The sequence below is a fragment of the Streptomyces mangrovi genome, assembly GCF_900114215.1.
GTDB lineage: Bacteria > Actinomycetota > Actinomycetes > Streptomycetales > Streptomycetaceae > Streptomyces > Streptomyces barkulensis.
This window is the reverse complement of sequence record NZ_FOSG01000001.1, coordinates 115,343-229,858: the sequence shown is the minus strand read 5'-3', so window position 1 is coordinate 229,858 and position 114,516 is coordinate 115,343. Positions and strand designations below refer to the sequence as shown.

Genomic DNA, 114,516 nt, shown 5'->3' with positions numbered 1-114,516 from the left:
GGACGGTACATGCTGGCTGACTGATACTCAGCTTGAGGCAGTGTGGGCAGCGGTGGGCGGTGCCGGACGGCCGGAACGGGTCGAGGTAGCCAACATCCGGCTGTCCCGGCTGCTTCGCACCGGAATACCCGCCCAGAACCTGCCCGACTGGCATGACGGACTACCAGGGCTTGTGCGCCTGGTCGACTGGGAGGACCCCACGCCGGGCAACAATGACTTCCGGCTGGCTGCCGAGCGCGGCATCGACGGTACGGCGGCACTGGACCTGGTCCTCCGGGTGAACGGGCTGCCCTGGGTCGTCATTGTCCATGAACCGGATATGCCGGGCGTCGTCGACTACCTCATCCACCGGATCTTGGACCTCGCCGGGGTCGGCCGCGGATCCGTACCGGCGCGGCCCGGACTGGCCCGGTGTGCTCAGCTGCTGGTGGTCATGGATGGGACGGACGCCCGACTGGGCACCATCACTTCTTCGGCACGGGAGTTCGCGGCCTGGCGTACCGTGGTCCCGGCGACCGAGGAGCAGGTACGCGCCGAACTTGGCTGTGTCGTCGAGCGTCCGCTGCAGTCCTGGGAAGCACTGACCGCCGGTGTGCTCCGCCCGTCCCATCTGCTCGGCCTAGTACGGAACTTCTTCCATGAAGAAGAGTGGGGGGCGTTCGCGGACGAGGACCGGACAGCGGTCAAGACCGTGGCGCGCTATCCGCAGTACCGCGCCGTGCACCGGGTGACCGACATCCTCACCGACCGGCTAGGTGCCCCGGCAGACGACGCCACCGCCTCACGGGCCGGTCTGGTCTGGAACTTCGAGGACTCTGGGACGGAACAGACCCTGGGGTTCCTCATCCGTCGGCTACGGACGCATGCGCAGCTCGCCGATCACATGATCGTTGTGGTCACGCACCGCCGGGAGCGGGAGTGGCAGCTCATCAATGCTCTGAAAATGGATGAGGTCAGGGTCATCCGGCCTCAGGCGTGGTCGACCACTCGCGCCCTTGCCCTCGGCACCCCGGACGTGATCACGCTGACCACACAGAAGCTCGCCGCCGTGCGAACTTTGACCGGCGATCCGTATCCGGGGCCCGAGGAGACGGCACCGCCCGTCACCGTGAACACCCAGAGCAACATCCTGGTGATCGTCGATGAAGCGAACCGTGTCACCGCTCAACATGCCCGGCTACGCGAGCTGCTGCCCAACGCGGCCTTCATCGGCTTTGCGGACACCCCGGCCGACAGGCGGTCGCAGGCCGTCGCCATGCACCTCTTTGGCGGGCTCGTCGACGTCTACACCGCCCGGGACGCCCTGACCGACGGTGTGCTGACGCCCGTGCTGTACGAGCCGGCCTCGGCCTTGGACTACGGCAAGGCGGAAGCCGGAGACCTTATGGCCAGTGCACCGGACCAAATGTCCGGCGCGGGTGGCGAAGATCTGTCGACCAGGGCCGCCCGAATGTTCCGGTACTGGGCTTTTACTGGGCTGCGACACGGCGTCGCCGCGCAGGTCGTTGCCTCCTCTCGGGCGGACGCAGACCGGTATTGCGCCGCGCTGCGCGACGCCCGCGACCAGCTGCTGGTGGAGATAGACGACCTGGACCCCGACCTGCTGAGCGACCCCGCCGCGGAGGACTACGCCACCGAAGAGCAACGAGCCATGCTCGGCCTGTGGGCCCATCGCCATGTGCTGGCCAGGATCGACCCGCGCGCGTCCATCACCGTAAATGCGATGGACCCACCGGAGTGGCAGCGCTGGGCCGAACGCCGCAGGTGGGGGTCCGACCCCATCGGTCTGGCCGAGGCGGTCGCCGAGCGTCAGCCGGACCCCTCCTGGGGAGCGGACCCGCATGATGCGGCGACGCCGCGTACCAGCTCCGCCGCCGGGTCGCACGAGCCAACGTCCGGCGCCCCGACCCGCAACGCCCGCGCCCTGACCGTTTTCACCGTGGTCCGGTCCAGGCTAGAAGAGGTGGACAACAGTTGGAACGGGCACCTGGTGTTCCTCGACCGTGGCATCTCGGCCGCCGCGCTGTGGCAGATCATGCGTGCCCGGCGCCCAGGAGACCCGATACACCGCGTCGTCGACCATGCGGACGCGATACCGGGCCTGGAGCGAGCGTTCGCCCGCTATGATGCCGACCACCTGCGTGATGTCCTGGGCTTCGAAGAGGCCCCGTACCGGGACCTGTGCAAGGACCGTGAGCAGGCGGTGGCCGAGACGCTGTGGCGCGTGCACCGCGAGATTCGGGAATTCCTCAACTCTCATGGCTCCGCGGAAGGAACCGTACGTGGCACCTCATACGGCATCGACGCCCTGCGCACTGAATCCCAGCGGGAAGACCTCCTGGCCGCCCTCGCGGATCCGCTGACGCATGCACGATTCATCGGCCTGGTCCGGCGGTTTCTCACCGCACTCAACTCGGCACCGCCCGCGAAGGCGGAACCAGTCTATGCCGAATTCGCCGGATGGCTGGGCGTTGTGCAGTACGTGGCATGGAAGCGCCACCGCCCCGACTCCCGGTACTTCGTGCCACGCGCCTCTGGGGCCCATGTGGACGACCTGGTCGAGCGCTGGCTTGAGGAGACGCGTACGCGTTATCTGGTCCCGCCGGAGCGAATGACGGCTCCGGACTTCCTGGAGCGGGTTAGCGCGAACGCCGACCCTCGAGCCCGGATCGCCTATCTTCTGGCCGCCTTGTGGGCCCAGCTGACGGACCGGCCACTGGCCAATCCGCTGCGACAGCGGCGGTTCGAGAACCGACTGGCGGCGATCCTGCGAGTGGCCAACGTCGGTGCCGACGCGTCCGGTACGAAACGGACGGCCGAAGCGCTGCTTGTTCTGGCCCGGGACATCCTGGCCGCGGAACGCGACCACACCCAAGCGACGTCCGTCTTGGCGCTCACACCCGTACAGCGGGTGCTCGTGCTACTGAAGCATGCTGTCTCCGGACAACGACAGCCGGACGGCACGGCTCGGGTGGCAGTGCGGGACGCTGCCATGGCTGTCACGTCCCAGATCGTGTCCGAAGCCCGGTCCCCGCACTTCGGCAGACAGCCGACGGCGCGGAACCGGTTGCGCAAGGAGCTGCGACAGGTGCTGGAGGAGCAGCTGGGGTTGGACTGGGACGCCACCGGGCCACTCGCCGTACGTCTGGTGGAATTGGCCGTCGAGCGCCGGGAGGAATTCATCCGCCACGCCTCGGACTCGGCTGGCGCTGGGAATGCTGATAAGGCTGGGAACACTGACGTGACCGGGAGCTCCGACGGGGCTGGGACAGCGGGGGCCGTGGTGCTCCCCTGGCCAGGGGTGGCGGGGCCCGCTGGCACGAATGCCTAGTACTGCCAATTGCGTTGAGACTCTCAGCGACGGGTGAAAACTGACCGCTGATCGGCGGATGAACGGTGACCTACCTCGCGATCTCCTGATGATCCTGACTTTCATCGAGGGTCAGGAGGAGAGGGTGACTCAGGTGGAGGACTGGACTGAGATCCGCCGGCTGCACCGGGCCGAGGAGATGCCGCTCGCTGTAGTGGACGGCCGCGGGGTTAGCAAGCGTCGATGTAGCGGCCGACCAGGTCGGCGAGACTTTCGGGGCACCCCGCGCCAGGAGGCTGCCGCGCCGCCGCTGTGATGGCGGCGCGGGAGACCACTCTTATGGTGTGGCCAAGGCCTCTGGGCGGCGGATCACCACCGAGATGCCGCGGATGCCCACTGCAGACCCGTTCTCGTGCCGACATGCGCCACCAATCCGCAGGGCGCTGTCTTCGGGGCCCTGCGGGACCTGAGCGTGCTCGTCGTCCACGATCAGCTCGGTGAGGACCTGATCCTTCAAACGGTCTCCCCGAGCCGCGGAGACGGCAGTGTCGTCCTGGCAGCGGTCCGCCACGCGCCGCCAGCGGTCGGCGGAATCCGGATCACCGCTCCACATCCACAGACCTGCGGCTGCCCGTGCCACCTGGGCCATGAACTCGGTTCCGCCCACGTGGACCGAGCGTGCCTGCTTTGAGCCCGGCGACCCGACCCACGCGTAGTCACCGATGACCGCTTCGAGGTAACCGTCCTTCCCATCGAAGATCAGGAGGCCAGCACCGCTACCCGTCGGCTCCTTGGCTGGTCTCACGAGATCCCGGCCCAGACGTTGCGCAGCGTGGTAGCCGATCCGGTTCAGTAGGTCGACGACGTCCTGCGGGGTGGTCCCCTCGTCCGTGTCGCCGTAAAGGACATCCACGCGCACTCCGCGCGACACGGCGGCTTGGATCACATCGCCGAGCTTCGACAGGCTCTCCACATTCACCGTGGGCGAGGCGATCAGGACGTGGTTCGCCGCTGTGGCCAGTGCCTCGGTGATCAGGAGTTGGTGGGACTCCTCGCCGGACAACTCCGAGAACAAGGCTGCTTTGACCGATCGTTCCGTGAAACCGTCACCGCCGTTCCCGAGAGGATCGGCTTCGTCCAGCCAGGGGAAAGAGGCGTCTGTCTGGGGGAGTGCTGGGACCCCGACCGCGGAGGTCGGGGACCTCCGCCCCGCGATGCTCAGCGGTGTCGGGCGGTGCGCCTGGCCGGTAGCGGGCGGCGCAGCCGGTACCAGGGGTGATTCCTTCCTGGCGGTCTGCGGCGCCGGTTGGAGGTTCGGGGCGGCCTTCAGCTCCTCCTGCCTGGTCTGTGCCACGGTCAGGATCTCGGCCGACAGCGCCTGGTGCCAGCTCCGGGGAAGTCCCGTAATGGCCCGGTCGGCGAGGTCGACGCGGACAGGGAGGTAGCGGCTGAATGTCACGAGCCTGGGCCGTCCGATGCTGCGCACCCATTCGCCGCTGGCGCGCGGCAGCAGCTTCTGGATCTGGGACTCATCCAGCGTGTTGCGCAGGATGCGCCGGGGAGTGGACGGGTTGAGGTCCGGTCGCGCCTCCTGCTTCGAGACGGTCAGTACTTCACCGCGCCTGGCCAGTTGGCCTGCAGTGCGGTCGAAGACAACTGTGCAGGGCGGGGCTGGAGCCACGACGACCGATGCAGGGTCCTTTCCCGACGAGCACGCCTGCTGCCCTTCGTCAGTAAGGACGAAAGTGGCTTCCCGGCCGCTGGTGACGGCGACCCAGCCAGCACCGACCAGAGTCACTAGGGCTTCGACCATTAGTCGTTCGTGGACCCGGAATGTGTCGCACAACGAGGTCAGGGTTGCGCCCTGGTGGGGGGCGACACCAGCCTGTGCGGCGATCTCCTCCAAGACCCGCCGCTCCAGACGGCTGTACGGGCGGCCCCGGGCCACGCTGAAGTTGACGCTGAACATGCTCACAGGTACGAGGACGATCACGAGTTCTCCCTGAGGTCAGCCGGGATACGCACAGCCCTGCCGTCCAGGAACCATTCGTCGAGCAAGGTGACGATCTTCTTGAAGGACCACAAGGGCTGGGACTCATCCGCGAGAGGTACTGCCTGCACCTGGTGGAGGAAGAAATCCCAGGACCCGACGAGGATCAGCAGGCGCTCCGCCCGCGAGAGGAGCACGTTCATCCGGCCCGGGTCGTCGAGGAACCCCAGGCCGCGGCCGATTTCCTCCTCGTTGTTGCGGACCAGGCTTATGGCGACGACGTCCGCCTGGTTGCCCTGGAAGGAGTCGACGGTGTGGGCGGGGAACCGGTTGCCGTCGATCGCTTCGGCTTTGAGACCGAGCTGAACCTGTAGTCCGGCAGGCAAGGGCGTGCCCCGCAACTGCTGGCTGAGCAGGCTCACCTGCCGGGAGTACGGGGCCAACACCGCGAGCTTGCCCTGGCACCCGCCATCTGGTCCCAGGGCTCGGAGGAAGTTGGCGAGCGCGCGCGCCTCCGCTGGATTGGTGTACGGCGACTGGCCGCTGCTCGGGCCAACCTCGCGGGTGGCGGCGCCGTTGCGGCACCACGGTACGTCGAGCCAGACCACGGCCCGGTCACGGATGCCGTGCGGGGTGTGAAAGCCGTGACGCACGCGCTCCACCGGTTCGTCTTTCTTGTCCAGGGTGCGGTTCACCAGTCGCCCCTGGTAGTACGCCTCGGAGATGAGCTGGCCGATGTCCGGGTGCATGCGGTGCTGGCCGATCAACTGCCCCGCAGACGCTCCCTTCGCTTCGGTGTCCGTGACGAGACGGTCGGTACCCGTGGCCACGGCGCAGTACTCGTACAGGCGGTGGAAGGTCCTCAACCACTCCTTGGCGTACTCGCGGAACTCATCCCGGTCTGTCTGGCTGCGCCGTTCCCACGAGTCGAGCCATTCCTGGTCAAGCAGGCCGGACGCCCTTACTTTGAGGCGGCTGAGGGTCTGCGCCACCGGGTCCAGCTTCTCGATTCCCTGCTGGTAGTCCTCGTATCGGTAGGGATCCAGTTGCTTGTGGTCGCCGATCAGCAACCAACGGTGGCCAGCCTGCAGCGGTAGTGCGAGGTCGAACGCGTGCGCCTTGCCCGCCTCCTCGACGATCGACCAGTCGAACGCCTGACCTGCGGCGAGGGCGACCAAGTCGTGGGCACTAGTGGTGCAGTACGTGAGGTTCGCGCCGCGTTTGACCAGTTCGACGAAGTCCGACGAGCGGCGGCCGAGCTCCCCCTGCTCCTGCATCATGTTGATCTCACTGACCATGGCCTTCGCGTCCTCCAGCCAGGCGAGCTGAACTTCGCTGGGGGAACTCATTGCACTGAGCTGAGAGATGCTGCGCTGGAGAACTTGCCTGGCCACGCCCTCGACGCCGTCCTCCGGCAGTGTGGTTCCGGCCTTGTGGGGACCCCGCAGCCGGATCTGCAGCGGCCTGTCGGCTTCGGGCACGTCCTGGAACGCCTCACCCACCTTCGACCTGAGCACGTCGACGGCTCCGTGGGCCTGGGCCGTGACCAGTACCTGGACGACGGGATCCTCCGTGAGGATCTCGCGCAGCAGCCAGGCGACGAGGGTGGTCTTGCCTGTACCGGGCGGCCCTTGGAGCGTATATATGGGCCGCACTCGGAGGATGTCCTCGATGCTGGCCCGTTTGGGCTCGTCGACCCGTTCGTGGGGGAGCACGACGGGAAGCTCGGAAGCGCCTGTGTCCATGCGGACGTGGCTCGGGGTGGCCAGCGATCGAAGGAGGTATCCGTGCTGGTCGAGGGCGTCGATGGCCTTCTTGCGACGCTGGAACAGGCTGATCTGGCCGGGCATGCCAGCGCTGCGGAGGAATCCCTCCTTCTCCAGCTTTACGCGACTTTTGCTCAGACTGGGGCGGCTGAGTGTGACGACCTCGGTCGCCTGGTCCATGGCATCTACCTGCCATACGTTGCCCTCGTCGTCGGAGTGGGGGTCTCGGGGCGGGAGTTTCAAACGGGCGCCGTCGCGGGCTCCCGACAGGATGACCTTGGACCGGTCGCTGCCCCTTACCTCCTTCTGCAGGAAATCGATCAAGTCCACGCGGAACGCCTCGAAGACTTCGTGTCCTTCCGGGCGCGCGCGCTCCTTGACCATGGCCCACTCCACGCCGTCCTCCAGCCACGGGCCGCGGACGACCTCGTACGGGAAGATCTGTGAGTCCAGGAGGAGCAGTTCGATCTGGTTGCTCACACGGACGAACTCGTGAAAGCGACTGAGTTCGCGTGAGACCTGCGCACTGCGGTCGATCTTCGGCAGCACGGGCTCCCATGACGTGGCGTTCTGCGCGATCGTACGGTCGCGGGCCACCTCGTCCCTGGCATAGGCGAACACGCGGCCGGGCGGGAGTTCGCGGAAGCTGTCGTCGCCCTCGCTGAAGAGCAGTGGCTGGGCGGACCGGCAGTCCGCGACCTGCCAGCTGGACGTGCCGTCTTTCCCTCGGTGCGCCGTGATCTTCAGGCTGAGCCTGCCGCCGACAAGGATGAAGTACGGCCTGCCCGGGATGGCGTACAGAAGAGGCTTCTGCAGGTCCTGGCGGACGAACTCGCACGCTTCCTTTCGGTGGACCGGATCCCCAGGAATAAATGTCCCCATGGGGTCGAGCCGCAAGTGGTCACGCAGTCCGCTCTCCATCAGGTGATCGATGAACTCCGGCCGCCGCAGATCGAGGGCCAGGACGTACTGCACGTCCTCCTGCTGGGTGCGCAGGGGGCTCGCTAGGGCCCGCGTGATGTCCTGGATCCGACTGATGATGTCGTACGGCGCGGTCAGGCGCTCAAGCGGGTCTGCGGCGACGAGGTCCAGCAGCAGCTTGCGTTCGGCCTCGGTCAGCTCATGCTTGGCAGTGTCGATGGTCTTGAGCACCCGTGCGTGACGCTCGCGCGGGGCATTGGTGGTGAAGCGTTCGAGGTCGAGCAGTAGCCGTGCGCAGAGGATGCCGAAGGCGAACCAGTCGTCGTCCTGACGCCAGGCAGTCACGCCTCCCGTGGTGCGCTCCGGTGGAACCGGCCAGCCGGCAGGGGGCTGAGTCCCCACCGGACGGCCCAGTTTGACGGACCATTCGAAGCCGCCGAGCCGAAGGGATTCGGCACCGAGGTCCTCGTCGAAGAAGAGGGAGTCGAGGTCCACGCCCCGGTGCAGGACCTGTCGCTCGTGCAGCAGGTTCAGCCCTGTGGCGACGCGCAATAAGCCGCTCCACAGCTGTTCGCGCGTGGCCGTCCCGCGGTTCGAGAGCCACGAGTAGCGGGCGCGGTGCTGCAGCGCGTCGGCGACGCGCTTGTAGCCCGGTGACTCCAGGACCATAACGAAGCACTGGTGGTCCCGGTCGAGGCCAGCGTCCTTGAGTACGACCAGTGCGTCGTCCGACCTCGGGCTGCTCGCGACCTTGTACAGGGTGCGCAGTTCCTGGTCCCACAGGGCGCGTTGCACCCGGTCCGGTTGCTCGCCCTCGTATGTCCATGTCTTGAGCAGGTACGTGTAGCCGTCGCTGAACGCCTCCCAGACCTGGGACTCGCCGTCACCTGCGTGTGGACCCCCGGTGATTTCGTACCTGTTCCGCAGAAGCAACGTCCCGACGGTGGGAGTTGTCATGCATCCACCTTCACGAGCTGGAGAGCGGGTAAGTAGACACCGTGGAGGCCTGACTCGGCCGCACGGGTAGGATGTGATCCTACTCACGGGAGCTGAGCCGCTGCGGTCGGTTCCGGATATGCGCTCTCGTCGGCGTTGGTGTCGGCCTGGCGTGCTTGCGCGGCTCCCGGTGCTGCCTGCCGCTTGATCGGCAGCTACGAGCCGCATCGGCCCAAGGCAGGTGGAGGCGCGGATCGCTTCCGATGGGAGGAAGTCTTGGACCTGTTGGAAGCCGAAATTGGGTAGGACGGACACGTCCTGGTGCGCAGGGCTGTGATCACCGCCCTTGTGCATGTGGTGGTTGCGGGGCCACAGCGGTTGCTGCCGAGTGGACGGGAGCAGCAGAGCGCTGTGCTGTGGCGCGAGCTTGTGCTGCACGGGCTCGTGCGCTGGGTGCTGGCCTTGTGCCGAGGCGTCGGATGCGCCAGGTGAGGGTCCTGGCGGGGGAGCGGGCGTTGTCCAGGGCGCGCTGGCGGGCGGCGTGCTGGAGGAGCTGCCGGGGGACGTGGCCGACGGTCTCGGCTTGGGTGAGAACAGCGGCCAGTGCTGGCCAGGCGGGGTCGTCGAGGACCCGCTCCGCGTAGTTCGGCAGGACGGCTCGTATGTGCTGAGCGTGGCGTTCCACAGTGCGGGCAGGTGGCTTGTGCTGGGCCAGGGCGGCCAGTGATTGAGCCACAGCCTGCTGGTAGGCCGCCTGGAGATGGACCAGGGCTTGGTGAGCGGCGGCAACCTGTTGGTCGTGCTGGCGAGCCTGGTGCCAGCGGGCTGCAGCGATGACAACGAGGACGGCGACGTCGAGGAACATCGCCAGTCCGTCACCGGTGATCGGGGCCGTTCGCAGCGCGCGTACGGCGCCGCGCAGGGCACGGGCCTGCCCTTGCTTGGCTCGGATACGGGAGCGGGAGGCGCGTTCGAACACGCTGGCAGCCTGCTGAAGCTGCGATCGAAGGTGTCTGGGGGCGAGAAGCGGAAGCATGTCAAGGGCCTCGCCAAAAGCCGCGATGTGTGCCTGGGCCGCCGTGTCGTGGCCCCGGTCGAGGTGGTGGGGGATGCGTTCGGCCGCCGCGGTGGCCTGGTGCCAGAGGTTCGGCCTGCGCAGGCTGCTCGACTCGATTGCCGGTGGGGTTTCGATGGCGGTGAGGCGTTCCGCGATTTTGGGGTAGGACAGGTCGGAGGCGAGGGCGGAACCGGAGAACCAGACCGGCTGGCCGGCGGCGTTGGTGTCGCCTTCGGCGGCGACCTTGTAGCCGCGGACGTCGCCGGAAGGGAAGTGCTGGACGTCGACGAGGACGCCCTCGACGCCGTCGAGGAGGTGGAGGAACTCCTCCGGGCTGGTGGCGATGGAGACCAGTTGGCGGACGGTGGTGCGCAGGCGTTCGCGGGAGGTCTTCTGCCGGCCGTGGCGGCGGGCCTTCTCCTGCTCAGCCCGGGTGGGCCGTTTGGCGGCGGTGCGGTCACCACGCACCACCTGGCGCAGGCCGTACTCGGCCTCGATCGCCGCCAGTTCGCGGTCGGCGGTGAGATAGTCGTTCCAGTGGCGGGCCTCTCGCAGGTCGCCGCGGACGGTGGTGGCGGCGATGTGGATGTGGTCGGGTGCGTGGCGCACGGCGACCCAGCGGCAGCCGTCCAGGTCGCCGTGTGGCGCGATGCCGGTGGCCGCCACAACGCGGCGGGCGATGGCAGCCCACTCCCGATCGGTGAGGTGGCGGTCTTCAGGTGCGGCGCGCAGAGAGCAGTGCCACACGTGCCGCTCAGGCGCCCGGCCCAGGCGGCGGGCTTGCTTGACGCGCAGGTCGAGGTCGGCCACCAGGAGCTTCCTGGTGGCGGCGGGGTCGGTGGTGCGGCCGGGGTCGGGGGCGAAGCCGTCCCAGGAGGCGACCAGATGCGGGTCGGTGTGCTCGTTGGCCCGGCCGGGGCCGAAGAGGTAGCGGATCAGGCCAGCGGTGTTCTTGCCGCTGCTGATCTTGGCGATCACCGGGACGCCTTCCCGGTGACGGCCTGGTTCGCGGCTGTCGCGATCTCGCCGACGGCGGCACGGACGCTGGTCAGGGTGCGTTCGGCCTGGGCCAGGGCGGCGGTGTCCCCAGGGTGGGGGTGGCCGCCGGAGTTGAGCTTGCGGGCGATCTGGTTGACGTTGGTGCCGACCTTGGCGACCTGCTCGCGCAGGGCGGTCAACTCGTCGATGTAGTCGTCCAGCGCGGTGCGTTGGCCGGGCAGTGTCAGGTCGCCGCCGAGATAGGCCATGACTGCGGCACCGACCAGGTGGGCACCGGCGATGTTCAACGACCTCGCCCTGGCCACGATCTTGTTCTTCTCCTCGGCGCTGTAGCGCACATCGACGCGCTCCTTGCGCTGGGTGTCCTGGCGTCGGCGGCGACGGGCGATGCGGTGCAGGGCAGCGGCTTCGGCCGCGCGCGGCAGCGACCCGGCGGACTCGGCGAGCGGCATGGCGGGCTGCTTTCCCTCGGGCGTCCCCTGGTGCCCGGCCTCCTCCGCCACCCCCGGGGCGGAAGAGGTCGCGTTGGACCGTCCCTTGGACGGTCCAACGCTATACCTTGCTGGCCGGGTGGCCGCAGTGGTCGCCTCCTGCTGGGAGAGGCTCTGATGGTGCTGGTCGGGCATGGTGGTGCTCCGGAAGTCGTGTGGGGTGGGGCTTCGTCACGTCCGTCGCATCCGTCGCAGGGCTGGTCAGGACAGGTACGGACCGGTGTGCAGGTACGGACAGATCCGTTGCGGCGAGGAGATCCGTCCCCGCGCTGACCTGCGCGGGGACGGATGCGACGGAGCGAGACGGACCCGGCGGGGAAGTGGGTCAGCGGGCGCGCGTAGGGCTGGCAGGGCCGCCCGGCGGGCCGATGGGCAGCGATCCGGACAGAGGAGCGGGCGGCGTGCCCCGGGCCGGACGTGCGGCCTCGTGCCCGGGCGCAGGGGCCGGTTGGGCAGGGTCGGGGCAGTAGCGGGCCCAGGCGTCCAGGAACTGGTTACGGGCGTATGCCTTGGCCTGGCGGCCCTGCTCGAAGCGGTGGTTGGCCGGGCTGATGCCGAAGTCCCGGAGCAGGTTGGCCAGGTGGTAGGCGTTCAGGCCCTTGGTGCCGTACTCGGCCCACGGCGCCTCGGCGTCTTGGGCGAGGGCGGCGAGCACGTCCTGACTGCGCAGCGCCTCGGGATCGCCTGCCTGGTCGAAGACACGGCGGATATCCCGCAGCAACCGCGTCTTCAGCGTGGTCTGCTCGTCCTGGACCACCTCGTTGCGGGTCATCGCCAGGCAAGCGGCCCGCGCGCTCGCGGGCCAGTGGCCACCGGCCAGGTCGGCGACGATCACCAGCGGCTCCCAGGTGTCCGCGGCCCGGTCCTCCACCGGCATCGCCGGCACCAGAGCGGCGGCCGTTCCGCGCAGCGGGGTCAGCCAAGCGGCCAGCTTCTCGCGCAGCGCGTTCAGCTCGGGAGCGGAGTACCGCGAGCGGAACGGGGCGATCCGCTCGCCGGGCTTGCGTTTTTGCATGCGGAGCACCACCGCCCGGTCCATGATCGTGTCCGGCAGGTCGCCGATCCCGGCCAGCGCGGCCATGGCGAAGGTGGGGAATGCGGTCGGCTTGTGCTCCGGCCCGGAGATCCGCCAGGCGGGCCGGTTGCGCTGGTGCCCGGCGTTCAGCAGACCGCGCAGGTCCTCCTTCTCGCCCGCCTTCGGGCCGAAGATGGTGTCGGCCTCGTCCACCAGCAGCGTGGGCGGGTTCTTGCCGATGACCCGGAAGACCACCGCCGGGGAGGTGTTCACCGTCATCATCGGCTGGTGCACGGTCTCGTAGAGCACGTCCAGGACCCGGGACTTGCCGCACCCCTTGGTCGGTCCCACCACCGCCAGCCGGGGCGCGTGCTGGAGGGCGGGCTGGATGTGGGAGGCCGCCACCCACAGCGTGACCGCGGTCAGCGCCTCCTCGCTCGGCAGTACCACGTACCGGCCGATCGCCGCCCGCAACTCATCCAGCACCACCGCCCCGTCCCCCGACACCCGGGGACCGGTCCCCTCTCGGTTCCCGGTCCCCGACCCGCCCTCCGGGACCGAGGTCCCCTGCTGCGCGGTCCCCTGCACGGGACCGTCGGTCCCCGGGGACCGACGGGGACCACGGTCCCCACGACGGCCCCCCAGCGCGGTCCCCGGTGAGGGCCGGGGACCGGAGACCGTCGCCTCAGCACTGTGAGTACCGGTCCCTGCGGCGGTCCTCTGGGGACCGCCGTCACGGTCCCCGGTCATCGGGCCTTCTACCAGCGAGTTTCCGCGGTCTGGTGCTCTCCGGTCCCCTTGTGGCAGGGACCAGGAGTGGGGACGGTTCCCGCCACCAGGGGACCGGGGACCGTGCTCCTTCTCCGAGCCCTCGGTGCGACGGTCCCCACGTTGATCTGCGGCAGAAGAAAGGCCGGCCCCCGCCTCCGGGGACGGTGCCTCAGTCTGGGGCGTACGGGCCGGGGACGCTCCCTGGCCCGGGACGGCGACCGCGGGCCAGGTGATCTGGGGACCGGCGTTTGTGGTGGGGGACGTAGAGTCCTCCATAGGCATTCCTCTCTCGGTGGGGCAGGACGGGCAAGGTCCTGCCCCACCGAGTCGTCGTTCAAGGACGGGCGATCACTCGAGGGGGCTGCGGCCCTCGGCGTTGACGTGGCGAGGGCTGTTCTGTCGCCGCGCGGTCATGCCGTCAGGCTGTACGGCGACTGCCGGTTGAGCCAGGCGTCTACATCACGCCAGCGGTAGCGCAGATGCCGGCCGACCTTCAGTGGCGCCGGGCCGGTGCCCCGGTACTTCCACTGGTACAGCGTCTTCACCGGCACCCCGAGATAGGCCGCCACATCGGCGGGAGACGCGAGCGTGCCGCGTTCACAGGCAGGGGATCGATCCAGGTGGTCGGGCAAAAAAGTCTCCTGTCCGAGCAGATTTCGCGGGGCGGCTACGGTGGAATTCGCCCAGACCTCCGATGTGGGTGTCAGGGCCAGATAACTGTAGAGGCGAATCGCCGGTGGACCAAAAAGACGTATCGTTTTCCGACCCCTTCGAAGGTGTCGCAGCAGCGGCCTGAGGAAACGGCGAACACGCAGATGGGAGAGGGGCCAGGTGCTACCGCCACTCGGCCTGTCCTGGAGCAGCGGGGAACATAGCACGGTAATCAGAGCGCGCAAAATAGCCGCCCACGCACTGAGGGGGACGTGAACCTGCGACTTCTGTAGATGTTAAGAAGCAACTCTTGCCAAGCTCGCTCAATCCAAGCTACAGCTATGCGTCGTGGCTGCTGACCGCATGGAATTGGAGCCGCCAGAAAGCCGTCATGTTATCGGCGTGGAGGAAGGAGCCTGATGGCGCGAGTCTGGATAGAGGATCGCAACGGGCACGCGGCGTACGCGCAAGCCGTGGCGGCGGCCAGGAAGGCGGGCCGTACGCCGCCCGGCCGCTACCGCGTGCGCTGGTACGGGCCCGATGGCAAGCCGAAGATGAAGACCGTGGCCCGCAAGGCCGACGCCGAAGCCGAGCGGACCAGGCTGGAGACCCGGCTCACCGACGGCTCCTATCGGGATCCGGCCGCCGGGCGCGTGAAGTTCGCCGAGGTCGCCGACTCCTGGCTGGCCGCCCAGATCCACCTCAAGCGCTCGACGCGCAATCGCTATCGGGGGGTTCTCGATGTCCATGTGATCCCGCGGTGGGGAACGACGTCCTTGGACCGCATCCACTTCGAGGACATCGCCGAGTGGCTCGGCGACATGCTGTCCGGCGAGGTGACGGGAGGCAGGAAGCTCAGCCCTCGCTCGGTACGGAAGGCATACGTCGTCCTCAGCCGGGTTCTTGGCTACGCGGTCCAGTCCCGTCGTCTGGCCGTCAGCCCGGCCGTCGGAGTGCCCCTCCCGAAGGCAGCCCCCACCGACCACGTCTATCTCGATGACCTACAGGTGGACGCACTCGCCGACGCGGCAGGCGCCTACCGGGTGTTCATCCTGCTGCTGGCCTACACGGGGCTGCGCTGGGGTGAGGCGTCCGCACTGAAGGTGGGACGCGTCGACCTCGACGCCTGCCGTGCCCATATCGTCGAGGCGTACGTCGAGGACAACGGCAAGCTCTACCTCGACACCCCCAAGAACCACGAGCGCCGGTCCGTCCCGATCCCCCGGTTCCTGGTTGAGGAGCTGAGGCCCCATGTCGACGGGCGGAGCGAGGCTGAGCTCCTGTTCACGGCTCCGCAAGGCGGGCCGCTGCGGGCCCGGAACTTCCGGCAGCGGTTCTTCGCGTCAGCCGTCACCAAGGCGGGGCTCGGTCACCTCGGACTCACGCCGCACAAGCTGCGCCACACGGCGGCCTCCCTCGCCATCGCCAGCGGCGCGGACGTCAACGTCGTTCAGAGCATGCTCGGTCACAAGTCCGCGACACTGACGCTGGATACGTACGGCCACCTCTTCCCGGACCGCCTCGACGAGGTCTCGAAGAAGATGCACAAGCGCCGTGCCAAGCAGCTGGCCAAGGCGAGAGGCAAGTTGGAGAAGGCAGAGAAGAAGGCCCGCAAGGCCGCCGAGGCGGTGGCGATCCTGGAGGACGCCACAGCCTGATATGTGCCTGATCCGTGCCGGGGCGAGAGTAGCCCGTGGAGCGGATCCACTGCCCCGTCCGATGGCGGCCACTTCGGTGGAGCTCGGCCTTGTTCCCAGGGAGGCAGGCGCTGAGTCTCAGGAGCGGGGCACTCGTCGGTCAGAAGGGGAGGCCATCCCGGTCCTCCGGCAACAGATCCCATCCGGACGTCGACAGGTCGGGCGGGGTGTCGCACCATCCGAACGGATCCCGCCGGACTTCCAGTCCAGTGGTGTCCTCGCCCCACGCGGCAAGGGCTTCGATCGCCCGGTCGCGGTACTGCCACCGTGCGCTTATGACCAGAGTTTCTCTCAACAGCGGGATCAGATCAGTCCGGCGGCTGAGCAGGTGTGGGTCGTCGAGGAGCGGAATGCAGGCGGCGATGGCCGCTTCGCGCACCTGCGGATCGGGGTCGCCGAGGCAGTCGGAGACCGCGGCGAAGAGCGCGGGGCGAATCTCGCGGATCCGGCCGAACGGCGGATAGTCCTCGGGTGGGAACCCGTGGTGTCTGCTGATCGATTCGGCCTCGTCGGTGACCTCGTTGGCGGCCGAGCCCAGCCAGTCCAGCAGTTCCGCTCGCAACGGGGCGGGGGAGGTGCGCGGCAACACGTTGACGGTTGCGGCAGTACGCGGGTCGGAGAGGACGCCGGCCACATAGAGAGCTGCCGGTGCCGTTGCGGAGTACAGGGTGGTCTGATGCAGCACCGCATGGTCGAGATGCTCCAGAGCCCTTGAGCGGACACCTTGGTCTGCGTCCAAGAGCGCGATCAGCTGCGCGTGAGTGTCCTCCGCCGACCCGTAGGCGTGCTCCAGGGCACACCAGTCTGTCTCGGCCAGCACTGCGGTGGGATCAGGCAGAGGAACCGGGTTCACCGATGCTCCCGCCGTGCTCGGTCTATCGCTTCGGCCGCTGCGTCCCCGGCGAGCTGCCGGATCTCTTCGGGTACCTCGCGCTCGTCGATCACGAAGAGCCTGCCCCTGACAAGCCTCGTGGCCGGCTTCCAACCGAGGCGGCGGCCGGCCTCGCGTGCTGCGCGCCGGACATCTTTGAGGTCGCCCATCTCCTCAAGCGTGTCGCGGCCCAGGACCAGATGGCCGTAGTAGCCCTCGTACTGCGGCTTGAGGGAAGTCCTCATCATCGACTCAAGGTGGTCGACCAGCTTCTCGTACCGGCGCCCGGCCAGCTCGTCCTTCGCGGGCATCTCGTGGCAGCTCCCCACCCTCTGCGCGCACGGCGTGTGTGCCATATGTGTGCTGCGAGCTCAGAGGCCCTCCCGCCCGCTGGGCGGAAGGGCCTCTGACCTGGTGTTGCTCTGTGCCCCCGGCAGGATTCGAACCTGCGACACCCGCTTTAGGAGAGCGGTGCTCTATCCCCTGAGCTACGAAGGCGTGACGCAGGACAGGTTAGCGGATGAGTGCGAGGCGTGCCGAACGTGCCCGGCGGGTCAGTACGTCAGGCCGTGTCCGAAGGGGTAGAGGGTGCCGGTGGAGTCGGCGTCCGGGACGGCGACCGGGAGCCGGCCGGCGGGGGAGAGGTCGCCGTAGGCGGTGCGGACGGCGGCTTGGAGGGAGGGGGCGCCGTAGGAGTAGGTGGCCAGGTAGGCGGGGACGCCGGGGAAGCGGCGGATGTCGTACGGGTTGCGGACGGCGACGGCGACGACGGGTGTGCCGGTGTCCATCAGGGCCTGGACCAGCCTCGCCTGGGCGGCGCCCTTCTCCGAGCCCGCCGCGGCCGCGTTGACGGAGACGATCACCAGGCCGTGGCCCGCCGCCGCGCCGGCCGCTTCGGTGATGCGGTCCGCGGAGGGGATCGCGCCCGTCTCCAGGACGGTGGCGCTCTGGCCGGGCCGCTCGGCGACGGCGTCGGCGAGGGCCCGGGTGGTGCCCACCCCCCAGCCGGTGACCAGGACGGAGCGGGCGCCGGAGGGCAGGGGGAGGAGGGAGCCCTCGTTCCTGACCAGGGTGACGGTGCGGTCGGTGATGGCCTGGGCATCGGCCCTGTGGCGCTCGGCGCCGACGGTGCGCACCGCGTGCTGCTCGTCCACGTACGGGTGCCGGAAGAGGTCCCGGCGGAGCTTGTGCGCCAGGATCCGCTCCACCGAGGCGTCCAGGCGGGAGACGGGGATCTCCCCGCCGCGTACGGCCTCCAGGACGGCGTCGTAGGCGGTGTCCAGCTTCGGCGCCAGGACGAGCTGGTCACAGCCGGCCATGAGGGCCCGGACCGGCGCCACGTCCGGCGGGAACTGGCCCGAGGCGCCCTGCATGTCCAGGGCGTCGGTGACGATCAGGCCCTCGAAGCCCATCTCCTCGCGCAGCAGCCCGGTGACGATCGGCTGCGACATGGTGGCCGGAACGCCCGACGGGTCCAGGGCCGGGACGACGATGTGGGCCGTCATGATCGTGTCGACGCCGCGCGCGATGGCGGCGCGGAAGGGGGGCAGGTCGATGCCCTCCAGTTCCTCGCGGGTGTGGTCGATCCGGGGGAGGCCGGTGTGGCTGTCGGTGTCGGTGTCGCCGTGCCCGGGGAAGTGCTTGGCGGCGGAGGCGATCCGGCCGCGGTGGTAGCCGCTCACCGATGCGTCGACCAGGGAGGCGCACAGGGCGGGATCGGAGCCGAAGGAGCGGACGCCGATGACCGGGTTCTCGGGGTTGACGTTGACGTCGGCGACCGGGGCGTAGTTCTGGTTGACGCCCACCGCCGCCAGCTCCAGACCGATGATCTCGGCCGAGCGCCGGGTGTCGGCGGTGGACCGGCCCGCCGCCAGTGCCATGTTCCCGGGCAGGAGGGTGGCGGGGTCGGTGAGGCGGTAGACGACGCTGCCGCCCTCCTGGTCGATGGAGACCAGCAGCGGCACGCGGGCGCCGGCGCGGCGCGCGGCGCGCTGGAGGCCGTTGGACAGACGGGCGGTCTGGAGCGGGTCGCGGACGTTGTCGGGACCGCGGCGGGCGTCGAAGTAGATGACCCCGCCCGGCCGGTACTTGGCGATCACCTCGGCGGGGGTGTCCACGCCGTACAGGGTGCGGTTGCCCGCGGACGCGGTGTCGGCGGCCTGTCCGTAGACCTCGACGACGAAGAGCTGCCCGACCTTGTCCTCCAGGGACATGCGGCGTACCAGGGCCCGGGCCCTGGCTCTGGTGCGCGCGCGGTCGCCGCCGCCGGAGGCGGCGGTCCGTCCGGCGGCCGGGCCGGTGCCGGCGTTCGCCGGGGAGGAGAGGGCGGCGGAGGCGGTCAGCGCCGCGGTGACACCGAACAGACCGGTGGCGAGGGCTTGTCTGCGGCTGGGAGTCGCGGGCTGCTGCATCGGGTCTCTCCTCACATGGGCGGACGGAGCGGGTGGGGCCGGTGGTGCGCGTGCGGAGGGGACGGCATGTGGGGGTGTGCGCCGGAGCCGTGGCGGCCACATCGTTCCAGCGGGTCGGGCCCACGGCCAGAGGGGTGCGGGACTGTCAGTGGTCGGGCCATTGGCGGGACGCGGACATGAGGCGCGGGGGAGGGGGCGGGGCCGGGCCGGGAGGGCGGCTTCGGGAGATGGGACGGGGAGGCGGTTCGGGAGGGTCCACCGGGATTGTGCGGTGGCGGCCGGCGCCGGGCGTGGCGACGCGCGGCGGTGGCGCGGCGCGGTGGTCCCGGAGGGTGACGGGAGGAGGCGTCCGGCGGGCGCCGTGGGCGGGTGGCGCCGTGCCCCCTGACACCGGGGGCCTCAGGAGTTCAGCGGCCTCTCGTACCAGGCCACGTCCCAGTACCGGCCGAACTTCCGGCCGACCTCGCCGTACGTGCCGATGTGGCGGAAGCCGAAGCGGGCGTGGAGACGTACGGAGGCCTCGTTGGGCTGGGCGATGCCCGCGTAGGCGCGGTGGACGTCCTCGCCGCCGAGGGCTTCGAAGAGGTGCTCGTACAGCAGGGTGCCGACGCCCCGCCCGCACGCGTCGGGAGCGAGGTAGACGCTGACCTCGACCGAGGTGGAGTAGGCGGACTTGGGGCGGAAAGGGCTGCTGGTGGCGTAGCCCTGGACGCGGCCGGATTCCGCGTCCAGGGCAACCAGAAGGCGGTGCGGGCCGTCCTTGGGGTGGGAGAGCAGCCAGGGACGTCTGGTCTCGGGGGTGAGGGGCTCGGTGTCGAATGTGACGGGGGTCTCGCGGACGTAGTGGTTGTAGATGTCCGTCAGCCCCGGAAGGTCGCCTTCCTCGCCTGCTCTGACCTGGACTTCCCCGCGTTCCGTCATGGAGGGCCCCCTCTGTGTGGCGGCGCAGAATACCGCAAGATCCGGAAAAACGATGCGCGCCGTGGGAATTCTGTCCGGATTGAAGTCGTTGATTCCATCGGAACGGGCACCCGAACCAGGAGACGCCGGGTGGCTGGACCGCCACCGACCAGTTGTAGACCACGACTCGCAAGGGAGTACGCATGGCAACCCGTGCCGTCGCCCGTCGTCAGGCCGACCCCAACGGCGCTGACGAGGCACGACCTGTACGTACCTCGTCTGCAGGGGATGTAGCGGACCGGGACCTGGTCGGCATGTACCTCGACGAGATCGCCCGCACCCCGCTGCTGGACGCGGCGAAGGAGGTCGAGCTCTCGCTCGCCATCGAGGCGGGCGTGTACGCCCGGCAGATCCTCGACGGCCAGGCCGAGCCCGTCTCGGGTGACTCGCCGGCCGCGACCGCGACCCGCGAGGAGCTGGAGGCCGTGGCCGCCGAGGGCGAGCGCGCCAAGGATGTCTTCATCCGCTCCAACCTGCGTCTGGTCGTCGCCGTCGCGCGGCGCTACCCCCGCAGCGGCCTGCCGCTGCTGGACCTGATCCAGGAGGGGAACGCGGGCCTGGTGCGGGCGGTGGAGAAGTTCGACTACCGCAAGGGCTTCAAGTTCTCCACGTACGCGACATGGTGGATCCGCCAGGCCATCACGCGGTCGATCGCCGACCAGTCGCGCACCATCCGCCTCCCCGTCCACCTGGTCGAGGAGCTGGGACGGATCCGGCGTGTGCAGCGGGAGTTCAACCGCGAGCACGGCCGCGACCCCGAGCCCGCCGAGATCGCCGAGGAGCTGGGCTCCAACTCCGAGCGCATCACGGACGTGCTGGACTGGGCGCGCGACCCGGTCAGCCTGAACATGTCCGTGGACGACGAGGGCGAGACGCAGTTCGGCGACCTGCTGGAGGACACCTCCGCGACCTCTCCCGAGGACTCCGTGCTCGTGATGCTGCGGCGCGAGGAACTGGAGGACATGATCGGCCGGCTCGACGACCGGACAGCCTCCATCATCCGGGCGCGCTACGGCATCGAGGACGGGCGCGAGCGCACGCTGACCGAGGTCGGCAAGCAGCACGGCCTGACGAGGGAACGCATCCGCCAGATCGAGAAGCACGCCCTGCTCGAACTGAAGAAGATGGCCCATGACACGGGCTTCGACGCGGCGGCGTGACGGCGTCCGGCGCGGTGTGGCACACCGCGCCGCGACGGGACACGATCGAAGACGACCGAACACGCCCACTGGACAGGGACCCCGGCGCACTCCCCCCCCCAGCGCCGGGGTCCCGCTGTGTCCGGAGCCCGTGACGCCCGGTGTTCCGGGCGTGCGGGGCGGCGGGCGGCGAGGCGGTGCCGGAGATCGGAGCAGGATGTCGGGTTCGCGACCGGGAGCCGGGGCCGGGAGCCGGGGCCATAGCGGCTCAGGGGCGGCCGTAGAGGTCGTGGTACGCCGGGAACACCCCGCCCGGGCCGTCCACGCCCTCCGCGGCCCGTACCGCTTTGACCACCGCACGCGTCAGGGTGTCGGCGCCGGCCGCCAGCACGTCGTTGATCTCCTCCGCCTCCGGGCGGCGCGCACCGGTGGACAGGGCGAAGACGGTGTCCCCGTCGGTGAGCAGATGCACCGGGCGGACCGCGCGGGCCAGCCCGTCGTGGGAGGTGCCCGCCAGCTTCTGCGCCTGGGCGGGAGTGAGCTCGGCGTCGGTGGCCACCACGGCCAGCGTGGTGTTGAGCGGCGGGCGCACCGAGGCGGCCGAACGGCGTTCCGACTCCTGCTGGGCGGCGGCCAGGGACCGCAGCGCCTCGGCGTGCTCGGCCTCCGAGGGGAAGGCCGGACGCCCGCCGTACAGCTCGCCGTAGAGCACGCCCGTGGCCGGGTCCAGGGTCGAGCCCACCGCGTTGACCACGGCCAGCGCACCCACCGTGGTGCCCGAGGGCAGAACCGTGCTCGCGGTGCCCACCCCGCCCTTGAGACCGCCCGCAACGGCCCCCGCGCCGGCTCCGACACTGCCCTGGGGGACCGGCTCGCCGACGCTCGTACGGGCGGCCGCCTCGGCCGCCTCCCGGCCGAGCGCGGCGTCGGGGCGGGCCCGCCAGGAGCCGCCGCGGCCCAGGTCGAAGAGGCAGGCGGCCGGGACCACGGGCACCACCTGATCCGGCTCCGGGCCGACGGGGAAGCCCCTGCCCCGCTCCTCCAGCCAGGCGGTCACCCCGCAGGCGGCGTCCAGTCCGAAGGCGCTGCCCCCGGTCAGGACCACGGCGTCGATGCGCTCCACCAGATTGCGCGGGTCCAGGGCGTCGGTCTCCCGGGTGCCGGGCCCGCCGCCCCGCACGTCCACGGCGGCGGTCGCCCCGCCCTCCGGGGCGAGGACCACGGTCGTGCCCGTCAGCCAGCCGTCGCCGATCCGCTGGGCGTGGCCGACCCGCAGGCCCTGGACATCCGTCAGTGCGTCGTTGACCCTCGAGGCGCTCATAAGGCCATGATCCTCCTCCCCGGAGCGGACCGGGGCCGCCGTACTCTGGAGGGATGAGCACCCCCGCCACTCCCGGTTCCGGCCATGGCTCCGCGCCCCGCGACCCGGCCTCCGCGCTGGACTTCTCCGATCCGCTGAGCCGGCCCTCGGCCGACGACACCGACCGCGGCTGGGGAGAGCGCCCGGAGGCGGGCGGCGACGGCGGTGCGGGCGATCTGGCCCGCTTCCTGGACGAGAAGCCCCCGCACCACCTCTGAGGCCACCGGCGGGACCTTCCGCGGGGCACTGCGGGGGACGCTCGCGTCAGGGCTTCTTCGAGATACCCCCAGATGTGCCGGACGCACCGGACGGCCCCTCGGAGCCCGGCCCGGCACTGCCCCCGGAGGCGTTGCGCTGCGCCGCCAGCAGGGCGGCGGCGTCCGTGGTGCCGTTGCCGTCGCGCTGGGCCAGCAGCGCGTCGCGGATCTCGGTGAGCAGCTCCACCTCGGTCTTCTGGACCGGAGTCGCGGCCGCTTCCGCGGCCTCCTTGGCGCTCAGGGCGTCCAGCCGCTTCTTGAACCTGTTCATCGGCACGATCATCAGGAAGTAGACGACCGCGGCGGTGATCAGGAAGGTCAGCGCGGCGCTCAGCACCGAGCCCCACTTGATGGCGATGCCGCTGAGGGCCGCGCCGGTCGCCTCGTCGAACTCGCACGGGCCCTGGAGACAGGACTGGTAGCGGTCGAGGTCCTTGGGCCCGATGGAGCCCACCACCGGGTTGATGACGCCCTCCACCACCGAGTTCACGATCTTGGTGAAGGCCGCCCCGATGACGACGGCAACGGCCAGATCGACCACGTTGCCCCGCATCAGGAATGACCTGAACCCGGCCAGGACGCCCTGCTTCTCGCTCAAGGGACTGCCTCTCCTCCGCACACGCGCTCCGGCCTCCGCCGGGTGAACGCAGCACACGCTGCACGAACACCGCGCGCACTGTCCAGCCCGGGTCGCAGTCCGGGCCACGGTCCGGGCCCTGGCGGCCGGCGGTCAGCACAGCGTCACCGCCAGAACGGAGTGCGCCGCCGCGCCGGCGAGCCGGGCGGCCGTCGGCCGGGGCACCGAGAGCACCACCAGCGCCCCCTCCCGGCCGCCGGGGCCGGCCTCCGGCCCGGAGGCCGCATCGGGTACGGCCGCCACCCGCACGTTCCGGGCGATGGTCCGTGCGCTGTCCGCCGGGCCGTCGGCGGGACCGCCTGCCGGGGCGTCGGCGGGTGTGGCCAGTACGTCCACCCTGTCCCCGGGACGCAGCAGCCGCACCGCCTCCGCGTCCGGGATCCGCACCGGGGCGTCCACCGTCGTGCCGCCCTCCTCCTCGTCGGGAGAAGCGGGCGGGGGCGGGGCTCCCGGCGCTTCTCCGGTCGCGGGCCGGGCCGCCGGGAGCGCACGCTCCCCGTCCCTGTCTCCGTCCCCGGGGTTCCCCCAGAGGACGGCCCCCGCGGAGGCGAGGGCCAGCAGCAGAGCCACCGCCCGGAACCACCGGCCCGCCGCCCGGAGAGGGCCGAGCGGGCCCCGCCCCGCGCGCACCGGTTCGAACTCCGGCACCGGGCCGGCGGCCGGAGGGCTTGAAGGAGGAGGCAGGGAGTGGGGTGTGGAGGGGGACGGGGGCGAGGACGAGGGAGGAGTGGAGTGGAAGGAAGAGGACATCACGGTCACCGCCTTGTGGTGGAAACACCCCAACGATGTCCGGTTCCGCGGCAGTCCGCCGGGCCCTGTGGGCTACTCACAGGTTGTGGACAACCCGCTCACTCGCACGAGGGACGTGAGCCGCATGAGCCGCCCCCGCCACCTGCCACGCCGCTCCCGCCGTCCCGGCCGACGGCCCCTGGCCCTCAGGGAAGCTCGATCCCCGGGTCCATCCCGTCCAGCGCCGTCGCGCAGGCGCAGTCCCGCTCCGCGGGCAGCCCGGCCACCGTGTCGAAGAGCACCTCGCGCAGCCGTCCGACGTTCTGCGCGAAGACCTGGAGCACCTCCTCGTGCGAGACGCCCTCACCCGTCTCCGCACCGGCGTCCAGGTCGGTGACCAGCGCCATCGAGGAGTAGCACAGGCCCAGTTCGCGGGCGAGGATCGCCTCCGGGTGTCCGGTCATCCCGACCACCGCCCAGCCCTGCGCCGCGTGCCAGCGCGATTCCGCGCGGGTGGAGAAGCGCGGTCCCTCGATCACGACCATGGTGCCGCCGTCCACCGGCTCCCAGCCGCGCCCGCGCGCCGCCGCGACGGCCGCCGCCCGGCCCGTCTCGCAGTAGGGGTCGGCGAAGGACAGGTGCAGCACGTTCGGCACCGAGCCGTCGGGCAGCGCCTCGCCGTCGTAGAAGGTCTGGACGCGCGACTTGGTGCGGTCCACGAGCTGGTCGGGCACCACCAGCGTGCCGGGGCCGTACTCGGGCCGCAGACCGCCCACCGCGCACGGCCCCAGCACCCGCCGCACACCGACCGAGCGCAGGGCCCACAGGTTGGCCCGGTAGTTGATCCGGTGCGGGGGCAGATGGTGTTTGCGGCCGTGCCGGGGCAGGAAGGCCACCCGGCGTCCGGCGATCTCGCCGATGAAGAGGGAGTCGCTGGGCTCGCCGTACGGCGTGTCCACCGCGACCTCTATCACGTCGTCCAGGAACGAGTAGAAACCGGACCCGCCGATGACACCTGTCTCCGCCTGTGCGCTCATGGCCGAACACACTAGCCCCCCATGCGGCGACCCCGCCCCGGTGCGCACCGCTGCGGGGGCGGGACAGGCCGGTTCCGGCTCCGGGCCGGAGGGCGGCAGGCGGTGGGGTCAGGCCGCCGAGGAGCCGGCCTTGGACGACGAGTCGCCGGACGAGCCCGAGCTCTTCTCGGAGGAAGAGGACGACGACGCCGCCGCCGACGACGCCGACGACGAAGACGCCGCCGACGAAGAAGACGAGGACGACGACGGCGAAGAGGACGACGACGTGCTGCCGGACGAGGAGCCGCGGCTGTCGTTCCGGTAGAAGCCGGAGCCCTTGAAGACGATGCCGACCGCGGAGAACACCTTCTTCAGGCGGCCCTTGCAGCTCGGGCATTCGGTGAGCGCGTCGTCGGTGAACTTCTGAACCGCTTCCAGGCCCTCGCCGCACTCGGTGCACTGGTACTGATAGGTCGGCACTTGCTCCTCCTGGCACTCTTCCTTGTGGAGTGCTAACGACGCACCATGGTGCAGTATTCCGGCGGCTTAGTCCACCGGGAGCGGCGGACGGTGACTCTCGCCACGCCCCTGCGTGCCCCTCCCGTCCTCCGTCCGGAGCCCTCCGTCACCCGGTTCGCGGTCCCTCCCCGTCGCCCGTCCGCCCGTCGTCCGGCCTCAGCCATCCGCGCAGCGCCGCCACCGTGACCAGCGCCAGAGCCGTGGCGGCCAGCGGCACCGTGAACCCGGCGCTCGCCCCGAAGCCGTCCGTCAACTGCCCGGCGGCCGACGCGGCGCCGGCCTGGCCCAGCGCCACCGCGCCGGCCATCCAGGTGAACGCCTCGGTGCGCACCCCCGCCGGAACCAGCCGCTCCACCAGGGTGAAGCCGGTGATCAGGCTCGGCGCGATGCCCATGCCCGCCAGCAGTCCGAGGACGGCCAGCAGCGGGACCGCGTCCACCGCCCACAGCGGCGCGGTGGTCAGCGTCAGCAGCGCGTACGCCGCCAGCAGCCGCCGCTGCGGGGCCGATCGCCAGGTCAGGGCGCCGAAGACGAGACCGGCGAGCATGTTGCCCGCGGCGAAGATCCCGTACAGCACGCCGTTGAGGCCCGGCTGCCCGATGGAGTCGGTGAAGGCGGCCAGCGACACCTGCATCCCGCCGAAGACCGAGCCGATCCCGAGGAAGGCGACGATCAGCACCCGCACGCCCGGCACCGACAGGGCCGAGGCGTGCGGCGCGCCGTCCGCTCCCCGAGCGCGGCGGTGGGCGGGGGGCGCGGTACGGCGCTGGGCCGCGAAGACCAGCCCGCCGACGACGGTCAGGGCCGCCTCGGCGGCCAGCCCGGCGGCCGGGTGCACCCCGGTGCACAGGGCGGTGGCCAGGACCGGGCCGATGACGAAGGTGAGCTCGTCGGTGACGGACTCGAACGCCGCCGCCGTCGACAGCAGCCGGGCGCCGTCCGGCCTGCCCGTGCCGCCCGGCGGACCCGAGCCGCCCGGCGAGTCCGGCCCGCCCCTGAGCAGATGAGCCCAGCGGGCCCGCACCATCGGGCCGACCTGTGGCACCGAGGCGCCGGCCGGCACGGCCGCCAGCAGCAGTGCCCACAGCGGCGCCCGGGACAGCGCCAGGGCAGCCAGCACGCCCACGGCGGCGGCGTGCAGCAGCACCCCGGGCACCAGGACCGCGCGCTGGCCGAAGCGGTCGGCGAGCCGGCCGCTGCGGGGTGCGAACAGGGCCATCGACACGCCGGTCACGGCCGAGACGGTGCCCGCCGTGCCGAACGATCCGGTGGTGTCCTCGACCAGCAGCACGATGCCGAGCGTCAGCATCGCGAAGGGCTGGCGGGCCAGGAAGCCGGGCAGCAGGAACGTCCACGCACCGGGAGTGCGCAGCAGGTCCCGGTAGCCGGGCTTCCGGTTCGTGACGGGAGTGACCGTGGTGGCCACGGCCGTACCTTTCTGCCGCCTGGTAGCGCGCCGCCGGCCGTACGGCGCACGGCGGCGCGGTACGGCGGGGGCACGCCGAAGGCCGTCCTCTCGCACGGACCGCGGCGTGTGGTCGGCCGGGCGGCCGTGCCGGCCCTGCATCAGGCGGGGTCGAAACTCCGGTAGCTCCGAAAGTCGGACAAACGTACGGCCTCAGGGTAGCCGATCACCCCGCGGGTCCGCCCCCGTCCCGTACCTGCCCCGTCCCGTACCTGCCCCGTCCCGTACCTGCCCCGTCCCGCAGATCCGCCCTCGTCCTGTCTCCCTCAGCCCCTCCGCAGCGCCGAGCTGCCCGCCGTCCCCAGCCAGCCCGCCAGCTTGCCGCCCCGGCCCACGGCCATCAGCCGCCGCTCGGTGGCGTCGCGCACCGCGTCGGTGGCGATCACCAGCAGCTCGTCGCCGTGCCGCAGGACGGTCGAGGGCGAGGGCACGAAACTGCTGCCCTCCCGTACCACCAGGGTGACCGCCGCGCCTTTCGGCAGCCGCAGCTCGGCCACCTCCACGCCCTGCATGCGCGAGCCGCCGGGGATGGAGACCGCGATCAGATGCCCGCGCAGCCGCTCCAGGGGAGCCGACTCGATCTCCAGATCCTGTGTGTCGCCGGCCTTGTCCAGCCCGAGCCTGCGGGCGACCCACGGCAGGGTCGGCCCCTGGAGCAGGGTGAAGACCGCGACCAGCACGAAGACGATGTTGAAGATCCGCCGGCTGCCCTGCACCTGGTCGACCATGGGGATCGTCGCCAGGATGATCGGCACCGCGCCGCGCAGCCCCGCCCACGACATCAGCGTCTGCTCCCGCCAGGGGAGCCGGAAGGGCAGGGAGCACAGCACCACGGACACCGGCCGTGCCACCAGCGTCAGCACCAGCCCGACCGCCAGCGCCGCCCAGAAGTCGCGCAGCAGCTCCGAGGGGGCCGCCAGCAGGCCGAGCAGCACGAACAGGCCGATCTGCGCGATCCACGCCATGCCGTCGGCGAACCCCCGGGTGGCCGGGCGGTGCGGCAGCCTGGAGTTGCCCAGGACGACCGCGCTGACGTAGACCGCCAGGAATCCGCTGCCCTGCGCCAGCGCGCCCCCGGCGTACGCCAGGACGCACAGCGCCATCACCGCGATCGGATACAGGCCGGAGGCGGGCAGCGCGACCTGCCGCAGCGCGTACTCGCCCAGCTTGCCGACGGCCAGGCCCACCGCGAGCCCGATGGCCAGCTGCAGCGCGATCTGCCCGAGCAGGACGTACCACGACTCCATCGGGCCGGCCGAGGCGAAGGCGACGACCAGGATCACCACCGGGGCGTCGTTGAACCCGGACTCCGCCTCCAGCATCCCCGTCAGGCGGGGCGGCAGCGGCACCTTGCGCAGCACGGAGAAGACGGCCGCGGCATCCGTCGAGGAGACGACCGCCCCCATGATCAGCGCCGGGCGCCAGTCCAGTCCCACCAGATAGTGGGCCCCCGCGGCGGTGACGCCCACGCTGATCGCGACGCCCGCCGTCGCCAGCACGGCCGCGGCGGGCACCGCCGGGCGGATCTGACGCCACTTGGTGCCCAGACCGCCCTCGGCGAGGATCACCACGAGCGCCGCGTAGCCCAGCACCTGCGTCAGTTCGGCGTTGTCGAACTCGACCCCGAGGCCGTCCTGTCCGATGACGAGCCCGATGCCGAGGTAGATCAGGAGGCTGGGGAGCCCCGTGCGGGAGGAGAGCCGGACGGCCGCGACGGCGACGAGCAGGACGAGCGCGGAGACCAGCATGAGTTCGTTGAGGCGGTCGACAGTCAGAAGCGGATCCTTCCGTGGGCGTGCGGAGGCAACGGCCGGGACCCGACCGCCGGGAAGTTATTTCTTTGCCTAACAATTTACCATTGCTTGAATCTCCGGCTCCTGATGCGCGGACTCCCTGCCGACCGGCGACCCGGCTCGTCCTATGGTTGCTCCAGCACCTCTGGTCCCACCCTGCCCTCGAAGGACAGCGATGCCCGCCAAGAAGACCCCGCGACGCGCCCGCCTCCTCGTGATCGCAGTCGTGCTGCTGCTCGTGGCGGGCGTCGGCTACGGCGCCTACTGGAGCGTCGGCACCGTCCGCGCGTCCTTCCCGCAGACCACCGGCTCGATGGAACTCGACGGCCTCTCCGCCCCGGTCACCGTCAAACGCGACGAGCACGGCATACCCCAGCTCTACGCCGACAGCGCCGAGGACCTCTTCCGGGCCCAGGGCTACGTCCACGCCCAGGACCGCTTCTGGGAGATGGACGTACGGCGGCACATGACGGCCGGCCGGCTGTCGGAGATGTTCGGCGAGAGCCAGGTCGAGACCGACGCCTTCCTGCGCACCCTGGGCTGGCGGAAGGTGGCGCAGGAGGAGTACGACACCAAGCTCTCGGGGACGACCAAGAAGTACCTGCTGGCCTACGCCGAGGGCGTCAACGCCTACCTGGGCGGCCGCAGCGGCGCGGAACTCTCCCTGGAGTACGCGGCCCTCGGCCTCGTCAGCGACTACAGGCCGCACAAGTGGTCGCCGGTGGACTCCGTGGCCTGGCTCAAGGCCATGGCCTGGGACCTGCGCGGCAACATGCAGGACGAGATAGACCGGGCCCTGCTCTCCAGCCGCCTGACGAACAAGCAGATCGAGGCGCTCTACCCGGACTACCCCTTCGACCGGAACAAGCCGATCGTCCAGGACGGCGCCGTCAGCGCCCTCGACGGCGCCTACGACCCGAAGGGCACCGCGGCGGAGGGCGGGAACGCCGCGCGGAACGGCACCACGGCCCCCGGCACCACGGCCCCCGGCGGGACGGTCTCCCCCGGCGGCGCCGGCCAGGGCACCGAGACCGGTCAGGGCGCCCCGGCAGGTCAGGCGGGCCAGGGGGACCAGGCGGACCAGGCCGGTCAGGGCGTGCGGACCCAGCTCGCCGCCCTGGCCGCCTCCCTCGACGCCGTCCCCGCCCTCCTGGGCCCCAACGGCGACGGCATCGGCTCCAACTCCTGGGTCGTCTCCGGCGAGTACACGACCACCGGCAAGCCGCTGCTCGCCAACGACCCGCACCTGGCACCGCAGCTCCCCTCCCTCTGGTACCAGATGGGCCTGCACTGCAATTCGGTCGGCGAGGAATGCCCCTTCGACGTCGCCGGCTTCACCTTCTCCGGCATGCCGGGCGTGATAATCGGCCACAACCAGGACATCTCCTGGGGCTTCACCAACCTCGGCGCCGACGTCACCGACCTGTACCTGGAGAAGATCGAGAACGGGACGTACCTCTACGACGGGGAGAAGGTCCCGTACGACACCCGCGAGGAGGTCATCAAGGTCGCCGGCGGCGAGGACCGGAAGATCACCGTCCGCTCCACCCGCCACGGCCCCCTCGTCTCCGACCGCAGCAACGAGCTGGCCGGCGTCGGCGACCACGCCCCGGTCGGCGACGTCGCCCCCGACCGCGGCAAGGGCTACGCCGTCGCGCTGCGCTGGACGGCGCTGGAGCCCTCCAGGACCATGGACGCGGTCTTCGAACTGAACACCGCCACCGACTTCAACGGGTTCCGCGAGGCCGCCCGGAAGTTCGCCGTCCCCTCCCAGAACCTGGTCTACGCCGACACCGAGGGCAACATCGGCTACCAGGCGCCCGGCCGCATCCCGGTCCGCGCCGAGGGCCACGACGGCCGCTACCCGGCACCCGGCTGGAACCCGGACTACGAGTGGGAGAGCCACATACCGCAGGAGGCCCTGCCCTGGGAGTACAACCCGGAGCGCGGCTACATCGTCACCGCCAACCAGGCCGTGATCGACGCGGAGAAGTACCCCTACCCGCTCACCGAGGACTGGGGCTACGGCGCGCGCAGCCAGCGGATCGACGACCTCATCCAGTCCAAGATCAAGGACGGCGGCAAGGTCTCCACGGACGACATGCGGACCATGCAGCTGGACAACAGCAGCGAGATAGCCAAGATCCTGGTGCCCTACCTGCTGAAGATCGACATCGAGGACCCCTACGTCCGCCAGGCGCAGGAACTGCTGGAGGGCTGGGACTACACCCAGGACGCCGACTCCGCTCCCGCCGCCTACTTCAACGGCGTGTGGCGCAACCTCCTCAAGCTCGGCTTCGGCAACAAGCTCCCCAAGGAGGTCCGCGTCGAGGGCGAGTGCCTGCGGGTCCGCCCGGCCGACGAGTCCGGCCCGATCGAGGACCTGAGCGGCAACCCGCGCACCGTCCGCGAGTGCGGCACGCGCGCCCCGTCCTCCGCGCAGCCCGACGGCGGCGACCGCTGGTACGAGGTCGTGCGCACGCTGCTGGACGAGCCCGACAGCGGCTGGTGGACCCCCGGCAGCCGCTTCGAGGAGGGCGAGGGCGACCGCGACGCGCTGCTGGCCCGCGCCATGAAGGACGCCCGCTGGGAGCTGACCACCAAGCTCGGCAAGGACATCGAGACCTGGAGCTGGGGCCGTCTGCACCGGCTGATGCTCCAGAACCAGACCCTGGGCACCTCCGGCCCCGGCTTCGTCCAGCACCTGCTCAACCGCGGCCCCTGGGACCTCGGCGGCGGCGAGGCGGCCGTCAACGCCACCGGCTGGAACGCGGCGGGCGGCTACGAGGTGATCTGGGTGCCGTCGATGCGGATGGTGGTCAACCTGGCCGACCTCGACGAGTCGAGCTGGATCAACCTCACCGGCGCCTCCGGCCACGCCTACCACTCCAACTACGTGGACCAGACGGACAAGTGGGCCGATGGCGAGCAGCTGGACTGGGCGTTCAGCCGCAAGGCCGTCGACGACGCGACCGAGGACACCATGGCCCTCACCCCGTCCTGACGCCGCGGGCGCCCGGTCTGCCGGACGCCCGCGCGGACACCGCCGCGAGCCCCGCGCCCGCCGGTCTCACGCCGTGAAGCGGTGCACCCCCTCGGGGGTCACCGCGGCGTGCACCGGACGGTCGTGGGGCTCCGCCGGTACCCGGCGCAGATACTCGCCGGAGTGCAGCAGCACCACCAGCGCCGGGGCGGCCCCGGACGCCTCGATCCGGGCCAGCACCCGGTCGTAGCTGCCCCCGCCGCGCCCCAGGCGCATCCCGCGCCGGTCCACCGCCAGCCCCGGCAGCAGTACGACGTCCGCCCCGGTCACGGCCTGCGGCCCCAGCCGCCGCCCGGTGGGCTCCAGCAGCCCCCGGCGGGCGGGGGAGAGGAACTCGGCGCCCTCGTACGCGGCCCAGTCCAGGTCGTTGTCCGGCAGCAGCACCGGCAGCAGCACGCGTACGCCGCGCCAGTGCAGTTCGTCCACCAGCGCGCGGGTGTCGGGCTCGCGCCCCACCGAGACGTACGCGGCGACGGTGCGCGCCCCGGCCAGCTCGGGCAGTTCCAGGGCGTGCCGGGCGAGCGCGCCGGCGAGCCGGTGGACACCGTCCTCCGGCAGGTGGGCCCGCGACGCCAGGAGGGAGCGCCGCAGGGCCCGCTTCTCACCGGCCACCGTCCGCGGCCCTCCCCCCGGTGCCGTATCCGGTGCCGCGTGCGTACCCCGGTGTGCTCCGGTGGTTCCGTCGTCCTTCACGCCGTGTTCATCTCCCCGGCTCGATTACGCCAGTCCCTCGCCATGGCAGGCGCATTATCATCCTGATGGCGCGCCAGCGCGGCCCCGAGCGCCGGGACATTTACCCGTAAACCGCAACGGACCAGTCAGACATGCGCGTTACGTGACAAACCAACGGCTATGGTGCAGACATGACTACCTCGCGTACACGGCGGATCACCAAGGCCGTCATCCCGGCCGCCGGGCTCGGCACCCGCTTCCTTCCGGCGACGAAGGCCACCCCGAAGGAGATGCTGCCGGTCGTCGACAAGCCCGCGATCCAGTACGTGGTGGAGGAGGCCGTCACCGCCGGCCTCCCCGACGTCCTGATGGTCACCGGCCGCAACAAGCGCCCGCTGGAGGACCACTTCGACCGCAACTACGAACTGGAGGAGGTGCTGCGCAGCAAGGGCGACGCGACCAAGCTCACCCGTGTCCAGGAGTCCACCGACCTGGCCACCATCCACTACGTGCGCCAGGGCGACCCCAGGGGCCTGGGCCACGCGGTGCTGTGCGCCGCCCCGCACGTCGGTGACCAGCCCTTCGCCGTCCTCCTCGGCGACGACCTCATCGACGCGCGCGACCCCCTGCTGTCGAGGATGATCGAGGTCCAGGAGACCTACGGCGGCAGCGTCGTGGCGCTGCTGGAGGTCGACCCGGAAAGCATCCACCTCTACGGCTGCGCCGTCGCCGAGCCCACCGGCGACGACGACGTCGTGCGCGTGTCGGACCTGGTGGAGAAGCCCTCCCGCGAGGACGCCCCCAGCAACCTGGCCGTCATCGGCCGCTACGTCCTGGACCCGGCCGTCTTCGAGGTGCTGCGCAAGACCGAGCCCGGCCGCGGCGGCGAGATCCAGCTCACCGACGCCCTCCAGACACTCGCCGCCGACCCGGGAATCGGCGGCCCGGTCCACGGTGTGGTATTCAAGGGCCGCCGCTACGACACCGGCGACCGCGGGGACTACCTCCGCGCCATCGTCAGGCTGGCGAGCGAGCGAGAGGACCTGGGCCCGGACTTCCGCGCCTGGCTGCGAGACTTCGTCAAAGAGGAGCTGTAGGCACTTGAGCGGTACCCGGTCCGTCGACGAGCACCTGGCCGACATCCTGCGGTCGGTCCGGCCGCTGGAACCCATCGAGCTGCATCTGCTCGACGCCCAGGGCTGCGTGCTCACCGAGGACGTCCTGGTGCCCGTCTCCCTGCCCCCCTTCGACAACAGCTCCATGGACGGCTACGCGGTGCGCGTCGCCGACGTGGAGAAGGCGGGCGAGGACGCCCCGGCGGTGCTGGAGGTCGTCGGCGACGTGGCGGCGGGCGCCGGCCGGCTGCCCGAGGTCGGCCCCGGCCGGGCCGCCCGTGTGATGACCGGCGCGCCGCTGCCGCCCGGCGCCGAGGCCGTCGTCCCCGTGGAGTGGACCGACGGCGGCGCCGGCGGCGGCCGGGCCGACGCCATGGCCGCCCACAGCGCCGACCCGTCCGGCGCGGCCGGCGAGGTCCGCGTCCACCGCCCGGTGACGGCACGGCAGTACGTGCGGAGCAAGGGGAGCGACGTACGCGCCGGCTCAGTCGCCCTGGAGGCCGGCGCCGTCCTGGGCCCGGCGCAGATCGGCCTGCTGGCCGCCGTCGGCTGCGGCACCGTCACGGTACGGCCGCGCCCGCGCGTGGTGGTGCTCTCCACCGGCAGCGAACTGGTCCGCCCCGGCGCGCCGTTGGGACCCGGCCAGATCCACGACTCCAACAGCTTCGCGCTGACCGCCGCCGCCCGCGACGCCGGCGCCATCGCCTACCGCGTCGGCGCGGTGGCCGACGACGCCGCCACCCTGCGCACCGTCATCGAGGACCAGCTCGTGCGCGCCGACGCCATCGTCACCAGCGGCGGCGTCAGCGTCGGCGCGTACGACGTGGTCAAGGAGGCGCTCACCGGCCTGGAGGGCACCGTCCTGGGCGGCGCCGAGCCGCCGGGCGGCGAGGACGGCGGCGACGGCGAGGACGCCGGGGGCGAGGGTGCCGGGAGCGCCGAAGGCGCCCGCGACACGCCGCGGCCCCCCGCGCGCGTGGAGTTCCGCCGCCTGGCCATGCAGCCCGGCAAACCGCAGGGCTTCGGCCTGGTCGGCCCCGACCGGATCCCGCTGTTCGCCCTCCCCGGCAACCCCGTCAGCTCCTACGTCTCCTTCGAGCTGTTCGTCCGTCCCGCCCTGCGCGCGCTGATGGGGCTGGAGCCCGTCACCCGGCGTACGGTCACCGCCCGCCTGGAGTGCGAGGAGCCGATCGCCTCCCCGGAGGGCAAGCGGCAGTTCCTGCGCGGCCGGTACGAGCCCCCGGCCGCCGGGGAGGAGTCGGGCACGGTCCGCCCGGTGGGCGGCCCCGGATCGCACCTGCTGGGCTCCCTGGCCCGCGCCGACGCGCTGGTCGTCGTACCCGAGCGGACCACCGAGGTCGCCCGGGGCGACGAACTGGAGGTCGTGCTCCTGGACTGACGCGCCGGTGCCCGCGCCGCGGCGGGTACCGTTGACGTCCGGAGCGGACCGACGCGGGAGAGCGATGAGCAGCGCGCGACAGGGGAGTCCAGCAGGCGGGGCCGCCGGCCTCACCCACATCGACGAGGCGGGCGCGGCCCGGATGGTCGACGTCTCGGCCAAGGACGTCACCGCCCGCACGGCGCGCGCCACCGGCCGCGTACGCGTCTCCCCCCGGGTGGTGGAGCTGCTGCGCGGCGAGGGCGTGCCCAAGGGCGACGCGCTCTCGGTCGCCCGTATCGCCGGGATCATGGGAGCCAAGCGCACCCCCGACCTCGTACCGCTGTGCCACCCGCTGGCCCTGTCCGGGGTGAAGGTCGACCTCGCCGTCGCCGACGACGCGGTGGAGATCGCGGCGACGGTGCGCACCACCGACCGCACGGGTGTGGAGATGGAGGCGCTGACGGCCGTGTCGGTCGCGGCGCTGACGGTCGTCGACATGGTCAAGGCCGTCGACAAGGGGGCCGTCATCACGGACGTGCGGGTGGAGGAGAAGACCGGGGGAGCCTCCGGGGACTGGAGCCGCGACCGATGACCGAGCCCGTGCCCGGGTCCGAGCCCGCGCCCATGGCCCGCCGCGCCCTGGCCGTCACCGTCTCCAACCGCGCCGCCGCGGGCGTCTACTCCGACACCACCGGCCCGCTGCTGGCCCAGGCCCTGGGCGCGCTGGGCTTCGCCACCGACGGCCCGCGCGTCGTCCCGGACGGCGAGCCCGTCCAGGACGTGCTGCGCGAGGCCGTCGCCGACGGCTACGCCGTGGTGCTCACCACCGGCGGCACCGGCATCTCGCCCACCGACCGCACCCCGGAGATGACCCGGGCCGTACTCGACCACGAGGTCCCCGGCATCCCCGAGGCCATCCGCGCCGCCGGCCTGGCCAAGGTGCCCACCGCCGCCCTCTCGCGCGGCGTCGCGGGCGTCGCCGGCCGCACCCTGATCGTCAACCTCCCCGGTTCCACCGGAGGCGTACGCGACGGCCTGGCGGTCCTGGAACCCCTGCTGCCGCACGCCGTGGACCAGATCCACGGCGGCGACCACCCCAGGAAGGACGCACCCCACTGAACGCACCCTGGCCGGTCGAGCTGGCGGACGGTGACATCACCCTCCGCCCCATAAGGCTGCGCGACCACCGCGTCTGGCGCGAGGTGAACCAGCGCAACCGCGACTGGCTGCGCCCCTGGGAGGCCACCGTCCCGCCCGCCCTGCCCGGCCGTCTGCCGCCGCGCCGCCCGACGTACCGGCAGATGGTCCGGCATCTGCGCACGGAGGCGCAGGCGGGCCGGATGCTGCCCTTCGTGATCGAGTACCGGGGACGGCTGGTCGGCCAGCTCACCGTCGCGGGCATCACCTGGGGTTCGATGTGCTCGGGCCACATCGGTTACTGGGTCGACCGGGAGGTGGCCGGACGCGGTGTGATGCCGACGGCCGTCGCGCTCGCCGTGGACCACTGCTTCCGCACCGTCGGACTGCACCGGATCGAGGTCTGCATCCGCCCGGAGAACGGGCCGAGCCGCCGGGTGGTGGAGAAACTCGGATTCCGCGAGGAAGGGCTGCGGCCGCGTTATCTGCATATCGACGGCGCCTGGCGCGACCATCTGGTCTACGCGCTGACCACGGAGGACGTCCCCGACGGCCTGCTGGAACGCTGGCACCGGCGCTCTCTTCCCGGCGCCTCGCAGAAATAAAATAAATGTTCGATATTGCCTGAGGGTAAGACACCTTACAGTCATCGACCGGACACATTCGCGGAGGCAGGCCGCCTTAATCGCAAAAAACGGTTGAGATATCAGCCGGATCGTGCGACACACCGCGCCAATTGGCGTATCACCTTCGCGAAACCCCTCTACCGTGTGGTGGGTGAGCAGCAGCGGCCTCATCTACGCAGTCATCGTCGGGGCCTGGGCCGCCTACCTGGTGCCGATGTGGCTCCGCCGGCAGGACGAACTCAACGAGGCTCGTCCGACGGAGCGCTTCGGCACCGCCATCCGGCTGCTGTCCGGCCGGGCTGGCATGGAGCGCCGGTACGCCAGGAACCTCAGGGGGGCGTCCGGGGACGGCGGCCCCGCCGACGGTGACGACCAGGGTGCCCCGGGCGTCGACGTCCGGGCGCTCGCCGACCCCGTGACCGAGCACATCACGGTCCCCGGTCCCGCGACGGTCGCGCGCGCCGAGGCCCCCACCGAGGTACGCCGCCCCCAGCGGGAGCAGAGGGAGCAGCAGGAGCAGCAGGACCGGCGCGGCGGGCAGCCCCGGCCCGGCCGGCCGGACCAGCCCAGCCGGCCCGGTCAGGGGCAGAAGGGCCGGGCCAAGCTCCTCGCCCGCCGCCGGCGCACCACGATGGTGCTCTTCCTCGCCTTCACGCTCGGCGCGATCGTCGCGGCGGTCGGAGGCATCGCGTTCCTGTGGGCCCCGGCCGTCCCGGCCGGGCTGCTGAGCGCCTACATCGCCCATATGCGCGCCCAGGAGAAGCGCCGCTTCGAGTTCGTGATGGACCGGCGCCACGCCGAGGACGCCGCCCGCCACCTGCGCGAGCGCCGCACCGACCGCATGGACCGCGCCGACCGCATGGAGCGGGCGGACCGCGCCACCGGCAGCCGTACCGTCACGGGACGCACCGCCACGGGCCGCAACGCCACCAGCCGCAACGCCTCCGCCCACACCCCCGAACCGGCCCCCGAGTCCGCCGCCTCCGACCCGGAGGCGGACGAACGGCGGGCCCTGGTGGAGCAGACCGACCACGCCGAGTGGGTGGACGCCCAGCGTCGCGAGCGCACCCCCGCCCCGGCGGAGAGCGGCTGGGAGCCCACCCCCGTACCGCTGCCCACCTATGTCAACGCCCCCGTCGCCCCGCGCACCGCCCGCGGCGTGGACCTGGAGGCCCCGGACGCCTGGAGTTCCGCCCGCTCCACCACGGCCTCCTCCGAGCCCGCCCGGCCCTCCGCCCCGTCCGCCCGACCCTCCGTCCCGGCCTCCTCTCCGCGCCACCGGACCCCGCTCTTCGACCAGTACGCGGACGAGGACCGCCCCCGCGCGGCCAACGAGTGACCCCGTCCGCCCCGGGCGCCTCCGTCGTCCCGCCCACCGTGACCAGCACGGGAACGGATTTCCGCGCACGGGCATGGGGATGCTAGGGTTTCACCCGTTGCAAGGGCCTGTAGCGCAGTCCGGTAGCGCACCTCGTTCGCATCGAGGGGGTCAGGGGTTCAAATCCCCTCAGGTCCACACAGCGGCAAGAAGCCCCTCCCGGCATCCGGGAGGGGCTTCTTCGTTTTCCGCATACACCGGCTCATAAGGCCGGGCGTTCGAGTCACCATGACGACTCTGATGTCCTCGGTATCCGCACATGGTGCCGGCGTGTGCAGGTGAGTGTGTTCGCAAACCCCTGGGCTGCGGAGTTTCCGGAAGGCCGGGCGGAACCTGGCGTACTCGGGATATGACGACTCGGAGGATCAACATCACCGTGCCGGAGGAACCGCTGGAACAGGGCAAGGGGTACGCCGAGGTGCGTGGGGTGGCCGGTTGCGTCGAGACTGCCGCCGCTCACCGGGACGCCGTGGGGCGGCTCCACGAGTTGGCCGAGCGTCTGGAGGAAGAGCACGGCGCTGTGACGGACGACGAGCAGCGGGCGGCGCTGGACCGCATCGCCGCCATCGACGGCCGGCATGACGAGCAGAGGCCACGCTCGGGCGAAGTCGTGTGAGCCGCACGGCCGCGACGGCGCGTCCCCGTGTTCGACTCCGTGGTGCTCCCGGAGCGGTCCGGAACGACCCGGTGAGGCGGGTTCGGCGGACGGTGCCGCTGGGGGGTGACGGCTCCTGGTCCGTTACTCGCCGTCCTTGTCGGCGGGCGGTTTTTGCGTCACGTACGTTCCCTTCGCGGGGAGCGTCACCACGAGTCCGCGCTCCCGGAGTTCGACGAGAGCACGTCGAATCGTGCCTGCGGCTACGCCGTACTGCTCAGCCAGATCGAGCTCACCGGGCAGGCGGGCCCCAGCCCGGAGCTGTCCGCTGCTGATCTTCTGCTCGATGGCGTTGGCCACCTGTACATACACGTATTCCGGACGTCCGGGGTCGATTTCCTCCATGCGATGAAGGTACGCAGTGGGGTGCGGCGGGGCGCTCTGGGGAAGTGAGTGCAACTGTATGCAGTTGTATGTACTGGACTAGAGTGGTTGTATAAGCAAACAGAAACCCCGGCGACGGTAGGCGCCGTCCCGGGGCATGGCCACCAACTTCTAGGGAGTTGATGACGTGCGGAACACTATCGCGCGTTTCCTGGGCTGGGCCCTGAGCCCTGCCCTTCTGTGGGCTCTGACGCTGCTGTTTCCGGCCACCGGGAGGCGCCGGAGGGGGCGGGCGCCAAAGCGCCGGGCGGCCTCGGTGCGCGCCCTCCGGACCGGCGGGAGCGCGGCCTGCCCGGCCGTGGAGGCGGAGCCCGCACGGCAGGCTCCGCAGACCTGCGGGGAGACGTCGGACGTGGCACACGTTCGGCCGTACTGGACGGCGCACGAGCGGTCGGTGCGCAGGCGGGGCCGGCGGGTGCTGTGGATGGCGACGGTGGGGCTGGACCTCGACACGCGGAACATCCACCTCCGGGCGCACGGCGTCCGCGCCCGGCCCGTCCTGGGACCCGGCTGGACCGTGACCGGAGGCGGCCTGTGAGCGTGGCGGGAAGGGCCGCGGAGGAGGCCGGATACATCTCCGTGCGCTGCGCGATCGGGGCGCACGGAGAGTGCGTCGAGGCCGAGCCGGGGGAGAGCGGCGTACCCGGAGTGCGCCACCTGGCGTGCGGCTGCCCCTGCCATCCGGGGCGGGAGGAGAGGGCGGCGCCCGCTCCCGTGCCGCCGCCCGGTGGTGAGGGCTGGTACCGGCTGTGCTGGGCCGGCCGCCCCGACAGGGAGTTGGACCGGCTGTTCCCGAGCGTGTCCTATGGGGTGCTGATCGGCCGGGACGTGCCGGTGATGCTGCGCGGGATGCGCGGCTGCCTGGCCCCGTCGGTCTTCCATGACCCCGCCCGCGTCCGTGAGCGGGCCGACACCGGACAGGGCTGGTCGTACGAGGACGGCAACCTCACCGTCCACGCCCACCGCATCGCCGAACCGGCAGGCCCGCAGCCGCTGTTCGGCGGCGCGGAGTGGAAGGGGGCGGGCCGGTGACGTCCCAACGCGGGCGCCGCGGGCGTCTGGAGTCGTGTACGTGGACCACTCTCCTGGTCACGGTCTCGGCCGTCGCCATGGTCCTGCTCCTCCAGGCCGCCCACCGTGGCTGAGGCAGGGCAGGCGGTCCGGCCGCAGGCCATGGGATCGGTGGCCTCCCAGGCATTCCGGGAGGCCACCGACACCACGGTGGCACCGGCCGGTTTCCTGCCGCGGTCCGTCGTTTTCCGCAGTCACCGGCCCGCGCGGTTTCAGCCGGTGGCGATACGCGCCCCGGGCACCTGTTTCCCGGGGGCACCTTCGGACAGGGTGGACGCCATGACTGTGGGATTCAGCGGTGATGTCGCCGAGTACTACGCGAAGTTCCGCCGTGGGTACCCGCCTCAGGTTCTCGACGCGCTGCAGGGAGCCTTCGAGCTGACCACGGACGACATCGTGCTGGATCTCGGGTGCGGGACAGGCCAGCTGGCCGTCCCGCTCGCCTCGCGGGTCGGCTCGGTCATCGGCATGGATCCCGAGCCGGACATGCTGCGGCTCGCCAGGGACGCGGCTGCGAGACATGGCGTGCGCAACGCGAACTGGGTCCTCGGTGCCGACACCGATGTCCCCGCGCTCGGTGAGCTGATGGGGCGGCGGTCGCTGGCGATGACGGTCATCGGGCAGGCACTCCACTGGATGCGACACGGAGAACTCTTCCGCGCGCTGTCGCCACTGATCCGCCCAGGAGGAGGCATCGCGGTGATCGCCAACGGGACGCCCCTGTGGCTACAGGACAATGACTGGTCCCGCTCACTGCGGTCCTGTCTGGAGGACTACTTCGGCACGAGGCTGGAGGCCTCCTGCGGCACCGGAGCGTCGGATCGGCTTCGCTATGCGCAGGCACTGGAGGCCGCCGGGTTCGAAGATGTGCGGGAAATCCTGATCGAGTACAGCGATGAGCTGACTTTCGACCAGCTCGTCGGCGGGGTCTGCTCCGCCATCCCCGCGGACGAACTGCCCGGACCGGAAGCCCGGCCGGCCTTCGCGGAGCGCATCCGCCGGTCACTTCCACCGGGCCGGTACTTCACGGAGGAGGTCGTGGTCTCGGTGCTCGTGGGCCGGAACAGGTGATCAGCCGCCAGCTGCCCCGGCTCGTGCCCGTGCCCGTGCCCGTGCGGTGGCGAAGGCAGGACGCGGTGCCGGTCTCGCCGCCGGACTCCTGAAGCGGGTGTCATGCACCGGCTCGGGGCGGGAGCGGGCCTGCCCCTCGGCGCGAGGTCGGCGGCGGTGTGTCAGGAGATCTCAGGTGTCCCAGCGGACCAGGGAGAGCTGCGGGCCGCCGGTGAGGTAGCTGCGGAGGGCGCCGGATGTGGAGGGGACGAAGTTCTCCGGGAGGGCGTCTGTGGGGACCCAGCGGACCTGGGAGTGCTTGCCCGGTTCGAGGTTCCCGGGCTCACCCGACCACTCGTGGGCGGCGAAGACGACGGTGAGGTAGCCGTTCGGGGACTCGACACCCCAGGCCCCGTGGACGACATGGGCCAGGCTCAGATGCTCGGCCTTCACCACCAGGCCGGTCTCCTCGCGGAGTTCGCGTACGGCGGTCCCGGTGACGGGCTCGCCGGGGTCGCTCTTGCCGGTGGGCAGGTCCCACATCCCCCGCGCGAACTTGGCCCGCGGGCCGCGCTGGAGGAGGAGGACGCGGTCGGCGGCCCGGTCGTGGACGATGACGGCCGCCACCAGCAGGGTCATCGATTCGAGCGCGGGCGGCAGAGCGGTGCGGGTCTCGTGCTCGGGCTGTGCCACGGTGATCCCTTCGGGAGTCGGGTCCCCGAGCATGTCAGGCCGGGCGGTCCGGCGGCCGGGGTTCCGGCGGGGCGGTCAGCATGTCGAGCGCGTCGCGCAGGCCGCGGGGGCGGGCGATGCCCGGCAGGCGCAGCCCCCGCCAGCCCGGCCCGGCGACCAGTACGGCGGGGCGCACGCGGGCGCCGCGCACGCCCCAGGCGGTGGCGCGCACCCGGCGGACCAGGACGGGATCGGCGGTACGGCGGGTCTGGGACCACAGGACGACGGCGGACGGCCCGGTGCGCCGCACCGCCTCCTCCATCGCCCCGGCCGGGACGGAGGCGCCGAACATCCGGATGCCGGCGCCGTGTTCGGCCAGTGCGGCGGCCAGGACCTCCAGCGGGAGGGTATGGGTCTCGTCGGGCGCGCAGGCCAGCAGCACCGGGGCGGAGGGCGCGGATGGTCCGGAGGGTGCGCGGGAGGCGGGGCGCGGCCGGACCGTCACACGGCGCAGGGCCGAGGAGACGTGCCAGGACAGCAGGTGCTCCACCTCCACGTAGCGCTCGCCGGAGGTGACCCACTTGCGGCCCGCCGCCCGCAGGGTGGGCATGATCACCTCCTCCCAGGCGCCGGCCACGCCGTGCGCGGCGATCGCCCGGTCCAGCAGGTCGTCGAGGGCGGGGGCGTCCAGGCGTACGGCCGCGCGGGCCAGCCCCCGGCACTCCCGGCTCACGCTGCCGCCCACGGGCAGGGTGTTGCCGCCGCCCGCGCGGGCCGGTACGGAGGGTGGTTCGGCGGGCTCCGCGGGTGATGCGGACTCCGTGGGGTGTGCGGGCCGCGCGGGCGCGGGGGCCGCCGGGCCGGGGGAGACGGCGGCGCGCGCCTGGCGGGCGGCCTCCGCCGGGGGCACGCCGGAGGCGGTCAGACGGCACATGGCCTCCAGCACCGCGATGTCCCCCGGCGACCACCGCCGGTGCCTGCCGCCCTCCCGGACGCTCGGCCCCAGCCCGTACCGCCGGTCCCACGAGCGCAGGGTGGTGGGCGCGACGCCCAGCCGCCGGGCGACGGCGCCGGTGCTGAGTCCCGCCTGCCCGGGCACTGCCTGCCCGGGCAGGCGGTCATCGGTTTCCGGAGCATCCGCCATGCGTCCAGGGTAGTCGACGCAGAAACGATGCAACTTGCCGTCAATCGTCATGCGCTCCACCGTGGAACCACCGAAGCGCACCCCGCGCCCGGTGGGAGGAGCGAAGCCATGACGCTCGCGACGGTCCAGGTGGCGGCCCCTCGTACGACCCTCCGCCCGGACACGCTCACGCGGCCGCGCCGGCCGGCCCCCCAAGGCGCGGCCGCCTCCGAGGAAGATCTGGCCAATGCCCTGGCGGGCGGCGAGGAATGGGCCCTGGCCGAACTCCTCGAACGCCGGGGCACGCTCGTCCACACCCTGTCCGCCCGCGTCCTGTCCGCCCGCGTCCTGGGCGACCGCCAGGACGCGGAGGACGTCATCCAGCAGGCCTTCCCGGCCGCCTGGCGCGGCCGGGACACCTACCGGCCCGAGCGCGGCACACTGCCCGGCCGGCTCGTCGGCATCACCCGCAAGGTGGCGGCCGACGCGCCGACCGCCCGCGCCCGGCGCCGCGAGCCGGCCGCGGCGGGCTCCACGTTCCCACCCGCCGTGGCCGGACCCCATCCGGACGAGGTCCCGGACCGCCTCCTGGTCGCCCACGCGCCGGCCGGGCCGCCCACGCGCCGTCCGGTACCCCCTGTGACCCTCCGTTGACTCCCGTGAGGAGACGGCAACCATGAACATCCGGGACGAACTGCCCATGGACCACCGGCTGGCCCGTGTCTACCGCTACGGAGCCGCCGTCAGCGGCGTCATCCTGCTGGTCTTCGGGATCCTCGGATTCGCCAACCGGCTCGACTTCTTCGACACCACCGGTTCCGAGATAGCCGGGCTGTCCAGCAACGGCCTGCTGAGCCTGATCTCGGTGACCGTCGGAACGCTCCTGATCGCCGGAGCGGTCATCGGCGGCAACTTCGCCTCCACGCTCAACATGACGGTCGGCGTGCTGTTCATCCTCAGCGGCTTCGTCAACCTGGCCCTGCTGGAGACGTCCGCCAACATCCTGGCGTTCCGCATGCCCAACGTCATCTTCAGCTTCCTGATGGGCCTGGTCATCGGCACATTCGGGATGTATGGGCGGATAAGTGGCGGACTGTCGCACGACAACCCATACTGGCTCAGGCGCCACCCTGAGCAGGCTGCCGCCGAGGAGGAGCGCAGGCGCCGCCTGGCGGCAGCGGGGATCGGCGCACCGGGCCGCACCCCCGAGGCCCTCGGAGCAGGGGGAATGCGGGGAACCGGCCCGGACCGGCCCGCTCTGAACCGTGACAATCACCGTGAAAGCGCCCGTGAAAGCGCCCGAGGAAGGGCGTAGTGGCACGCCGACCGACCAACCCCCACAACAGGCGACGGACCGTCAATCCGTGGAATCCGTCGCGAAGTGCATCCGAAAGGGCCGGCAGTCCGGAAGAGAGGGTGAAGTCCCGCGTCCGAGCGGGGCTCCCACGAAGGGAAATCCCGATGATGAACTCGCGCAGCAGGAAGATCGCCTCCGTCACCGCCGGTGCGTGCGCACTGTCCCTGGCCGTGGCCGTCCCCGCCTCCGCGGACAACCACACGCAGGGCGAGAAGGCATCGGTCTCGGTCTTCCACGGCGTCCCCGGCCTCACCGTCGACGTCTACGCCAACGGCAACGAGCTGCTCCCCGACTTCGAGCCCGGCACCCTGACCGAGCCGCAGTCCCTGGACCCGGGCACCTACGACATCGAGATCTTCGCGGACGGCGAGGGCCCCGACGGCGACCCCGCCATCCAGGAGAGCGTCGAGGTCCCGGCCGGCGCGAACGCCACGCTCGCCGCACACCTGAGCGCGGAGGGCGACCCCATGCTCACCACCTTCGTCAACGACACCTCCGACGTCCCCGCCGGGCAGTCCCGGCTGACCGTCCGCCATGTGGCCGCCGCTCCGGCCGTGGACGTCCGCGCCGGCGGGGAACCGGTCATCGAGGGCCTGACCAACCCCAACGAGGAGTCGCTGGAGGTGCCCGCCGGTACGGTGAGCGCCGACGTGGTCCTCGCCGGGACCGATACCGTGGCCATAGGCCCCGCCGACCTGGAACTCGGTGAGGGCGCCAACACCGTCGTCTACGCCTGGGGCAGCGCCGAGGACGAGAACCTCGCGCTGAAGACGCAGACGATCAGCGGCATGGCCTCCGCGCCGGGCGGCGTGGACGCCGGTGAGAGCGGTGCGATGGCCGCGGACAACGAGTCCGCCACCGCCTGGCTGACCTGGGGCACCGCGGGCGCCGTCGCGGTCGCCGGTCTGCTGGCCGCCCGCCGCCGCTACGCCAGGGACAACTGACGGCCATGCGTGCCCTCATCGGGGGTGGGCGGCCCTCCGCGGCGGCCGTGACGGCCGCCGCGGTGGTCGCCGTCGTCCTGGCGGCGCTGCTGGCCTGGTCGCTGCGGCCGTCCGGAGCCGTGGTGCCGCAGGACTTCGGCGACCGGCCGCGGGCCCAGGAGCCCGCGGCCGGGGCGCCGTTCGAGGTCCACGACAGCGAGGCGGACGACGGGGGCGGCGCGTCCGCCCCCGAGCCGGTGGCCCTGAGCATCCCCCGGCTCTCCCTGGACGCCCGCGTCCAGGACGTCGGGGTCGAGGACGACGGCACGGTGGAGATCCCCGAGGACGCCGGGCAGGCCGGCTGGTACCGCTACGGCCCCGCGCCGGGTGCGCCCGCCGGCTCCGCCGTCGTCGTCGGCCATGTCGACGACCGCACCGGCGACCTGGGCGCCTTCGCCAAGCTGTACGGCGTCCGCGAGGGCGACGACATCACCGTCGAGCGCCAGGGCGCCCCGCCGCTGCGGTACGAGGTGACGGCCCGTGAGGTGGTCGACCAGGACAGCCTCCCCGACGAGGTGTTCCGGCGCGACGGACGGCCGGTGCTGACCCTGGTCACCTGTGCGCCCCCGTACGACCGGGAGAGCGGCGGTTACCAGAAGAACCTGCTGGTGTACGCCGTCCCCGCCGGGGGGTGAGGCTCGGGGGCGACCGGGGCCGGGCCGCCGGCACGGTACGGTCCGGCGACAGGCCGCCACGGCGGCACGGCGGCACGGCGAGGAGGAGGACGGCGTGGACCGCTGTGACCCCACCCTGTCGGCCGCGCTCGCCTTCGAAGAGGCCTCCGAACAGGAGACCCGTGCCGCCGAGCGGCATCTGGAGCACTGCGCCGCCTGCCGCGAGGAGCTGGCGGCCCCGCGGGAACTGGCGGACACCGCCCGCCGCGCCGCCCCCGCCGACGGCACCGGTCCGCCGCGAACACCGGCGACGGGGTGTACCGCGGGTAACCGAAACGAGACCGGGACGTGACCTCGGCGTGGGCAACCCCGCCGGGGGCCCGGAGGTCGGGGAACCCGGGCGCGGAGAGCGAAGCGTGCGCATCGCGTACGCGCCGTGCGCGCCCGGACAGTTCCGACCACCGAGGAGATGCGAAGAGTGCGACGCCACTCGAGGCACAGACTGTGGCAGCGGGCCGTCGGCGGCCTGACCGTCGCCGGAATGCTGGCCGCCGGCACCGTCGGCACGGCCAACGCGGAGGAGCCCGGAGGCGCCGCGCCGATCCCGGTGGCCTTCACCGGGCCCGACTCGTTCGACCTGTCGCTCCAGGCGGGGAAGCCCGCCGAGGGCGAGGCACAGATCGAGGTGGGGCTCAAGGCACCCGGCGAGGTCGATCCCGACCACGAGGGCGTCATTCCCCCCATCCACCAGGGGGAGTACACCGTCACCATCGACGCGACCGGCCTGGAGGGCGTCGCGGACGTGAAGCTGCCCTGCGAAGCCGACGGACTGGTGGCCGTCTGCTCCCAGTACACGGTCTACGCGGGCGGGGACCACAACCCGAGCTGGTGGATCGGCCTCGCGCCCGGCGCGGAGAGCGAGGCCGGGGACACCGGCACCATCACCGTCACCGGCGAGGGCGAGGGACTGGAGTTCACCGAGCACAGCATCGACGTCCTCGTCGGCGGCCCCGAGTTCCGCATGCGCACGCTCACCGAGCCCGAGGGCTTCGCCGCCGGCGACACCTTCGAGGCCCCGCTGGGCTTCCGCAACACAGGCGGCATGGCCGCCGACGGGGCCGTCCTGCGGTTCACGGGCTCGCGCGGACTGTCCTTCCCCGAGGAGTACGGCAACTGCGCGTACGCCGTGGAGAACGAGGACAACCTGATCCGGATGCGGCACGTCGCCCTGTGCGCCTTCGAGGGCACCTTCGAGAAGGGCGCCTCCTACGAGGTCGGCGAGCCGGTGAAGGTGAGGACCGCCGACTTCGCGCTCCACGACATCTTCTCCTACAGCTTCACCGCCCTCTCCCCCGAGGAGGCGGACCGGCTGCGCGCGGACGGTGACTACCGCCAGGGCGAGGGCGCCGAGCTGACGATCAGGCAGGCGGAGGGCGGCGGCGACTACGCCCGGTACGCCGAGCTCGACTTCCCGAGGAAGAACACCTACGACCTGGACCTCACCGGCGACCGGGCGGACGGGAAGAAGGGCGAGACGGTGGCGGTGGACGTCGCCATGCACAACCGCGGCCCGGGCTGGATCGGGTCGCTGCGCGCGGGCGGCGAGCCCATCGGCTTCACCGTGGACATCCCCGAGGGCGCGACGGTGGCCAAGGCGCCCAGGGCCTGCGGCCCGCACAACATCGAGGGCGTGGAGCAGCCCGACAGCTACCTGTGCTGGGCCGACACCCCGATGCTGGAGGACAGCCGGGAGGACTTCGCCTTCGAGCTGCGGATCGACGAGGTCGTCGAGGGCGCCAGGGGCCGGATCCACATGCCCAAGTGGGACAACCCCTGGGAGGGGAACCCCGCCAACGACGACGGCTGGATCGTGCTCAACGGCACCGGCGACGAGGAGACCCCCGGCGACGGCGACTCCACCGGCGGCACGGGCGGCTCCGGCTCCGGCTCCGAAGGCAAGGGCGGCGGCGACGGTGACGGCAGGAACGGCGGTGAGGACGGCGGCAAGGGCGACGGCGACGGCGGCTCCACCGGCTCCGCCGGGACCTCCGACGGCACCTCCGGCGGCGAGAGCGCGGACGGCAGCCTGGCCTCCACCGGCACGACCGCGCTGACGGCGGGCGGACTCGCCCTGCTCCTGCTGGCCGCGGGCGGCGCGGCCGTGGTGATCGTGCGCCGCCGCCGCGCGGCGGGCGCCGGCGCGGACGGTACGGGCGGCGCGGCGGCCTGACCGACCGCGCTCCCGCAACACACGGGGGTGCGCCCGCCGGAACCGGCGGGCGCACCCCCGTGCGCATGCCCTCAGCCGGCCGGTACGCCGATCGGACCGCCGTCGGCGGGAAGGCGTTCCACGGCGCCGGCGAGCGCCTCGGCGTCGGCCGCGTCCAGCCCGATGCCGAAGACGTCCCGCAGGACCTCGGGCACCTCGCGCGGCCTCAGCTCCCGCACCCGGCGCGAGCCGTCCGCGCGGGCGGTGGTCACCCAGCTCGTGCCGTACAGCGCCTGGCGGACGTCCGGGCCGGTGCGCTGGACGATCGGGCGCCGGACGAACGGCGAGCGGGGATGGGTGGAGACGTAGTGGCTGCCCACCTCCCAGTCGATCGCGTACCGCGGGTCCAGGGTGAAGGTGTGCAGGTCGCACCAGTCATCCCCGGCCCCGCGCCGCTCGTGCAGCACCCACTCCCGGGCCTTTGCGGTCGCGCCCAGGGGGGTGACGGTGCGCTCCAGCCGGAACTCCCATCCGCTGCCGGAGGTCCGCGCGCCGTCGGCCAGCTCGACCGGCTCCAGCGGACTGCCTCCGAAGCCGACGTCGCAGATCCACACCCGTCCGGTGTCCGCCGTCCCGGCCGTCTCCACGCGCAGGAGGGCGTGCGTGGCGGGGCGTACGCGGCCCGAGCCCATGCCCACCCGGGAAGTGAGGCCGCCGACGCCGAAGCCCAGCCGCTCCAGGGCGGCGGCGAAGAGCCGGGCGTGCTCGAAGCAGTAGCCGCCGCGCGCCCGGCGCACGATCTTGTCCTGGAGGGCGGGCAGGCCGAGCGGGACCGGCCGGCCCAGGACGATCTCCAGGTTCTCGAAGGGGATGCCCAGCACGTGCGCGCGGTGCAGGGCGCGCAGGGTCGCCTCGGTGGGGGAGCGGTCCCCGGTGTGGCCGATCCGGGCCAGATAGGCGTCCAGATCCAGCTCCGCGCCGTTCCAGCGCCGGTCCGAGCCGTCCTCGCCGGTGTTCTCCGCGTCCGTGCTCTCGGCGTCCGTCATAGCCGTACGTCCTCCCCGTCGTGTACGTCCGCGCGGGTCGGCGGGCGCCGGCCTGCACGAACGAACGTATGACCTCAAGCGGGCTTGAGGTCAAGGAGCAGCCGGTCCCTCGCGGAGCCCTGGCGCCGAGCCTCGGCGCGGAGGCTCAGCGCAGGGGCTTGGCGTAGCAGCGGCTGTCGGGCTCGTGGCGGTAGACCCCGAACTTCTCGGTGAGCGTGTAGCCGCTCGACTCGTACAGCGCCATCGCCTCCGGCTGCTTGGTGCCGGTCTCCAGCACCATCCGCAGCCGCCCCGCCTCCCGCGCGTCCTCCTCCAGCAGGGCCAGGATGCGGCGGGACAGCCCCTGGCGCCGCGCCTCGCGGATCACGAACATCCGCTTGAGCTCGGCGTCGCCGTCGCGGTAGTTCTCCCCGTTCTCGTCCATCGCCCGCCAGCCGCCGGTGGCCACGGGCCGGTCCCGCTCGTCGTACGCGATCAGGAACAGGCCGCCGGGCGGCGAGAACATCCCGGGGTCCAGCGGTGTGACGTCGCCCTCGCCGCCGTAGCGCTCGGCGTACTCCAGCTGCACCAGATCGGTGAGCTTCGCGGCGTCGGGGTGGTCGTAGGCGACGGGCGTGATGCGCATGTCCGCATCGTAAGGTGCCGGGGTGCTGACGATTTCGACGGTCAATGTGAACGGGCTGCGCGCCGCCGCGAAGAAGGGCTACACCCAGTGGCTGGCCGCCACCGAGGCGGATGTGGTGTGCCTGCAGGAGGTGCGCGCCGAGCCGGACCAACTCCCCGGCGAGGTACGCGATCCGGAGGGCTGGCACGCGGTGTACGCCCCCGCCGCCGCCAAGGGGCGCGCGGGCGTGGCGGTGCTCACCCGGCGTGCGCCCGAGGAGGTGCGGGTGGGGTTCGGGGTGAGCGAGTTCACGGACTCCGGCCGCTATCTGGAGGTGGATCTGCCGGGCCTGACCGTGGCCAGCCTCTACCTGCCCTCGGGCGAGGCCGGTACCGAGCGGCAGGAGGAGAAGGAGCGCTTCATGGCGGCCTTCCTGCCCTATCTGGCCGGGCTGCGCGAGCGCGCCGCCGCGGCCGGCCGTGAGGTCCTGGTCTGCGGCGACTGGAACATCGCCCACCAGGAGGCCGACATCAGGAACTGGAAGGCCAACCGGAAGAACTCCGGCTTCCTGCCCGAGGAGCGCGCCTGGCTCGGCCGGGTCTTCGACGAGGCCGGCTACGCCGACGTCGTCCGCCGCCTCCACCCGGACCAGGACGGGCCGTACTCGTGGTGGTCCTACCGGGGCCGTGCCTTCGACAACGACGCAGGGTGGAGGATCGACCTTCACGTCGCCACCGAGCCGCTGGCGCGGCGGGCGGTGAAGGCGTACGTGGAGCGCGCGGCCGACCACGCGGGCCGGTGGAGCGACCACGCGCCGGTGACGGCCGTCTACGCGCCCTGACGGCCGGAGGCGCCGCCCCCGTCGCCGTCGTCCCCGTCCCCGTTGCCCGCGCCGCCCTCGCCGCGCCCGCCCGGCAGGAGGCTCGTGGCCAGCCGGCGGGACTCCGCCAGCAGGGGGCCCAGCACCGACAGCCCGTCGGGTACGGCGGTGGCGTGCCGGGGGAGCTCGGCGCGGAGCCGGTCCTGCTCGACGCGGATCTCCCCGACGGCCTCGCGCAGTTCGCGGCGGGCCGTCTCGGGGGCGTCGCCGGTGACCGTGCGCCCGTAGGCGTCCAGGGCGGCGGCCACCCGGTTGAGGAAGCCGGCGTACGGGCGGGTGACCTCGTGGCCGGGACGGGGTACGTCGTCGCCCTCGTCGGCGGCCTCCAGCAGGGTCCGGGTCAAGGCGGTGAGGCGTTCGGCGACGTCCTCCAGGGTGGCCAGGGTCTCCTCGTACACCGCCGTCAGCCGTGCCGCCTCGGCGCGGCGGCGGCTCTCGGGGTTGAGACGCATGCTCTCGCGGCTCCAGCCGACCGCGGACTCCACGCCGCGGATCAGCCGGGGCAGCCGGCAGGCCCGGTCGTACCAGGCGCGGACGCGGTCGTACTCCCAGGGCTCGTCCAGGCCGTCCGCGACCTCGGTGACGATCTCCCGCGCCTCGCGGACGGCGGAGTCCACCGCCTCGCGCGCGCTGCGCAGATGGATGGGCGGCAGGAGCAGCGCGTTGACGCCGACGCCGACGGCAGTGCCCAGCAGGGCGGCCAGGACGCGGGAGACGGCCGAGTCGAGCGTGGCCTCGCCGGGGACGAGGGTGAACAGTGCGGCGGTGGAGGCGTAGATGCCCTGGGCGCCGAAGCGCGGCCAGTTGCCCAGCAGGGTGGTGACGGGCAGGACGAGGATCATCACCAGTACCGGATGGCCCAACGGGATGACCAGAGCCGCGGCGAGCACCGTGCCGACGGTGATCGCCATCGTCTGCTGGAGCCCCTGCCACACCGAGCGGTAGACGGTGGCCTGCACCAGGACCACCGCCACCCAGGGCGCCATCAGGGCGAAGGCGTCGGGCAGCAGCCAGGCGGCGGCCAGCCAGGCCAGGACGGCGGCGAGCGCGGCCTTGAGGGACTGGACGACGGCGTCGCGCTCCCGGCCCGGTCCCTGCCAGGCGCGGTGCAGGGAGCGGCCGCCCCAGACGGCCTCGGCCCGCACCGCGCGTACGGCGCGGGTCGTGGGGGAGGGGTGGTCGGAACGCGACGTGGACCCGGACTGTGTGTGCACCATCGGGATACGGGTTGCCGCGCGGACGGCGGTCATACATGCACTTAACGAGCATGGCGCGACAAAAGGGGCGGGCACCGGTCGGCCAGCGGTCGGCCACCGGCCGGTCGCCGGTCAGTCGCCGGACGGGCTCCCCGGCTCCCCGCCCGCTCCCGGTCCTCCGGGTTCCCCGCCCGGCCCCGTTCCCGTCCCCCTGTCCGGCCCGTCCGGCCGCGACCAGCTCTCCAGCTCCGCGCGGACGCGGCGGTCCATGGCCAGTGCCAGTTCGACGTCGACCACCTGCTTGGCCAGCGGGCGCAGCCGGTCCATCACGTCCGACAGGCGGCGGAGGTCGTCGGGGGAGAGCTCGCGGACGCCGGTGAACAGATGGGCGCGGACGAGGTTGGTGAACAGGTCGGCGACGGCGTCGGCGTGCTCGCGCACCACGCGCCCGGCCTCCAGCACGGCCCCCAGCGGGATGCCCTCGCCCACCAGGGCGGTGGAGGCGTCGAGCAGGCGGCGGCTGACGTGGACGACCTCGTCGCCGTCGACGGCGACGTAGCCCAGGTTCAGGGCGGCGGCGAGGTTGTCGGAGGTGACCTCGTCGGGGAAGTGCGCGGCCAGGTCCTCGGGGGTGAGGCGGACGGGGGTCTCCTCGGACCAGGGGGAGACCAGCGCGCTCTCCAGGCCGAGCAGTTCGGCCGCGCCGCCCGCGTCCCGGCCCTTCTCGAAGGCGTCGATCAGGTCGGCGATCCCGCCGAGGGTGTGGCCGCGGGCCAGCAGTGCGGAGATCGTCCGCAGCCGGTTGAGGTGGTGCTCGTTGTACCAGGCGATGCGGCCCTCGCGGCGCGGCGGCGGGAGGAGTCTGCGCTCGCGGTAGAACCGCAGGGTGCGCATGGTGATGCCGGCCGCCCCGGCGAGTTCGGCCGTGCGGTACTCGGCGGGCGGGGCCGTGCCGTCTCCTTCCGGTCCGGTCCGCGTGTGCGCCGCGCCGTCCGTCCGTCCGCTGTCCGCCGATGTTCTGTCCGCCACACCGGAGAGCCTATGCGGCGCCGGCGGCCGGACGTCCGGGCCAGGGGTGCAACCAGCGGTAACTTTCCCCTGCCGCACCCCTACCCATGGGTACGTTCCTGTTCTACTCTCCAACCATGCCAGTGATTACTGGCATGTTTCGCGGGTGAGACCACGCAGGACAGCAACACGCAGGACAGCAAGCAGGACACACCGGAGTCGGGAGGCGGCATGGCCGGACACGAACACGTACGGGTGGCGGTGATCGGGTCGGGATTCGGCGGCCTGGGCGCCGCCGTACGACTGCGCCGCGCGGGCATCACGGACTTCGCCGTACTGGAGCGCCGCGACTCCGTGGGCGGCACCTGGCGCGACAACAGCTACCCCGGGTGCGCCTGCGACGTGCCCTCCCACCTCTACTCGTTCTCGTTCGCGCCCAACCCCGACTGGCCGCGGAACTTCTCCGGGCAGGAGCACATCCGCGCCTACCTGGAGAAGGTCACCGACACCTTCGGGCTGCGCCCCCACATCCGCTTCAACTCCGAGGTGCTGAGCGCCCGCTGGGACACCGGGGCGCTGCACTGGGAGATCGAGACCGCCCGCGGCACCCTGACCGCCGACATGCTCGTCTCGGCCACCGGCCCGCTCTCCGACCCCAAGATCCCCGACATCCCCGGCCTGGACGGCTTCACCGGCAAGGTCTTCCACTCCGCCCAGTGGGACCACGACTACGACCTGCGCGGCAAGCGCGTCGCCATGATCGGCACCGGCGCCTCCGCCATCCAGATCGTCCCCTCGATCCAGCCACTGGTGGACAGACTCACCCTCTTCCAGCGCACCCCGCCGTGGGTCATGCCGCGCATGGACCGGGAGATCACCGGAGCCGAGCGCTGGCTGCACGCCAAGGTGCCCCCCACGCGCGCGCTGCGCCGCCAGATGCTCTGGCTGATCAGGGAGTTCCAGGTCGGCGCCTTCACCAAGCACCCCGCACAGCTCGGCCTGGTGGAGAAACTCGCCAGGCACCACATGACCAAGGTCGTCAAGGACCCGGTGCTGCGCGCCAGGCTGACCCCCGACTACCGCATCGGCTGCAAGCGCATCCTGCTGTCCAACACCTACTATCCGGCCCTGGTCCAGCCCAACGTGGACGTGGTCGCCTCCGGTTTGAAGGAGGTGCGCGGCAACACCCTGGTGGCCGCCGACGGCACCGGGACCGAGGTGGACGCGGTGATCTTCGGCACCGGCTTCCACGTCACCGACATGCCGGTCGCCCGGCGGATCACCGGCGCGGGGGGCATCACGCTGGCCGAGGCCTGGAAGGACGGCATGGAGGCGCTGCGCGGCTCCACGGCCACGGGCTTCCCCAACTTCATGACCGTCATCGGGCCCAACACCGGCCTCGGCAACAGCTCGATGATCCTCATGATCGAGGCGCAGCTCAACTACATGATCGACTACCTCGGGCAACTGGGGACGCTCACCGCCGGACCGGGCGGCCGGGCCGCGCTCGACGCCCGCCCCGAGGCGGTGCGCTCGTGGACCGACCACGTCCAGCGGCGGATGACGCGCACCGTGTGGAACACCGGCGGCTGCGACAGCTGGTATCTGGACGCCAACGGCCGCAACACCACCGTGTGGCCGGGCACGACCGGCGAGTTCAGGAAGGTGACCAGGCGCGTGGACCTGGCCGAGTACGAGGTGCTGCGGGCCCCGGCCCGCTCCGGACAGCGGAAGGCGGAGGCGACCCGATGAGCCGTGGACCCCGAGCGACCGGCGGGCCGTACGCCCCGCCCACCCCCCGCCGAGAGCTGACCGTGACCTCCGCCGACGGCTCCCGGCTGCACGTCGAGGAGCACGGGCGCGAGGACGGGCCGACCGTCGTCCTGGTGCACGGCTGGACCTGCTCGACCGCCTTCTGGGGCCCCGTGGTCCGGCGGCTGGCCGACGACCACCGGGTGTTCGTCTACGACCAGCGCGGCCACGGCCGCTCCCCGGCCGTCGGCCCCGACGGCTACAGCACCGACGCCCTCGCCGACGACCTGTGCGCCGTCCTGGACACGGCCGGGTCCCGGGCGGTCGTCGCCGGGCACTCCATGGGCGGCATGACGGTCATGGCCGCCGCCGGGCGCCCGCAGCTGCGCGAGCGCGTCGCCGCCGCGCTGCTGTGCAACACCGGCAGCTCCCGGCTGCTGGACGAGTCCACCGTCGCTCCGCTGAGAGCGGGGAGGCTGCGCCACCGGATCCAGAAGGCCGTCCTCGGCTCCAGCCTGCCGCTGGGGCCGGTGACGCCACTGGGCATGCGCGTCCTGCGGTACGCCACCATGGGGCCCGGCGCGACGAAGGAGCAGGTTCAGGCGTGCGCCCGCATCGTCCACGCCTGCCCGCGCACCGTGCGTGCCTTCTGGGCCCGGAAGGTCCTGGCCGTGCTGGACCTGGACGCCAACCTCGCCTCCCTGGACCTGCCCGTCGGCGTCATCGCCGGCGAGAAGGACCGGCTCACCCCGCCGGTGCTCTCCCGCCGCCTCGCCGAGGCGCTGCCGAACTGCACCGGCCTGACCGAACTGCCCGGCCTGGGGCACATGACGCCCCTGGAGGACCCCGACGCCGTCACCGGCGCGGTGGCCGCGCTGGTGCGCGACCACCTGGCGGACGGCGTACGGCGGGAAGCCGAACAGCGGAACACACCGCCGGCCCAGGCGCCGGCCGGGAAGGAGAGCGCGTAATGGCACGCAGGGACCTCCAGGGTCAGGTCGCGGTGGTGACGGGCGCGGCCCGGGGCGTGGGCGAACTCCTCGCCCGCAAGCTGGCGGCGCGCGGGGCGCGGCTCGCGCTGGTCGGGCTGGAGCCGGACGAACTGAAGAAGGTCGGTGAGACGCTGCCGACGGACTCCGCGCACTGGCACGCCGACGTCACCGACCACGCGGCCATGTCCCGGGTGGCCCGCGAGGTGCGCGAGCGCTTCGGCGCGGTGGACATCGTCGTCGCCAACGCGGGCGTGGCCACCGGCGGCCCCTTCACCGACTCCGACGAGACCGCCTGGCGCCGGGTCATCGAGGTCAACCTGCTGGGCAGCGCCACCACCGCCCGCGCCTTCCTGCCCGCCCTGATCGAGTCGCGCGGCTACCTGCTCCAGATCGCCTCGCTCGCCGCGCTCACCCCGGCCCCGATGATGACGGCGTACTGCACCTCCAAGTCGGGCGTGGAGGCCTTCGCCCACAGCCTGCGCGCGGAGGTCGGCTACCAGGGGGTGCGGGTCGGCGTCGGCTACCTGAGCTGGACCGACACCGACATGGTGCGCGGCGCCGACCAGGACGAGGTGCTGCGCGACCTGCGCGGCCGGCTGCCCTGGCCGGCCGGCAGGACCTACCCGCTGGGCCCGGCGGTGGACCGGATCGTCACGGGCATCGAGCGGCGCTCGTTCCACGTCTACGGGCAGTGGTGGCTGCGCGGCATGCAGTCGATCCGCGGCTACCTGCCCGGGGTCATCGGCCGGGTCGGCCAGCGTGAGATGAAGCACTTCGCGCCCCGCCTGGCCGCCTCCGGCGGCGGTCCGCGCGGCCTGGTCGGCGCGGGCGGCGCGGCGGACGAGAAGGAGCGCACGGAGCGCACGGAGGGCTGAGGCACAGAAGGCCGCTCAGGCGCGGAAACGGGTGAACCCGCGCGGTGGGCGGACGGAGGCCGGTCATGTCCCGTCCGCCCCCGCCCGGTCGTCCTCCCCGGCGCCGAACACGTGCAGCACCAGGCCGGTCTCGCCGGGGGCGGCCGGTATGTGCAGGGTCTCGTAGTCCAGGGTGATCAGTCCGGCCGCCGGGTGCCGCAGCCGTTTGCGCCCCGCCGTGCACATCACGACCTCCCCGGTGGCCCAGATCCGCCGGAAATCGGAGCTGTGCGCGGACAGTTCGGCGAGGAGCGCGGCGAGTTCCCGGTCCTCGGGATAGCGCCCCGTGGCGACCCGCAACTGGCCCACCGCCTCCACCGCCCTGTCCTCCCAGTCGGGGAAGACGGCCCGGGAGGAGGCGGGATCCAGGAAGAGGTACCGGGCCTGGTTCCGCTCGCGGCGGCCGGGGCCGCCCAGGCCGCCGATCAGCTCGGCGCCCAGCTCGTTCCAGGCCACCACGTCGGTGCGGTGGTTGGTCACGAAGGCCGGCAGATGGGCCATGGAGTCCAGGATCCGCCGAAGCAGGGGACTGACCCGGGTGCGGGGCGCGGGCCCGTGCCGGCCCGCGGTCAGGGTGTCGAGGTGCCCGCGCTCCGCCGCGTCGAGGCCGAGTGCCCCGGCGAGCGCGTCGAGCACCTCGGGGGAGGGCTGGGTGGCCCGGCCCTGTTCGAGGCGTACGTAGTAGTCCACGCTGATCCCGGCGAGCTGGGCCAGCTCCTCGCGGCGCAGCCCGCGCACCCGCCGCCGGCGGCCGCCGGGGAGGCCGACCTGTTCAGGTGTGACGCGCCCCCGGCGGGCGCGCAGGAAGGCGCCGAGCGCCCGCCGGGTGTCACCGATCCCGTCGATGTCTCCGATCCGGTCGGTTCTGCCGGTCCCGGTGCCTTCGGACCCGTCGGCCCTGCCGGTCCCGTCGATGAGGTTCCCGCCGTCCATGCGCCCAGTATGGGTGGCCCTCGCGGTACCAGGACCACCGTTCCACCGGTCGAAGCGGGTACTGGCTGCCCGAACGCGCCCGGGGGAGTGTGGCGGCATGACCGAAGCCGTATCGCAGCAGCGCAAGAAGATCCTCGTCGTCGGCGCCCACCCCGAACCCCGCTCGCTCACCGCCTCCCTGACCGCCTTCGCGGCCGGGCACCTGCGCGGGGCCGGGCACGAGGTGCGGATCTCCGACCTCTACGCGATGAAGTGGAGGGCGGCGGTGGACGCCGACGACTTCCCCGGCCACCCCGCCGACCGGCGGCTGGACCTGCTGGCCGCCTCGGAGGAGGCCGTCCGGACGGGGCGGCTGTCACCGGACATCGCCGCCGAGCAGGAGAAGCTGCGCTGGTCGGACGCGGTGGTCCTGCAGTTCCCGCTGTGGTGGTTCTCGGTGCCCGCGATCCTGAAGGGCTGGATGGACCGGGTGTTCACCCGCGGATTCGCCCACGGCCCCGGACTCCCCCCGCCCTACAGCGAGGGCGTCCTGGCGGGGCGGCGGGCACTGATGTCGGTGACGGCCGGCGCCCCGGAGTCCTCCTTCTCGGACCGGGGCGTGCACGGGCGGCTGGCGGACCTCCTCCACCCGTTCCAGCACGGCCTGTTCTGGTTCACCGGCATCGCGCCGCTCGAACCGTTCGCGGTGTACGACGCGAACGTCCTGTCCCGGGAGCGGTTCGAGGCGGCGAAGCGGGAGTACGGGCGGCGGCTCGACCGGCTCTTCACGGACGAGCCGGTTCCGTACCGGTCGCTCACCGGCGGCGACTACGACCGCGGCATGCGGCTGCTGCCGGGCGTGGAGGCGCCGGGGACGAGCGGTCTGGACCTGCACGTCCGTCCGCGCGGCTGAGCGCCCGGCAGCAGCCGCCCGGCGCTACGCGCCCGGCCCGTCCTCCCCGCCGCGCTCCGCACGGCTGTCCGGAGCCGGCTGCCAGGCGTCCTGTTCGCGGTCGCGGCCCGTGCGCCACGGGGGAGGGGCGCCGCCCTCGCGGGAGGCGCCCCGTACGGCCCGGCGCCCGCCCCCGGCCTCCCGGGTCCCCCGGGCCTCCCCGGGCCTCCCGGAGTCGTCCGAGTGCTTGTCCGGCTTGCCCATACGCGCTCCCGGAACTCGTCGAAACGGTCGGTCACCACCAGGCTGGCACGGCCGCGCGGACCCCGCACACCGGGCGGTTCACGGCCGCGGCGGCAGCGGGGGGCGGCTGCGGTCGGGGACGTCGTCGTAGCCGGGCGGGGCGGCGGCCGGATGGCGCTCCAGCAGGTCCAGCGCGGTGCGCACGGCCGTCTCCAGCATCGGGTGGTGGTCCTCGGCCCAGTCCGTCGGGGTGCGCAGCACCTCGATGTCGGGCTCCACGCCGTGGTTCTCCACCGACCACTTGTACTCGTCGAACCACGCCGCGTTCATCGGCACGGTGATGACCGTGCCGTCACCGAGCCGGTGGCGCCCGGTCATGCCGACCACCCCGCCCCAGGTGCGGGCGCCGACCACCGGGCCGATGCCCAGCAGCCGGAACGCGGCGGTGATCATGTCGCCGTCGGAGGAGGTGGCCTCGTCGGCCAGGGCCACTATCGGGCCGCGCGGGGCGTTGGAGGCGTAGCTGACCGGCTGGGAGTGGCGCACCAGGTCCCAGCCGAGGATGGTGCGGGTCAGCGCCTCGACGACCAGTTCGCTGATGTGGCCGCCCGCGTTGCCGCGCACGTCCACGATCAGCGCGGGCCGGGAGACCTCCATGCGCAGGTCGCGGTTGAACTGCGCCCAGCCGGAGCCGCCCATGTCCGGGATGTGCAGATAGCCGCACCGGCCGCCGCTGAGCCTGCGCACCACCGCGCGCCGCCGGCTCACCCAGTCCTGGTAGCGCAGCGGGCGCTCGTCGATGAGGGGGACGGCGGCGACGCGGCGGGGACGCCGCGGGGCGGCGTCCGGGCCGTCGCCGGGGTCGGGGGTGAGGAAGGCCAGCTCGACGGTGGTGCCGCCGGCCGCGGCCAGCAGCGGGAACGGGCCGGCGTCCGGGTCCACCGGGCGTCCGTCGACGTGGGTGAGCACCGCCCCCTCGCGGATGCCGGAGCCGGCCAGCGGGGAGCGGGCCCGGGAGTCGGAGGAGTCGCCCGGCAGGATGCGCTCCACCCGCCAGCGGCCCTCCCCGTCGCGGGTGAAGTCGGCGCCCAGCAGCCCGATCGGCCGCTGGTAGTGGGCCGGTCCCTCGTTGCGCCGGGCCGGCGAGACGTACGCGTGGGAGGTGCCCAGCTCGCCCACCGTCTCGCGCAGCAGGTCGGCGAACTCGTCCGGCGAGGCGACCCGTTCGACCAGCGGGCGGTACTGGTCCAGGATCGCGTCCCAGTCCACGCCGGACATGCCCGGGTCCCAGAAGTACGAGCGCATGATCCGGCCCGCCTCGTCGAACGCCTGCCGCCACTCGGCGCGCGGATCGGCGTCGTGCAGGATGCGGCGCAGGTCGAGGTGGGTCGTGGAGTCGCCGTCGGAGGACTCGGTGGCCGGGACGGCCCGCAGGTCGCCCTCGTCGTTGATCACCAGGCGGGTACCGTCGCCGCTGACCGCGAACCAGTCGATGTCGCCGGTCAGCTCGGTGCGCTTGGCCTTGACCAGGTCGAAGTGCTCCAGGGTGGGGCGGCCGGAGGTGTCGGCCGGGTTGGCGAAGGTCTCGCCCAGCGCCCCGGAGATCGGCCAGCGCAGCCAGACCAGCCCGCCGCCGCCGACCGGATGGAGCGAGGAGTACTTCGAGGCCGCCACGGGGAAGGGCGTGACGCGGCTGGCCAGCCCCTCGGCCTCCACCAGCACCGTCCCCTCCTCCCCGGCCGCCTCGCCGAGGGCGTCCGGGTCCAGACCGCCGGCCGCCGGGCGGCCTTCGGGGGAGAGGGCGAACGGCGAGGGAGTGGCCGACGACAGCGGCACCAGATACGGGCGGCAGCCCAGCGGGAAGGACAGGTCGCCGGTGTGTACGTCGTATACCGGGTCGAAGCCGCGCCAGGACAGGAAGGCGAGGTAGCGGCCGTCACGGGTGAAGACGGGCTGTTCGTCCTCGAAGCGGCCCTCGGTGACGTCCAGGACGGTGCGGTCGGACAGCCGGGCGATCCGGATGCGGGTGAGCGCGCCGTCGGTGCCGGGATGGGCCCAGGCCAGCCACTGGGAGTCGGGGGAGAAGGCGAGGTGGCGGACGGAGCCGTTGACGGAGCGGACCAGTTCGGCGACACCGGCGGCTTCGGAGGTCCCGGAGGTTCCGGTGGCCTCCCCGTCCCCGTCCCCGCCCCCGCTTCCGTCCCCGGCGTCCACCAGCAGCAGCCGCCCGTCGTGCGAGGCGACGGCCAGGGTGGCGCCGTCCGGGGAGGCGATCAGCTCGTGCACCCGCCCCAGCCGCCCCGCGGCCAGCCGCACCGGCTCGCGGGCGCCGGTGGCCCGCGGCAGGTCGGCGATCTCCACCGCGTCCTCGCCCTCGGCGTCGGTGACGTAGGCGATCCGGCCGGTGGAACCGAGCATCTCCGGCAGCCGCACCCGCACACCCGGGGTGTCGGCGATCACCCGCGCCGGGCCGTCGCGGTGGGTGAGCCAGTACAGGCTGCCGCGCACCCCCACCGCGCTGGCGCGCCCGGTGGTGTCCACGGCCAGGGAGTTCACATGGCCCGCGGCCGACACCTGGTAGACGCGGCGCCCTGCGCGCGGCCCCGCCAGCCGCACCGGCAGCCGGCGCGGCTTCGCGTGCGGCGAGAAGTCGTCCACCAGCCACAGCTCGCCCGCGCACTGGTACACCACGCGCTCGCCGTCGGTGGAGGCGTGGCGTGCGTAGAAGTCGGCGTGGTCGGTGTGGCGGCGCAGACCGGTGCCGTCGGGCAGGCAGGAGTAGAGGTTGCCCACCCCCTCGTGGTCGGAGAGGAACGCGATCCGGCCGCCGACGATCATGGGGCAGTCCAGATGCCCGTACAGCTCGGGCACCAGGCGCTCGCCCTCCAGCCACAGCCGCCCCATCGCGCCGCCGCGGTAGCGCTTCCAGGAGGCCGGTTCGTGCGGCGGGGTGCCGGTCAGCAGCAGGGTGCGCCGCTTTCCCGCCAGGTCGGCGACGGCGAGGTCCGACACCGGGCCCCAGGGCAGCTTCTCGCCCGGACCGCCGCCGGTCGGCAGCCGGTAGGCCCAGGCGAAGTGCGAGAACGGCTGGCCGTGCGAGGCCACGGCCAGGATGTCCCCCTCGGGCGTCCAGCCGCGGACCTGGGTGTCCACCGCGCCCCAGTACGTCAGCTGCCGCGACGGCCCGCCGTCCACCGGCGTCAGGTGCACCTCGGGGTCCAGGCTGCGCCAGTTCGTGTACGCGATGTGGCGGCCGTCGGGGGAGAAGCGCGGGTGCCCGAGGCGGGTGCGGTCCACCGTCAGGCGCCAGGCGCGCGGCGGCCGGGCGGCCCCGGGCGCGAGCGGGGCGATCCACAGGTCGTCCTCGGCGGTGAAGCAGAGCAGTTCGCCGTGGAGGTGCGGAAACCTGAGGTACGCCCCGGAGGGGTCCGGGGAGGGGGGAACGGAGGTGCCTGGGGATCCGGAGGTCGCGGTCATCCCTCCCATGGTCGGCAGCCGGGCGGCGGGCGGCAACTCCTGGGAGCGGCGCGGCGGTCGGCGATCCGGGTCTCACCGGCGGGGACCGGCGGGCGTGTGAGCGGGCGGGCGGCCCGGGGCCTGCCGCGTCCGCGGGGGTGTCTTCCGGTCTTCTCCGGAGGGGGCTTCCGGGGCTTTCGGGGCCTCCGGCGCCTGCGCGGCTGCTGCCCGGCTCTGTGCGGTCCTGCGCGGGGCCGTGCTGTTCGTGCTGTTAGTGCTGTTCCTGCGTGGGGCGTGCTGTTCGTGCTGTTACTGAGGGGTCCTGTCGGTGTTGGTTCCGGCCGTCTCCCGGCGCCTGCTTGCCGAAGCGCCGGACGCGCGGCCGCCGCCTCAGCCCAGCAGGGAGGTCAGCCCGCGGTCCAGGTCCAGCTCCAGGTGTTCGGAGCCGCCCGGCACCACGCCGTACGTGCCGTGCAGGAAGCGCAGCAGACCGGTGGTGTCGAACTCGATCACCGCGACCCCCTCGGGAGCGCGCAGTTCGATGACCGTCCGCTCGGGCCGCTCGGGGCCGGAAGGCCGGATGTGCACGTCACCGAGGCCCACCGCGGCCCGCAGCCCATCCTCCAGCAGTTCGCGGGAGAACACCCAGGCGACCTCCTGCCCGTCCAGGGAGACGTCGGGTGGGAAGACCAGACTGACGGCGAAGGGATCGTGGCGGTCGTAGCGCAGCCCGACGGTCACCTCGCGGGTGACCGAGGGGACGGTGATCAGACGTGCCTGGACGCTGTGGTCGACGACTGCGCGCATGGGGTTGCTCCTTTTCCGGGGGCCTTTTCTCCTACGACCCCGTCAGAGCGTTTTCATGACGGCATACCGCAGGTAATCGATGTGAGTTCCGCAACAGTTTGGTGAAGATCCGACATTGATGTCGTCTTCCCCCGGACCGGGCAAGTATCCCGATCCACCGGCAACCGGACGGGGTGGAAACGCTGGGTCCTCCCGCCTGTCGCCCTGCGTGACACCCGTCCGTCGCACCCCTCGGGCCCGTTCAGTGGCGACAAGGGCGCTCTTGCGAAGAGGTTGCAACTACTCCTTACCATCGAGGTGTAGAGCCGCCCCGGCTCTCCGCACCCGCCGGCCGCGGTGCGGCGGGGCCGCGGCCGGCGGTGGAAGCCCGAGAAGCGGAGTCCTGCCATGCACGTGCCCGACGGATTTCTCAACGCCCCGGTCTCGGTGGCCACCGGCGCCGTCGCCGCGGCCGCCGTCGCGGTCAGCCTGCGCGGCGCCCGCCGCGAGCTGGCGGGTGCCGCCGCCCACCACGGAGCGGAGCGCACCGCGCCGCTGGCCGGTCTCGTGGCGGCCTTCGTCTTCGCCGTGCAGATGCTCAACTTCCCCGTGGGCGCGGGCACCAGCGGCCATCTGATGGGCGGGGCGCTGGCGGCGATACTCGTCGGCCCCTACACCGGGGTGCTCGCCCTCTCCGTCGTCCTGCTGATGCAGGCCCTGCTCTTCGCCGACGGCGGCCTCACCGCGCTGGGCACCAACATCACCCTGATCGGCGTCGTCACCGTCGTCGCCTCCTACGCCGTCTTCCGCGCCCTGGTACGGGTCCTGCCGCGCCGCCGCGGCTCGGTCACCGCCGCCGCCTTCGTCTCCGCGCTGCTCTCCGTACCGGCCGCCGCCGCCGTCTTCACCGGCCTGTACGCGCTCGGCGGCACCGCCGAGGTCCCCCTGGGCAAGGTCCTCACCGCGATGCTCGGCGTCCACACCCTGATCGGCGTCGGCGAGGCGCTGATCACCACCGCCACCGTCGGCGCCGTCCTGGCCGTCCGCCCGGACCTGGTGTACGCCGCCCGCGGACTCGCCCGCCCCCTCGTCCTGCGCAGCGGCCCGGTCGCCACCCCCGGTGCGGGCCCCGTCCCGCAGGCCGCCACCACCTCCACCACCACCTCCACCACCACCTCCACCACCACATCCGGCACCACATCCGGCACCGACGGGCCCGCCGAGGCCCCCGCGCCCGCCACCCGCCCCGCCTCCGCCCGGAAGGTCTGGGCGGGCGGACTGGCCGCCACCCTCCTGTGCGCCGGCGTCGTCAGCTTCTACGCCTCCGGTGCCCCCGACGGCCTGGAGAGGGTCGCCGGCGAGTACGGCATCTCCACCGAGGAGGAGGAGCACGGCCTGGCCGGCTCCCCGCTCGCCGACTACGGCATCGCCTCCATCGCCGACGAGCGCCTCTCCGGCGGACTCGCCGGCGTCATCGGCGCCGGCACGACGCTGGCCGCCGGCACCGGAGTCCTCGTCGTCGCGAGCCGCCGCAGGAACGCCAGGGCCACCGCCGGAGCAGCCGCCGCACCGGCCGCGGACGGCGGCGCCGGCCGGGCGGAGAGCGACACCGGCCGCACCCCCGCAGGGAACGCCTGAGATGGGCGCCGGACACGCCCACCGGCTCTACCGCCACGGGCACTCGCCCGTGCACCGCCTCCCCGCCCACACCAAGATCGCGGCCGTCCTCGCCTTCGTCCTCACCGTCGTCGCCACCCCGCGCGAGGCGATGTGGGCCTTCGGCGCCTACGCGCTGCTGCTGGCCGCCGTCGCCGCGCTCTCCCGCGTCCCCGCCCGCCACCTGCTGACGCGCATGCTGATCGAGGTGCCCTTCGTCGCCTTCGCGGTACTGATGCCCTTCGTCGCACAGGGCCCGCACGTGGAGGCGCTGGGCATGTCGCTGAGCGAGTCCGGCCTGTGGGGCGCCTGGAACGTCCTGGCCAAGGGCACCCTCGGCGTCGCCGCCTCCGTCCTGCTGGCCTCCACCACCGAGCTGCGCGAGATCCTGCTCGGCCTCCAGCGGCTGCGCATGCCGCCGCTGCTGGTGCAGATCGCCTCCTTCATGATCCGCTACGGCGACGTGATCGCCGACGAGATGCGCCGGATGCGCCTGGCCCGCGTCTCGCGCGGCTTCACCGCCCGCGGCGTGCGGCAGTGGAGCGTGCTCGCCAAGACCGCCGGGGCGCTGTTCATCCGCGCCTACGAGCGCGGCGAGCGCGTCCACCTGGCCATGGTCAGCCGCGGCTACACCGGCACCATGCCCACCGCCGACGAGACGGCCGCCACCCGCACCCAGTGGTCCTCTGCCGCCGCCCTCCCGCTCGCCGCGCTCGCGGTCTGCCTGATGGGATGGTGGACGCTGTGACGGCAACCGATCCGCGAGACGAACCACTGAACGAGCCTCTGAACGAGCCGCGAACCGACTCGCGAGGCGAACCGCGAGACGAACCGGGAAACGACCCCGCCCCGCCCCCCTCCCTGGAGGTCTCCGGCCTCGCCTACGCCTACCCCGACGGCCACCAGGCCCTCTTCGGCGTCGACCTCACGGTGGCGCGCGGCGAGCGCGTCGCGCTGCTCGGGCCCAACGGCGCCGGCAAGACCACCCTCGTGCTCCACCTCAACGGCATCCTCACCGGCGGCGCGGGAAGCGTCACCGTGGCCGGACTGCGGGTGGACCCCTCGGACCGGGCCGCCCTGGCCGAGGTCCGCCGCCGCGTGGGCATCGTCTTCCAGGACCCCGACGACCAGCTGTTCATGCCCACCGTCCGCGAGGACGTCGCCTTCGGCCCCGCCAACGCCGGGCTGCGCGGCGCCGAACTGGCGGCCCGGGTGCACGACGCGCTGGCCCTGGTCGGGATGGAGGAGTACGCCGACCGCCCCCCGCACCACCTCTCCTTCGGCCAGCGGCGCCGGGTGGCGGTGGCCACCGTGCTGGCCATGCGGCCGGAGATCCTCGTCCTGGACGAGCCCTCCTCCAACCTCGACCCCGCCTCCCGGCGCGAACTGGCCGACATCCTGCGGTCGCTGGACGTCACCGTGCTCATGGTCACCCACGACCTGCCCTACGCCCTGGAGCTGTGCCCCCGCTCGGTGGTCCTCAGCGAGGGCGTCATCGCCGCCGACGGCCCCACCCGGGACCTGCTGTGCGACGAGGCGCTGATGCGCGCCCACCGCCTGGAGCTGCCCTTCGGATTCGACCCCCGGTCGGTGTCGCCGTCGCACACGTAGCACCATGTACGACGGCACACATCGGTGCACACATCGGCACACGCATCACCTTTCGACCGGCGGGAGCACGAAGACAGTGGTGGACGTCCAGGGCACGGTGGCGGACGGCTACGAGCCGGTCCGCGACGCCTTCCGCGCCAACCTGACCGAGCGCGGCGACCGGGGCGCGGCCGTGGCCGTCTACCGGGACGGGCACAAGGTCGCCGACCTGTGGGGCGGCCTGGCCGACCCCCGCGGGCGGGAGCCCTGGACCGAGGGCACCGCCCAGGTCGTCCGCTCGGTCACCAAGGGCCCGGCCGCCGCCGTCCTCCACCTGCTGCACCAGCGCGGACGCCTGGACCTGGACGCGCCGGTGGGCACCTACTGGCCGGAGTTCAAGGCGGCGGGCAAGGAGCGCGTACCGGTGCGCCACCTGCTCACCCACCGCGCCGGGCTGCCCGCCCTGGACACCCCCCTCACCCCGGAGCAGGCGCTCGACGGCGTCTCCGGGCCGTCCGCCGTCGCCGCCCAGGAGCCCGTCTGGGAGCCGGGCACCGCCCACGGCTACCACGCGCAGACCTACAGCTGGCTGCTGGGCGAGCTGGTGCGGCGGGTCACCGGGCGGAGCCTGGGCCGCTGGTTCGCCGAGGAGATAGCCGCACCGCTCGGCCTCGACCTGTGGATCGGACTGCCCGCCGACCAGGCGCACCGGGTGGGCCGGATCGCCGAGGTGGAGGCCCCGCCCGCGCCCGCCTCCGCCGGGCTGCGGGTGCGCCCCAAGCGCGAGGTCGCCGACGCCTGGCGCGACCCGCACTCCCTCACCCGCCGCGCCTTCGGCGCCATCGACCCGCAGCCCGACGAGAACGCCCCCGCCTACCGGGCCGCCGAGCTCGCCGCCTCCGCCGGCGTGGCCACCGCCCGCTCCCTGGCCCGCTTCTACGCGGCGCTCATCGGCGACCTCGGCGACGGCACCCGCCGCCTGTACGCCCCCGCCACCCTCACCCAGGCGCGTACCGAGGAGTCGGCCGGACCCGACCGCGTCCTGCTGGTCGCCACCCGCTTCGGTCTGGGCTACATGCTCCACGGGCCGTCCTCGCCGATGCTGGGCCCCGGCTCCTTCGGCCACTCCGGCCGCGGCGGCTCGCTGGCCTTCGCCGATCCGGAGACGGGGCTGGCCTTCGCCTACGTCACCAACTCCCTCCAGAAGTCGGTCACCTCCGACCCGCGCGCCCAGGCCCTGGTGCGCGCGCTGCGGAAGTCGGCGGCGCACGGGGACGGTTGACCGGCCCGGCGCCTACGCTGGCCCGATGCAGCGGTTCGAGGAACGCCTGAGGGGCTACGCGGTACTGGTCACCGGCGCCGGGCGGGGCATCGGCGCGGCGGTCTGCCGGCGGCTGGCCGCCGAGGGCGCCCGGGTGCTGGCCACCGACATCGACGGCGAGAGCGCCGAGCGCACGGCCCGGGAGGTGGCCGGGGCGGGCGGACAGGCCGGGCACACCGTCTGCGACGTGGGCGACGACGCCTCGGTACGGGCGGCCGTCGCTCACGCGGTGGAGCGGTTCGGCGGCCTGGACGTCCTGGTCAACAACGCCTACGGCATCCAGTCCGAGCCCCCGCTCTTCGAGGACCTGGCGGAGGAGGAGTGGCGGCGCGGCCTGGACCTCACCCTCACCGGCGCGTTCCGCTGCGTCCGCGCCGCCCTGCCCCACCTGGCCGCCGCCCCCGGCCGGCGCGGGGCCGTCGTCAGCGTCGGCTCCGTCAACGGCGAGCGCGACTTCGGCGGGCACGCCTACAGCGCCGCCAAGGCGGGGCTGGCCTCGCTGACCCGCACCCTGGCCGGGCACGCCGCCCCGCGCGGCGTACGGGTCAACCTGGTCGCGCCGGGAACGGTCGCCACCCGGGCGTGGGAGGGCCGCGACGAGGTGCTGGAGCGCGCGGCCCGGGAGTACCCGCTGGGCCGGGTGGGCCGCCCCGAGGACATCGCCGCGGCCGTCGCCTTCCTCGCCTCGGCCGACGCGTCCTGGATCACCGGCCTGACCCTCCCCGTCGACGGCGGGCTGCTGGTCTCCAACCTCGGGCTGCGCCGGGCGCTCGGCGGGGAGGAGCCCGGCTGAGGGGGCCGCGCGGACCCGTAGTGCTCCGGCCACGCCGACGGAACGGAATCTTCCGTCCCGCGCCCCCGGCCGCAGCGGCCGCACCATCGTCCTCACGATCCGGCAGACCCGCACACGGACCGGTCGTACCACCCGCGTAGCGACGTCGGCCTCCGCCGACGGTCCTCAGCCCGCCGGACGGACCACCGTGGCGCCCGGCGCCGGGCTCGTGGCGGTGTGGGCGGTGCGGCAGACGCCCGAGGTGCGCAGGGCGAAGGCGATGTCCGAGGCCGCCGCCGCGTCCTCGGCCAGGAAGGCGCAGGTCGGGCCGGAGCCGGAGACCAGGGCGGCCGACGCGCCCGCCTCCGTGCCCACCGCCAGGGTGTCGTCCAGGGACGGCAGCAGGGAGACGGCCGCGGGCTGGAGGTCGTTGGACAGCTGCCCGGCCAGCGCGGCCGCGTCCCCGGTGCGCAGCGCGGCCAGCAGCTCGGGGGACGCCTCGGGCGCGGGTACGGCGTCGGCGCCCGCGCCGCCGCCGCGCGCCTCGCGCAGCCGGTCGCACTCGCGGTAGACGGCCGGGGTGGACAGCCCGCCTTGGGCGACGGCGAACACCCAGTGGAAGACGCCGCCCACCTCCAGCGGCGTCAGCAGCTCGCCCCGGCCCCGGCCCAGCGCCGCGCCGCCGACCAGGGAGAAGGGCACGTCCGAGCCCAACTCCGCGCAGATCTCCAGCAGTTCATCGCGCGAGGCGCCCGTGCCCCACAGTGCGTCGCAGGCCAGCAGCGCGCCCGCCGCGTCCGCGCTGCCGCCGGCCATGCCGCCGGCCACGGGGATCTCCTTGTTGATGTGCAGATGGACGTCCGGCACGATGCCGTACCGCGCGGCGAGCGCGTCGGCTGCGCGGACGGCCAGATTGGTGCGGTCCAGCGGCACCTGGTCGGTGTCCGGCCCGGAACAGGTCACGCGCGGGCCCTCGCCGGGGGCCGTGGCGGTGGCGGTGACCTCGTCGTACAGGCCGACGGCCAGGAAGACGTTGGCCAGGTCGTGGAAGCCGTCCGGCCGCAGCCCGCCGACCGCGAGCTGCACGTTGACCTTGGCGGGTACGCGTACGGTGACCGGCGCGGCGGTACGGGGGGTGCCCGTGCCGGCCGTCTGTGCGGTGCTCATGCGCTGGTGGTGCCCTTCCGCTCCGCGATGGCCGCGAAGTCCTCGATCGTCAGTGACTCCCCCCGGGCGCGGGGGTCGATCCCCGCGGCCGTCAGCGCCGCCTCGGCCGCCGCGGCCGAGCCCGCCCAGCCCGCCAGCGCCGCGCGCAGCGTCTTGCGCCGCTGGGCGAAGGCGGCGTCCACCACGGCGAAGACCTCCCGCCGGCCGGCACTGGTGCGCGGTGGCTCGCGCCGGGTCAGCGACACCAGCCCGGAGTCCACGTTGGGCGCGGGCCAGAAGACGTTGCGCCCGATGGCCCCGGCCCGCCGCACCTGGGCGTACCAGGCGGCCTTCACCGACGGCACCCCGTAGACCTTGGAGCCCGGTTCGGCCGCGAGCCGGTCGGCGACTTCGGCCTGGACCATCACCAGGCCGTGCTCGATCGACGGGAACGTCGCCAGCATGTGCAGCAGGACGGGTACGGCGACGTTGTAGGGGAGGTTGGCGACCAGCGCGGTGGGCTCGGGGCCGGGCAGTTCGGTGACACGCATCGCGTCGTGGTGGACGAGCGCGAAGCGGTCGGCCCGGCCGGGCAGCCGGGCGGAGACGGTCGCGGGCAGCGCCGCCGCCAGCACGTCGTCGATCTCCACCGCCGTCACCCGGGCGGCCTCCTGGAGCAGTCCCAGCGTCAGCGACCCCAGCCCCGGGCCGACCTCGACCACCACGTCCTCGGGCGTCACCCGCGCGGTCCGCACGAGCCGGCGGACGGTGTTGGCGTCGATGACGAAGTTCTGGCCGCGCTGCTTGGTGGGGCGCACCCCCAGCGCGGCGGCCAGCTCGCGGACGTCGGCGGGGCCGAGGAGGGCGTCGGCGCCGGGAGCGGCGCCGACGCCGGTGTCGGCGGCGGTGTCGGCACCGGTATCGGCGTCGGGGGAGGGGGAGGGGGCTGAGCTCACCGGTGCAGTTTACGGCCGCACACCGGCCAGGGACTCGCGCCCTTCTGCACGTACAGCTTCTTCGCCCGGTAGGTCTGCTCGGCCGGCGGAGCGTCCTGCGGACGGCCCTTCCCGCCCAGGGAGCGCCAGGTGCGGGTGTCGAACTGGTAGAGCCCGCCGTGGCCGCCGGGGCCCACCGCGTCCGGGCGGCCGCCGGACTCGCAGCGGGCCAGGGCCTCCCAGTCCAGACCGTCGGCGCCCCGCACTGAGGAGGGCGGCTCGGCGGTGCCCACGCGCACGATCTGCGGCCTGGGCGCGCGCACCACCACCGCCTCGGTGAGGCGGGGCCGCTGCCGCACCCCGTTGACCGTGCGCACCTCGTAGGTGAGCCGGCGCAGCCCCGGCGCGCCCGCCTGCTCCACCACCTCGGTGCCGCGCGGCAGCGCCGGGTCCTCGCGCCGCTCGGTGGTGTACGGGACGGGCTCGTCGCGCACCCGCTCGGTCTCGGTGATGCGCAGCACGGTGACGGTCTGGCCGTCGCGGGGCACGGAGTCCGGGTCCACCGAGGCGCGGTCCGCGCCGCGCAGTTCGACGCCCGCGTCGGCCAGCGCCCCGCGCACGGTCGCGGCGTTGGTGCGGACGGTGTGCTCGCGGCCGTCGGCCAGGACGGTCACGCTCCGCTCGGTCCACACGGTCAGCGCCAGGCCGTCGCGCCCGATGCGCCGGTCGCGGGGCACCGACGTGCGGGCCCCCTCCGGGCGCACCCCGATCCCGCGCAGCGCCGCCTCCACGGTGGCGGCGGTGGTCCACACCCGCCGGGGGCGGCCGTCGAGGGTGAGGGTCAGCGGGCGGCCGTAGCGGACGGTGACGCTGTCGCCGTGGGAGAGGGACTCGCCGGGGGCGGGGGAGACGGCGTCGTGCGCGCCGACGGACACCCCCTCGTCGGCCAGGAGCTCGGAGACGTCGTCGGCGAAGGTGTGGAGGGTGCGCGGTCCGTCCTCGCCCTCCACCGACAGGCTGACGGCCTTGTCGTCCACGACGAAGGCGCAGGTGCCGCCCGCCAGGAAGGCGACGACGAGTGCCTGCGGCAGCAGGCGGCGCAGGACCTCGGGTCGCTGGGCGGCCTTCCGCTCCCGTGCGGCCCGGCGGGCGGCGGCCCGGCCGCCGGCCGGGCCGTGCGCGGGGCCGTTCGCGGGGCCGTTCGCGGGGCCGTGCGCCTGCGGGGGGACGCCCGGGGAGATGTCCGGATAGGTGTCCGCGGGGCCGCCGGTGGGCTGCCGGGGCAGCCACAGGGCGGGACCGAAGGCTCCGGAGTGTTCGGGGTGTCCGGGGTGTCCGGGATGCCCAGGGGGCTCCGGGCGCGGGGGCGCCTCGGGCGGTCCGTACGCGCCGAGGTCCCCGTACACGCCGTACGGCGCGCCGTGGAACTCGTACGAGGGCCGGTAGGTGTCGTACGGGTCCCGCTCGTACTCCGGCCCGCCGCCGTACCCCTGGCCGCCGTACTCCCACGAGTCCCACGGCTGATGCGGCCGGTGCGGCGGCGGTGCGGAGGGGTACGCGTACTCGTACTGCTGGATCCCCTGCGGATGGCTCACGACGTACTCCCAAGCGGTCCTGGTGGCGGGCCGGGACCCTAGCGGAGCATTCGTCACTCTCCCAAGTCGTACGACTACCCGTCGTTGCGAAAAGCGGGCCGCCGTGCCGCGCGCGCCCGCCGCCGCGCGCCCGTCAGTAGCCGAACGCGCGGGCCGTGTTGGCCGCGACGTGCTCCGCGAGCGCGTCCTCGTCCAGCCCCTTGACCTCGGCCATCGCACGCAGCGTGTACGGGATCATGTACGGCGCGTTGGGGCGCCCGCGGTACGGGGCCGGGGTCAGGAACGGCGCGTCGGTCTCCACCAGCAGCAGCTCCGGCGGGGCGGCGGCCAGCGCCTCGCGCAGGGGCCGCGCGTTCTTGAAGGTGACGTTGCCGGCGAAGGACATGAACCAGCCGTTCGCGGCGCACACCCGGGCCATCGCGGCGTCGCCGGAGAAGCAGTGGAAGACCGTCCGCTCGGGCGCGCCCTCCTCCCGAAGGACCCGCAGCACGTCCTCGTGGGCGTCCCGGTCGTGGATCACCAGGGCCTTGCCCAGCCGCTTGGCGGTCTCGATGTGGCGGCGGAAGGAGTACCGCTGGGCCTTCCGCCCCTCCTCGCCGGTCCGGAAGTGGTCCAGGCCGCTCTCGCCGACGGCCAGCACCTCCGGCCGCGCGGCCAGCTCGGCGATCTCCTCCAGGGCGGCGTCCAGCGCCTTCCGCCCCCCGTCCCGCTCCAGCCGCGGCGCCTCGTTGGGGTGCAGGGCGACGGCGGCCCACACCGCGTCGTGCTCGGCGGCCACCCGCGCCGACCAGCGGGACCGCTCCAGGTCGCAGCCGACCTGCACCAGGGTCGTCACGCCCACCGCGGCGGCCGCGGCGACGGTCCGGGCGACCGTGGCGTCCTGCATGTCGATATGGGTGTGCGAGTCGGCGACCGGCACGTTCAGCGGTACGGGCGGCGGCGCGGGCTGCGCGGACTTCTCCATGGGCGCGATCCTAGGACGCCCGGCCGGGCCGTCCCACGCCCGCCCGGCGTCACCTCCACGGCAGGGCCCGCTCCGCCTCGTACACCCGCCCCGCCCGCATGATCCGCACCACGTGCGAGTCGCAGTTCGGGCAGGCCGGGTGCGTCAGCGGCGACGGCACCCGCCCGCCGTCCGCCGGATCGTGGTAGGTGACGAAGGGGCGTCCGTCGCGGTCGGTGTGGTGCCGTATCCCGTACGACCGCTCCCAGCCGTGGCCGCAGCGCAGGCAGGCGAAGGAGTACTCCTCGTGGGTGGTCGTCTCCCTGGGGTCCATGGGATCCTCCTTCCGGTTCTCCTTCCTACCAGTGGACTCCTTCCCGGCCGGAAATGCACGATTCTGCCCGTCCGTCCCCGTCTCGCCCCTTTCCGGGCCGGGCTCCCGCCCGCCGTCCGGACCGCTCAGACCGTTCCCGCGTTCTTCGCCGCGACCACCGCGTCGAAGACCTCCCGCTTGGGCAGCCCCGCCTCGCGCGCCACCTCCGCGATGGCCTCCTTGCGGCGCTCCCCGGCGGCCTCGCGCACCGCCACCCGGCGCACCAGCTCGGCCGCGTCCACCGCGCCGGGCGCCTCGGCGGGCGCGCCCTCGACCACGACGGTGATCTCGCCCCGCACGCCCTCCTCCGCCCAGGCGGCCAGCTCGCCCAGTGTGCCGCGCCGCACCTCCTCGTAGGTCTTGGTCAGCTCCCGGCACACCGCGGCCCGGCGGTCGGCGCCGAAGGCCTGGGCCATGGCGGCCAGTGCGGCGGCCAGCCGGTGCGGGGCCTCGAAGTAGACCAGCGTGCGGCGCTCCCCGGCGGCCTCGCGCAGCCGCGCCAGCCGTTCTCCCGTCTTGCGCGGCAGGAAGCCCTCGAAGCAGAACCGGTCCACCGGCAGTCCCGACAGCGCCAGCGCGGTCAGCACGGCGGACGGCCCGGGCACGGCCGTGACCCTGATCCCGCGTTCGACGGCGGCGGCCACCAGCCGGTAGCCGGGGTCGGACACCGACGGCATCCCCGCGTCCGTGACCAGCAGCACCCGGGAACCCTCCGACAGCGCGTCGGCCAGCTCCGGGGTCCGGGCGGCCTCGTTGCCCTCGAAGTACGACACCACCCGGCCGGAGATCCGCACCCCCAGCGCCTGGGTGAGCCGCCGCAGCCGCCGGGTGTCCTCGGCGGCGACGATGTCGGCCCCCTCCAGCTCGGCCGCGAGCCGGGGCGGTGCGTCGGCGGTGTCGCCGATGGGTGTGCCTGCCAGTACGAGTGTTCCGCTCACCCCGCCATCCTCGCAGCTCCGACGGGGGCCGGGGCCGGTGCGGCACCTCCCGCCCGCCGGTGCGCGGCACCGCGCGACGGGGCCGTTCCCTACGATGGCCCGCGTGACCAGTGACACCGCGACTCAGGCCCGGCCCGGGGAGCCCGTCGGGGAGCCGACCCCGACGTGGCGCGGGCGGCTGCGGCGCTACGGATACGCCCCGCCGCCCCGGGCGGGCGCACGGGAGCGGCTGGTGCCGCCGTACCCGGAGCCCGGCCGCGGCCGGGTGTGGGGACTGTTCGGACTGGACGGGGACGACGCGCGGCTGCTGGGCCGCCGGACGGCGTGGGGCGGCCCGGTCCTCGTGGCGCTCCTCGCCGGCCTCCTGCGCTTCTGGAACCTCGGCTCGCCGCACGCGGTGATATTCGACGAGACCTACTACGCCAAGGACGCCTGGGCGCTGTACCGGCTCGGCTACGAGGGCACCTGGCCCGACGGCGCCAACGACACCATCCTCGGCAACCCCGCGGCGGCCCCGCTGAGCGAGGCCGCCTCGTACGTGGTGCACCCGCCCGTGGGCAAGTGGATCATCGCCATGGGCGAGGCGGCGTTCGGTCTGACGCCGTTCGGCTGGCGCTTCATGACGGCGGTGCTCGGCACGCTGTCGGTGCTGATGGTCTGCCGCATCGGGCGCCGGCTGCTGCGCTCCACCGCCCTGGGCTGCCTGGCGGGGCTCCTGCTGGCCGTGGACGGCCTGCACCTGGTGATGAGCCGCACCGCGCTGCTCGATCTGGTGCTGATGTTCTTCGTGCTGGCGGCCTTCGGCTGCCTGCTGATCGACCGCGACCGGGCCCGCGCCCGGCTCGCCGCGGCCCTGCCGCCGGACGGGCGGCCCGACGCGGACGCCGGCGACCGGCTGGGCCTGGGCGCACGCCCCTGGCGGCTCGCGGCCGGCCTCTGCCTGGGGCTGGCCTGCGCCACCAAGTGGAGCGGCCTGTACGTCCTGATCGCCTTCGGGATCCTGACGGTCCTGTGGGACGCCGCCTCCCGGCGCACCGCCGGGGCCCGGCACCCCCACCGGTCGATGCTGCGCCGGGACGCCGCCCCCGCCTTCCTCTCCCTGGTGCCGGTCGCGGTCGCCGTCTACGTGGCCTCGTGGGCGGGCTGGTTCGCGGGCCGGGACGGCTACTTCCGCACCTGGGCGGAGGGGCGCCGGGGGCTGTCGCCGGAGTCGCTGCCCATCCCCTTCACCGGCCTGAAGCTGCCCCTGCCCCAGTTCGACATGACCTGGGTTCCGGCCCCGCTGCGCAGCCTGTGGCACTACGAGAGCGAGGTCTACAGCTTCCACGTGGGGCTGACCTCCGAGCACACCTACCAGTCCCACCCCTGGAGCTGGCTGGTGACCGCCCGCCCGGTGTCGTACTTCTACGAGTCCTCCGACAGGGGCGAGAACGGCTGCACGGCGGAGGGCGGCTGCGCCCGCGAGGTGCTCGCCCTGGGCACCCCGCTGCTGTGGTGGGCGGCCTGCTTCGCGCTGCTGTACTGCCTGTACCGCTGGGCGCTGCGGCGCGACTGGCGCGCGGGCGCGATCCTGTGCGGGGTGGCGGCGGGCTGGCTGCCGTGGTTCCTGTACCAGGAGCGCACGATCTTCTACTTCTACGCGGTCGTCTTCGTGCCGTTTCTGTGCCTGGCGCTGGCGATGATGACCGGGGCGATCCTCGGTCCGCCCGGCAGCACGGAGCGGCGGCGGGCGGTGGGCGCGGTGGGCGCGGGTGTGCTCGTGCTGCTGATCGTGTGGAACTTCGTCTACTTCCACCCGCTCTACACCGGGGTGCAGATCCCCAAGGACGCCTGGCAGTCCCGTATGTGGCTGGACACCTGGATCTGACTCCGGCCCGGAGCCGGGGAGCCCGCGGGGCCGGCGGGGCCCGCTGCCTCGGCGAGCCGGCGGCGAGCGCGGCTACGGCGGGAAAGCGGCGCCGCCCGCCGGTGAGCCCGGCGGGCGGCGTTCCGAGGCGGTCCGACGCGAGGCGTCAGGCGCTTCAGTGCTTCTTGACGGCGTTCATGTTCTCGTTCTCGTTCTCGCCCTCCTGCTTCTGGCCCTGGCCCTGCTCGGCCTTCTGGCCCTGGCCCTGACCCTGGGCCTGCTCCTGCTTCGGAGCGACGTGGATGTCGGACTCCTTCTCGACCTTCACGACCTTCTTGATCTGGACCTCCTCCTTGGAGTTCCGAGAGCAGTCGAGGTTGTTGATGTCGCTCGACAGGATCGGGAGGTTGACGACCTCCAGGTTCGGGCAGGGCAGGATCTGCGCGTTGTTCTCGAACTTGGCCTCACCGGCGTGGGCGCTGGCGGCCCCACCCGCGAGGGCCATGGCGGCGGCGAAAGAAACGACGAGCGTCTTCTTCAGCATCATGCTGTCTTGTCTCCTTGACGAGAGAAGGAAGGTTCCGATGTCCCCGGCCGCCGCCGAGCGGCCGGATAACCGGTTTCCGGATTGCGGCCGCAGTTCGGCCGGCTCACCGGAAAGGCGGGAGTTGCCCCCACGTCGGCGACATTAACCCACCGAATCCCCGATTGCGCGCTTCCACGTTTCTGCGTGTCCTGCGGAAAACGGGTCCGAGGCATCTTCGATGGGCGCACTACCTGGGCTTATGTGTCGCCACTGCGCCAAGCGGGTGTTGTTTTCGGCTATATGCCGCGAGCGTGTCAGGGAAAGGCGAAAGGCCGCCCCGGTGTGCCGGGGCGGCCTTTCGGCGGTGGTGTGCCGGTGGTCCGGTCGACTCCTCAGTCCCTGAAGGACTCGTAGGAGGAGACCTTCTTCGACTCCACGTAGGTGACGGAGCAGTCGAGGTTGTTGATGTCCGCCGACGCGATCGGGACGTTCAGCAGTTCCAGGTTGACGCAGGGGAGGATCTGCGCGTTGTTCTGGAACTTCGGGCCGTCGTTGGCCTGGGAGACGCCGGCTCCGCCGATCACCAGGGCGGCGGCGGAAAGCGCGACGGCGGCGGTCCGCTTCATCTTCATGGCATGTACCTCCAATGTACGAAGCCGCTTCACGGGCTTGTGTGCGTAATGCTAGGAACTGGCGAGCCGAGTACACGGTAAGCCCTGCCGCGCGCCGCGCTGATATTTTCTGCTCCATACGTGTCACGGGCCCGCGCCGCCGGCTGCGGCGCGGGCCCGTGACGTTAATTGCCGGAAGGAGGATCGGCCTTCTGCTTCGCAGTGACAACGACGGTGATGGGCGGGGGTTGTGCTTCCGAAAGGGTGAACAGGGCGATGCCGGGCGCGTCGAAGGGCAATCGGAACGCTTTTCCCGCTGTTCATCTTCGGAAAAGCACACTAATCATTCTCGTGGTGGACGGGAAAGTCCCGCGGTCGTTTCGCGGAGCCCCACCGGGCGCCGGTCCGCACGCCTGGCCCCGGTCCGTGTCGCCCATGTGCTCTAGGGTTCTTCGCACGGGCCCCCGGCGGTGTCGGTCCGGGGCAGGGGCGGAGATTCGGGAGACTCATGCGTGACGGTCGGAAGGTGGCGGTGATCGGAGCGGTCTTCACCGCCGTGGTCGGAGCCGCCGGGTTCGGGGCGTACACCCTGATCGGCGACAGCGGCGCGGCCGGCGGCCAGAGCAGGCAGGACGTGGCCTTCTCCGAAGGCCGGACCGGTGAACCGGCGGCCGAGACGGGCCCGCCCTCGCCGAAGGAGGTCCGCGAGACCGCCGCAAGGTTCCTGAGGGCCTGGCAGGAGGGGAAGGCCGACGAGGCCGCCGCGCTGACCGACGACGAGGCCGCCGCCGCCAAGGCCCTGACCGGTTTCCGGAAGGACGCCCGGGTGTCGGGCGTGCGCCTGGAACCGGGCACCGCCGCGGGCGCCGACGTCCCGTTCACCGTGACGGCCGAGGTGGAGTACGACAAGGAGGAGAAGCCCGCCGCCTGGACGTACGAGTCGGAGCTGACGGTCGTACGGGACGACGACAGCGGCGAGCCCGTCGTCGACTGGGAGGCGTCCGTCCTCCACCCCGAGCTCACCGGCGGCCGGAAGCTGGAGACCGCCGAGGCCGGGGCCCCGCCCATCAAGGCCCTGGACCGCAACGGCGCCGAGCTGACGGCCGAGGAGTACCCCGAACTGGCCGCGACCCTGGCCGACCTGCGCAAGCGCTTCGGCGACAGGACCGACGGGAAGCCGGGCTACGAGACCCGGATCACCGACGCCGCCGGCAAGGAGGTCAAGACGCTCAAACGGCTCAGCAAGGGCACCCCGGGCGAGCTGAGGACCACGCTGGACGCCAAGGTGCAGAAGGCCGCCGTCCAGGCCGTCGCGGGCAAGCCCAAGGCGTCGGTCGTCGCGCTGAAGGCCAGCACCGGCGAGATCCTGGCGGTCGCCAACACCCCGGCGAAGGGCTTCAACACCGCCTTCAAGGGCTCCCTCGCCCCCGGCTCCACGATGAAGATCGTCACCGCGTCGATGCTCATCGAGAAGGGCCTGGCCTCCAGCGCGAAGCAGCACCCCTGCCCCAAGTACTTCACCCACGGCGGCTGGAGGTTCCAGAACCTCGACAAGTTCGAGATCAACGGCGGCACCTTCGCGCAGTCCTTCGCCGCCTCCTGCAACACCGCCTTCATCAGCCAGGCCGGCGAGCTGTCGGACGACGACCTCACCAAGCAGGCCCGCGACGTCTTCGGCATCGGGCTGACCTGGCAGGTCGGCACCGCCACCTTCGACGGCTCGGTTCCCGTGCAGTCCGACGCGCAGATGGCCGCCTCGCTGATCGGGCAGGGCGGGGTCAGGGCGAACCCGCTGATCATGGCCTCGGTGTCGGCGACGGTGAAGAGCGGTGTCTTCCGCCAGCCGTACATCGTCTCGCCCGAGGTGGACGGCCGCGGCCTGGCCAGGGCCCCGCGCACCCTCTCCCCGGCCGTCTCCCAGGAGCTGCGCTCGCTGATGCGGCTGACGGCCACCAGCGGTTCGGCGGCCGAGGCGATGGCCGGCACCAGCGGCGACTTCGGCGCCAAGACCGGCTCGGCCGAGGTGGACGGGCAGAAGAAGCCCAACGCCTGGTTCACCGCCTACCGGGGCGACATGGCCGCCGCGGCGGTCGTCCCCGCCTCCGGCCACGGCGGCAAGAACGCGGGCCCGGTCGTCCGCCAGGTGCTCAACTCCGTCGGCTGACCCGGCCTCCGGCACTCCGTACGGCCCGCGCGAGACGGCATCGCGCGGGCCGTACCCGCTGCGGGCAGGAGACCGGGCGTGGCCCCGGGCGGAATTCCGGGGCGGGGCCCCGCGTGAACTCTGTGTGACGGACATCTCCCCGAAGCCGCTGCGGAACGATACGGTACGGCCCCGAAACGCAAGACCGGCGCCGCGCGAGAAGGCGGCTTCGGAAGAAGGGGGGACCCGTGCCCACTGACTACGCGTGCCAGGCGGCGGCCGAACAGGCCGCCCGCGGCATCGCGCCCGTACGGGCGCTTCTGCTGCCCGCCCAGCGATCCGCTCCGGCGCAGCAGGAGGAGGTCTCGGTCGTCATCCGGTCGTTCATGGGCCCCGGCGCGGGCGGCAGGACGCCCGCGCCGGAGGACTCCGCGCCGCGCGTCGAGCCCGTCGGCGCTCCCATGGGCGCCGCGGTCCTGCTGAGCTTCCTCGACGGCCTGCGGGCGGATCTGAGCGGTGCGCTGGTCGACTGGTACTCCTCGATCCCCGCGCGACTCCCCGTGACGCTGGGCGCAACCGATTCGGAGCCGTCGGGCCAGAGCTCGGCGCGGCTGCCGAACGGCTGGCAGTCCCTGGCCGATCTGCAGAGCAACGCCCAGGACGTGCTGACCGTCCTGTCGAGCCGGCCGGGCGACGGCCGCCAGGTCGGGCCCGCGGAGCTGAGCTGGCGGCTGGCCCTGCTGGAGGACGCGTTCTCCGGAGCGCTGCGCCGGATGGGCGTCCCGGAACAGCCGGCGGCGGACTGCGCCGCCGAGCTGGCGGTCGCCACCGGCTCGCTGTTCGGCCTCAACCGGCCGACCCCGCGCTCGGCCCCGGCCCAGCACAGCCCGTCGTACTGAGCCGGCGGCCTTCGCGGGGGTGTTCCGCGCTGGTGTGCGGGCTCGTGCGGTGCCCCTGCGGGCGGAGCGGTCGCCCGCAGGGCGGGCATGAGCGTGTGCCCTCGGGCGGCGACTAGGCTGAGAGGCTGACCAGCCCACCCGAAGACCACACCAGCCCGGCGTGCCGGGCAACGGGAGCCCCATGGCCACGAACCTCGTCAATCTGGAAGCCGTCGGCAAGGTGTACGGCACCCGTGCGCTGCTCGACGGCGTCTCCCTCGGCGTCAGCGAGGGAGACCGGATCGGCGTCGTCGGGCGCAACGGCGACGGCAAGACCACCCTCGTGCGCATCCTGGCGAAGCTGGAGCCCGCCGACGACGGCCGGGTCACCCACGCCGGCGGGCTGCGGCTGGGCGTGCTCACCCAGCACGACTCGCTCGATCCGGCCGCCACCGTCCGGCACGAGGTCATCGGCGACATGGCCGACCACGAGTGGGCCGGGAACGCCCGCGTCCGCGACATCCTCACCGGCCTCTTCGGCGGGCTGGACATGCCCGGCTTCCCGCAGGGCCTGGACACCGTCATCGGCCCGCTGTCCGGCGGCGAGCGGCGGCGGATCGCGCTGGCGAAGCTGCTCATCGCCGAGCAGGACCTGATCGTGCTGGACGAGCCCACCAACCACCTCGACGTCGAGGGCATCGCCTGGCTCGCCGGGCACCTGCGCGCCCGGCGCTCGGCGCTGGTCTGCGTCACCCACGACCGCTGGTTCCTGGACCAGGTGTGCACGCGGATGTGGGACGTGCAGCGCGGCACCGTCCACGAGTACGAGGGCGGCTACAGCGACTACGTCTTCGCCCGCGCCGAGCGCGAGCGCATCGCGGCCACCGAGGAGGCCAAGCGGCAGAACCTGGTCCGCAAGGAGCTGGCCTGGCTGCGGCGCGGCGCCCCCGCCCGCACCAGCAAGCCCCGCTTCCGCGTCGAGGCCGCCAACGAGCTGATCGCCGACGTGCCGCCGCCGCGCGACAGCGCCGAGCTGATGAAGTTCGCGAACTCCCGGCTGGGCAAAACCGTCTTCGACCTGGAGGACGTGACCGTCCAGGCCGGGCCCAAGGTGCTGCTCAAGCACCTGACCTGGCAGCTCGGCCCCGGCGACCGGATCGGCCTGGTCGGCGTCAACGGCTCCGGCAAGACCTCGCTGCTGCGGGCGCTGGCGGACGCGGCGTACAGCGGCGGCGAGAAGCAGCCGGCCGCCGGCCGGATCAAGGTCGGCAGGACGGTGCGGCTGGCCTACCTCTCCCAGGAGGTCGCCGAACTCGACCCCGCCTGGCGTGTGCTGGAGGCCGTGGAGCGGGTGCGCTCGCGCGTCGACCTGGGCAAGGGGCGCGAGATGAGCGCCTCCCAGCTGTGCGAGCGCTTCGGCTTCGGCAAGGACAAGCAGTGGACGCCCGTCGGGGACCTCTCCGGCGGTGAGCGCCGCAGGCTCCAGATCCTGCGGCTGCTGATGGACGAGCCGAACGTGCTGTTCATGGACGAGCCGACCAACGACCTGGACATCGAGACCCTGACCCAGCTCGAGGACCTGCTCGACGGCTGGCCCGGCTCACTGGTCGTCATCTCCCACGACCGCTACTTCGTCGAGCGGACCACGGACCGGGTGCACGCGCTGCTGGGCGACGGCACGCTGCGGATGCTGCCGCGCGGGCTGGACGAGTACCTGGAGCGCCGCGAGCGGCTGCGGCAGGCGACCACCGCGCCCGGCGCCCCGGCCGCGGCTCCGGCGGGGCAGGCGGCGGCCCGGCCCGCCGCCAAGTCCTCAGCCAAGCCCGCGGCCCTCTCGCGTGCGGCGCAGAAGGAGCTGCAGCGCATCGAGCGCAGGCTGGAACGGATCGAGGAGCGCCAGGCGGTGCTGCACGCCGAGATGGCCGAGCACGCCACCGACTTCGAGAAGGTCGCCGGTCTCGACGCCGAACTGCGCGAACTCACCGATGAGCGCGACGACTTGGAGACGCGCTGGCTGGAACTGGCCGAGGAGGGCTGACCGGCGGCGGCGGAGCCGGCCCCGGCGGACGGTAACGGCCAGGTCGCGGGCCGGTCTCACCTGATGGCCCGGAACGGGAACCGGAGGCGGCTTTCCGGGTGTCCGGTGATAGAAAGAATTTCCTTCCGACCGTCGGCGCCAAGAGCCGGCAACAGCCGAGAAGTGGCGGGCCGTGTCCGATTCGCTCTGCCCCACGGGGGGCGAGGGGCTGGGCAGCCGGTCCGCGCGTGAATGAGGAAACCCATGTCGCAGCCGCCTCCGCCACCACATCAGCCGCCGTCCGGCGGTTTCGGCCCCCCTCCGGAGCAGCCGGACGACCGACCGGAGCAGCCGGAGGGGGCGGAGCAGCAAGAACAGCCGGAGCAGCAGGAGAAGTCGGACCAGCAGGAGAGTGCGGAGCGGAAGGAGACTCCGCAGGTTCCGCTGTCCAAGTCGCCGCAGCCTTCGGCGGACCGGCCGGACCGGCCGGACCAGCCGGACCAGCCGGGGCAGTCGCCGCAGACGCCGCCTCCGGGCCCGCCGTCGTACGGCTACCCGCAGCAGCCCGGCCAGTTCGGCCAGGCACCGCAGTTCCCGCCCAACCAGCCACCGCCGCCGTACGGCTATCCGCAGCAGCCGGGGCAGATGCCCCAGGCACCGTACGGCCAGGCCCCCGCGTACGGGCAGCCACCCGCGTACGGCCAGCCCCCGGCGTACGGCCAGCAGCCCGGATACGGCCAGTACCCGACGCAGCCCATGTACGGCGGCGGCGTGCAGCCGCCCGGCGGCGGCAGCAAGAACGCCAAGATCCTGGCCGTCGTCGCCGCGGTCGTCGCGGTCCTGCTCGTGGCGGGCGGCGGTGTCTGGCTCCTGACCAAGGACGACGGCGGCACCGAGGCCAAGAAGGGCGACAAGGGCACCACCCAGGGCGCCGACGGGGGCTCGGGCGACTCCGGAGGCTCCGGTGACTCCGGCGACTCCGGCGGTTCCGGCGGCGAGAAGGGCCTGATCGACGCCGAGCTCGCCTGGACGGTCGACCCGCCCAAGGTGGACAAGCAGGACATCATCGCGGAAACGCCCGGCACGTGGTTCGTGGGCGACAACCTCGTCAAGGCCACGACGAGTTCCACCACGGCCTACGACATGAAGACCGGCAAGGTGGCGTGGTCCATCGACATGCCCCGCCCGAAGGACTGCACCGCCGCCTTCGAGATGTCCGAGAACAGGACCGTGGTCCAGTACGGCCGGCGCTGCGAGTTCGTCATGGGCATCGACCTGGCCGCGGGCAAGAAGCTGTGGAACAAGGAACTGCCGTCCAAGCGCGACAGCTCCTCGGAGTTCAGCTACACGGAGATGGCGGTCAGCGGCGACATCGCCGCGGCGTCCTGGATCGGCAACGCGGTCGGTTACGACCTGTCGACCGGCAAGGAGCTGTGGCAGCAGGAGGAGGGCTCCGACTGCAAGGACCGCGGCTACTCCGGCGGCGGCCAGCTCGTCGCCAAGCTGGAGTGCGGCTTCGGCGGCTCGCAGAAGGTCCAGGGAGTGGGCCCGGGCGGCAAGAAGAAGTGGGAGTGGAAGGTCCCCGACGGCATCGACGTCCGCAAGGTCCTCTCCACCGACCCGCTGGTCCTCGGGGTCAACGCCGGGGGCGAGTCCAGCATCGACATCACCGACGTGATGGTCCTCTCGGACAGCGGCAAGCTCAAGGAGAAGATCACCATCAAGAAGGAACGCCACGAGCTGGGCTGCCGGGGCATCACGCTCAGCAACTGCCCCGGCACGGTGGTGGACGGCGAGACCATGTACATCTCCTCGAAGCCGCACCAGGGCGGCGGGTACGGGCAGACCAGCGAGATCATCGCCTTCGACCTCACCACGGGTAAGTCGAAGTGGCTGGGGGAGCCGACCTCGGGCGGCCGGATCGTTCCGGTCACCGTGGAGGACGGCGCGCTGCTCGCCTACGAACTCCCCGGCTACGACAAGCCGGGGCAGGTCGTCACGCTCGACCCGGGCAGCGGCAAGCCGTCCCCGCGGATGAAGCTGCCGGCCGGCAGTGCGAAGAAGGAGTACGACATGGCCAGCGGCTCCGATGTGCACCCGTTCTGGAAGGACGGCCACTTCTTCCTGGTGAACCACAGGTTCTACGCCTCCGCCGGGCTGAGCGACCTGGCGATAGCCGCCTACAACTGAGGTTCCGCGGCCGTATCCGGCCCCTCGCGGCGGCCCGCCGCCACCGACGGCCCCGCGCCCCTTCCTGTGGAGGGGCGCGGGGCCGCTCGCGTGGGTCCGCGGGAGGTCCCGCCGGTTCTTGCCGGAAGGGGCGCGGGATGCGGGGGGAGCGTGTAGCTTCCGGGGGCAAGACGGAGCCGGGCGGCTCGCAGGGCCGTACGGGGCACGGCCCGGCCCCGGAAGACCGGGGCCGACGGAACGACAGGGGTGCGGATGACCGTGCGGCTCATGGTGGTCGACGACCACCGTCTGCACGCCGAGGCGCTCGCCTCGGCGCTGAAGTTGCGCGGGCACCGGGTGCTCGCCGCCGCCGCCCCGGCCGCGGGGGCGGCGGAACTGGTGGTCAGCAGGGCCCCCGAGGTGTGCCTGTGGGGCACGGCGTCGCCCGCCGAGCCCGGGGCGTTCGACCCCGTGGCGAGGATCAGGCGGGAGCGGCCGCAGACCGCCGTGGTGGTGCTGGGCCCGGTGCCCAGTCCGCGGGGGATAGCGGCGGCGTTCGCGGCGGGGGCGTCGGGCTACATACGGCACGACGAGCGGATCGAGGGTGTCGAGCGCGGCATGGCCAGGGCGCGGGCCGGGGAGGCGGCGGTGGCGCCGCAACTGCTGCGGGGCGCCTTCGCGGAGCTGCTCAACCCGAGGACCGAGCCGGACGACGAGGGCGTCAGGCTGCTGCGGATGCTCACCCCGCGCGAGGCCGAGGTGCTGGTGCGGGTGGCGGAGGGGGAGGACACCCGGGCGATCGCGGTGGGCATGGGGGTCGCGCCCAGCACGGCCCGTACCCATGTGCAGCGGGTGCTGATGAAGCTCGGGGTCGGGTCGCGGCTGGAGGCGGCGGCACTGGCGGCCCGCACCGGGCTGCTGGACCGGGTGGCCGGCGGGCACGGCGGTGCGGACCGGGGTGCGGACCGGGGTGCGGGGCCGGGCTGACGCGCCGGCCCCGCACCCGTACCCGCCGCCGAGCCCGGCCGTACGGCGGCGGACGCGCGGGTCACTCCCCGGCGGGCGGCGCGCCACCGGGGTCGCCGCCCTCGGCCTCCCGCCGGGACGGCGGCGGAACCGTCGGGCTCAGCCGCAGCCAGAGCAGGAACAGCAGTCCCAGGACCAGCATCGACAGCCCGGCCCAGAGGTTGATGTTGACGTCCTGGGCCTTGGCCAGGTCGGCGTCGGAGACGAAGAAGCCCGCGATGGTGACCAGGAGGCCGTAGACCACGAACAGCACGCCGATGACGCGGCGGATGTCGAACAGCCGGGCGGCGCTGGCCGACCGCTCCTCCAGGTCGCGCTCCTCCTCCCGCCAGTCCGGCTCCGGATCGCCCTTGCCGGCGCCGGGGACACCGGGGTCGGCGGGGTCGGCGGGGTCGGCCGGGTCGGAAGGACCGGAGGGGGTGCGGGAGTCCGAGGGACCGCGGTACTCGTGGGCGCCGTGCGGACCGCCCGCACCGTCGCCGCCGTTGCCCTCGTTGCTGCCGTTGCCGTCGTTCGTCACGGTGGATCACATCCTTCGCTGTGCGGTGCGCGGGGCGCTCAGAAGGAGAAGGGGAGGTAGCAGAGGGCGGCCAGCACGATCGCGCCCCAGCCCAGCAGTGCGGGCCTGCGGTACCAGGCCTCGTCGCCCGCGGCCGGGGGCTCGGCCACCCCGGGGGCCCGGGTGCCGTACACCAGACCGGCCAGCCGCTCGACGGGCTTGGGCCTGGTGAGGGGGGTGAGGACGACGACGACGAGCGTGCCCGTGACGAAGGCGACGATGGCGGAGACGAAGTTGGCGCCCTGGTCGGTGGGGATGTCGATCAGTCCGCCCCGGTAGAACCAGAAGTAGTTGACCATCGCCGAGACCGTGCCTGCCAGCAGCCCCCAGAAACCGGCCGCGGCCGTCATCCGCTTCCAGAACATGCCGATGATGAAGACGGTGAACAGCGGCACGTTGAAGAAGGAGAACAGCGTCTGGAGGTAGTTCATGATGTTGCTGAACGTCGCCGCGATGAACGCCGTCCCCATGCCCAGCAGCACACCGACCGCGGTGACCACGCGCGCGGTGGCCACGTAGTACGAGTCCGGGCGGTCCTTGACCAGGTAGGGCCGCCAGATGTCGTTGGTGAAGACGGTGTTGAAGGCGGAGACGTTGGCGGCCATGCCGGCCATGAAGGCGGCGAGCAGACCGGTCACCGCGATGCCCAGCACGCCGTTGGGCAGCAGGTCGCGCATCAGCAGGGGGACCGCCTCGTTGTACTCCAGGCCGCTGCCCGGTCCGATGTCCGGCGCCACCACCAGCGCCACCAGACCGGGGATGACGACGATCGCCGGAATGAAGATCTTGGGGAAGGCGGCGATCAACGGGGTGCGCTGGGCGGCGGAGAGGTTCTTGGCCGACAGGGCGCGCTGGACCTCGGCGAAGTTCGTCGTCCAGTAGCCGAAGCTCAGGGCGAAGCCGAGGCCGAGCACGATGGTGAGCCAGTTGGCGCCCAGCGGGTTGTCCGAACCGATGCCGGTGCCGCCCCAGGCCGAGACGAAGTTGTCGCCCTGCGAGGCGGTGAGCGAGTCGCTCAGTCCGCTCCATCCGCCCACGCGGACCAGGGCGAGGACGGTCAGCGGGATCAGCCCGGCCAGGATCACGAAGAACTGCACGACCTCGTTGTAGATGGCCGAGGACAGACCGCCCAGGGTGATGTAGAGCAGCACGAACAGGCCCGAGACCACGATGGACACCCACTGCGGCCAGCCCAGCAGCGCCTCCAGCACGATGGCCAGCGCATAGAGGTTGACGCCCGCGATGAGCACCGAGGCGGCCGAGAAGAGGATGCCGCTGAGCAGGTGGGACGAGGGTCCGAAGCGGTGCAGCAGGAACTCGGGGACCGAGCGCACCCGGGACCCGTAGTAGAAGGGCATCATCACCAGGCCGAGGAAGACCATCGCCGGGATGGCGCCCACCCAGTACCAGTGCACGGTGTAGACGCCGTACTGCGCGCCGTTGGCCGCCATGCCCAGGATCTCCAGCGCGCCGAGGTTCGCCGCGATGAAGGCGAGGCCGGTGACCCAGGCGGGCAGCGAGCGGCCGGAGAGGAAGAAGTCCAGGCTGGTCTTGATGCTGCGCCGGGCGGCGAACCCGACTCCGAGGACGACGAGGAAGTAGATGGCCAGGATCGTGTAGTCCAGGGCGTTCGTGGGGAGCCGAAGATCCTGGGCCAGCTGGTACGACGGCATGAGCAGGTCGCCTCCGTGGCGTGACGGGGCCGCTGTGGGGGGAGGCCCCTTGACGTCAATGTTCACTCATGGTTTTTTATGTTCGATTATGTTTGGGTCGCAGTATAGGGAGACCCCGCGTGAAAAAGACCCCGACCCGCCTCGCCGACGGCCGCGAACTCGTGTACTACGACGTTCGCGGCGGCCCCGGCGCCATGGGACGCGACGCCGTGGACCGGCGCCCCCTGGACGCCGTCGCCACCGCCTCGGAGATCCGCCACGACCCCCTGCTCGGTGAATGGGTCGCGGTCACGGCGCACCGCCAGGCCCGCACGTACCACCCGCCGGCCGACGAATGCCCCCTGTGCCCGTCCCGCGACGGCCGCCTGACGGAGATCCCGGCCGAGGACTACGAGGTGGCCGTCTTCGAGAACCGCTTCCCCTCCCTGGCCGGCCCCCCGGGGCCGGCGGAGGCCGAGGACGGGGGCGGCCTGTTCCTCCGGGCCCCGGGCGCCGGGCGCTGCGAGGTGGTGTGCTTCACCTCCGACCACGACGCCTCCTTCGCCGACCTCACCGAGGAGCGGGCCGCCCTGGTCCTGGACGCCTGGACCGACCGCACCGCCGAGCTGTCGGCGCTGCCGGGCGTGCGCCAGGTGTTCTGCTTCGAGAACCGGGGCCGGGAGATCGGCGTCACCCTCGGCCACCCCCACGGCCAGATCTACGCCTATCCCTTCGTCACCCCGCACACCGGGCGCACCCTGCGCTCGGCCGCCGCCCACCGGGAACGCACCGGCGGCAACCTCTTCGAGGACGTCGTGGCCGCCGAGCGCGCCGACGGACGGCGCGTGGTGCTGGAGACCGGCCACTGGACCGCCTTCGTGCCGCACGCCGCGCGCTGGCCGTACGAAGTGCACCTGTACCCCCGGCGGCGGGCGGCGGACCTGACGGAACTGGGCGAGGAGGCCCGCGCCGAGTTCCCCGGCGTCTACCTGGAACTGCTGCGGCGCTTCGACCGGATCTTCGGCCCCGGCGAGCCGCCCACGCCCTACATCTCCGGCTGGCACCAGGCGCCACTGGGTCCGGACGGGGGAAAGGACTGGGCCGAACGGGCGGACTTCGCCCTCCACCTGGAACTCTTCACGATCCGCCGCACGTCCGGGAAGCTGAAGTACCTGGCGGGCTCGGAGTCCGGTATGGGGGTCTTCATCAACGACGTGCCGCCCGAGACCGCGGCGCGGCGACTGCGGGAGGTGGCGAGCCGGTGAGCGGCACGTATCTGGTGACCGGCGGGGCCGGCTACGTCGGAAGCGTCGTCGCGGCGCACCTGCTGGAGGCCGGGCACCGGGTGACGGTGGTGGACGACCTGTCCACCGGCTTCCGCGCGGGCGTGCCGGCGGGTGCTGACTTCGTCCAGGGGCGCGTCCAGGACGCCGCCGACTGGCTGGACCCTTCCTGTGACGCGGTGCTCCACTTCGCGGCCAGCTCCCAGGTCGGCGAGTCCGTCGTCCGCCCCGAGAAGTACTGGCACAACAACGTCGGCGGCACCATGGCGCTGCTGGACGCGATGCGCGGGGCCGGGGTGCGCACCCTGGTCTTCTCCTCCACCGCCGCCACCTACGGCGAGCCCGAGGAGACCCCCATCCGCGAGGACGCCCCCACCGCCCCCACCAACCCCTACGGCGCCTCCAAGCTCGCCGTCGACCACATGATCGCCGGCGAGTGCGCCGCCCACGGCCTGGCCGCCGTCTCGCTGCGCTACTTCAACGTGGCCGGCGCGTACCGAGGCGCGCACGGCACCCTGGGCGAGCGGCACGACCCCGAGTCGCACCTCATCCCGCTGGTGCTCCAGGTCGCGCTCGGGCAGCGGGAGGCGATCTCGGTCTACGGCGACGACTACCCCACCCCCGACGGCACCTGCGTGCGCGACTACATCCACGTCGCCGATCTGGCCGAGGCCCATCTGCTGGCGCTGGAGGCCGCGGCGCCCGGGGAGCATCTGGTGTGCAACCTGGGCAACGGCAGCGGCTTCTCCGTCCGCGAGGTGATCCGCACCGTCCGCGAGGTCACCGGCCACCCCGTCCCCGAGAAGACGGCGCCGCGCCGCGGCGGCGACCCGGCGTTCCTGGTCGCCTCGGCGGAGCGGGCCAGGCAGCGGCTGGGCTGGCGGCCCTCGCGCACCGACCTGAAGGACATCGTCGCCGACGCCTGGGCCTTCGTCCGGGGCAGGGCGCTGGACGCCGCCGGCGACGCCGGCGACGGCGGCGACGGCGGAGAGGGCGGAGAGGGCGGAGAGGGCGGAGAGGGGAGCGGAACATGAACGGGCCACTGAACCCCGGAGCGGAGGCGGGGGCGGAGTCCGAGGCGGAGGCCGAGGCGCTGAACGCGGCGCAGACGGCGGAGGCCGCCGACGGCTTCCGCGCGGTCCACGGCGGCGAACCCGCCGGGATCTGGGCCGCGCCGGGCCGCGTCAACCTCATCGGCGAGCACACCGACTACAACGACGGCTTCGTCATGCCGCTCGCCCTGCCGCACACCACCCGGGTCGCGGCGGCCCGCCGCGACGACGGCGCACTGGCCGTCCACTCGGCCGACGTGTCGGGCGGCACGGTGCGCCTGCGGGCCGAGAAGCTCGCCCCCGGCACGGTCGGCGGCTGGGCCGCGTACCCGGCCGGTGTGGTGTGGGCGCTGCGCGAGGCCGGTCTGCTGTCCGGCCGGGAGACAGGCGCCGACCTCTACATCCGCAGCGATGTGCCCACCGGCGCGGGCCTGTCCTCCTCGGCCGCCCTGGAGGTCGCCACGGCGGTGGCCCTGAACGACCTGTACGGCCTGGGGCTGACCCCCGAGCGGATCGCTCTGCTGTGCCGGCGGGCCGAGAACGAGTTCGTCGGCGTCCCCTGCGGGATCATGGACCAGATGGCGTCGGCCCGCTGCACGGCCGGGCACGCCCTCCACCTCGACACCCGGGACCTGGCGGTCCGCCAGATCCCGTTCGACCTGGCGGCCGCGGGCCTGCGGCTGCTGGTGGTCGACACCCGCGTCAGGCACGCGCTGGCCGACGGCGAGTACGCCCGGCGCCGGGCGGGCTGCGAGGAGGCCGCGGCGGCCCTGGGGGTCGCGGCCCTGCGCGACGTCCCCCACGGGGAGCTGGACGCGGTGCTGGCCCGGCTGGCCGATCCGGCGCTGCGGCCCCTGGTGCGCCATGTGGTCACCGAGAACCGGCGGGTGGAGGAGGTCACCGACCTCCTCGACGCGGGCGACCCCCGTTCGATCGGCCCGGTCCTGACCGCCGGGCACGCCTCGCTGCGAGACGACTTCGCCGTCTCCTGCCCCGAGCTGGATCTGGCGGTGGAGACGGCCGGCGCGGCGGGCGCGCTGGGCGCCCGGATGACCGGCGGCGGCTTCGGCGGCTCCGCGATCGTCCTGGTGGAGGCCGCCGGGGCGGAGGAGGTCGGCGCGGAGGTCGCCGACGCCTTCGACGCCGCGGGCCACCCGGCCCCGCGGCTGTTCGAGGCGGTGCCCTCGGCGGGGGCGCGCCGGCTGGACGGGTGAGACGCCGGACCCGGACCCGGGTGTGCGCGGCGGGGGCGTGCCGTGCGGCGGCCGGTGCGGTGATCACAATGCGTCGGAAGCGGTCGGACCGCGCCGCGCCGGGCACCACCGGCCGTACACGTCCGGTCGCCGCGGGCCGTGCGGGCGGTCGGTTTTCGCCAACCGGCCCCTTCGGCCGCACCCCGGCCCTACGCTGATGGACGGCACCGGCCGCCGGGGGCCGGTGCGCATCAGGGGGCGGCACACGCCGGATGCGGCGCGCGGGGGCCGGGTACGAGCAGGGCACGGCGGCGTACGTGCGGCCCGTCCGGCCCCGCACCGGGCGCCGCGCCCGAGCGCGGGTGGGCCTTTCGGCGGCAGGGGGTGTGCGTGCAACGTATCCGGGTTCTCGTGGTGGACGACCACCGCATATTCGCCGAGTCCCTCGCCGCGGCACTCGCGGTGGAGCAGGACGTGGAGGTGGCCGCGGCCGGCAGCGGCCCCGCCGCGCTGCGCACCCTGGAACGGGCGGCGGCCGACGGCCGCCGCTTCGACGTCCTGCTGATCGACGCCGATCTGGGAGCCGCTGTGCCGGCGGCCGCCGCCTCGCCACCGGATCCGGCCGCCGCCGCGCCTGCCGCGGCCGGCGGCATCGCCCTGGTCTCACGGGTCCGCACCGACCACCCCGAGGTCCGCACCGTGGTGCTCGCCGAGCGCGACGACCCGCGCCGAGCGGCCGCCGCGCTCCAGGCGGGGGCGTCGGGCTGGGTCGCCAAGGAGAGCTCGCTGTCCCGGCTGCTGCATGTGGTCCGGGGGGTGCTGCGCGGCGAGACGCATCTGCCTCCCGCCCTGCTGACCGGGGTGCTGCGCGAGCTGACCGCGACGCGCAGGCACCGCACCGAGAGCGAGCGGCTGGTGGAGTCGCTGACCCCGCGCGAGCACGAGGTGCTGCGCTGCATGGTGGCCGGGCTGGGCCGCAAGGCGGTCGCCGAGCGGTTGTACCTCTCCCCGCACACCGTCCGCACCCATATGCAGAACGTGCTGGGCAAGCTGGGGGTGCACTCCACCCTGGCCGCGGTGGCGCTGGCCCGCAAGGCGGGCGTCGGCCCGGCGGACCTGGAGCATGTGACGTCGTAGTCCCGCCCCGCCCCGCTCCGCCTCGACTGCCCCGACCGCCCCGCCCGCGCCACGAACCCGTCAGGGGACGTTGTCGAACGGTGCGGTGAGCTGCCGCAGCAGCCCGGCCAGCTCCGCCCGCCGGCTGGGCGGGAGCTCGGCGAGGATGGCCCGCTCCTGTTCCAGCAGCCCGGCCAGGGCCCGGTCGGCCCGGTCGCGCCCGGCCTCCGTCAGCCGGACCAGTACGCCGCGCCGGTCGCTGGGGTCGGGCAGCCGCTCCACCAGCCCCTTCTTCGCCAGCCGGTCGATGCGGTTGGTCATGGTCCCGGAGGTGACCAGGGTCTGGGTCAGCAGCTGGCCGGGGGAGAGCTGGTAAGGGGCGCCGGCCCGACGCAGCGCGGTCAGCACGTCGAACTCCCAGGGCTCCAGCCCGTGTTCGGCGAAGGCGATGCGGCGGGCCCGGTCGAGGTGGCGGGCGAGCCTGCTGACCCGGCTGAGCACCTCCAGGGGCTCCACATCGAGATCGGGGCGCTCGCGGCGCCACGCTGCCACCAGTCGGTCGACCTCGTCCTCCATGAGGACAGTGTAGTAGTTCTGTCGATGTGAAGTCTCTTGACATCGAGATAACTCCGGCGGACCCTGCTGCCATGGAACCAGCCGACCCGATCCGGCGCACCGGCGTCCCGGCGTGGGACCCCGCGCAGTACCGCAGCCACGCCGGCCACCGCCTGCGCCCGCTCCACGACCTGCTGGCCCGCGTCCCCCCTCTGCCCTCGCCCCGGCCCCGCATCGCCGACCTGGGCTGCGGCCCCGGCGAGCCGACCGCTCTGCTGGCCGAACACTGGCCCGCGGCCCGGATCACCGGCTACGACCTGTCCGAGGCGATGCTCGCCGAGGCCCGCGCGCACGCCGGGCCCACCTCCGGGGGCGGCGCCGTGGACTTCGCCCGCGCCGACCTGGCCGCCTGGCGCCCCGGGGAGCCGCACGACCTGATCGTCTCCAACGCGGCGCTGCACTGGTGCCCCGGACACATCACCCGTTTCCCCGACTGGATCGCGGCGCTGCGCCCCACAGGCGTCCTGGCCTTCCAGGTTCCCGGCAACTTCGCCGCCCCCGGGCACACCCTGCTCACGGACCTGTGCGCATCACCGCGCTGGCGCGACCGCCTCGGAGCCGGAACCCGCCGCACCCCCGTGGCCGAGCCCGCCGAGTACGCCGAGGCGCTGGCGGCGCTCGGCTGCGGGACGGACGTGTGGGAGACGACGTACGTGCACGTCCTCACCGGCCGGGATCCGGTGCTGGAGTGGATGAAGGGGACCGCCCTGCGCCCCGTCCTCACCGCACTCGACCCCGACACGGCCGCACGCGAGGCGTTCCTGGCCGAGTACCGCGACCTGCTGCGTGAGGCCTACCCGCCGGGCCCCCACGGCACCCTCTTCCCGTTCCGCCGGATCTTCGCCGTCGCCGTCAGGCGCACCTGAGGGCACGCGCACCCCGCGAACCCGCGCCCGGCGCCCGCCGGGCGGACTTCCGGAAGGAGACACCGTGATCGAGGCGCTCGACCACGTACAGCTCGCCGCTCCGCGCGGATCCGAGGAGGTCCTGCGCGCCTTCTACGCCGGACTGCTCGGCATGGCGGAGACCCCCAAGCCGCCCGCCCTCGCGGCCCGCGGCGGCTGCTGGTTCGAAGCCGGCTCCGTCCGGCTCCACCTCGGGATCGAGGAGGATTTCCGGCCCGCGCTCAAGGCCCACCCGGGTCTGCGGGTGAGGGACGCCGAAGCCCTGGCCGCCCTGGCCGCCCGCCTGGCGGACGCCGGCCACCCGGTGGCCCGGGACGACTCCGTCCCCGGCGTGCGCCGCTTCCACAGCGCCGACCCCGTCGGCAACCGGCTGGAGTTCCTTCAGCCGGCCGGGTGACGGGGCGCGGCAGGGGGGAAGCGCGCGGAAGGCGGAACGCGCGGGAGTCGGCCCGCCGGCACGCCCGTGCGCGTGGGGGCAGGGGCCACCGCCGCCGCCGGCCCGGACGGGCTCAGCTGCGGCGGTGGCCTATCAGGCGCGGCTTGGGCTCCAGCCCGTCCAGCCCGTGCCAGGCGAGGTTCACCAGATGGGCGGCCACCTCGGGCTTGTCGGGCTTGCGGGCGTTCAGCCACCACTGGCCCGTCAGGGCCACCATGCCCACCAGGGCCTGCGCGTACAGCGGCGCCAGCTTCGGGTCGAAGCCGCGCGCCTTGAACTCCAGGCCCAGGATGTCCTCCACCTGGGTGGCGATGTCGCTGATCAGCGAGGCGAAGGTGCCCGTCGACTGGGCCACCGGCGAGTCCCGCACCAGGATGCGGAACCCGTCGGTGTACTGCTCGATGTAGTCCAGCAGCGCGAACGCCGCCTGCTCCAGCAACTCGCGCGGATGACCGCCGGTCAGTGCCCCCGTCACCATGTCCAGCAGCCGCCGCATCTCCCGGTCGACCACGACCGCGTACAGTCCCTCCTTGCCGCCGAAGTGCTCGTAGACCACCGGCTTGGAGACCCCGGCCTTGGCCGCGATCTCCTCCACCGACGTGCCCTCGAAGCCGCGTTCGGCGAAGAGCGCGCGACCGATGTCCAGCAGTTGCTCGCGGCGCTCCTTCCCCGTCATCCGGCGGCGGGTCCGCCGGGTGGATCCTGAGGGCCTGCCCTTGGTACTGCTGTCGTCGGTCGCCACTCCTCCATCATGCCGCTTCGGCGGCCTCCTCCCGGCGGCGGCCGTCGATCCGCTTCCTCGACGGCCAGCGCACGTCGTACGCCCAGCCGGCCTTCTCGAACCAGCGGATCAGCCGGGCGCTGGAGTCGATCTGGCCCTTCAGCACACCGTGCCGGGCGCAGGTCGGGTCCGCGTGGTGCAGGTTGTGCCAGGACTCCCCGCAGGAGAGCACCGCCAGCCACCACACGTTGCCCGAGCGGTCACGCGACTTGAACGGGCGCTTGCCCACCGCATGGCAGATGGAGTTGATCGACCAGGTGACGTGGTGCAGCAGCGCCACCCGCACCAGCGAGCCCCAGAAGAACGCGGTCAGCGCGCCCTGCCAGCTCATCGTGACCAGCCCGCCGACCACCGGCGGGATGGCCAGCGACACGGCCGTCCACAGCACGAACTGGCGGGAGACACGGCGGATGACCGGGTCCTTGATCAGATCCGGGGCGTACTTGTGCTGCGGCGTCTGCTCCTCGTCGAACATCCAGCCCACATGGGCCCACCACAGGCCCTTGAGCAGGGCGGGGACGGTCTCGCCGTAGCGCCAGGGGGAGTGCGGGTCGCCCTCGGCGTCGGAGTACCTGTGGTGTTTGCGGTGGTCGGCGACCCACCGCACCAGCGGGCCCTCCACGGCCATCGACCCGGCGATCGCCAGCGCGACGCGCAGCGGCTTCTTCGCCTTGAACGCGCCGTGGGTGAAGTAGCGGTGGAAGCCGATGGTGATGCCGTGGCAGCCCAGGAAGTACATGCCGGCCAGCAGTCCGAGGTCCAGCCAGCTCACCCCCCAGCCCCAGGCGAGCGGAACCGCGGCCACCAGGGCGACGAAGGGGACGGTGATGAACAGCAGAAGGGTGATCTGCTCCACGGAACGGCGCCGCTCGCCGCCGAGCGTGGCGGAGGGGAGCGGTTCCCCGGACGCCGCGGCGGATTTCGCAGTGCCTGCTGTGTCCTGGGATTTCGTGCGAAGCACGTCGGGACTGATCGTCATAGATCGCTCTCGTTTGAAGCTGGGGGACGGGGGGTGCGTTACTTACGGTCCCGTAACCTACGCAATCGTAAGTATGGCAGCCGTGAGTGCCAGGGCAAGAGGGCCGCATGGTGGACTGGATGATCCACGCACTCCGGCGGCGGCCTATCCTGGGAGTCGTCGGACAACGCGGTCCGTGACCTGCCAGAAGCATCGCCGCAAGGAGCCGCACCTGTGAGCAGTGCCGACACCTCCCCGAACCCGGTTGGCAAGAACCCTTCCCCGGCCGGGGGGGTCCCCACGGCGGGCCGTCCGAGTACCCCGGACGCCCGAAAGGAACCCAGCGCCCCCGAAGCCCCACTGGAGGCCACCCCCGAAGCCCGTGCCGAGACCAGCGCGGCCCTGCGGGCCGACATCCGCCGGCTGGGCGACCTCCTAGGCGAGACGCTCGTCCGCCAGGAGGGCGCCGAGCTGCTGGAGCTCGTCGAGCGCGTACGCGCCCTGACCAGGACCGACGGCGAGGCCGCCGCCGCCCTGCTCAGCCGTACCGACCTCGCCACCGCCACCAAGCTCGTACGGGCCTTCTCGACCTACTTCCACCTCGCCAACGTCACCGAGCAGGTCCACCGCGGTCGCGAACTGCGTACCCGGCGGGCCGCCGAGGGCGGAAACCTCTCCCGCACCGCGGACATGCTCAAGGACGCCGACCCCGCCCATCTGCGGGACACCGCGGCGAACCTCGGCGTGCGCCCGGTCTTCACCGCCCACCCCACCGAGGCCGCCCGCCGGTCGGTGCTCACCAAGCTCCGCAAGGTCGCCGAGCTGCTGGAGAACACCGACCCCAACGAGCGCCGCCGCACCGACCTGCGGCTCGCCGAGAACATCGACCTGATCTGGCAGACCGACGAGCTGCGCGTGGCCCGCCCCGAGCCGGCCGACGAGGCGCGCAACGCCGTCTACTACCTCGACGAGCTGCACCGCGACGCCGTCGGTGACGTCCTGGAGGACCTCGCCGCCGAGCTGGAGCGCGCCGGGGCCCCGCTCCCGCCCGCCACCCGCCCGCTGACCTTCGGCACCTGGATCGGCGGCGACCGCGACGGCAACCCCAACGTCACCCCCGCCGTCACCTGGGAGGTGCTGCTGCTCCAGCACGAGCACGGCATCACCGACGCCCTGGAGCACGTCGACGAGCTGCGCGCGGCCCTGTCCAACTCCATCCGCATCAGCGGCGTCACCGACGAGCTGCGCGAGTCCCTGGAGCGCGACCTCGAACTCCTGCCGGAGATCAGCCCCCGCTACAAGCGGCTCAACGCCGAGGAGCCCTACCGGCTCAAGGTCACCTGCATCCGGCAGAAGCTGCTCAACACCCGCGAGCGCCTGGCCGAGGGCGACCCGCACGTGCCCGGCCGCGACTACCTGGGCACCGGCGAACTCCTGGCCGACCTGGAGCTGGTCCAGAACTCCCTGCGCGAGCACCGCGGCTCGCTGGTCGCCGACGGCCACCTGGAGCGCGTGATGCGCACCCTGGGCGCCTTCGGCCTCCAGCTGGCCACCATGGACGTGCGCGAGCACGCCGACGCGCACCACCACGCCCTCGGGCAGCTCTTCGACCGGCTCGGCGAGGAGTCCTGGCGCTACGCCGACATGCCGCGCGACTACCGGCGGCGGCTGCTCGCCAAGGAACTGCGCTCCCGCCGCCCGCTGGCCCCCCAGCCCGCGCCGCTGGACGCCGCCGGAGCCAAGACCTTCGGCGTCTTCACCACCGTCCGCAGGGCGCTGGACACCTTCGGCCCCGAGGTCATCGAGTCCTACATCATCTCCATGTGCCAGGGCGCCGACGACGTCTTCGCCGTCGCCGTCCTCGCGCGCGAGGCGGGCCTGATCGACCTGCACGCCGGCTGGGCCCGCATCGGCGTCGTGCCGCTGCTGGAGACCACCGACGAGCTGCGCATCGCCGACGAGCTGCTGGACTCGATGCTGTCCGACCCCTCCTACCGGCGCCTGGTCGCCCTGCGCGGCGACGTCCAGGAGGTCATGCTCGGCTACTCCGACTCCTCGAAGTTCGGCGGCATCACCACCTCCCAGTGGGAGATCCACCGGGCCCAGCGGCGGCTGCGCGACGTCGCCCACCGCCACGGGGTGCGGCTGCGCCTGTTCCACGGCCGCGGCGGCACCGTCGGCCGCGGCGGCGGCCCCACCCACGACGCGATCCTCGCCCAGCCCTGGGGCACCCTGGAGGGCGAGATCAAGGTCACCGAGCAGGGCGAGGTCATCTCCGACAAGTACCTCATCCCCTCCCTGGCCCGGGAGAACCTGGAGCAGACGGTGGCCGCCACCCTCCAGGCGTCCGCCCTGCACACCGCGCCCCGCCAGTCCGACGAGGCGCTGGCCCGCTGGGACGCGGCGATGGACACCGTCTCCGAGGCCGCCCACAGCGCCTACCGCGCGCTGGTGGAAGACCCGGACCTGCCCGCGTACTTCTTCGCCTCCACCCCCGTGGACCAGCTCGCCGACCTCTACCTCGGCTCCCGCCCCTCGCGCCGCCCCGACTCCGGAGCCGGCCTGGACGGGCTGCGGGCGATCCCGTGGGTGTTCGGCTGGACCCAGTCGCGGCAGATCGTGCCCGGCTGGTTCGGCGTCGGCACCGGTCTGAAGGCGGCGCGCGAGGCCGGGCTCGACGGCGTGCTGGACGAGGCCTACGGGCGCTGGCACTTCTTCCGCAACTTCCTGTCCAACGTCGAGATGACGCTGGCCAAGACGGATCTGCGGATCGCCCGGCACTACGTGGAGACCCTGGTGCCGGCCGAGCTGCGGCACATCTTCGCCACCATCGAGGCCGAGCACGAGCTGACGGTGCGCGAGGTGCTGCGGATCACCGGCGAGCGGGAGCTGCTGGACGCCCAGCCGGTGCTCAAGCAGACCTTCGCCATCCGCGACGCCTACCTGGACCCGATCTCCTACCTCCAGGTCACGCTGCTGGCCCGGCAGCGCGAGGCCGCCGAGCACGGCGAGGAGCCCGATCCGCTGCTGGGCCGCGCCCTGCTGCTGACGGTCAACGGCGTCGCGGCGGGCCTGCGCAACACCGGCTGAGGCGCGCCGCGCGCCGCCCGTGTCCTGGGGACGCGGATGAGCGTGTGAACGGCGAAGGGTCCCTCTCCCGCCCGGGAGAGGGACCCTTCCTCCTGTCTGCGGCCGTGCGCCTCGCGCAGGCCCCTCGGGGATCAGCCCTGGGTGGCCTTGCGGCGGCGCATCACCAGGTACGAGCCGGCGCCCAGCAGTGCCGCGGCGGCAGCCGCGAGCGCGGCGACGGGGGCCTCGGAACCGGTCTCGGCCAGGTTGCCGCCCTCGCCCGTCGACTCGCCCGGCTCCTCGCCGCCGGCGACGCCCTCGGTGGCCTCTCCGGTCGAGCCATCGCCGGTGGAACCCTCGGTGCCGCCGGTGGTCTCCTCGCCGCCCGCGGCGCCCTCGGTGGTCTCACCGGTGGTGCCCTCGGTGGTCTCGCCCGCGGTGCCCTCGGAGGTGCCCTCGGTGCTCTCGCCGGTGGTGCCCTCGGTCGTCTCACCGGTCGTCTCACCGGTGGTCTCACCCGTGGTGCCGCCGGTGGTGTCGGTGGCGGGGCAGGTGTGGGACAGGTTGAACTCGTCGAGGTCTCCACCCTTGACCTCGGCCTCGGCGGCGACGAGCTTCGCCCCGGGCTCGGAGGCTACGTAGGCGTGCTTACCGAGCGGCTTGCCGAAGACGTCGAACTCGGTGATCGTCTGGGTGCCGCCGGGCTCGAAGGTGACCGTGAGTTCGACGAACTCGGGCTTCTCCTTGCCGCGGGCCGGCAGGACGAAGTGCCAGCCGTCCTTGTCGTCCGGGATGATCTCGGGGCACTCGCCCTTCTCGAACTCGGCCGCGGTGATGGGCAGCGGCTGACGCAGCTCGGGGGAGGAGGATCCCGTCGCGAAAGCGGGGGCGGCCGGGGCCAGCGCCATGCAGGCCGCCGCGGCCACGGCTGCCGCACGCGTGGAAGTGGGAATGCGCATGAACTACCACCTTTGGTGGCGGGGGACATCTGGGACGTGTGGGGAATGAGGGGGGTGGCCGTAGCTTTTCCCGCCGCATGGAACCGGTCAAGCGCGATACGTCGCATCTGTCCCCATGTGCCACCTCTGCCCCAGAGGGTGTTGTGTAACAATCAGATCAATATCAAGATCAAAATGCTTAGAGGTGGGTAGCCCGCCGGGAAACGCAACTCACAGCAGCACGAACGCCGCCCCCATCAGCGCGACCCCCAGCAGCCCGGCCCCCCACGCGGTGCGCCGCATGCCCAGGCCGCCCCCGACCACCGGCGAGGCCAGCACCAGCGCGCCCGCCAGCGGCAGCCACGCGTAGAGCACACCGGCGGTACCGGTGCGCACCACCCCGGCTCCGTCAGGCCCGTCAGGCCCGTCAGGCCCGTCCGAGCCCTCCCGGCCGGGCCACAGCGCCACCGGGAGCCGCTCACCGGCCTCGTACGACACCGGCGCCTCGACGGCGACCTCCGCCCGCGCACCCTCGCCGCCGCCCTCCGGGGCGAACGGCCCCGTGCACGTCCACCCGTCGCACTCGGCGACGGTCATCGTCCCCCGCACCGCGCCGCGTTCGGCCACCGCCTGCCGCGTCCCGTCGAGGGAGACCCACACACCGGCCATCACCAGCACCGCCGCGACCACGCCCATCAGCGCCGCCCGCGCCAGCAGCAGCAGGCCGTACGCGCTCTCACCGGCCCGGCGCGCGGGGCCGCGCCTGGCGGAGGTGCTCGGGAACCCAGGAGACATGGCGGGATCCTGGGGCACGGGAAGCGGACGGTCAACCTCCGCGCGCCCCCGGCGTACGCCGCAGGGCCCCGCGCGGCCCGGGTACGGCTGAGGCCCGGCTCAGGCCCGGCTCAGGCCCGGCTCAGGCCCGGCTCACGAGTTGTACGTGCCCTGCGCCCGCTCCAGACCGTCCACCAGCAGGCACTCCACGGCGTCCGCGGCCCGGTCCACGAAGTAGTCGAGCTCCTTGCGCTCGGCGGAGGAGAAGTCCTTCAGCACGAAGTCGGCCACCGGCATCCGGCCCGGCGGGCGGCCGATGCCGAAACGCACCCGGTGGTAGCCGGGACCGAGGGACTTGGTGAGCGACTTCAGCCCGTTGTGGCCGTTGTCGCCGCCGCCCTTCTTCAGCCGCAGCACCCCGTAGTCGATGTCCAGCTCGTCGTGGACCACGACCAGATGCTCCAGCGGCACCTTGTAGAAGTCGCGCAGCGCGGTGACCGGGCCGCCCGAGAGGTTCATGTACGACATCGGCTTGGCCAGCACCACCCGGCGGCTCCCGGCGCCCGGAGCGCCCAGCCGGCCCTCCAGCACCTGTGCCCGGGAGCGGTGCGCCTTGAACTTCCCCCCGATCCGCCCGGCCAGCAGCTCGGCGACCATGAACCCCACGTTGTGCCGGTTCGCCGCGTACTCCGGACCGGGATTGCCCAGGCCCACCACCAGCCAGGGGGCGTCGGCGTCGCTCATCGTCGTCTCTCTCCTACAGCGGACCTACAGCAAGACCTACGGGGAAGGCACCACGGCCGCCGGCCCGCGCCCACGGCGCGGGCCGGCGGCCGGAGAAAAGAGGGGGCGAACCCCGCGGATCACTCCGCGGCGCCCTCGCCCTCGGCACCCTCGCCCTCAGTGGCCTCGGCGGCCTGCGCGGCCAGCACGTTGAGGACGACGGTGTCCTCCTCGACGGCCAGCGAGGAGCCCTTCGGCAGCGGGATGTCCTTGGCCAGGACGGAGTCGCCGGCGGCCAGACCCTGGATGGAGACGGTCACGGACTCCGGGATGTGGGTGGCCTCGGCCTCCACCGGCAGCGTGTTCAGCACGTGCTCCAGCAGGAACTGGCCCGGGGCCAGCTCGCCCTCGGTGTGCACCGGGATCTCGACGGTGACCTGCTCGCCGCGCTTGACGACCAGGAGGTCGATGTGGACCAGGAAGCCGCGGATCGCCTCACGCTGCACGGCCTTGGGGATCACCAGCTCCTGGCGGCCCTCGACGTCCAGCGTGATCAGCACGTTCGAGTTCTTCAGGGCCATCATCAGGTCGTAGCCGGGAAGGGCCACGTGGACCGGCTCACCGCCGTGCCCGTAGATGACACCGGGGACCTTGTCCTCGCGGCGGAGCCTGCGGGACGCACCCTTGCCGAACTCCTTGCGGACCTCGGCGGAGATCTTGACGTCAGCCATGACGCACTCCTCGTCTCTCAAGTCGGTTCTGTGGCGGTTGCCAGAGCTACTCGGCCACGACTGACCTGCTGCGAAGAGCGCGTCGATAACGGATCACCGTGCCACTGCGGGCACGACTCCCTCGCCGAGCAACTCCACGAGTCTACCGCCCCGGGAAAGCGGGAGCGGACACGGCGGGGGCGCCGTACCGGGCACCTGCCCGGTACGGCGCCCCCGCCGAACCGTTACGCCTGCTCGTCGAAGAGGCTCGTCACCGAGCCGTCCTCGAACACCTCGCGCACCGCGCGGGCGATCGTCGGCGCCATCGACAGCACCGTGATCTTGTCGACGTCCACCTCGCTCGGCGTCGGCAGGGTGTCGGTGAAGATGAACTCGCTCACCCTGGAGTTCTTCAGCCGGTCCGCCGCCGGGCCGGACAGCACACCGTGCGTGGCCGCCACGATCACGTCCTCGGCGCCGTTGGCGTACAGCGCGTCGGCGGCCGCGCAGATCGTGCCGCCGGTGTCGACCATGTCGTCCACCAGCACACACACCCGGCCCCGCACATCGCCGACGACCTCGTGGACGGTCACCTGGTTCGCCACGTCCGGGTCGCGGCGCTTGTGCACGATCGCCAGCGGCGCGCCCAGCCGGTCGCACCAGCGGTCGGCGACCCGCACCCGGCCCGCGTCCGGCGAGACCACCGTCAGCTTGGAACGGTCCACCTTGCCGCCCACGTAGTCCGTCAGCACCGGCAGCGCGAACAGGTGGTCGACGGGGCCGTCGAAGAAGCCCTGGATCTGGTCGGTGTGCAGATCGATGGTGAGGATCCGGTCGGCGCCGGCCGTCTTGAGCAGATCGGCGATCAGCCGCGCCGAGATCGGCTCACGGCCGCGGTGCTTCTTGTCCTGCCGCGCGTAACCGTAGAACGGCACGATCACGGTGATGCTCCGGGCCGAGGCCCGCTTGAGCGCGTCCACCATGATCAGCTGCTCCATGATCCACTTGTTGATCGGAGCGGTGTGGCTCTGCATCAGGAAGCAGTCGGCGCCACGGGCGGACTCCTGGAAGCGCACGTAGATCTCGCCGTTGGCGAAGTCGAACGCCTTCGTCGGGACCACGCCGACACCGAGCTGCCCCGCGACCTCCTCCGCCAGACTGGGGTGGGCGCGGCCCGAGAAGAACATCATCTTCTTCTGGCCGGTCGTCTTGATCCCGGTCACAACACAATCTCCTTGCGAGCATCGATTCGTCGGGGCGCACCACGGTGTGCGCTTCTCACGGTACGCCCTGGCCGGCGCACTTCCGCCAGGTCATCCCCGGGTCACGGGACCGTCGCCGCCCTCCTGGGCGGCGGCCCGGGCCGCCTGCGCGGCCGCGCTCCCGGGACGCTTACGGGCCACCCAGCCGGCGATGTTGCGCTGCTGGCCGCGCGCGACGGCCAGCGAACCGGGCGGCACATCCTTGGTGATCACGGACCCGGCGGCGGTGTACGCCCCGTCCCCGACCGTGACGGGAGCCACGAACATGTTGTCCGACCCCGTCCGGCAGTGCGAGCCGATCGTGGTGTGGTGCTTGTTCACCCCGTCGTAGTTCACGAACACGCTCGCGGCGCCGATGTTCGAGTGCTCGCCGATCGTCGCGTCACCCACGTACGACAGGTGCGGCACCTTCGTGCCCTCGCCCACCTCGGCGTTCTTCATCTCCACATACGTGCCGGCCTTCGACTTCGGCCCCAGCCGCGTCCCGGGCCGCAGATACGCGTACGGGCCCACCGACGCGCCCGGGCCGATCTCCGCCGAATCCGTCACCGCGTTGGTCACCACCGCGCCCTCGCCGACGACGGTGTCCGCCAGCCGGCAGTTCGGCCCGACCTCGCAGCCCGCGCCCAGCCGCGTGGAACCCAGCAGCTGCGTACCCGGGTGCACCAGCGCGTCCGGCTCGTACGTCACCGTCACGTCCAGCCACGTCGACGCCGGATCCACCACCGTCACACCGGCCAGCATCGCCCGCCGAAGCAGCCGCTCGTTCAGCAGCCTGCGCGCCTCGGCCAGCTGCACCCGGTTGTTGATCCCGACGATCTCCCGGTGGTCGCCCGCCACACACGCGCCCACCCGGTGCCCCTGGGCGCGCAGAATCCCCAGCACGTCCGTCAGGTACTCCTCGCCCTGGCTGTTGTCCGTGCCGATCCGGCCCAGCGCCTCGGCCAGCAGCCGCCCGTCGAACGCGAAGACCCCCGAGTTGATCTCCCGGACAGCCCGCTGCTCCTCGGTGGCGTCCTTGTGCTCCACGATCGCCGTCACCGCGCCGTCCCCCGCGCGCACGATCCGCCCGTAACCGGTCGCGTCCGGCACCTCGGCCGACAGCACCGTCACCGCGTTGCCCTGCCCGGCATGCGCCCCGGCCAGGTCCGACAGCGTCTCGCCGGTCAGCAGCGGAGTGTCACCGCAGACGACCACCACCGTCCCCGACGGGAGCACCCCGTCGGCCGCCAGCGCCTCAAGCGCCGTGCGCACCGCGTGCCCGGTGCCCCGCCGCTCGGCCTGCACCGCCGTGCGCGCCTTCGCGTCCAGCGCCGCCAGATGCTCGGTGACCTGCTCGCGGCCGTGGCCGACGACCACCACCAGCTCCTCGGGATCCAGCTCACGGGAGGCGGCCACCACATGACCCACGAGCGACCGCCCGCAGATGTCGTGCAGGACCTTGGGCCTGGCGGACTTCATGCGGGTGCCCTCACCCGCTGCGAGGACGACGACGGCTGCCGGGCGGTTGGCGCTCACGGGTGTGCCCTTCGGCTTCGGGACGGAACTTCGGACGTCTTGTGGACGGATGACGGGACAGGCTGCCGGACCGACACGGAACCCACCCGAAGGACCACTCCCGCACACCCGGCGGCCACCGCCGGTTCACGGGAGGGACCGCGGCGAAACCGCGCGGGAAGGTGTGGTGTCATCCGCAGGATACCCGGGGGGACCCGGTCATTCCGCCGGTGCCCCCTGGCCCGGCACCGTCGCGCCGCCCGTGCCGCCGGGGCTCCCGGAACCGCCCGCACCCCCTGCGCCGCCCGCGGCCTCCGGACCGCCCGCGGCCTCCGCGCCCTCCGCGCCCTCCGGGCCGTCCGCGCCCTCCGCGCCGTCCGGGCCGCGCCCGGTGATCGCCGCCAGACTCGCGCGCACATGCGCCATGTGCTGCCGCACCGCCTCCCGCCGCTGCTCGTGCGCCCGCACGATCCGCTCCGTCTCCCGCTCCACACGCTCCTGCCGCAGCCGCGCCCGCGCCAGCAGCTCCGCCGCCCGCTCCTCGGCCTCCGCCTGGAGCCGCCGCGCGTCCTCCTCCGCCCCGGCCGCCTCACGCCGCGCCCGCTCCAGGACCGCCTCGCCCCGCCCGGACAGCTCCGCGACCCGCTCCTCAACCGCCGACTCGCGCGCGGCCAGCCCCGCCTCCAGCTCCCCGGCCTCCGCCGCCTGCTTCCCCTCCTGCTCCCGCAGCAGCGCCTCACAGCGCTCGGCCATCTCCCGCAGCTCGCGCCCGCCGGCCTCCACCAGCTCCCCGGCCTCCGCACGCGCCTTCGCCAGCAGCTCCCCGGCCCGCTCCCGGGCCCGCCCCAGCAGCGCCTCCGCGGCCTCGTCCGCCTCCCGCCGCGCCCGGGCCGCACCCTCGTGCGCCGCCTCCCGCCGCGCCCGGCCCTCCTCCTGCGCCCGCTCCAGCACGCGGCGCGACTCGTCCCGCGCCCGCTCCCGCAACTCCCCGGCCTCGGCCTCCGCCTCGGACAGGATCAGCCGGGCCCGCTCACCCAGCGCCTCGTACGTCTGTGGAGGCAGCGCGGCGACCACCCCCCGCAGCCGTTCCGCCTCCGCCTCCAGCTCCCCGGCCAGCACCCCCAGCCGGGTCAGGCGCTCCCGCGCCTGATCCAGATCCCCGTACAGCACACCGGTGAAGCGGTCGACCTGCTCGGGCCGGTAACCGCGGCCCCGAACGACGGCGAAACCGTGAGGCGACCTGGACGCGGACGACGCAGACATCGTGAACCCCAACCTTCACACAATCCGGCGGACATCCCACCCAGCATGCGCCATGAGACCCCATGCGCCGCAACCGACACAAACCGCGCGAACGCACAAGGAAGCGCGATCCCCCCGGCACGCCCCCCGACCGGAGGAACACCACGGCAACACCACGGCAACAGCGCCGGGGCGGAGCCGGGGACAGCACCGGGAACACGGCGGGAACAGCCGTGCCCGGCCCCCGCTCGGCGGAGACCGGGCACGAACACACCGGCGAAGGCCCGGTACACGGCGACCGGTGACTACAGCAACCCGTCCCACATCTGCTCGAGCAGCACCGACCACCAGTTCTCCGGCCCGGCCGGAGCCGCCGGATCCAGACACGCCAGCATCCCCTGGAAATCCACCGTCCAGCGGCCCGCCTGCTCCGGCGTCAGCCCGTACCGCAGCCGCCACATCCGGCCCAGCAGCGCCAGACACCGCACGAACTCCGGCAGACCGCTGTTGACGAACTGCGCCACCGCCGGCCCGCCGCCCGCGGGAGCCTCCAACGGCACCGCCACGATGTGCGCCGTGCCGTACTGCACACACAACTGGCGCCCGTAGTCGTTGCCCATCACCAGATACGAGGCCGCGTCCGCCGCGGGACGCACCCCGCGCTCCTGCGCCAGCTCCGCCAGCGTCGGCACCGGACGCCCCGGCTGCGCCTGCGCCCAGAAGAACGGACCGAACTCCACCGGCAGCCCCGCCCACATCAGCGTCTGCGCCACCACGTCCGGCACACCCTGCCGGGAGACCGCACGCTGGTCGAAACGGAACACCGCCTGCGGACCGAACGCCTGCACCAGCTCCTGCGCCACACCGTCCGGCCCGACCGGCGGCGCCGGCTGAAGCAGATGCGGCGGCGGCAACGGCACCCGCACCGGCGCCGGACGCGCCGGACCGTCGGCCACCTGGTGCAACTCCCCCTGATGCTCTATCAGATGACGCACACCCTGCCGGCGGGAGGCCACATCACGCCCGTACGGCGCGGTGTGGCTGATCCGCACCTGCGGCCAGGACTCCCGCACCATCCGAGCACAGTAACCACCGGGAACGTCGCAGCACTCCAGCTCCGTGTGCAGCTCCAGCACCTGCTGCGGCGGAACGTTCATCGCCCGCAACTCGTGCAGGATCTGCCACTCCGGATGCGGAACACCCGGCGCCGAACGGCGGATCAGCTGCTGCTCGGAGCCGTCCGGCGCGCGGTAGCGCAGCACCGCCATATAGCCGGGACCCACCATCGGCACACCGGACGGCTGCTGCGGATAGCCGTACGACGGCGCCCCCGGAGGAACCCCGGGCGCGCCCGGAACACCCGGCGGCGGCGGAGTCCCCGGGCCGACCGGACCTCCCGGACCCGGACCTCCCGGACCCGGACCGCCGGGGCCCGCCAGCATCGTCGCCGCATGGTGCACCCCGCCGCCCGGAGCGGCCGGAGCACCCGGCGGGGGAGTACCGGCGCCACCCTGGGACGCCACCTCGTCCGCCGACACCAACTGCGTCGGCGCATAGGCCGCACCACCGGACGAACCCCCCGGCGAAGCCGCCCCCGCACCCCCCGGACGCGCCCCCGGCACCCCCGGCTCCCCGGGCGGCGGCGGCACGGACGGCCCACCGCCGCGCTTCGGCGCACGGCTGGTGGCGACATCGCCCGGCGCCCCCGGAGCGCCGGGCGGCTGCGGAGCACCCGGCGGCGGGGGAGTACCGGGACCGCCCGCCGAAGGGTCGGCCAGCATCGTCGCCGCATGGTGCACCCCGCCCGCCGGAGCCGCCGGAGCCGCCGGCTGCTGCGGCTGCTCCTCCCGGGCCCCCGGAGCCCCCGCAGCGCCCTGCGGCGAGTCCTGCGGACCACCGACCGCCGGAGCCACCGTCGTCCTCGGCAGCGCGCTGCCCTCCGGCAGCAGCGTCGTCTTCGCCTCCGCGCCCGCCCCGGGCGCCGGATCCGGCCCGCCGTCCTCGTCGTCACTCCCGCTGATCGGCGGCGCGAACACCGTCATCGGCGGTCGCACCGACGCCACACCGCCCCCGCTGCCGCTGGTGTCCGCCGCATCCCACGGCGAACCGGAGCCGGAAACCGGCGCCGGAGGAGGCGTGGACGCGGAAGCGGAGACGGGCGCGGGCTCCGGAGCGGGCGAAGACGCCGGCACGGAACCGCCCGACGACCCGCCCGACCCGTCCGAACCCCCCGGACCGGCGGCCTCACGACGGCCCGGAATCCCCAACTGGTCCGCCGCCTCCTGCAACCACTCCGGCGGCGTCAGCAGAAACGACGTCGCCTCCAGATCCACCCGCCGCGGCGGATCCGCCGCCACCGGCTCGGCCGCAGCCCCGTACTCCTCCTCGTACCGCCGGATCACCTCGCCCACCGGCAACGCCGGCCACAGCGTCGACTCACCGCTGTCCCGCGCGATCACCAGCCGCTGCCGGCCACCGTCCGACGACGGACCGTCCGTACGGTCCTCCGCCCACGCCACGAAACCCAGATCGAACTCCCGCACCCGCACCTCACGGTGCTGATACGCCGGAACACCGCCGTTGACCCAGCGCTCCGCACGCTCCTGCGCCTGCGCGAACGTCACCATCGAGCCTCACCCCTCCACCGGGACGGCACGCGCGAACCCGCCGTCCACCATCAGGCCGGCCACGGTCTCCAACTCCGGCGGATTACCCGCCAACCGCAGCAGGAAGTCGTCGAAATCCGCGCCGCACGGCAGCAGAAGCCCCGCCACCCGATCCTGCACCGACAGCCCGTCCCGGTCCCGCGCGTCGTCGTACGCGCAGAACCACACCGACCCCAGCGCCTCACCACGCACCTTCACCGCGACGATCCCGCCCTGCACGAAGGCCACACCCAGATAGTCCTTCGTCAGGTGATCCCGCAGACACTTGTTCACGTACACCAGATCGTTGACCGCCGCCTCCTCACGCACCGTGAAGAACGGCTGATCCACCAGCAGCCCCAACTCCGCGTCCAGCGCCACCCCCGCCGGAGCACAACCACCCGCCGCCTTCAGAAACGACCGGTACGCCTCCGGCAGCCGGTACCCCAGCGTCTCCTCCACGTCCAGCACCTGCTCCTCGGACACCGCAACCCCGTGAGGCACCTCGAAGTGCACCGGACGCGTCTCCTGCAACGGCCGCGTCCCCCGCTTCCCGTGATCCACCACAGCCGTCGCCAGACCACCGTGATGCCGCAGCAGAGCCTTCACCTCCACCGGCACCAACTCCAGCCGGCGGCCACCCGCCACGTGATGCCACGTCCAGCCGTGCGGAGTCGCCACCGACGGCGACTCCGCCCACAACTCATGGCCCTCCGCGTGCATCGCCGCGTTCGCCGACACATGGTCGGTCAACCGCAGCTCGTCCGCACCGAAACCCTCCGGCGGCTCCGCGATCTCCACCGCCGCACGCGCGAACGGCGAGAAATCCGGATAACCCAGCTCATCCACCCGCACACCGCCCGGATACCGGGCAGCCCGCACCGGATCCGGAAAACGCACGACCTGACCGGCATAGACCGCGTTCGGCGGCGCGGACCCCTCCCCGGAACGAGAACCGGGAGAAACCCCCAACCCAGGCCTACCTGTCGTCATGGCGGTGCCCCCTGCTGGCAACTGGCTTACGGGCGCCGATGGGCGCTGACGAGCACAGCCTATGCGCTACCCCCACCACCGGTCCCGCCCCGTCCACCCACCCCGGCACACCCCGCCACACACCCCGACGACCAACCCGCGACCCCGACACGGCACACTCACAACACGGCCCACCAGGCCGGGACACGCCCCACGACATGCCCCGAAACCGACCCCGCTTTCCCAAAAGCCCACGCATTTGGCACCCTGAACCAACGCCATCGGGGGGATGCGCGGGGAGGAAACCCAACCATGCACGCCACACAACACAACACCGCCGAACACCCCTCGGACCCCCGCATCGGCTGGGGCGCACCCGACGACACCACCCCCGTCCCGCGCCACCGCCGCGACGGCATCATGCCCACCGTCGCCGCCGCCCTCTCCGTACGCGGCCAGACCCTCACCTGCACCGCCGGCAAGGCCGACAACCCCCCGGCCCTCCACCCCCTCGTCCAGGACTACCTCGACACCCTCACCACCCCCCAACGCGAACGCCACACCGGACGCTGCCCCGAAGTCGTCCTCATCTCCCGCCACCTCACCACCGCCGAAGCGGCCCGAAGCAAACGCGCCAGCCGCAAACCCCTCAGCACCGGCGAAGCCCGCAAAGCCCTCAAAGGCGCCAAGATCACCACCCGCCGCATCCGCGAGGACGGCGACCCCGCACACGGCACCTACGCACCCCCCTGCCGCTCCTGCACAGCCCTCCTCGCACACTTCGGCGTACGCCCCGTCGACCCCGCAGGAGAACGGTGAACACCCCCATCCCCCACCCCCGCGACACCACCACCCGCTTCCCCGTCCCCGTCGACGCCGCCCTCCGCGCCGCCGGCTGGACACCCGGACGCCACCACATCGCACAAGCCGAGATCTGGGCCGACACCCTCCGCGCCCACCACTCACCCACCGGACACCAGCACGCCGTCTTCCCCGCCGCCGTCGAAGCCTGGGCCGAATTCGGCGGACTCCACATCACCAGCACCGAACCCGGCCGCCACATCGCCCCCACAGCCGCCCGCATCGACCCCCTGTACGGCCTCCACTGGCCCCGCACCCTCAACGACCTCGGACGCGCCCTCGACACCGCCATCGCACCCCTCGGCGAAGAGGACAACGGCAACGCACTCCTGGCCATCGACGAACAAGGCCGCGTCTACAGCATCGACCACACCGGCGACTGGTACCTCGGCCCCACCCTCGACGCCGCCCTCACCACCCTCGTCACCGGCACCAGCCCCAAACGCCTCACCCGCGATCCGGAATGACCACCGGGACGGGCCTCAGCCCCGGTCCGGAATGACCGCCGACACCCGGAAACCCCCCGCCTCCGTCGGCCCCGACACAAACCCCCCACCCAGCGCCGCCACCCGCTCACGCATCCCCACCAGACCATTGCCCCCACTGGGCAGCCCCGCACCCCGCACACCCTCCGCCGGCGCCTCGTTCTCCACCAGCACCGCCACCTCACCCGCACGACGCGCCAACCGCACCCGCGTACGCGCACCGGCCGCATGCTTGTGCACGTTCGTCAACGCCTCCTGAACCACCCGGTACGCCGTCTGCTCCACCCGCCACGCATACGAACGCACCTCCCCCTCCACCGACAGCTCCACCGACATCCCCGCCGCCCGCGACTGCCCCACCAGCGCCCCCAGCTCACGCAGACACGGCCCACCGGACTCCTCGGAGCCGTCCGCCGGATCCTCCGACCCCGCCGAGTCCCGGCCCGCGGCCACCTCCGCGACCTCCGCCACCCGCGCCAACGGCCGCCCCGCGTCCACGGCCCCCGCCGACGCCTCCCCCGACGCCTGCGCGGACGTCTGCGCGGCCCCCGGCGGCTTCACCTCGTGCGACCGCAGCACACCCAGCATCGTCCGCAACTCCGTCAGCGCCTGCCGCCCCATGTCCCCGATCAACACCGCGTTCCGCGACGCCTTCTCCGGATCCTTCCGAGCCACCGCCTGCAACGCCGCCGCATGCACCACCATCAGACTCACCCGATGCGCCACCACATCGTGCATCTCCCGCGCGATCCGCGTCCGCTCCTCGTTGCGCGCCCACTCCGCACGCTCCTCCGCACGATCCGCCAGCAGCGACAACTCCCGCTCCAGACCGTCCGCACGCTCCCGCAGACTCTCCACCAGCCGCCGCCGCGCCCCCACATACAGCCCCAGCAGCACCGGCGGCGCCGTCACACCCACCGACATCAGCACCGACACCAGCGGAACGAACCACACCGGCGGGTCGTAGCCGTAGTCGTCCCGACCCACGTTCCGCTGAAGCTCCACGGTCGCCACGATCAGCGACCCCAGCCCCTGCATACCGGCCAGCAGAGCGATGATCCGCCGCGGCACATCCGACGCCGCCAGTGTGTACAGCCCCACCGTCCCCAGCACAGCACCCATCTGCGCCGGCGTGACCGCGATCGCCACCAGCACCACCGCGATCGGCCACCGCCGCCGCAGCACCAGCGACAACCCCGCCAGCGCACCCAGCGCCACCGACAGACCCACCGGAATGCCGGCCTCGCGCGCGAACGGAACCCCCTGCGCCGCGCACTCCGCGCCCGACACCAGCGCGAGCCCCACGTCCAGCACCGCACTCCGGCGCCGCGTCCACCACAGCGGCCCCCGAGGCGCGTCACCCCGGCCCTGGTCACGGGCCTCGACACTTTCCCCCGTCTCGGTCATACCGCCCAGCCTACGACCGCCCGCCAGGGGTTTTCGGGGTGGCTCCGCACGCGGAAAACCGTGTGCCCGCCGGCGGACGTGACGACGTATGCGGCGGTGAAAAAGTTACTTTTCACCCGAACCGATGAATCATCCGGATTTTCGAACCACGCACGCTTTTGCGAGTCCAGGATGGCGTCATGGTTCAAGCCAAGACGGAGATGAAGGAGCGCGCCCGCGCCCTGCGCCGCGCGGGCCGCACATACGACGAGATCGTGGCGGAGCTGGGGGTGTCGAAGAGTTCGGTGTCGCTGTGGGTGCGGGATCTGCCGAGGCCGGCGACTCCATCGGAGCGACTGCACCGCATGCGGGAGGCGCGCTGGGCACCGCACCGCCGCGAGCAGGCGATCAAGCGTCAGCAGACGAAGTTGACGGCGGCCAATGAGATCTACCCCATGACGAGCCGGGAGCTGTTCATGGTCGGAGTGGGGCTCTACTGGTCGGAGGGAGCGAAGAGCAAGCCGCACAGGCCGAAAGAGGATGTGGTGTTCGTCAACAGCGATCCTGGGATGATCAAGGTCTATCTGGCCTGGCTCTCCCTGCTCGGGATCGAGGCGGACAGGCGGCAGTTCCGGCTGATGATCCACGAGTCGGCTGATGTGGAAGCCGCCGAACGATTCTGGGCCGACCTGGTAGGGGTGGATGTGTCGTCATTCGACAAAACGACGCTGAAGAAACACAACCCGAAGACTTCCCGCAAGAACGTAGGGGAGGAGTACCGGGGGTGCCTGGTCGTCCGCGTCCGGCGCGGTGCCGACCTGTACCGTCGCATCGAGGGCTGGTGGTACGGCATAGTAGTGGAGGCCGGTCGGAGGTCTGAGCAGATGTCCGATTTGGCGTTAATTGCCATCCCCTGTGGTGTAATCGGCAGCACAGCGGTTTTTGGTGCCGCTTGTCCAGGTTCGAGTCCTGGCGGGGGAGCTCAGAGTTCGAATGAAGGGCCCCGACCCACCGGTCGGGGCCCTTCGTTGTACTCGCGAGCGGCCCCGGCGGCCCCGGCGGCCCCGACGGGCCGGCGGGGCCGCGCCGGGTTGAGGTTGACGTAAGGGGAAAGGGCATCCTCGGGGTCGAGCCCCCTAGGGGGCGGTACCCCCTTCCACCTACCCGAGGCTCGTCCCCTGGCAGGACGAGGGCGGGCGGATCGCTCCCTAGGCTGCTTGATGCAGGGTGCCGCACGGGTGGGGTGGTGCTGGCCCCCGTACGGATACGGCACCGCGCACCATCGCGGCGCCGGACCGGACGCGGCAGGCTCGTCGCATAATCCAGATCAAGACTCAGATCAAGATCCAGGCCAGGACTCAGAGCAGGGTCCGGTCAGTTCAGCGCCGGCCGGCGCCGAGGGCCTCGGGGGAGGCTCCGGCCCGGTGCGGTCGATGGCAGTCGATATAGGAGATATACCGTGACAACGGCTGTAGTGAATCCCAGGACCGGGGGCAGTGGAGGAAGTACGGCTGTTGCCGCGCGGGCGCGGCAGGTCGTCAAGGCGTACGGCGCGGGTGAGACGCGGGTGGTGGCGCTCGACTCGGTGGACGTGGACATCGCGCGGGGGGCGTTCACGGCGATCATGGGCCCGTCGGGTTCGGGCAAGTCGACGCTGATGCACTGCCTGGCGGGGCTGGACGCGGTGTCGTCGGGGCAGGTGTGGATCGGTGAGACCGAGATCACGGGGCTGAAGGAGAAGAAGCTGACCCGGCTGCGCCGGGACAAGATCGGTTTCATCTTCCAGGCGTTCAACCTGCTGCCCACTCTGACGGCGCTGGAGAACATCACGCTGCCGATGGACATCGCCGGTCGCAAACCGGACCGGGAGTGGCTGGACCGCGTGGTGGAGACGGTCGGCCTGTCCGGCCGCCTCAAGCACCGTCCCAACCAGCTCTCCGGCGGCCAGCAGCAGCGCGTGGCCGTCGCCCGCGCCCTGGCCGCCCGGCCGGAGATCATCTTCGGT

99 protein-coding genes, 3 tRNA genes and 1 pseudogene (2 of these 103 only partly in view) are annotated in these 114,516 nt (G+C 72.8%); 50 read left to right on the top strand and 53 right to left on the bottom strand.

What is annotated here, in order from left to right; all coding sequences use genetic code 11:
* Positions 1-3,331: the 3' portion of a type I restriction endonuclease gene (locus BM237_RS00990; protein ID WP_175540837.1), read on the top strand. 98 nt of this gene lie to the left of the window's left edge; the window shows 3,331 of its 3,429 coding nt (coding positions 99-3,429); the start codon falls outside the window, past its left edge; the stop codon is at positions 3,329-3,331.
* 316 nt (positions 3,332-3,647) lie between these two features.
* On the opposite strand, the gene BM237_RS00980 is transcribed toward BM237_RS00990, so the two are convergent.
* Positions 3,648-5,303, bottom strand: a complete 1,656-nt coding sequence (locus BM237_RS00980; RefSeq protein ID WP_093846734.1) for a phospholipase D-like domain-containing protein — start codon at positions 5,301-5,303, stop codon at positions 3,648-3,650.
* Positions 5,300-8,944, bottom strand: coding sequence for an AAA domain-containing protein (locus tag BM237_RS00975; RefSeq protein ID WP_175540836.1), 3,645 nt, complete (start codon positions 8,942-8,944; stop codon positions 5,300-5,302). Before BM237_RS00975 ends, BM237_RS00980 begins: the two co-directional genes overlap by 4 nt.
* A gap of 183 nt (positions 8,945-9,127) precedes the next feature.
* Between BM237_RS00975 and BM237_RS29640 the strand changes: the two are divergent.
* Positions 9,128-9,229, top strand: a pseudogene (locus tag BM237_RS29640) (flavoprotein); the annotation flags it as partial.
* A 31-nt stretch (positions 9,230-9,260) separates the two neighbouring features.
* Here BM237_RS29640 and BM237_RS00970 read toward each other — a convergent pair.
* The 4 genes from BM237_RS00970 to BM237_RS00955 form a co-directional block, all read right to left on the bottom strand.
* Positions 9,261-10,958, bottom strand: coding sequence for a relaxase/mobilization nuclease domain-containing protein (locus tag BM237_RS00970; protein WP_093846730.1), 1,698 nt, complete (start codon positions 10,956-10,958; stop codon positions 9,261-9,263).
* Positions 10,955-11,431, bottom strand: coding sequence for a plasmid mobilization relaxosome protein MobC (gene mobC / locus BM237_RS00965; RefSeq protein WP_425443624.1), 477 nt, complete (start codon positions 11,429-11,431; stop codon positions 10,955-10,957). The genes BM237_RS00970 and mobC overlap by 4 nt, the downstream gene beginning before the upstream one ends.
* 364 nt (positions 11,432-11,795) lie before the next feature.
* Positions 11,796-13,073, bottom strand: coding sequence for a DUF3631 domain-containing protein (locus tag BM237_RS00960; RefSeq protein ID WP_093846726.1), 1,278 nt, complete (start codon positions 13,071-13,073; stop codon positions 11,796-11,798).
* A gap of 593 nt (positions 13,074-13,666) precedes the next feature.
* Positions 13,667-13,888: a helix-turn-helix transcriptional regulator gene (locus BM237_RS00955; RefSeq protein ID WP_245793334.1), complete on the bottom strand. Its 222-nt coding sequence runs from the start codon at positions 13,886-13,888 to the stop codon at positions 13,667-13,669.
* Positions 13,889-14,326: 438 nt separating this feature from the next.
* On the opposite strand from BM237_RS00955, the gene BM237_RS00950 reads away from it, so the two are divergent.
* Positions 14,327-15,565, top strand: a complete 1,239-nt coding sequence (locus tag BM237_RS00950; protein ID WP_175540834.1) for a tyrosine-type recombinase/integrase — start codon at positions 14,327-14,329, stop codon at positions 15,563-15,565.
* A 139-nt stretch (positions 15,566-15,704) separates the two neighbouring features.
* Here BM237_RS00950 and BM237_RS00945 read toward each other — a convergent pair whose 3' ends face one another.
* From BM237_RS00945 to BM237_RS00925, 5 genes are all read right to left on the bottom strand, one after another.
* Positions 15,705-16,457: a hypothetical protein gene (locus BM237_RS00945; protein WP_093846722.1), complete on the bottom strand. Its 753-nt coding sequence runs from the start codon at positions 16,455-16,457 to the stop codon at positions 15,705-15,707.
* On the bottom strand, positions 16,454-16,786 hold the full coding sequence (locus tag BM237_RS00940) for a hypothetical protein (protein WP_093847336.1): 333 nt from the start codon (positions 16,784-16,786) through the stop codon (positions 16,454-16,456). The genes BM237_RS00945 and BM237_RS00940 overlap by 4 nt, the downstream gene beginning before the upstream one ends.
* 114 nt (positions 16,787-16,900) lie before the next feature.
* A tRNA-Arg gene (locus tag BM237_RS00935) sits at positions 16,901-16,973 on the bottom strand.
* A 56-nt stretch (positions 16,974-17,029) separates the two neighbouring features.
* A complete protein-coding gene (locus BM237_RS00930) occupies positions 17,030-18,886 on the bottom strand; it encodes a glycoside hydrolase family 3 protein (RefSeq protein WP_093846720.1) in 1,857 nt (618 codons plus the stop codon).
* Positions 18,887-19,285: 399 nt separating this feature from the next.
* Complete coding sequence (locus tag BM237_RS00925) at positions 19,286-19,807, bottom strand: GNAT family N-acetyltransferase (RefSeq protein WP_093846718.1); 522 nt, start codon at positions 19,805-19,807, stop codon at positions 19,286-19,288.
* A gap of 182 nt (positions 19,808-19,989) precedes the next feature.
* On the opposite strand from BM237_RS00925, the gene BM237_RS00920 reads away from it, so the two are divergent.
* The gene (locus BM237_RS00920) at positions 19,990-21,006 is read left to right on the top strand and encodes a sigma-70 family RNA polymerase sigma factor (RefSeq protein WP_093846716.1); all 1,017 of its coding nucleotides are present in this window, start codon (positions 19,990-19,992) and stop codon (positions 21,004-21,006) included.
* A 247-nt stretch (positions 21,007-21,253) separates the two neighbouring features.
* Here the strand turns inward: BM237_RS00920 and BM237_RS00915 are convergent, their stop codons facing one another.
* Positions 21,254-22,306 carry a P1 family peptidase gene (locus BM237_RS00915; protein WP_093846714.1) on the bottom strand — a complete coding sequence of 351 codons (1,053 nt, stop codon included), beginning with the start codon at positions 22,304-22,306 and terminating at the stop codon, positions 21,254-21,256.
* A 53-nt stretch (positions 22,307-22,359) separates the two neighbouring features.
* Here BM237_RS00915 and BM237_RS00910 point away from each other — a divergent pair, with 53 nt between their 5' ends.
* Positions 22,360-22,563, top strand: a complete 204-nt coding sequence (locus BM237_RS00910; RefSeq protein ID WP_093846712.1) for a hypothetical protein — start codon at positions 22,360-22,362, stop codon at positions 22,561-22,563.
* A gap of 46 nt (positions 22,564-22,609) precedes the next feature.
* On the opposite strand, the gene mscL is transcribed toward BM237_RS00910, so the two are convergent.
* The 6 genes from mscL to BM237_RS00880 form a co-directional block, all read right to left on the bottom strand.
* A complete protein-coding gene (gene mscL / locus BM237_RS00905) occupies positions 22,610-23,200 on the bottom strand; it encodes a large conductance mechanosensitive channel protein MscL (RefSeq protein ID WP_093846711.1) in 591 nt (196 codons plus the stop codon).
* Between the two features lie 132 nt (positions 23,201-23,332).
* Positions 23,333-23,809 carry an RcpC/CpaB family pilus assembly protein gene (locus tag BM237_RS00900; RefSeq protein WP_342746210.1) on the bottom strand — a complete coding sequence of 159 codons (477 nt, stop codon included), beginning with the start codon at positions 23,807-23,809 and terminating at the stop codon, positions 23,333-23,335.
* Between the two features lie 365 nt (positions 23,810-24,174).
* Complete coding sequence (locus BM237_RS00895; RefSeq protein ID WP_093846709.1) at positions 24,175-25,005, bottom strand: S-methyl-5'-thioadenosine phosphorylase; 831 nt, start codon at positions 25,003-25,005, stop codon at positions 24,175-24,177.
* Between the two features lie 108 nt (positions 25,006-25,113).
* A complete protein-coding gene (locus BM237_RS00890; RefSeq protein ID WP_093846707.1) occupies positions 25,114-25,464 on the bottom strand; it encodes an FmdB family zinc ribbon protein in 351 nt (116 codons plus the stop codon).
* Between the two features lie 145 nt (positions 25,465-25,609).
* Entirely contained in the window at positions 25,610-26,929 is a 1,320-nt protein-coding gene (locus BM237_RS00885; protein WP_093846705.1) for an MFS transporter, read from the bottom strand.
* Positions 26,930-27,234: 305 nt separating this feature from the next.
* Positions 27,235-28,716, bottom strand: a complete 1,482-nt coding sequence (locus BM237_RS00880) for a potassium/proton antiporter (RefSeq protein WP_093846703.1) — start codon at positions 28,714-28,716, stop codon at positions 27,235-27,237.
* A gap of 220 nt (positions 28,717-28,936) precedes the next feature.
* On the opposite strand from BM237_RS00880, the gene BM237_RS00875 reads away from it, so the two are divergent.
* Entirely contained in the window at positions 28,937-31,765 is a 2,829-nt protein-coding gene (locus tag BM237_RS00875; RefSeq protein WP_093846701.1) for a penicillin acylase family protein, read from the top strand.
* A 66-nt stretch (positions 31,766-31,831) separates the two neighbouring features.
* Here BM237_RS00875 and BM237_RS00870 read toward each other — a convergent pair whose 3' ends face one another.
* Positions 31,832-32,416 (bottom strand): 5-formyltetrahydrofolate cyclo-ligase, encoded by a 585-nt coding sequence (locus BM237_RS00870; RefSeq protein ID WP_093846699.1) that lies wholly within the window; start codon positions 32,414-32,416, stop codon positions 31,832-31,834.
* A 251-nt stretch (positions 32,417-32,667) separates the two neighbouring features.
* Between BM237_RS00870 and galU the strand changes: the two genes are divergently transcribed.
* From galU to BM237_RS00830, 8 genes are all read left to right on the top strand, one after another.
* Entirely contained in the window at positions 32,668-33,573 is a 906-nt protein-coding gene (gene galU, locus BM237_RS00865) for a UTP--glucose-1-phosphate uridylyltransferase GalU (RefSeq protein ID WP_093846697.1), read from the top strand.
* A gap of 4 nt (positions 33,574-33,577) precedes the next feature.
* Complete coding sequence (locus BM237_RS00860) at positions 33,578-34,990, top strand: molybdopterin molybdotransferase MoeA (protein ID WP_093846695.1); 1,413 nt, start codon at positions 33,578-33,580, stop codon at positions 34,988-34,990.
* A gap of 64 nt (positions 34,991-35,054) precedes the next feature.
* Positions 35,055-35,564 carry a cyclic pyranopterin monophosphate synthase MoaC gene (moaC, locus tag BM237_RS00855; RefSeq protein ID WP_093846693.1) on the top strand — a complete coding sequence of 170 codons (510 nt, stop codon included), beginning with the start codon at positions 35,055-35,057 and terminating at the stop codon, positions 35,562-35,564.
* Positions 35,561-36,091 carry a MogA/MoaB family molybdenum cofactor biosynthesis protein gene (locus BM237_RS00850; protein ID WP_093846691.1) on the top strand — a complete coding sequence of 177 codons (531 nt, stop codon included), beginning with the start codon at positions 35,561-35,563 and terminating at the stop codon, positions 36,089-36,091. Before moaC ends, BM237_RS00850 begins: the two co-directional genes overlap by 4 nt.
* Complete coding sequence (locus BM237_RS00845; protein ID WP_093846689.1) at positions 36,088-36,714, top strand: GNAT family N-acetyltransferase; 627 nt, start codon at positions 36,088-36,090, stop codon at positions 36,712-36,714. The genes BM237_RS00850 and BM237_RS00845 overlap by 4 nt, the downstream gene beginning before the upstream one ends.
* 172 nt (positions 36,715-36,886) lie before the next feature.
* Complete coding sequence (gene sepX, locus BM237_RS00840) at positions 36,887-38,074, top strand: divisome protein SepX/GlpR (RefSeq protein ID WP_093847332.1); 1,188 nt, start codon at positions 36,887-36,889, stop codon at positions 38,072-38,074.
* Between the two features lie 103 nt (positions 38,075-38,177).
* Positions 38,178-38,251 (top strand) — tRNA-Ala (locus BM237_RS00835).
* Between the two features lie 211 nt (positions 38,252-38,462).
* A complete protein-coding gene (locus BM237_RS00830; protein WP_093846687.1) occupies positions 38,463-38,729 on the top strand; it encodes a hypothetical protein in 267 nt (88 codons plus the stop codon).
* A gap of 123 nt (positions 38,730-38,852) precedes the next feature.
* Here BM237_RS00830 and BM237_RS00825 read toward each other — a convergent pair whose 3' ends face one another.
* Positions 38,853-39,113: a GntR family transcriptional regulator gene (locus tag BM237_RS00825; RefSeq protein ID WP_093846685.1), complete on the bottom strand. Its 261-nt coding sequence runs from the start codon at positions 39,111-39,113 to the stop codon at positions 38,853-38,855.
* A 391-nt stretch (positions 39,114-39,504) separates the two neighbouring features.
* On the opposite strand from BM237_RS00825, the gene BM237_RS00820 reads away from it, so the two are divergent.
* The 3 genes from BM237_RS00820 to BM237_RS00810 all read left to right on the top strand — a co-directional run bounded on the left by BM237_RS00820 (position 39,505) and on the right by BM237_RS00810 (position 41,294).
* Positions 39,505-39,690, top strand: a complete 186-nt coding sequence (locus BM237_RS00820; RefSeq protein ID WP_107415195.1) for a hypothetical protein — start codon at positions 39,505-39,507, stop codon at positions 39,688-39,690.
* Positions 39,687-40,184, top strand: coding sequence for a hypothetical protein (locus BM237_RS00815; protein ID WP_093846682.1), 498 nt, complete (start codon positions 39,687-39,689; stop codon positions 40,182-40,184). Before BM237_RS00820 ends, BM237_RS00815 begins: the two co-directional genes overlap by 4 nt.
* Positions 40,185-40,502: 318 nt before the next feature.
* Entirely contained in the window at positions 40,503-41,294 is a 792-nt protein-coding gene (locus BM237_RS00810) for a class I SAM-dependent methyltransferase (protein WP_093847330.1), read from the top strand.
* 171 nt (positions 41,295-41,465) lie between these two features.
* Here BM237_RS00810 and BM237_RS00805 read toward each other — a convergent pair whose 3' ends face one another.
* Together BM237_RS00805 and BM237_RS00800 are read right to left on the bottom strand one after the other, a co-directional pair.
* On the bottom strand, positions 41,466-41,999 hold the full coding sequence (locus BM237_RS00805) for an NUDIX domain-containing protein (RefSeq protein WP_093846680.1): 534 nt from the start codon (positions 41,997-41,999) through the stop codon (positions 41,466-41,468).
* 1 nt (position 42,000) lies between these two features.
* Positions 42,001-43,089, bottom strand: coding sequence for a MerR family transcriptional regulator (locus tag BM237_RS00800; RefSeq protein ID WP_093846678.1), 1,089 nt, complete (start codon positions 43,087-43,089; stop codon positions 42,001-42,003).
* Positions 43,090-43,197: 108 nt separating this feature from the next.
* Here BM237_RS00800 and BM237_RS00795 point away from each other — a divergent pair, with 108 nt between their 5' ends.
* From BM237_RS00795 to BM237_RS00770, 6 genes are all read left to right on the top strand, one after another.
* Complete coding sequence (locus BM237_RS00795) at positions 43,198-43,722, top strand: sigma factor (protein ID WP_093846676.1); 525 nt, start codon at positions 43,198-43,200, stop codon at positions 43,720-43,722.
* A gap of 22 nt (positions 43,723-43,744) precedes the next feature.
* Complete coding sequence (locus BM237_RS00790; protein ID WP_093846674.1) at positions 43,745-44,383, top strand: DUF4383 domain-containing protein; 639 nt, start codon at positions 43,745-43,747, stop codon at positions 44,381-44,383.
* Between the two features lie 146 nt (positions 44,384-44,529).
* Positions 44,530-45,369 (top strand): DUF4397 domain-containing protein, encoded by an 840-nt coding sequence (locus BM237_RS00785; RefSeq protein ID WP_093846672.1) that lies wholly within the window; start codon positions 44,530-44,532, stop codon positions 45,367-45,369.
* 5 nt (positions 45,370-45,374) lie between these two features.
* Positions 45,375-46,043, top strand: coding sequence for a class F sortase (locus BM237_RS00780; protein ID WP_093846670.1), 669 nt, complete (start codon positions 45,375-45,377; stop codon positions 46,041-46,043).
* A gap of 94 nt (positions 46,044-46,137) precedes the next feature.
* Positions 46,138-46,374, top strand: a complete 237-nt coding sequence (locus BM237_RS00775) for an anti-sigma factor (protein WP_093846668.1) — start codon at positions 46,138-46,140, stop codon at positions 46,372-46,374.
* A 117-nt stretch (positions 46,375-46,491) separates the two neighbouring features.
* Entirely contained in the window at positions 46,492-48,252 is a 1,761-nt protein-coding gene (locus BM237_RS00770) for a COG1361 family protein (protein WP_425443623.1), read from the top strand.
* 71 nt (positions 48,253-48,323) lie between these two features.
* Here the strand turns inward: BM237_RS00770 and BM237_RS00765 are convergent, their stop codons facing one another.
* Both BM237_RS00765 and BM237_RS00760 read right to left on the bottom strand, forming a co-directional pair.
* Positions 48,324-49,277 carry an arylamine N-acetyltransferase family protein gene (locus tag BM237_RS00765; protein ID WP_093846664.1) on the bottom strand — a complete coding sequence of 318 codons (954 nt, stop codon included), beginning with the start codon at positions 49,275-49,277 and terminating at the stop codon, positions 48,324-48,326.
* A 145-nt stretch (positions 49,278-49,422) separates the two neighbouring features.
* Positions 49,423-49,902 carry a GNAT family N-acetyltransferase gene (locus BM237_RS00760; protein ID WP_093846662.1) on the bottom strand — a complete coding sequence of 160 codons (480 nt, stop codon included), beginning with the start codon at positions 49,900-49,902 and terminating at the stop codon, positions 49,423-49,425.
* Positions 49,903-49,924: 22 nt separating this feature from the next.
* Between BM237_RS00760 and BM237_RS00755 the strand changes: the two genes are divergently transcribed.
* Positions 49,925-50,722: an exodeoxyribonuclease III gene (locus BM237_RS00755; protein ID WP_093846660.1), complete on the top strand. Its 798-nt coding sequence runs from the start codon at positions 49,925-49,927 to the stop codon at positions 50,720-50,722.
* Here BM237_RS00755 and BM237_RS00750 read toward each other — a convergent pair.
* Together BM237_RS00750 and BM237_RS00745 are read right to left on the bottom strand one after the other, a co-directional pair.
* Positions 50,710-51,978: an FUSC family protein gene (locus BM237_RS00750; RefSeq protein WP_175540833.1), complete on the bottom strand. Its 1,269-nt coding sequence runs from the start codon at positions 51,976-51,978 to the stop codon at positions 50,710-50,712. The two genes, BM237_RS00755 and BM237_RS00750, sit on opposite strands and share 13 nt — an antisense overlap.
* A gap of 111 nt (positions 51,979-52,089) precedes the next feature.
* On the bottom strand, positions 52,090-52,851 hold the full coding sequence (locus tag BM237_RS00745; protein WP_093847328.1) for a MerR family transcriptional regulator: 762 nt from the start codon (positions 52,849-52,851) through the stop codon (positions 52,090-52,092).
* Positions 52,852-53,196: 345 nt separating this feature from the next.
* On the opposite strand from BM237_RS00745, the gene BM237_RS00740 reads away from it, so the two are divergent.
* The 3 genes from BM237_RS00740 to BM237_RS00730 are packed head-to-tail and all read left to right on the top strand — an operon-like array spanning position 53,197 to position 56,584.
* Complete coding sequence (locus tag BM237_RS00740) at positions 53,197-54,717, top strand: flavin-containing monooxygenase (protein WP_093846656.1); 1,521 nt, start codon at positions 53,197-53,199, stop codon at positions 54,715-54,717.
* On the top strand, positions 54,714-55,688 hold the full coding sequence (locus tag BM237_RS00735; protein WP_093846655.1) for an alpha/beta fold hydrolase: 975 nt from the start codon (positions 54,714-54,716) through the stop codon (positions 55,686-55,688). Before BM237_RS00740 ends, BM237_RS00735 begins: the two co-directional genes overlap by 4 nt.
* Complete coding sequence (locus BM237_RS00730; RefSeq protein ID WP_093846653.1) at positions 55,688-56,584, top strand: SDR family oxidoreductase; 897 nt, start codon at positions 55,688-55,690, stop codon at positions 56,582-56,584. Before BM237_RS00735 ends, BM237_RS00730 begins: the two co-directional genes overlap by 1 nt.
* 63 nt (positions 56,585-56,647) lie before the next feature.
* Here the strand turns inward: BM237_RS00730 and BM237_RS00725 are convergent, their stop codons facing one another.
* On the bottom strand, positions 56,648-57,556 hold the full coding sequence (locus tag BM237_RS00725) for a helix-turn-helix domain-containing protein (protein WP_093846651.1): 909 nt from the start codon (positions 57,554-57,556) through the stop codon (positions 56,648-56,650).
* Positions 57,557-57,653: 97 nt separating this feature from the next.
* On the opposite strand from BM237_RS00725, the gene BM237_RS00720 reads away from it, so the two are divergent.
* The gene (locus BM237_RS00720) at positions 57,654-58,448 is read left to right on the top strand and encodes an NAD(P)H-dependent oxidoreductase (RefSeq protein ID WP_093846649.1); all 795 of its coding nucleotides are present in this window, start codon (positions 57,654-57,656) and stop codon (positions 58,446-58,448) included.
* A gap of 24 nt (positions 58,449-58,472) precedes the next feature.
* Here BM237_RS00720 and BM237_RS28625 read toward each other — a convergent pair whose 3' ends face one another.
* From BM237_RS28625 to BM237_RS00705, 3 genes are all read right to left on the bottom strand, one after another.
* Complete coding sequence (locus BM237_RS28625) at positions 58,473-58,691, bottom strand: hypothetical protein (protein ID WP_107415176.1); 219 nt, start codon at positions 58,689-58,691, stop codon at positions 58,473-58,475.
* A gap of 78 nt (positions 58,692-58,769) precedes the next feature.
* On the bottom strand, positions 58,770-62,147 hold the full coding sequence (locus tag BM237_RS00710) for a S41 family peptidase (RefSeq protein WP_093846645.1): 3,378 nt from the start codon (positions 62,145-62,147) through the stop codon (positions 58,770-58,772).
* 369 nt (positions 62,148-62,516) lie between these two features.
* A complete protein-coding gene (locus tag BM237_RS00705; RefSeq protein WP_093846643.1) occupies positions 62,517-62,933 on the bottom strand; it encodes an SsgA family sporulation/cell division regulator in 417 nt (138 codons plus the stop codon).
* A gap of 387 nt (positions 62,934-63,320) precedes the next feature.
* Between BM237_RS00705 and BM237_RS00700 the strand changes: the two genes are divergently transcribed.
* The 5 genes from BM237_RS00700 (at position 63,321) to BM237_RS00680 (ending at position 68,272) form a co-directional block, all read left to right on the top strand.
* On the top strand, positions 63,321-64,550 hold the full coding sequence (locus BM237_RS00700) for an energy-coupling factor ABC transporter permease (RefSeq protein WP_093846641.1): 1,230 nt from the start codon (positions 63,321-63,323) through the stop codon (positions 64,548-64,550).
* Between the two features lies 1 nt (position 64,551).
* Complete coding sequence (gene cbiQ / locus BM237_RS00695; RefSeq protein WP_093846639.1) at positions 64,552-65,316, top strand: cobalt ECF transporter T component CbiQ; 765 nt, start codon at positions 64,552-64,554, stop codon at positions 65,314-65,316.
* Positions 65,317-65,354: 38 nt separating this feature from the next.
* Positions 65,355-66,179, top strand: a complete 825-nt coding sequence (locus BM237_RS00690) for an energy-coupling factor ABC transporter ATP-binding protein (RefSeq protein WP_425443631.1) — start codon at positions 65,355-65,357, stop codon at positions 66,177-66,179.
* A gap of 76 nt (positions 66,180-66,255) precedes the next feature.
* Complete coding sequence (locus BM237_RS00685; protein WP_245793333.1) at positions 66,256-67,440, top strand: serine hydrolase domain-containing protein; 1,185 nt, start codon at positions 66,256-66,258, stop codon at positions 67,438-67,440.
* A gap of 25 nt (positions 67,441-67,465) precedes the next feature.
* Complete coding sequence (locus BM237_RS00680; RefSeq protein ID WP_093846633.1) at positions 67,466-68,272, top strand: SDR family NAD(P)-dependent oxidoreductase; 807 nt, start codon at positions 67,466-67,468, stop codon at positions 68,270-68,272.
* Between the two features lie 165 nt (positions 68,273-68,437).
* Here the strand turns inward: BM237_RS00680 and BM237_RS00675 are convergent, their stop codons facing one another.
* From BM237_RS00675 to rsmI, 6 genes are all read right to left on the bottom strand, one after another.
* Positions 68,438-69,418, bottom strand: a complete 981-nt coding sequence (locus tag BM237_RS00675; RefSeq protein ID WP_093846631.1) for a 4-(cytidine 5'-diphospho)-2-C-methyl-D-erythritol kinase — start codon at positions 69,416-69,418, stop codon at positions 68,438-68,440.
* Positions 69,415-70,233 (bottom strand): 16S rRNA (adenine(1518)-N(6)/adenine(1519)-N(6))-dimethyltransferase RsmA, encoded by an 819-nt coding sequence (gene rsmA / locus BM237_RS00670; protein ID WP_245793365.1) that lies wholly within the window; start codon positions 70,231-70,233, stop codon positions 69,415-69,417. Before rsmA ends, BM237_RS00675 begins: the two co-directional genes overlap by 4 nt.
* Before the next feature lie 116 nt (positions 70,234-70,349).
* Positions 70,350-71,927: a resuscitation-promoting factor gene (locus BM237_RS00665; RefSeq protein ID WP_245793332.1), complete on the bottom strand. Its 1,578-nt coding sequence runs from the start codon at positions 71,925-71,927 to the stop codon at positions 70,350-70,352.
* A gap of 133 nt (positions 71,928-72,060) precedes the next feature.
* Entirely contained in the window at positions 72,061-72,891 is an 831-nt protein-coding gene (locus BM237_RS00660) for a TatD family hydrolase (protein ID WP_093846627.1), read from the bottom strand.
* A gap of 49 nt (positions 72,892-72,940) precedes the next feature.
* Entirely contained in the window at positions 72,941-73,204 is a 264-nt protein-coding gene (locus BM237_RS00655) for a hypothetical protein (RefSeq protein ID WP_093846625.1), read from the bottom strand.
* Between the two features lie 125 nt (positions 73,205-73,329).
* A complete protein-coding gene (rsmI, locus tag BM237_RS00650) occupies positions 73,330-74,181 on the bottom strand; it encodes a 16S rRNA (cytidine(1402)-2'-O)-methyltransferase (RefSeq protein ID WP_093846623.1) in 852 nt (283 codons plus the stop codon).
* Positions 74,182-74,275: 94 nt separating this feature from the next.
* On the opposite strand from rsmI, the gene BM237_RS00645 reads away from it, so the two are divergent.
* Positions 74,276-76,048, top strand: coding sequence for a dolichyl-phosphate-mannose--protein mannosyltransferase (locus BM237_RS00645; RefSeq protein WP_093846621.1), 1,773 nt, complete (start codon positions 74,276-74,278; stop codon positions 76,046-76,048).
* Positions 76,049-76,202: 154 nt separating this feature from the next.
* Here the strand turns inward: BM237_RS00645 and BM237_RS00640 are convergent, their stop codons facing one another.
* Both BM237_RS00640 and BM237_RS00635 read right to left on the bottom strand, forming a co-directional pair.
* A complete protein-coding gene (locus BM237_RS00640; protein WP_093846619.1) occupies positions 76,203-76,574 on the bottom strand; it encodes a hypothetical protein in 372 nt (123 codons plus the stop codon).
* A gap of 371 nt (positions 76,575-76,945) precedes the next feature.
* The gene (locus tag BM237_RS00635) at positions 76,946-77,185 is read right to left on the bottom strand and encodes a hypothetical protein (protein ID WP_093846617.1); all 240 of its coding nucleotides are present in this window, start codon (positions 77,183-77,185) and stop codon (positions 76,946-76,948) included.
* Positions 77,186-77,672: 487 nt separating this feature from the next.
* Here BM237_RS00635 and BM237_RS00630 point away from each other — a divergent pair, with 487 nt between their 5' ends.
* The 5 genes from BM237_RS00630 (at position 77,673) to BM237_RS00610 (ending at position 85,358) form a co-directional block, all read left to right on the top strand.
* A complete protein-coding gene (locus tag BM237_RS00630) occupies positions 77,673-79,328 on the top strand; it encodes a penicillin-binding transpeptidase domain-containing protein (protein ID WP_175540831.1) in 1,656 nt (551 codons plus the stop codon).
* A gap of 227 nt (positions 79,329-79,555) precedes the next feature.
* Positions 79,556-80,206, top strand: a complete 651-nt coding sequence (locus BM237_RS00625; protein ID WP_093846615.1) for a hypothetical protein — start codon at positions 79,556-79,558, stop codon at positions 80,204-80,206.
* Between the two features lie 181 nt (positions 80,207-80,387).
* Positions 80,388-82,223, top strand: a complete 1,836-nt coding sequence (locus BM237_RS00620; protein ID WP_093846613.1) for an ABC-F family ATP-binding cassette domain-containing protein — start codon at positions 80,388-80,390, stop codon at positions 82,221-82,223.
* A 243-nt stretch (positions 82,224-82,466) separates the two neighbouring features.
* On the top strand, positions 82,467-84,392 hold the full coding sequence (locus BM237_RS00615) for an outer membrane protein assembly factor BamB family protein (RefSeq protein ID WP_093846611.1): 1,926 nt from the start codon (positions 82,467-82,469) through the stop codon (positions 84,390-84,392).
* A gap of 252 nt (positions 84,393-84,644) precedes the next feature.
* Positions 84,645-85,358 carry a response regulator transcription factor gene (locus BM237_RS00610; protein WP_093846609.1) on the top strand — a complete coding sequence of 238 codons (714 nt, stop codon included), beginning with the start codon at positions 84,645-84,647 and terminating at the stop codon, positions 85,356-85,358.
* Between the two features lie 61 nt (positions 85,359-85,419).
* Here the strand turns inward: BM237_RS00610 and BM237_RS00605 are convergent, their stop codons facing one another.
* Both BM237_RS00605 and BM237_RS00600 read right to left on the bottom strand, forming a co-directional pair.
* The gene (locus BM237_RS00605; RefSeq protein ID WP_093847322.1) at positions 85,420-85,707 is read right to left on the bottom strand and encodes a hypothetical protein; all 288 of its coding nucleotides are present in this window, start codon (positions 85,705-85,707) and stop codon (positions 85,420-85,422) included.
* A 248-nt stretch (positions 85,708-85,955) separates the two neighbouring features.
* Positions 85,956-87,629, bottom strand: coding sequence for a sodium:solute symporter family protein (locus BM237_RS00600; protein WP_093846607.1), 1,674 nt, complete (start codon positions 87,627-87,629; stop codon positions 85,956-85,958).
* Positions 87,630-87,748: 119 nt separating this feature from the next.
* On the opposite strand from BM237_RS00600, the gene galT reads away from it, so the two are divergent.
* The 4 genes from galT (at position 87,749) to BM237_RS00580 (ending at position 92,273) form a co-directional block, all read left to right on the top strand.
* Positions 87,749-88,873 carry a galactose-1-phosphate uridylyltransferase gene (gene galT / locus BM237_RS00595; protein WP_093846605.1) on the top strand — a complete coding sequence of 375 codons (1,125 nt, stop codon included), beginning with the start codon at positions 87,749-87,751 and terminating at the stop codon, positions 88,871-88,873.
* Positions 88,870-89,925, top strand: a complete 1,056-nt coding sequence (gene galE / locus BM237_RS00590; protein ID WP_093846603.1) for a UDP-glucose 4-epimerase GalE — start codon at positions 88,870-88,872, stop codon at positions 89,923-89,925. The genes galT and galE overlap by 4 nt, the downstream gene beginning before the upstream one ends.
* Positions 89,922-91,157 (top strand): galactokinase, encoded by a 1,236-nt coding sequence (gene galK, locus BM237_RS00585; protein ID WP_093846601.1) that lies wholly within the window; start codon positions 89,922-89,924, stop codon positions 91,155-91,157. The genes galE and galK overlap by 4 nt, the downstream gene beginning before the upstream one ends.
* A 369-nt stretch (positions 91,158-91,526) precedes the next feature.
* The gene (locus BM237_RS00580; protein ID WP_093846599.1) at positions 91,527-92,273 is read left to right on the top strand and encodes a response regulator transcription factor; all 747 of its coding nucleotides are present in this window, start codon (positions 91,527-91,529) and stop codon (positions 92,271-92,273) included.
* A gap of 60 nt (positions 92,274-92,333) precedes the next feature.
* Here BM237_RS00580 and BM237_RS00575 read toward each other — a convergent pair whose 3' ends face one another.
* A complete protein-coding gene (locus BM237_RS00575; protein ID WP_093846597.1) occupies positions 92,334-92,828 on the bottom strand; it encodes a MarR family winged helix-turn-helix transcriptional regulator in 495 nt (164 codons plus the stop codon).
* Between the two features lie 71 nt (positions 92,829-92,899).
* Here BM237_RS00575 and BM237_RS00570 point away from each other — a divergent pair, with 71 nt between their 5' ends.
* Together BM237_RS00570 and BM237_RS00565 are read left to right on the top strand one after the other, a co-directional pair.
* Positions 92,900-93,733 carry a trans-aconitate 2-methyltransferase gene (locus BM237_RS00570; protein WP_093846595.1) on the top strand — a complete coding sequence of 278 codons (834 nt, stop codon included), beginning with the start codon at positions 92,900-92,902 and terminating at the stop codon, positions 93,731-93,733.
* A gap of 64 nt (positions 93,734-93,797) precedes the next feature.
* Positions 93,798-94,169, top strand: coding sequence for a VOC family protein (locus BM237_RS00565; protein WP_093846593.1), 372 nt, complete (start codon positions 93,798-93,800; stop codon positions 94,167-94,169).
* Positions 94,170-94,281: 112 nt separating this feature from the next.
* Here BM237_RS00565 and BM237_RS00560 read toward each other — a convergent pair whose 3' ends face one another.
* Positions 94,282-94,950 (bottom strand): TetR/AcrR family transcriptional regulator, encoded by a 669-nt coding sequence (locus BM237_RS00560; RefSeq protein WP_093846591.1) that lies wholly within the window; start codon positions 94,948-94,950, stop codon positions 94,282-94,284.
* Between the two features lie 7 nt (positions 94,951-94,957).
* Positions 94,958-95,968: an acyl-CoA desaturase gene (locus BM237_RS00555; RefSeq protein ID WP_093846589.1), complete on the bottom strand. Its 1,011-nt coding sequence runs from the start codon at positions 95,966-95,968 to the stop codon at positions 94,958-94,960.
* A gap of 339 nt (positions 95,969-96,307) precedes the next feature.
* Between BM237_RS00555 and ppc the strand changes: the two genes are divergently transcribed.
* Positions 96,308-99,037 carry a phosphoenolpyruvate carboxylase gene (gene ppc, locus BM237_RS00550; protein ID WP_093847320.1) on the top strand — a complete coding sequence of 910 codons (2,730 nt, stop codon included), beginning with the start codon at positions 96,308-96,310 and terminating at the stop codon, positions 99,035-99,037.
* A 131-nt stretch (positions 99,038-99,168) separates the two neighbouring features.
* Here the strand turns inward: ppc and BM237_RS00545 are convergent, their stop codons facing one another.
* From BM237_RS00545 to BM237_RS00505, 9 genes are all read right to left on the bottom strand, one after another.
* Positions 99,169-99,975 carry an LAVTG motif-containing sortase-dependent surface protein gene (locus BM237_RS00545; RefSeq protein WP_093846587.1) on the bottom strand — a complete coding sequence of 269 codons (807 nt, stop codon included), beginning with the start codon at positions 99,973-99,975 and terminating at the stop codon, positions 99,169-99,171.
* Positions 99,976-100,185: 210 nt separating this feature from the next.
* Positions 100,186-100,749, bottom strand: a complete 564-nt coding sequence (locus tag BM237_RS00540) for a hypothetical protein (RefSeq protein ID WP_175540830.1) — start codon at positions 100,747-100,749, stop codon at positions 100,186-100,188.
* A 132-nt stretch (positions 100,750-100,881) separates the two neighbouring features.
* On the bottom strand, positions 100,882-101,472 hold the full coding sequence (gene pth / locus BM237_RS00535) for an aminoacyl-tRNA hydrolase (protein WP_093846585.1): 591 nt from the start codon (positions 101,470-101,472) through the stop codon (positions 100,882-100,884).
* Between the two features lie 119 nt (positions 101,473-101,591).
* Complete coding sequence (locus BM237_RS00530; protein ID WP_093846583.1) at positions 101,592-102,182, bottom strand: 50S ribosomal protein L25/general stress protein Ctc; 591 nt, start codon at positions 102,180-102,182, stop codon at positions 101,592-101,594.
* 224 nt (positions 102,183-102,406) lie between these two features.
* Entirely contained in the window at positions 102,407-103,384 is a 978-nt protein-coding gene (locus BM237_RS00525) for a ribose-phosphate diphosphokinase (RefSeq protein WP_093846581.1), read from the bottom strand.
* A 90-nt stretch (positions 103,385-103,474) separates the two neighbouring features.
* On the bottom strand, positions 103,475-104,941 hold the full coding sequence (gene glmU / locus BM237_RS00520) for a bifunctional UDP-N-acetylglucosamine diphosphorylase/glucosamine-1-phosphate N-acetyltransferase GlmU (protein WP_093846579.1): 1,467 nt from the start codon (positions 104,939-104,941) through the stop codon (positions 103,475-103,477).
* A 198-nt stretch (positions 104,942-105,139) separates the two neighbouring features.
* Positions 105,140-106,183, bottom strand: coding sequence for a coiled-coil domain-containing protein (locus BM237_RS28895; protein WP_175540829.1), 1,044 nt, complete (start codon positions 106,181-106,183; stop codon positions 105,140-105,142).
* A 284-nt stretch (positions 106,184-106,467) separates the two neighbouring features.
* Positions 106,468-108,789: an SUKH-4 family immunity protein gene (locus BM237_RS00510; protein WP_093846577.1), complete on the bottom strand. Its 2,322-nt coding sequence runs from the start codon at positions 108,787-108,789 to the stop codon at positions 106,468-106,470.
* Between the two features lie 6 nt (positions 108,790-108,795).
* Entirely contained in the window at positions 108,796-109,800 is a 1,005-nt protein-coding gene (locus BM237_RS00505; RefSeq protein WP_093846574.1) for an SMI1/KNR4 family protein, read from the bottom strand.
* 291 nt (positions 109,801-110,091) lie between these two features.
* Between BM237_RS00505 and BM237_RS00500 the strand changes: the two genes are divergently transcribed.
* Together BM237_RS00500 and BM237_RS00495 are read left to right on the top strand one after the other, a co-directional pair.
* Positions 110,092-110,598, top strand: a complete 507-nt coding sequence (locus BM237_RS00500; protein WP_093846572.1) for a YwqJ-related putative deaminase — start codon at positions 110,092-110,094, stop codon at positions 110,596-110,598.
* Positions 110,595-111,107, top strand: coding sequence for an SUKH-3 domain-containing protein (locus BM237_RS00495; protein ID WP_412720667.1), 513 nt, complete (start codon positions 110,595-110,597; stop codon positions 111,105-111,107). Before BM237_RS00500 ends, BM237_RS00495 begins: the two co-directional genes overlap by 4 nt.
* A gap of 15 nt (positions 111,108-111,122) precedes the next feature.
* Here the strand turns inward: BM237_RS00495 and BM237_RS00490 are convergent, their stop codons facing one another.
* Positions 111,123-112,532 carry a sensor histidine kinase gene (locus tag BM237_RS00490; RefSeq protein ID WP_093846570.1) on the bottom strand — a complete coding sequence of 470 codons (1,410 nt, stop codon included), beginning with the start codon at positions 112,530-112,532 and terminating at the stop codon, positions 111,123-111,125.
* Between the two features lie 888 nt (positions 112,533-113,420).
* On the opposite strand from BM237_RS00490, the gene BM237_RS00480 reads away from it, so the two are divergent.
* Positions 113,421-113,492 (top strand) — tRNA-Gln (locus tag BM237_RS00480).
* A 478-nt stretch (positions 113,493-113,970) separates the two neighbouring features.
* Positions 113,971-114,516, top strand: the 5' portion of a protein-coding gene (locus tag BM237_RS00475; RefSeq protein ID WP_093846568.1) for an ABC transporter ATP-binding protein. Its footprint extends 243 nt past the window's final position; the window shows 546 of its 789 coding nt (coding positions 1-546); the start codon lies at positions 113,971-113,973; the stop codon falls past the right edge of the window.

Coding starts and splice junctions, on each gene's coding strand:
- BM237_RS00610 (WP_093846609.1), top strand. CDS start 84,645: ATGACCGTGCGGCTCATGGTGGTCGACGACCACCGTCTGCACGCCGAG.
- BM237_RS28895 (WP_175540829.1), bottom strand. CDS start 106,183: ATGTCTGCGTCGTCCGCGTCCAGGTCGCCTCACGGTTTCGCCGTCGTT.
- BM237_RS00975 (WP_175540836.1), bottom strand. CDS start 8,944: ATGACAACTCCCACCGTCGGGACGTTGCTTCTGCGGAACAGGTACGAA.
- BM237_RS00740 (WP_093846656.1), top strand. CDS start 53,197: ATGGCCGGACACGAACACGTACGGGTGGCGGTGATCGGGTCGGGATTC.
- BM237_RS00700 (WP_093846641.1), top strand. CDS start 63,321: ATGCACGTGCCCGACGGATTTCTCAACGCCCCGGTCTCGGTGGCCACC.
- BM237_RS00880 (WP_093846703.1), bottom strand. CDS start 28,716: ATGCTGGTCTCCGCGCTCGTCCTGCTCGTCGCCGTCGCGGCCGTCCGG.
- BM237_RS00540 (WP_175540830.1), bottom strand. CDS start 100,749: ATGTCTCCTGGGTTCCCGAGCACCTCCGCCAGGCGCGGCCCCGCGCGC.
- BM237_RS00810 (WP_093847330.1), top strand. CDS start 40,503: ATGACTGTGGGATTCAGCGGTGATGTCGCCGAGTACTACGCGAAGTTC.
- BM237_RS00720 (WP_093846649.1), top strand. CDS start 57,654: ATGACCGAAGCCGTATCGCAGCAGCGCAAGAAGATCCTCGTCGTCGGC.
- BM237_RS00680 (WP_093846633.1), top strand. CDS start 67,466: ATGCAGCGGTTCGAGGAACGCCTGAGGGGCTACGCGGTACTGGTCACC.
- BM237_RS00830 (WP_093846687.1), top strand. CDS start 38,463: ATGACGACTCGGAGGATCAACATCACCGTGCCGGAGGAACCGCTGGAA.
- BM237_RS00925 (WP_093846718.1), bottom strand. CDS start 19,807: ATGACGGAACGCGGGGAAGTCCAGGTCAGAGCAGGCGAGGAAGGCGAC.
- BM237_RS00940 (WP_093847336.1), bottom strand. CDS start 16,786: ATGCCCGCGAAGGACGAGCTGGCCGGGCGCCGGTACGAGAAGCTGGTC.
- BM237_RS00675 (WP_093846631.1), bottom strand. CDS start 69,418: ATGAGCACCGCACAGACGGCCGGCACGGGCACCCCCCGTACCGCCGCG.
- BM237_RS00655 (WP_093846625.1), bottom strand. CDS start 73,204: ATGGACCCCAGGGAGACGACCACCCACGAGGAGTACTCCTTCGCCTGC.
- BM237_RS00785 (WP_093846672.1), top strand. CDS start 44,530: ATGATGAACTCGCGCAGCAGGAAGATCGCCTCCGTCACCGCCGGTGCG.
- BM237_RS00735 (WP_093846655.1), top strand. CDS start 54,714: ATGAGCCGTGGACCCCGAGCGACCGGCGGGCCGTACGCCCCGCCCACC.
- BM237_RS00950 (WP_175540834.1), top strand. CDS start 14,327: ATGGCGCGAGTCTGGATAGAGGATCGCAACGGGCACGCGGCGTACGCG.
- galU (WP_093846697.1), top strand. CDS start 32,668: ATGACTACCTCGCGTACACGGCGGATCACCAAGGCCGTCATCCCGGCC.
- BM237_RS00915 (WP_093846714.1), bottom strand. CDS start 22,306: ATGAGCGCCTCGAGGGTCAACGACGCACTGACGGATGTCCAGGGCCTG.
- BM237_RS00640 (WP_093846619.1), bottom strand. CDS start 76,574: ATGATGCTGAAGAAGACGCTCGTCGTTTCTTTCGCCGCCGCCATGGCC.
- BM237_RS00645 (WP_093846621.1), top strand. CDS start 74,276: ATGGCCCGCGTGACCAGTGACACCGCGACTCAGGCCCGGCCCGGGGAG.
- BM237_RS00575 (WP_093846597.1), bottom strand. CDS start 92,828: ATGGAGGACGAGGTCGACCGACTGGTGGCAGCGTGGCGCCGCGAGCGC.
- BM237_RS00545 (WP_093846587.1), bottom strand. CDS start 99,975: ATGCGCATTCCCACTTCCACGCGTGCGGCAGCCGTGGCCGCGGCGGCC.
- BM237_RS00615 (WP_093846611.1), top strand. CDS start 82,467: ATGTCGCAGCCGCCTCCGCCACCACATCAGCCGCCGTCCGGCGGTTTC.
- BM237_RS00800 (WP_093846678.1), bottom strand. CDS start 43,089: ATGGCGGATGCTCCGGAAACCGATGACCGCCTGCCCGGGCAGGCAGTG.
- BM237_RS00730 (WP_093846653.1), top strand. CDS start 55,688: ATGGCACGCAGGGACCTCCAGGGTCAGGTCGCGGTGGTGACGGGCGCG.
- BM237_RS00795 (WP_093846676.1), top strand. CDS start 43,198: ATGACGCTCGCGACGGTCCAGGTGGCGGCCCCTCGTACGACCCTCCGC.
- BM237_RS00895 (WP_093846709.1), bottom strand. CDS start 25,005: ATGAGCGCACAGGCGGAGACAGGTGTCATCGGCGGGTCCGGTTTCTAC.
- moaC (WP_093846693.1), top strand. CDS start 35,055: ATGAGCAGCGCGCGACAGGGGAGTCCAGCAGGCGGGGCCGCCGGCCTC.
- BM237_RS00630 (WP_175540831.1), top strand. CDS start 77,673: ATGCGTGACGGTCGGAAGGTGGCGGTGATCGGAGCGGTCTTCACCGCC.
- BM237_RS00790 (WP_093846674.1), top strand. CDS start 43,745: ATGAACATCCGGGACGAACTGCCCATGGACCACCGGCTGGCCCGTGTC.
- BM237_RS00725 (WP_093846651.1), bottom strand. CDS start 57,556: ATGGACGGCGGGAACCTCATCGACGGGACCGGCAGGGCCGACGGGTCC.
- BM237_RS00710 (WP_093846645.1), bottom strand. CDS start 62,147: ATGACCGCGACCTCCGGATCCCCAGGCACCTCCGTTCCCCCCTCCCCG.
- galK (WP_093846601.1), top strand. CDS start 89,922: ATGAACGGGCCACTGAACCCCGGAGCGGAGGCGGGGGCGGAGTCCGAG.
- BM237_RS00920 (WP_093846716.1), top strand. CDS start 19,990: ATGGCAACCCGTGCCGTCGCCCGTCGTCAGGCCGACCCCAACGGCGCT.
- BM237_RS00510 (WP_093846577.1), bottom strand. CDS start 108,789: ATGGTGACGTTCGCGCAGGCGCAGGAGCGTGCGGAGCGCTGGGTCAAC.
- BM237_RS00635 (WP_093846617.1), bottom strand. CDS start 77,185: ATGAAGATGAAGCGGACCGCCGCCGTCGCGCTTTCCGCCGCCGCCCTG.
- BM237_RS00780 (WP_093846670.1), top strand. CDS start 45,375: ATGCGTGCCCTCATCGGGGGTGGGCGGCCCTCCGCGGCGGCCGTGACG.
- BM237_RS00505 (WP_093846574.1), bottom strand. CDS start 109,800: ATGACGACAGGTAGGCCTGGGTTGGGGGTTTCTCCCGGTTCTCGTTCC.
- BM237_RS00910 (WP_093846712.1), top strand. CDS start 22,360: ATGAGCACCCCCGCCACTCCCGGTTCCGGCCATGGCTCCGCGCCCCGC.
- BM237_RS00500 (WP_093846572.1), top strand. CDS start 110,092: ATGCACGCCACACAACACAACACCGCCGAACACCCCTCGGACCCCCGC.
- BM237_RS00620 (WP_093846613.1), top strand. CDS start 80,388: ATGGCCACGAACCTCGTCAATCTGGAAGCCGTCGGCAAGGTGTACGGC.
- BM237_RS00765 (WP_093846664.1), bottom strand. CDS start 49,277: ATGACGGACGCCGAGAGCACGGACGCGGAGAACACCGGCGAGGACGGC.
- BM237_RS00875 (WP_093846701.1), top strand. CDS start 28,937: ATGCCCGCCAAGAAGACCCCGCGACGCGCCCGCCTCCTCGTGATCGCA.
- BM237_RS00660 (WP_093846627.1), bottom strand. CDS start 72,891: ATGGAGAAGTCCGCGCAGCCCGCGCCGCCGCCCGTACCGCTGAACGTG.
- pth (WP_093846585.1), bottom strand. CDS start 101,472: ATGAGCGACGCCGACGCCCCCTGGCTGGTGGTGGGCCTGGGCAATCCC.
- BM237_RS00760 (WP_093846662.1), bottom strand. CDS start 49,902: ATGCGCATCACGCCCGTCGCCTACGACCACCCCGACGCCGCGAAGCTC.
- BM237_RS00530 (WP_093846583.1), bottom strand. CDS start 102,182: ATGGCTGACGTCAAGATCTCCGCCGAGGTCCGCAAGGAGTTCGGCAAG.
- mobC (WP_425443624.1), bottom strand. CDS start 11,431: ATGCCGCTCGCCGAGTCCGCCGGGTCGCTGCCGCGCGCGGCCGAAGCC.
- BM237_RS28625 (WP_107415176.1), bottom strand. CDS start 58,691: ATGGGCAAGCCGGACAAGCACTCGGACGACTCCGGGAGGCCCGGGGAG.
- BM237_RS00770 (WP_425443623.1), top strand. CDS start 46,492: ATGCGAAGAGTGCGACGCCACTCGAGGCACAGACTGTGGCAGCGGGCC.
- BM237_RS00555 (WP_093846589.1), bottom strand. CDS start 95,968: ATGACGATCAGTCCCGACGTGCTTCGCACGAAATCCCAGGACACAGCA.
- BM237_RS00930 (WP_093846720.1), bottom strand. CDS start 18,886: ATGCAGCAGCCCGCGACTCCCAGCCGCAGACAAGCCCTCGCCACCGGT.
- BM237_RS00805 (WP_093846680.1), bottom strand. CDS start 41,999: ATGCTCGGGGACCCGACTCCCGAAGGGATCACCGTGGCACAGCCCGAG.
- BM237_RS00490 (WP_093846570.1), bottom strand. CDS start 112,532: ATGACCGAGACGGGGGAAAGTGTCGAGGCCCGTGACCAGGGCCGGGGT.
- BM237_RS00570 (WP_093846595.1), top strand. CDS start 92,900: ATGGAACCAGCCGACCCGATCCGGCGCACCGGCGTCCCGGCGTGGGAC.
- BM237_RS00750 (WP_175540833.1), bottom strand. CDS start 51,978: ATGGTGCACACACAGTCCGGGTCCACGTCGCGTTCCGACCACCCCTCC.
- BM237_RS00850 (WP_093846691.1), top strand. CDS start 35,561: ATGACCGAGCCCGTGCCCGGGTCCGAGCCCGCGCCCATGGCCCGCCGC.
- BM237_RS00705 (WP_093846643.1), bottom strand. CDS start 62,933: ATGCGCGCAGTCGTCGACCACAGCGTCCAGGCACGTCTGATCACCGTC.
- BM237_RS00600 (WP_093846607.1), bottom strand. CDS start 87,629: ATGCCGTCGTACCAGCTGGCCCAGGATCTTCGGCTCCCCACGAACGCC.
- BM237_RS00745 (WP_093847328.1), bottom strand. CDS start 52,851: ATGCGCACCCTGCGGTTCTACCGCGAGCGCAGACTCCTCCCGCCGCCG.
- BM237_RS00825 (WP_093846685.1), bottom strand. CDS start 39,113: ATGGAGGAAATCGACCCCGGACGTCCGGAATACGTGTATGTACAGGTG.
- cbiQ (WP_093846639.1), top strand. CDS start 64,552: ATGGGCGCCGGACACGCCCACCGGCTCTACCGCCACGGGCACTCGCCC.